The following is a 115,343-nucleotide window of genomic DNA, read 5'->3' on the forward strand; positions in this document are numbered from 1 at the left end:
TAAAGCGCTAACTCTGGTCGACAACGGAGGAAACAATGAAGAAAGCTTTGATGTGTCTTGCCGCGATCGGAGGGCTCGCCATGTTGGCCTCCCCCGCCTTCGCAGCCGATAAGACCCTGGCACTGGTGGTAAAGGGTCTCGACAACCCCTACTTCGACCTCATGCATCAGGGATGCGACCGGGCGAACAAGGAACTCAATAAGGAAGGCTACACCTGCTACTACACCGGCCCCGCAACGGCCGCGGACGAAAGCGCCGAAGTGCAGATCATCGACGACCTCCTGACCAAGGGCGTGGCGAGCATGGCAATCTCGCCCGCGAACGCCCCGGCCGTGGCCGAAGAGCTGCGCCGCCGCAATGTGACAATCCCGGTCATCACCGCGGATGCCGACTTGTTACCGAAGGACGCCTCGCTCCGCAAGACCTACGTCGGCACCGACAATTACGAACTGGGCGTCAAGCTCGGCGAGCAGTTGAAGGCGCTGATGCCGAAGGGCGGCAATATCTGCCTCGTCATGGGCAATCCCGCTGCCGAGAACATCAACCAGCGCGCCCAGGGCACGCGCGACGTACTCTCCGGCAAGAAGGGAATCGCGAAGCTCGCAGGCGAAAACGGCTGGCATGAGATCAGCGCCTGCCCGCTCTACGTGAACGACGACGCCGCCAAGGCGAACCAGATGATGCAGGACACGCTGACCGCCAACCCCACCGGTCTCGATGCCTTCGTGCTAGAGGGCGGCTGGCCACTCTTTGCTCCGCAGGCCTATTCGCAGGTCGTGGCTCCCATCATGGATAAGATCCAGAGCGGCAAGTTCGTCATCGTCTCGGCCGATACCCTCGGTCCGGAACTGCAAGCCCTCAAGGATCACAAGGTCAATGTCCTCGTCGGCCAGCGGCCTGAAGAAATGGGCTACCGGGCAGCCATGGTCATGCGCGACCTCGCGGAAGGAAAGAAGGTGCCGCCGGTCATCCACACCGGCCTTGACACCTGCACCTGGAAAAACGCCGACACCTGCCTCAAGCATTGAGGACCGGCATGATCCGTTGCAAAGATGGATACGGGAGCCGAGGCACCCCTGACTCGGCCCCGTCAGACGGCTTTCTTCGCAGGGCGGCCCCAACCAGCGCATCCGCTCGCTAGAACCGGTATCCAAGTCCGAGAAAAACGATCACCGGATCCGCCGTGATGCGCGTCTTGTTGGACAGCACCGTCTGACCGTTGGCCGCCACGGAACTGACCGTCGCATTGGTCTTCAGAAACAGATACGTCACCGACGCAGTCGCGTACCAGTTCTTGCTGATGTTGTAAGAGGCGCCCGCGGCGAACGCGGGGTTCCATGACGGACTGAGCGAAGCCTTGACCTGTCCGCCCGGCCCTGCAATCTCCTGCAACGCCCCACTGAATGTCGAATTGAGATTGGTATGCGAGTACCAGGTATAGTTCGCACCGACACCGACGAACGGGCGCAGCTTCGTCTGCGCGTCGAAGAAGTAATACTTCAGGAACAGAATCGGGGCCCACGACCGGGTGGTGGCGAGCGGCTGCAGATTCCCCAGATTGAGCGCCGGACCGCCGGCACCGAAGGGTGTGGCGTTTCCTTGCGCAAAAAGCTGGAGCTTGGGCGGTATGCCCGTTGCCAGGTCAAAAGCAATATGGTCCGTGACGAAATAAGTAGTCGAGAGCTCCAGGGTGAACGTGTTATGTATCTGACCACCCGTTCCCGACGACGTGAATGTCCCCAATGCCGAACTGCTCTGCAACGACGTTGCGGAAGACGGGCCGAAATCGAGCCACGCCCCGCCCACACTGGTGACGAGACTGCCTGCGCTCTGCCCGATCGCACTGGAACAAATCGCGCCCGATATTAACGCAAGGCATGCAAGTTTTTTAATCACGTCTCCTCCAATTTATTTCGCATTACATATCAATTCCTTCACATCGACGCCTCTTCTTGCGGCGCCGCTCAGAATTGATCGATTGGCAGACTCGACCCGCTCGATGCGCCGCTGCGGATCGCCGCCAGAAGCGCATTTGCTTTAGGCAAGACCTTGTCGGTGTAGAAGCGCGCAGTGGCGAGCTTGGTGCGATGAAAGTCCGGGTCTTCATTCGCTGCGCTTTTTCCTGCCGCGACAAGCGCTGCGCGCCCCATCTGCCACCCACCGCACACGTAACCGGTGAGCATCAGATAGTCGACTGAACTGGCAAGCGCTGCGTCGGACTGAGTCGACAATGCATGCAGCATCCAGGCGGTGGCATCTTCAAGCGCCTGCACACTGGTCGCGAGCGCCGTGCCAACGGACGCCACTTGCGCATCCGTGCTGCGCCCCAGCTCCAGCGCATCCTGACGCATCTGCGCAACCAGTTCAACCATTGCTGCACCCTGATCTGACGCGAGCTTGCGGCCTGCGAGGTCGGCAGCCTGGATGCCCGTCGTGCCCTCGTAGATCGGGGCGATTCGCGCGTCGCGCAGGAACTGGCATGCGCCCGTCTCTTCGATGTAGCCCATGCCGCCGTGCACCTGCACACCCATCGACGCTATCTCGACGCCCAGCTCGGTACACCATGCCTTCAACACGGGGATCAGCAGATCGACGCGCGCCTGGCGACGCGCGCGTTCAGCGGCGTCGGGGTCACGGTGCGCGCGGTCCATGTCCGCGGCCATCACGTAGGCGAAGGCACGCATCGCTTCGATCTGGGACTTCATTGTCATCAACATGCGCTGCACATCCGGGTGATGGATGATGGCAACCGCACCAGCCGATTTACTGGCCGCGAGCCGGCCCTGGACGCGTTCCTTCGCGTATTCGCGGGCCTGCTGATAAGCGCGTTCCGCTATGGCGAGCCCCTGGATACCGACCTTCTGGCGCGCCTCGTTCATCATCGTGAACATATGCGCGAGACCTTTGTTCTCCTGCCCCACCAGATAGCCGATCGCCCCGCCCTGATCGCCGAAGCTCATCACGCAGGTCGGACTCGCGTGAATGCCGAGCTTGTGTTCGAGGGACACGCAGTGCACGTCGTTACGTTCTCCCGGAGAGCCATCGTCATTCAGCAGGAACTTGGGCACGATAAAGAGCGAGATGCCGCGCACGCCCTCGGGCGCATCCGGCGTGCGCGCGAGGACGAGATGAATGACGTTGTCAGTCATATCGTGATCGCCCCACGTGATAAAAATCTTCTGACCGTAGAGGCGATAGTGATCGCCTTCGGGCACCGCCTTCGTGCGCACGGCGGCGAGATCCGAGCCCGCCTGCGACTCGGTCAGATTCATGGTGCCCGTCCACTCGCCGCTGACGAGCTTTGGCAAATAGCGTCCCTTGAGTTCTTCCGAGCCGTGCTGCCGCAACGACTCCGTAGCGCCCGCCGTCAACAGCGGACACAGTGCGAACGCCATGTTGGACGAATTCCACATCTCGACGGTCGCCGCATGCAGCAACTCGGGCAGCCCCTGGCCGCCGAATTCCGGGTCGCCGGAGAGGCCGCTCCAGCCGCCTTCGGCGAACTGCCGGTAGGCTTTCGCGAACCCGTCCGCGGCGACGACGCCATCCTTCGTCAGGCACGCGCCCTGCTCGTCGCCCGTCTTGTTGAGCGGCGCCAGCACTTCGGTCGCGAGCTTCGCCGCCTCGTCGAGCACAGCCTCGGCGAGTTCGGGGCTCACCTCCTCGTAGCCCGGCAGCGAAGACAACTCGCCGAGACCGGCCAGTTCCGTCATTACGAAGCGCATGTCGCGCAGCGGTGCAATATAGGTGCTCATCATGGTCTCCGGAATCAGTCTTGTTGCAGTTTGTCCAGCTCACTGGACAACTCTGGCAATACCTTGAAGAGATCGCCGACAATCCAGTAATCGGCGACCTGAAAGATCGGCGCTTCCTCATCCTTGTTGATCGCGACGATCACCTTCGAGTCCTTCATGCCGGCCAGATGCTGGATCGCGCCGGAGATGCCGACTGCGATATAGAGTTGCGGCGCGATGACTTTGCCGGTCTGGCCCACCTGATAGTCGTTCGGCACGAAACCCGCATCCACGGCCGCGCGCGACGCGCCGACCGCTGCGCCCAGCTTGCTGGCGACGTCCTCCAGCAAGGCGAAGTTTTCACCGGAGCCCATGCCCCGGCCGCCCGAGATCACTCGCCGCGCCGATGTCAGTTCAGGACGCTCGGAGCGCGTCAGTTGCTGGCTTACAAAACGTGAGCCCGGGACCTCGACCGCCGGCGCGAGCGATTCACTCGCCGCCGCGCCGCCTTCGGCGGGCGCTGCCGCAAAGGCTGTCGTGCGTACGGTGATGACCTTGATGCGGTCCGTGCTTCGCACCGTCGCCAGCACGTTGCCGGCGTAGATGGGGTGCAGGAATACATCCGCGGACTCGACGGCGACGATGTCGGAAATCTGCGCGACGTCGAGCAGCGCGGCCACGCGCGGCAATGCGTTCTTTGCGGTTGTGGTGGCGGGCGCCAGCACGTGGCTGTAGTCGGCCGCGACCGTGGCGATCAGCGCGGCCAGGTTCTCGGCCAGCGGATGGGCATAGTGCGGCGCATCGGCAACCCGCACGCGGGTCACGCCGGCGATGCGTGCGGCCTGTTCGGCCACGGCCGCGCATTGCGATCCGGCGACGAGAACATGAATGTCGTTTCCAAGACGCGCGGCGGCGCTGACGGTGTTCAACGTCGCGGCCTTCAGCGTCTGATTGTCGTGTTCTGCAATAACGAGTATGGACATGTTTTCCTCTTCCGGTCAGATGACGTGGGCGACGTTCTTCAGCTTGGCCACGAGATCCGCGGCGTCGGCGACGCGCATGCCCGCCGCCCGTTTCGGCGGCTCCTCGAGCTTCAGCGTCGACAGGCGCGGCGCGATGTCGACGCCGAGGGCATCGGGCGTCACCACCTCGAGCGGCTTCTTCTTCGCCTTCATGATGTTGGGCAGCGTCGCATAGCGCGGCGTGTTGAGCCGGAGATCGGTGGTCACGACGGCCGGCAGATCGACTTCGATCGTCTCAAGTCCGCCGTCGATCTCGCGCGTCACGCTCGCCTTGCCTGCTTCGACGCTCACCTTCGATGCGAAGGTGGCCTGCGGCCAACCGAGCAGCGCCGCAAGCATCTGGCCGACCTGGTTCGCGTCATCGTCGATGGCCTGCTTGCCGAGCATCACGAGCTGCGGCTGCTCCTTGTCCACGAGTGCCTTCAGCAGCTTCGCCACGGCGAGCGGCTGCAACTCGATGTCGGTCTCGACGAGGATGCCGCGGTCAGCACCTGTCGCCATCGCCGTGCGCAGCGTTTCCTGGCAGGCCTGCACCCCGCAGGACACGACCACCACCTCTGACGCCACGCCGGCTTCCTTCAAACGCACGGCCTCTTCCACGCTGATTTCGTCAAAGGGATTCATCGACAGCTTCACATTGGCGATGTCGACGGCGCTGCCGTCGGCTTTCACGCGGACTCTCACATTCGCGTCGACGACACGTTTGACAGGAACCAGTAATTTCATTGCCTACTCCGTTTCGATAAAGGATTCCGAGGACACCCTCACGCCGGCCATGTGGGCGGGTCGCGCAAGGTCTCGTTCTGTTCGTCGGGGATACGTGCCGCCGGCCCGGGTTTGTGCGCCGCAATACGATTCGAAGCGGTAGACATGTCTCCTCCCTGAGGGTGGTTGGGCGTATCATTTCCTGAGCAAGACACCGGTTCAGGCAGAGCCCGCCGAAGGGCAATCACCCATGTCCGACCGGCCGCACCGTTGTCCCGTTGTGGAACTGCGCGTCTGCTCACTGGAACCCATAGTGTCCGAGCGCAGCACCGCGCAAAATCCCCCATAAAGGGGAGCGCGACTGGATGGATGGGGGATCGCGGCCGGGGTCAACCCGAACGCCTGGAGCAGCTGATGCACGTGACAGAAGTGACGAAGGCAACAAACGCGACAAAAGCGCCGCCCCCGAACAGGCCACCTCTCCTCCTCGCAACGAAGGTTTTTCCTCCACGCCTGCCCGCCGGCCTGATCGATCGCCCGCGCCTCGCCTCGCTTGCTGCGCAGACGGAAACGAAGCGCCTGACGGTGATCAAGGCTCCCGCTGGATTTGGCAAGACGTCGCTCGCGCTCACCTGGCTCAAGCTGCTCGGGACGAGCAATGCGCGGGTGGCCTGGCTCTCGCTCGACGCCGAAGATGACGAACCCGCCCGCTTCTTCAATCATCTCGCGCACGCATTGCGGCAAGCCTGCGGTAACGTCGGCACTTCAGTGATCGGATTGACCGCCGAAGCGTCGTTTGTGCCGGCGAATTCGCTTGCAACGACGCTGATTAACGAGCTGATCGATGTCGACGACGAGGTCTACGTTTTCATCGACGACTACCATCTGATCAGCGAGACGCCGATTCACGAAGCGATGTTGCTGTTCATCGCCAATGTGCCCTCGCAGGTCCACGTGGTGCTTTGCACGCGAACGGACCCTCCTTTTCCTACGGCCAAGCTGCGAGCCCACAACGATCTGCTGGAAATCGACGCATCGACATTGAGATTCAACTTCGACGAGACGCGCCGCTTCGTCGAGCACGAATGCCCGGGCAAGCACGCCACCATCGACGTGAAGTCGCTCTTCGCCACCACCGAAGGCTGGGCGGCGGCGCTGCGCATCTCCTCCTCGGTGCTGTCCCGGAAGGATCGCCCCCGAGGCTGGCAGGCAAGCGCGCCGAGCGGCGCGTCGAGGCCGCTGGCAGACTACCTCGAAGACATCCTGCAGTCCTTACCAACCGGGATGCTCGAGTTCATGTTGCGTACGGCGATACTCGATCGTCTGAGCGCACCGCTGTGTGAGGCACTCACCGGCCTCGCATCGAGCCAGGCGATGCTGGACGCCATTGTCGCGCGCCAGTTGCTGCTCGAGCCGCTGGACATGGAAGGACACTGGTTCCGCTATCACCCGCTCATGGCCGAGTATCTGCAGCGGCGGCTCGCGGCCAGGCACCACGAGGAAATCAGCGAACTGCATCGCCGCGCGTGGCTATGGTATGCGGCGCAGCACCAGTGGACCGACGCAGTCAGGCACGCCATTGCGGCCGGCGCGACCGACGAGGCCATTCGCCTCATGGAACACTGCGCCATGTCCCTTCTCAAAGGAGGCGATCTGCTCACGCTGGTCGGCTGGCAACGTCAATTCCCCGCCGACCTGATGCGCGCACAGATCACGGTCACGCTTGCGATCGCCTGGGGCACGGTACTCGCCTTACGCTTCGATGACGCGGTCACGATGCTGGATTCGATCGAACACGATACCGCGCGCAAGGATATCGACGCGGACCACGTCCGCTCAGAGTGCGTCGCGATTCGTTCGACACTTGCAGCCTTACAGGATGACCCGCAACGGGCGCTCGCACTCGCACAAGAATATCTGGACCGGCCGTCGCGCGATTCGTGGACCACCAACGTGGTCTCGAACGTGATCCGTTTCTGCCACTGGAAAGCGGGCAATCTTGAAGCGCTGCACGCCACACCCTGGATTCCCGACTCGATCGCGGAAGACCAACGCAGCGTATTCTCCACGGTCTACCGGCTTTGCCTGCTCGGCCATGTGGAAATGCAGCAGCTGCGTTGTCCGCTCGCGGAGCGTCGTTTCAACGAAGCGATGGCGCTTGCCGAGCAGCATTCGGGGCCGCAGTCGATAGCAGCGGCGCTCTGCGCGCCGATGATCGCCCAATTGCGTTATGAGCGAGGCCTGCTGGACGAAGCCGAAGCGCTGCTCGTCGAACTCATGCCGGTGATTGACCTTGCGGTATTTCTCGACAGCATGCTGATCGGCTATCGCATACTCATTCGCATCGCCGCGGCGCGGGGCAATTTTACCCACGCGTATGCCTTGCTCGACACCGCACAGGCGCTGGGTCAGGCACGTCGATGGGACCGGCTGGTGGCTGCCGCGCTCTCGGAAAGAATCCGCCTCAATCTCGCAGAAGGCAGGCTTGTCGAAGCAGCCGCGTGCGTGGCGCAACTGCGTCAGTTGGCGACCGCCGACGCCGGGTCGTCCGTTCCGGTCTCGCCGGAGATCGAGAACTACCGGGACCTTGGGGCTGCGTGCCTGGCGATACGACGGCAGCAAACACAGGAGGCGGTCACGATATTGAACGGGGTGCTGGAGCGTCTCGAACACCTGCATGGAACGTATCTCGCACTGCGACTGCGGACCCTCCTCGCGCTGGCGTGGCTGAACGCAGGCGAGCGCGACCGGGCACTCGAGATATTCCACGAAGTTGCGACGGTCGCGGCGCCTGCGGGGATTTGTCAGTCCATTATCGATCAAGGGCCGGAGATCGGTCCGCTGTTGAAGCTGGCGCGCGACAGCGTGCGCACCACCAGTGCCAAAGCGCAGGAAATCGTGACCTGGCTAGACCGTCTGCTGGCTAGCTGGCGAACACAGCACGAACCCAACAGCCAACCCCAGCGAGAAACCGAGCGCGACCGACTCAGCTCGCGAGAGCGCGGCATAGTCGAGTTGATCGCACAGGGACAGTCCAACAAGGAAATTGCGCGTACGCTCGGAATCACACCCGAGACGGTCAAATCTCACGTCAAGAGCATCTTTACGAAGCTCGAAGTCGACAAACGCGCCCAGGCCGTCTCGCGCGCACAGGCGCTCGGATTGGTCAAACATAGCTAGGCAGCCCAGGAGACGCGGACAGGGTCTCGCTCACCGCAAAACAAGGAACACACACGCGTGGATCAGGACGCCCACCGTGCCACCGACAAACGTGCCGTTGATTCGGATGTATTGCAGGTCCCGACCGATCTCGGCCTCGAGCTTGCAGCTCACCTCCTTCGCATCCCATCCTTTCACAACGTCGGCTACCAGCGCCGACAACTGATGGCGATGGCGCCGCACGAGCAGACCGGCAATATCAAGCCACCACGCGTTCAACTTGCGCTGAATGGACGGTTCGCTCGCCACGCCTTTACCGATGGATACGAATGTCCCGGCAAGCATGTCGCGCACAACCGAGTCCTTGCTTCCGAGGTCAGCAAGCACGTACGCACGGACGTGATCGAGCATGACACGGTAATACTCTCCATCTTCAAGATGGCGAATGCAGTCGCGCAGTAACAGTCGGCCAAACCGGCGATAAACAACTGACGTCCGCAGGTTGTTGGACAGATCTTCCACCGCCACGTCGAACCGGCGTCGAAGCTCGTGCTCCGGGTTCGCCGCGACCTCATGGATGAGCGCGATGATGCCTTCGACAAACTTGTTGACGATGTATGCGTCCAGCGACGCCAGCGTAAGTTTCGACGCCTCGCTGAACTTTGCCTTGATCAGCCCAACGTTGCTGCTCAACCAGGTTTCCACGACGCTCAGTCCGCGATCCAGCAGAGGCTGATGACGGTTGCCTTCGGTGAGAATGGTCAGGACCTGGCCCGCCATGCGAGATACCTCGAGCGTGCGCAAGCGCGGAATGACGAGTCGATCAAAGAGATTTTCGACGTCCCGCTCGTCGATATCGTCGAGCAATCGGGGAAGCGAGCCGGCCACCACATCCGCGACCACCGCGCTGTTTTCAGGTCCCGCGAGCCATCCCGCCAGCGCTTCTGCGGCGTTGAAACCACTCAGTCGCCCGACGATGAGTTCGGGGGTCAGGAAGTTTTCCTCGACGAAGCTGCCCAGACTCTCGGCTATGCGCTGCTGGTTCTTCGGAATGATGGCCGTGTGCGGAATCGGGATCCCGCACGGGTACCGGAACAACGCGACGACGGCATACCAGTCCGCGATCGCACCAACGGTACCCGCCTCGGCAAAAGCACGTGGCCACGCGAGCCACGGATGCTGCGCCTGCCAGGCCATGCAGATGAACAGCAGTACGATCATCGCCGCCAGCAAACAGGTCGCCGTCGTGCGCATGCGGTTCAACCGGGCGAGCTTCCTGTCGCCGGTTGGGTCGAGCTCCGCGCGCTGAAGATTTCCGTTCCTCTGCGTCACGGAACTCAACGCGCCTCCTGCCGCAGGAACCGTTTCACTATCGGAGCGACTTCTTTTGCCCGGGTGATCAGAAATAGGTGGCCGTCATCTATTACATGCAGGGTCGCATGTCGAATCCTTGCCGCGAGAATCTTTGCATTCGTGAGCGGCACAATGGGGTCGTCGTTGCCATGCATGACGAGCGTCGTTTGCCGAAGCCCGCCTAGCCAGGGCAAGCTGGTCCAACCCGATGCAGCCAGCAATTGATAAAGATAGCCACGGCCGCGCGGCGCCTCGATATGCCGGCTGTGTTCCTCGAGCAACGCAGGATCGCGGCGGTACGCGCCGCCGTATATCTCGGCTCCGATTTGCCGCAGGTAGGCTGGGTCGGTATAGCGTCGCGGCCCGATCAGTTTTGAAAGTACGGACAGCCGCGCGGGCACCATGATCACCCCGGGCGACGTAGCCGCGAGAATCAGCCTGCGGCAGCGCTGGGGGTAAAGGTGCGCGAACTGCTGGGCCAGCGCCCCACCCCACGATACGCCGAGCACGTCGACCGGGTCGACGAAACCGAGCCGCGTCAGCAGCTTGTCGGCCAGCACGGCAAGCGTCGAGAACCGATACGGAATCAAGGGAGCGGGCGAACCGCCAACGCCGGGGACGTCGAAGATGATGACGGTTACGTCATCCAGCGCCGCAACGAACGGCTCAACCAGTTCAAGATTCGCGCCGATGCCATTAAATAAGAGCAGCGGCGGCGAAGCGTCGCTGCCAGGCCGGACCGCGACACGCAGCAACTGGCCGTCCAGATCGATTGTCTGAATTTGCATGGCGTCGATAGACTCCGCGCTTGTTTGTAAGTCGGTCATCCGGTGGGTTCCAAGGTTGGACGCTTCGCTTCGTTGTAGTGGCGGCTCGCACCAGCCCGTTACTTCTTGGGTTGCACGAGCGCTTTCAGTTCCTCGACATGCTCCGCAAAACGCTTCGTGACGACAGCGATACTGTCGGTTTGAGCCCGGTATGCGGCATCCGCGAGTTCCTGCATGTCCACAAAGGCCTTTTGCAGTGCTTTTTGGACCCCTTCTCCCGTTGCCGCAGCGGATTCGCTGCCGGGGGTTCTCAAGCGGGTCACGAGCGATTGCAGTTCAGCCATCGACGAACGCGCGATATCCATCTGCTTCTGACCGAGTTGCTGTACACCAGCGAGTGCCGTCATATTCGCCTCGGCGAGCGCTTCAATGTCCTTGCGGCGCGATTCGAGGATGGCGGCTACGTCGACGCCCGGTAGCTTGAACTGCGTGATGAGCTTCGTATATTCACCAAAGATATTGCTGGGTTGGGTTGCTGCCATGATGACTCCGTCAAGGTAGTTACAAAAAAATCGGTTTCGCTACTCGGCAACGATGCCGCTTAGGCTTCCGAAACATAGGTCCCGGGGGCTTTCACACCGGCCGGGTGCTGTTCGCTGCCGAGCGCTGCCGGCGCTGCGCGCTTGTCGCCGGAACGGGCGACCAGCCAGTCTCTCCAGTTGTTCCACCACGAGTCCGTTTCTGCCTTTGCGCCGGCAAACCATGCGTCGGCATTCGTGGGCAACTCGGCGTTAAGGTAGTACTTCGCCTTCGGATTGCCTGGAGGATTGATCAGGCTCTGGATATGCCCGCTTGAACTCAGGACGAAACGGGTATTGCCGCCAAACGTCGTAGCGGTGTTGTACACCCCCTTCCACGGCGTAATGTGATCCGTCATGCCTGCCACCACATACTTGTCGCACTTGACCTGGGACAGGTCGATCGGCGTGCCCAGCACGGTCAGCGCGCCAGGCTTGCTGAACAGGTTCTGCGTGAAAATGTCGAGCAATTGCCCATGCAGCTTCGCCGGGAGCCGGGTCGTATCGTTGTTCCAGTAAAGGACGTCAAAAGCAGGCGGTGCGTTGCCCAGCAAGTAATTGTTGACCCAGTAGTTCCACACCAGATCGTTGGGCCGCATCCAGGCGAAGACCCGTCCCATTTCCTCGCCCGCCAGCACCCCGCGTGAAATGCTGTGCTGCTTGGCCGCCGCAATCGCCTCAGGCGTTGCAAAGAGACCGAGTTGCGAGTCGGCGATATTGTCGAGTACGGCGACCATCAGCGTGGTGGCGTTGACCGTCTTTTCACCCTTGCTTGCGAGATGTCCCAGCAACGCCGAGATGGTCATCGCACCGGAGCAGGCGCCATGCAGGTTGACGTCGTCGCACCCGGTGATCTCGCGCACCGCCGCAATGGCTTCCACCAGCGCGCGGACGTAGGTGTCCAGATCCCAGTGGCTTTGCGCCGCGGTCGGATTGCGCCAGCTGACGACAAACACCTGAAGCTCGTTCTTGACCAGATAGTCGACAATGCTCTTGCCCTCGGAGAGATCGAAGATGTAGAACTTGTTGATCTGCGGCGGCACGATCAGTTGCGGACGGCTGTAGACCTGCTGTGTTGTCGGCGCGTACTGGATCAGTTCCAGTACTTCGTTGCGAAACACGACTGCGCCTCTGGATGTACCGAGGTTCTTGCCTACCTCGAAAGCCGTCTTGTTGACCTGTGCGGGCATGCCGCGATTCTTGAGCAGGTCCGTCACGAGGTTATTGCAGCCGTCGAGCAAGCTGGCGCCACCCGTATCGATGACCTTCTTGAGCGCCGTGGGATTGCCCAGCAGCGTGTTCGTCGGAGAGGCCGCGTCTGTCACGAGCGACATCACGAACCGTGCACGCTCCTTGTTCGCGGGATCCAGAGCGGAGCGGTCAACGAAACCCGCAAGGGCATTGCGCCACGCGAGGTAGCCTTGCAGCGTCACGCGATACAGCGAATTGTTCTGCCATGCAGCGTCGGCGAAGCGTTTGTCGCCCTTGGGCGGCGTGGACTCGGCGCTACCCGAGAAAAGCCCGAGAAGCGCGCGAGCGAAAGCCACTTCCTGCTCCATAACCAGGCCCGGCTGCCGCCATGCCTGAGCACCGATTTGCTGCGCGGTGGCGACGATGTCGCACGGCCGCAGACCGACAAAGGGATTCGGACCCAGCATCCCCTCCGCAGCAGACGCCGCGAGATCTTCGGTCTTGTCACTTTGTTGCGGGCTTTCAGTGGTTACCGCCATTTTGCTGCTCCTTCAGGAATATCTTCCGCTTCGCCAAACGTCATGGATCACGCGACCAGCATCGCGAGCGTTTCCGCAATCAGTGCCGGCTTGTCCTCGCCATCGATCTGCAGTTCGTTCATGATCTTGATGAGGATGCGACCGCCGCCCTTGCTCTCCGCCGACACCAGCGTCATACGGCTACGCACCCGCGCACCTGCCTTAACGGGTGTCATGAAACGCACCTTATCCAGACCGTAGTTAAGGCCCGCCGACGCATCCTTGGGAACGATGCCGATCTCGATTGCGAGGCCCCCGAGCAATGACAGGGTCAAATAACCGTGTGCGATCGTGCCGCCGAACGGACTCTCGCGTTTCGCCCGCGCCTCGTCGACGTGAATCCATTGTTTGTCGCCCGTACATTCGGCGAACGCATTGATACGCGCCTGGTCGACCAACACCCACTCCGACACGCCCAGCTCGCGACCCACGAAATCGCCGATGGTGGCAATGCTGTAATTCTCAGAACTCATCGCTTGCACTCCTGGTAGTTGCTTACCCATCAGGCGAACTGCTCGCGCAGCCACTTCTTGTTGGTCTTGCCGACACTTGTCTTTGCAATTGCATCGACGAACTTCACCATCTGCGGCACCGCGTACTTCGATATCTTTCCGGATGTGCTGAACGACAGGACGTGCTGCTTGATGTCGTCCTCCGTGACTGCCACCCCCTCCTTGAGCACGACCAGCGCCACCGGCCGCTCCCCCCACTTCTCGTCCTTGATGCCGATGACGGCCACTTCGGACACGCCTTCGTAGCGCGAGATCAGGTTTTCTACCTCGAGCGATGAAACCCACTCACCGCCGGACTTGATCACGTCTTTGAGACGGTCGGTGATTTGTACGTTGCCCGTCGGATCGATACTGGCAATGTCTTGCGTATGGAGATAGCCACCGGCCCACAGTTGCTCGGAAGCCTCGGGGTTCTTCAGATAGCCTTGAGTAAGCCACGGTGCCCGCGCGACGATCTCGCCGGTGGCTTTGCCGTCGTGGGCGAGCTCATCCATGTTGTCGTCGACGACACGCAGATCAACCAGAGGAACCGGCCGGCCGGTCTTGCAGCGCAGGCTGAGCTGCTCGTCGGCGTCGAGCTTTTCAGCCCCGGGTGGCAGCTGCGCGAGACTGAGCACGGGGCAGGTTTCCGACATCCCGTAACCGACGAACACATCGATGCCCCGGTCTAGCGCTGCCTTGGCGAGACCTTGCGGCAACGCGCCGCCGCCGATGATGACTTTCCACTTGCTCATGTCCGTCGACTTCCCCTCCTCGCACGAGAGCAGCATGTGCAGGATGGTGCCGACACAATGCGAGAACGTGACACTCTCTTCGCGCACGAGCCGCGCGAGCCGGTCCGGTAAATAGCGTCCGGGATAGACCTGCTTCACACCCAGAACCGTGGCGATATACGGCATGCCCCATGCGTGGACGTGGAACATCGGGGTGAGCGGCATATACACGTCACCACGATGGAAACGCTGTCCCGAGACGGGGCTCGCCAGTGCCGCCATCAGGGTGATGGTGTGCAGAACCAGTTGCCGATGCGTGAAATAGACGCCCTTGGGAAGACCAGTCGTGCCGGTGGTATAGAAAGTGGTTGCACGCGTGTTCTCGTCAAAATCTGGAAACACGTAGTTCGTACTACTCGCCGACAGCATCGCCTCGTACTCAGTCGAGAATGGAATGCTGTGTGCGGAAACTTCGCTACCCGGCTCATCGATCCAGATGAAGGTACGCACGGTTTCCAGTTTGTCCTTGATCGATTCGACGACCGGCAGAAAATCCGTGTGAACCAGCAGGACTTCAGCGCCGGCATGATTGATCGTGTAGGCGATTTCGACCGGGGACAGGCGCACGTTCACGGTCTGCAAGACAGCGCCCATCATCGGGACGGCGAAATAGCTCTCGAGATAGCGGTGGCTGTCCCAGTCCATCACCCCGACGGTGCTGCCGTGCCGAACGCCAAGTTGGCTCAACCCGTTGGCGAGCCGCGCAATACGCTCGCGCAACGTGGCATAAGTCATCCGGAACTGGTCCCGGTAGACGATCTCCTCTTCCTGCGCCTGAACGAACGGTGTAAGCAATAGTTGCTTGATCAGCAACGGATAGGCGTAGGCGGCGGATCCTTGCGTCATGACTTCGTCCTGCATCTGTATCTCCTTCAGTTCCAGAATGGATTTAAAGCGGATGCTGATCTATTTATCTTTCTCGGCCCGCTGTGGTATCGCGTTGGGGTAATCATGCAAGTGTCCGGACGCGGGAAGTACCCCCTGAATGGGGGAGTGCCGTGGTTACAAGCGGGGGAGCCCGGTATGTGTCTAATGATTGGCGGAACGTTCGCCTCCGCCCTCGAGCAACGTGCGACGTGCGCCGAGGTCAGGCCGGAAGCCTCCCTCCTCGCCCAGGCTTGCATTGCGATTTTCCGCACGTATAGAATGATTTGATCTTCTCCATCAGCGGCCCGAACCCGAGCGTCGGTTGGGGACCAACAGCCGGGTGGCCTGATACGCACGCGCAGGAAGCTGCACACGCTTGTGATCTTCCGTCGCGTTTTCAGCACTTGTGCACATTGACCGCTCCAAAATGGCATTCATGACCGACACGTCCGAAGCAATGCGGACAAACCAGTGGTTCTGCTCCTTGCCTGCGCTCGAGCAGGAGGCGCTTATCCAGCGAAGCGAATTGGTGACGATGCACCCCGGCGAATATCTGTTCCGCCGCGGAGATACGCCGATCGGCTTCTATGGCATTAAGAGCGGCCGACTGAAAGCCTGCACGCTTCGCGAAGACGGCAAGGAGGCGATCCTGGCCGTCATCGAAGCCGGCAACTGGTTTGGACAGACCTCCATGACCGATGGTCAGCCACGGCCACGCGATGTCGTCGCCATCGAGCGATCGACCGTCTTCGTGGTCAGAACAGCCGCCTTTGACGAGCTGATGCAGAGACCAGCGTTCCTCCGGGCTATCGCCGAGTTGCAGTCCATCCACATGAACTGGCTCTATCGCCTGATCGAAGATGCCACCCTCCACTCGACGCGCGCGCGCATTGCCCGGCGCCTGCTGCTGCTCGCCTCGGGCGACGTGACAGCGTGGCCGCAGAGTCGCCAGGACGTCAGCATCTCCCAGGACACCCTGGCCATGATGCTGGGCATCACGCGCCAGACGCTGTCGCTGGAACTGAAGGCAATGGCCGAAAAAGGAGCGATCGCTCTCCGGTATGGTCGAATCGAAATATGTTCGAAGGACATTCTTTCGTCCTTTCAGGACGGTCCTTGATCGCTCCCGCCAGCACGCTCTCGAGCCGTTCGTCGTCCCGCACGCAGACTAGAACGTGTGCCGTATCCCGGCCATGATGCCTAGCTGGGTCGTACCGTACGCCGAACTCAAGGCGTTGATACCCTGGAACTGGGCACCCACCATTCCACCGCGATACAGAGAGTAGTCGGCTTCCAGATAGGTATCCGTACGTTTCGACCAGTTATAGTCCGCGAGCAACTGGAACTGCGTCGAGTTGCCGTCGGCCGTTTGCGTCTTCCCGGTCTGAATCGTGCGCCATACATTCGCAGACAGGTGCGTCGCATTCCCTATCAGTTGCGTCACCCCGCCAAAAAACATTTCCCGGGCACTGAATGTATTGAATTTAAGCGCGGACAATTCCGGCGGGGTGAATGGCCCGTTAGAGAAATTGCCGACAAACCCGGCATCCTGCCTGTTCACGGCCCAGCCGGCGTTGACGGTCGTATCGCCGAACGAATAGGACCCGCCAGCCGTCCAGGATTTGAAGTGCGCAGAACCGTTCACGGCATCGCGCGAGTCCAGGTACGCCGCAGCCAGACGCAAGGGTGCGCCAGGCAAATAGAGAATCGATGCCCCAATCTGACTGCCCGAACCAAATGCGCCTGCATTGCCACCAAACGCATACGACAGCTCAGCCGTGAGGGATTGCCATCGCGCCGCGTACTTGACCATGTTGCTGGTCCACACGCCCTGAGCCATCATGACTTCTGGCCGAAACTGATAGAAGGTCGGCAGCCATGCATTGGTCACGAAGGCACCCACAACAGCGTCGGTAAGCGGGTTGATCTGACGGCCCATGGTCAACTTCCCGTAACTGCTCGACTGCAAGCCAACAAAAGCCGTATTGAAGAACGGATAGGCAGGGTCGGTCGCCCCGGTGTTCGGGAAAAAGCGGTTCTCCAACTGGAATACGACCTTCGTTCCGCCACCAATGTCTTCCGCTCCCTTGAATCCCCAAAGACTCTCATTTGCGCCGTTGGCGAGTTGCACACGGGAATCGCCTTGCGCATCCGCATGCGTCGTGTAACGAATTCCTTCATCGACGACGCCGAATAGCGTGACCGACGACTGCGCGGCTGCTGAGACGGAGTACAGCGTCGCAGTAGACATGATGGCCGCCAACAGGCCGGCCTTGCGTCGATGCCGCTCTTTTCCAGCCAATCTCCTTACCTTCGCCATACAAAAACTCCAATTTTATGATTATGTCGCACTACGAACTATATGAACCCTATTTACAGCTCATTCATTGCCGGCTGAGTACACACGCCTGAGTTCTTCCTGTTGCGTGACTCGATGGGCCGACATGACCTGATCAGCCTGCCGGCTCGGCGAGAACCTCACCCTCTGACGGCACCGGCTCCGATCAAGGCCTTGTGTCCACAACCATACGTTGCCCGGAAACGTTGACCACAACTGCCAGAAAACTTACTTTGCGCACCATGAACGCATTGGCCACTGCGCCAAGCCTTATCCCGTCGCGTTGACGAGGCGTCCGTGATAACCCTGGCGGCGTGGCAAAAACACATCGCACGGGCGACGGATCACTCCATACGCTAGCGAGCCCCCGACATAATTTCGTCTTCCGTCGCGTGCTCACCGCTCCAAACACGATGACCGCCTTGACCGACTCGCCTGGACACGAATCGTGAGTCGCAATGACACACGCCTCCTGTACGGATGGCGAATCGGCGCGAGGCAGAAGCGTTGCTTTACTTCTGAAGGAGCTGGCGACTCCACCAGCCGATTTCTTCGAGCGTCTCAGCGGTTTCCGGCAAGAACGGGAAGAGCGTGAAGACATGGACCGAATCGGCCACAATCTTCAATTGCACGTTCGCGCCGGCTGCCTTTGCCCGCTCCGCAAAACGAGTCGTGTCGCTTTCCAGCACCTCTCCCTGCACTGCCGAAAGAAACACCGGCGGAAGGTCGGCGAGGTCAGCGAACAGCGGCGATACCATCGGATCGGTCGGCTCGTGGCCCTGGAAGTAGGACGCGACGAGGTTGGAAAGCGTCTCGCGATTCGCGGCCGGGTCGTCGCCCGAATTCGCCTTGACGGAGGGGCCGCTCAGCGTGAGGTCGGTCAGCGGGCAGATTGCAATGACGCCGCCTGGCAACGGCAGGCCGGCGCGGCGTAACGCAGCAGCCAGCGCCAGAGCCAGGCCGCCGCCGGACGATTCGCCGCTCAGGAAGACCGTCGACGGATCGACACCCGCAGCGAGCAAGCCGCGATACGCGCTGAATGCGTCATCGAATGCCGCCGGATACGGGTGCTCGGGCGCGAGGCGGTAGTCGACCGTGTAGCACGGACCGTTCAGGGCGTGCGAGAGACGGCTTGCGTATTCAACCGAGCTCTTCGCCGACCCCAGCACGTAGCCGCCGCCGTGGAAGTGCAACACGGTCGCCTTGTGCCCTGCTCCTGCCGCAACCACGCGCAACGCGCTCACCCCGTGAAGATCGACGTCCGTCACTTCAGTGCTTGCCGGCACCGGGAACTGCTCCAGAAGAAACCGTTCGTAGGCTGCACGTTGCCCCCTGTCGCCACGCGCAATGTCATCCGGCTTGAACACGCCCTTCCAGAGATCGAAAGCGCGCTGACTCTCGGGACGGGCCATCCGCTTTCCTTCGCGTGCCGCGCTCAAGCCCACCACCTCGCCCGGCGGCAGCTTGACGGCGTTGAGGATGTCGTGCCCCCAGGCGAACGACCACGAAGCCTCAGCCAACGGATCGATGCGCGAGAGTCCCTTCAGGCGTCCGTTACGCTGGCGTACCCGTGCCTCGTCGGGCTCGTGGGCCCAGTCGACGACAAAGCGCGCGCCCGCCTGAATCCGCGTCGTACGCGGCTGGCGGCGCCGTTCGTATTCCAGCAGCGCGTCCTGAATGCCAGCGGTGCCGTGGTTCTTGAGGCAGGTGGCAAGGACCCACGCATCTTCGATCGACTGGCAGGCGCCCTGCGCAAGATAAGGCACCATCGCATGCGCGGCGTCGCCGAGCAGCGCGATCCGTCCGGTGGCCCAGTGTTCAATCGGATCCCGGTGGTACATCCCGGTGATGAAGGTCGAGTCGACGGCTTCCAGCATTTTCTGAACGGTCGGCTCGGAACCTCCAAACGCGCGGCGCAGTTGCGCGACGTCGCCCGCTTGCGTCCATGACTCGCGACTCACTTCGGTTGCCGGCACCGACGCGAGAACGCCGTAGAGGTCCGGGCGAACCCAGTACGAGACGATATTGCGGCCAATGCCGAACCAGTTGTTCCCCGCCACCGGCAGGTTCAACCCGCGAAGCCGGTCTGCCGGAATCAGCGCGCGCCACATCAGGATGTTGGCGAACTGCTTCTCCTCAGGCCCCCGGAGAGCCGTCCGAACCGCGGAGTGAATGCCATCCGCGCCGATCACGGCGTCGCCGCGAATCACTTCGCCGTCTTGCAGGGTGACGTAGGCGCCGTCGTCGTCCTGCGACACCGACGCGCATTGTGCCCCGAGCCGGACCACATTGGGTGGCAGGGCCTTCGCGAGCAACTCGATCAGATCGGCGCGGTGGACGTTGTAAAGCAATGCGCCATAACGTGTCGCTGCTTCCTCACCGAGCGGGGCGTAGTACAGGCGGCGTCCCGTCGACAACTCGAGGTAATCAAAGCCAGACGGCACGGTCGCAATGCTCGCCAGCGCCGGCTCGAGCCCCAATTCCCGCAGCACGATCGTGCCGTTCGCAGCGATCTGGATGCCCGCCCCGACCTCGGTCAACTGCGCTGCGCGCTCCAGTACAATCGGCTCGATACCTTGGCGCAGCAACGCCAGAGCGGTTGTGAGCCCACCAATACCACCTCCAACAACGATGACTTTCATGCTAAGTTTCTCCAACTGGGTTAGTTAACCCAGTGTAGTTAATTAACTCAACACGGTAAAGTAATGACGACGCCAGGGAAAACCCTTCGCTCGGATGGGGCGGAGACACGAATTCGCTTAAAAGAAGAAGCTCAACGCCTGTTCGCGCTGCGCGGACTGGACGGTGTCTCCGTGCAGGACATCATCTCCGCCGCGGGGCAGCGCAACAGCGCCTCGCTGCGCTACTACTTTGGAAACAAACTGGAACTGGCCCGTGAGCTGGTCGTCGACGGTGCGCGCCTGATCGACGAAGACCGTCAGGCGCGGCTCGACAGACTGGAGGCAGAGGAAGGGATAAACGTGCGAGCGGTATTAGGCGCGCTGCTCTTTCCGATGCTTGAGCTGGCGGATCGTACGGGGCAGGCGACCTACATCCGCATGATCGCCAACTTGCAGTTGAACAATCGCGCGTTCTTGCGTGAGGCGCTGGAAAACAAATGGAATCTGGGCTATCAGCGTTGCAACGATCTGCTTCGCAACCTGCTTGCCGATATTCCATCGGCAATCGTCGATCACCGACTGTCGCTCATCAGCATCTACGGCAATGCCTCGCTGGCCGCGTGGGAAGCGAGTCGGGACGGTGGCGATTCGGGCGCGCTCTGGTCCCCGCCATACGCGGTGTCCAGCTTGATGGACAGCTTTGAAAGCGTACTCACTGCAGAGCCGTCGGAGGAAACGCGGTCCCTGTTGGGGGGAGCTGACGGCGAGCGTTAGTGGTTTCGCCTGGCGGCCAAAAATGCGTTGGGACATCCTGCGTCTGGCGGTGGAAGGTCACCGCACTGCGGGACATCGACCTCCGTGAAGGGCCTTAACGTAGAGCGTATTTACGCCGCTCGCCGCCAAGGTCCTCCCACAAGGTCAAGCTTTGTGACTACCGCTATACATTACATCGACGCCGTCAGATAGGGATTCTCCTTCCCCGGCCCATAGGGCTGCGCCTTGAGTTCCATGCGTGCAATGCTCTGCAGGTGAACCTCGTCCGGGCCATCCGCGAGCCGCAACGCACGGCCCCATGTCCAGCTATCGGCCAATGGCGTGTCGGGGCTCAGACCCATCGCGCCAAACACCTGCATTGCCCGCTCGCAAACGGCGGTGTGAACGCCCGGCACGAGCGCCTTGATCATCGAGATCTCCTTGCGCGCCTCCTTCGCCCCCACGTTGTCGATCATCCACGCGGCTTTCAGAACAAAGAGCCTCGCCTGATCGATTTCGATGCGTGACTTCGCGATCCATTCGGCGACCGTCCCATGCTCAAACAGCGTCTTTCCGAATGCCGTGCGTGCCTGAGCCCGTTCAACCATCAACTCGAGCGCCAGTTCCGCGGCACCGATCGAACGCATGCAGTGGTGAATCCGCCCCGGTCCGAGACGCGCCTGCGCGAGCGCGAAGCCGCTGCCCTCTTCGCCGAGGAGATTCGACCGGGGTACGCGCACGCCTTTGAACTCGATCTCGCAGTGCCCTTCCGGCGCGACATGATTGACCACCGAGATATTACGGATCACTTTGACGCCGGGTGTATCGCGAGGCACGAGAATCATGCTCTGCTGACTGTGACTCGGCGCGTCGGGATCCGTTTTGCCCATCACGATGAAGATCTGGCAATTCGGGTGAGCTGCATTCGTGATGAACCACTTGCGGCCGTCGATGACATAGTCGTCGCCGTCACGACGAATCGACGTCGTAATATTGGTCGCGTCCGAAGAGGCCACAGCCGGCTCCGTCATCGCAAACGCCGAGCGGATCTTGCCGTCGAGAAGCGGCTTGAGCCACTGCTCGCGCTGGGCAGGCGTGGCAAACATATGGAGCAACTCCATGTTGCCCGTGTCCGGCGCATTGCAGTTGAACACCTCGGACGCCCACGACACTCGCCCCATGATTTCAGCGAGCGGCGCGTACTCGAGATTGCTCAGGCGGGTACCCGGTTCATCATCGCGCAGATGCGGCAGGAACAGGTTCCAGAGACCCTCCTCACGCGCCTGCTCCTTCAGGGTTTCCATAAAGGAAACCGGATATTGACCCGCACTCACTTCGTCGTGCCACTGCCGGATGCGCGGAACGATATGCGTGTCCATGAACGTACGCAGTTGTGTGCGCAGCGCTTCGACTTTCGGGCTGTATGCAAAGTCCATTTTTACTCTTCCAGAATTGTGATGAATGCCGTCGACGCATGGGCAAAACCCGTGCGTCGGCTCCTTGACTAGATCGTCAGTCCACCGTCGACGACGATGCACTCTCCATTGGTATAGCTCGCGGCATCGGACACCAGGTAAAGCACGGTACCCGCCATCTCGCGAGGTTCCGCGTGGCGCCGCAGCGGGATGCGCGACATCCAGTTTTCATACGTGTCCTGATCTGCGAACAATGCCCCCGCAAAGCGGGTTTTGGTCAATCCGGGAAGCAGCGCATTCACCCGAATCCCCAAGGGCCCGCACTCCTTCGCGAATGCCCGCGTCATGTTGACAACGGCGGCTTTGGTGATCGAGTAGATTCCCTGCTTGTCGCCAGGCTGCAAGGCATTGACCGAAGCCGTATTGACGATCGCACCGCCACCGTGCTCCCGCATCAACTTGCCCGCCTCAACGGACATGAAGAAGTAACCGCGCAGATTGACTTCCACCGTCTTTTCGAAGGACGACAGATCGGTGTCGAGAATGTGGCCAAAATAGGGATTCGCCGCCGCGTTGTTGACGAGGATATCCAGACGGCCGTGCTGGGCACGAATATGCTCGAAGATCGCGTGAATGTCCTCGAGGCGCCCGACATGGCACGCTTTTGCTTCAGCGCTTCCGCCCGCATCCTTGATCTCGCGTGCCACCGATTCGCAATCTTCCAGCTTACGGCTCGACACAATCACGTGGGCACCCTGCTCGGCGAGCAGTTTGGCGATCTCCTCGCCGATACCGCGGCTCGCGCCCGTCACCAGCGCAATCTTCCCTTTCAGGTCAAACAAATTAGTAGTCACAATCAGTCTCCGTATATCCACTTCCGTGTTTCCTGCCTGTCTTCAGATCAGGTCCATGCCCATCTTCGCAAGCGCCCCGGTCATCTCCCCCACTTGTCGCGCCTTTTCATTCGATGCATTACCGCTCAAGGCCCGTTTCTTCACGCCCTGTGCGATCGCGGCGAGCCGGAAGAAGCTGAACGCCAGGTAGAAGTTCCAGTTCTCAATCGACGATATGCCCCGGAGTTCGCCATACCGCTCGACAATCGACGCCTCGTCCGGTACCCGCAACGCCGCTCGATCCAGGCCCGCGAGTCCGGCGATATGACTGCCGGGCGGGAGCCGCAAACACATGCAGAAGTACGCGAGGTCAGCCAGAGGATTGCCGAGCGTGGATAGCTCCCAATCGAGAACCGCGCGAACTCGCGGTTCGCCGCGCATGAAAATCAGGTTGTCGATGCGGAAATCGCCGTGCACGAGCGAAGGCTTGCCGGTTTCCGCCGGACAGTGGGTAGGCAGCCACTCGATCAGTGACTCCATCGGCTCCAATGTATCGGTCTGCGCGGCGCGATATTGCCGGGTCCACAGGTCGACTTGACGCGCGAAATAGTCGCCCGGGCGGCCGTAGTACGACAATCCGACTTCGTCGATATCCACGTCGTGGAGAGCCGCCATCGTGCCGATCAGTGCGTCGTAGACAGCGCCGCGCTCCTCGACGGGGACTTCGGGCAGCGCCGGATTCCAGAAGATTCGCCCGTCTTCGTAGCTCATGACATAAAACAGGCTACCGATGACGTCACGGTCCTCGCAAAGGTGATATGCACGGGCGACAGGGACCGGTGTTCGGCCGAGCGCCGACAGCACGCGAAACTCTCGATCAACGGCATGGGCGGACTTGAGCAGCGTGCCGGGAGGTTGACGCCTCAGCACGTAGTTACCGCTTTGCGCCTTCAAAAGAAACGTCGGATTGGATTGTCCGCCGGGAAATTTCTCAACGGACATCGGCCCTTGAAACCCGGGCACGTGCGCCGTCAGATAACGTGTGAGATCTTCGGTGTCGAAGTGAAGGCTGGGATTAATCATGTAGCAGGAGTACCGATGGAAGTCAGCCGTAGGTGACAAATTCACGCCTCTCGGCATGTTCGAGATGCGGCACTGAATTGAAGCTGACTAGCGACATCGCGTCGTCGTTAAAGACATATTGGCAAACGCTGCTGTTTCGAATCTGCAGGTTCAGTGCAATCGCGCTCGCAGCGGGCGCCTGCAAAACCTGTTGGGCGGTGACCGCGATCGGACCACCCGAACTCACCACCAGAACGCGCCTGCCGCCAGCCCGCTGGATGTCGATGCGCGCCCGCTGGACACGCGCCTGGAATTGCTGCCATGTCTCTGGAACACGGCCCGGCAAACGGTCATCGGCCCAAAGCTGCAGCACTTGCCGGAGCCCTTTGTAGAAGTCCTTCTTTGAACTTGTGGCCGAGAGTCCTACAGGCAAACCTGACGGCGAGCCCTCTTCGCCAAGGGCGGCGAACAATGCCTCGAAATCGTATTCGTTCAGACCCGCATCTTGCGCGATCTCGACTCGCGGGCCACCCATGCCGGCCAGAATTCCATCGACGGTTTGCCGATGCCGCTGCATCGTGCCGATGACAACACGGTCGAACCGCAAGTTCGCCTGCGCGAAGTACTCGCCGAGCCAACCTGATTGGGTACGACCGGAAGGAGAGAGTTCGTCATAGTTTTCGGCGCCGAAAGACGCCTGACCATGCCGTACAAGATAGAGTTCTGCCATGCCATCCTCGCTTCAACATGACTAGCAGAATACCCAGTGCCGCGACATTCAGGAAATTGATTGTTGTGATAGCCGGCTATAAGTTTTGGTGACACCTGGTGCGAATGCCCCGCCTGCCCCCACCGCGCCCGGCTACTGGTTCATTTCCCGCATGAGACGGCCAATCTGCTCGCGTAGCCAACGATGAGCCGGGTCGCCGGTCACGCTTCGATGCCAGTAGCAATGAGATTGAAGATCTGGAAGATCAAACGGCAGCGCCAGGATTCGCGCGTCGTATCGCTGAAGCAGCACAAGGGGGGCCGTCAGGACCAGATCGGTCCGCATCGCGATCAAGGGGGCAACCAGATAGTGTTGAACCCGCGTCTGAATCGATCGTCTGAGGCCTAGCCTGTTCAGTTCCGCGTCGACGAGACCCGACCCCTGGGGGCGGCTCGATACGTGGATATGACCGAACTTGAGGTAGTCATCGATCGTCAGCTTCTTTCTGGTAAACGGGTGGTCGTGGCGCAGCATGCAGGCATAACGGTCGCGGCCCAGCGGCTCCTGCTCGAGGTACGGGTCGTCAATTAGCGGCGCGTCGATCGCGAGATTGACCGCCCCGCTGGCTAGCGCTTCAGGAACCTCTCTGCGCGTCGTAAAGTAGCTTTCGATGCGGATGCCCGGCGCCAGTTGCTGCAGCACTTCCTCCAGTGCGGGCAGAAGAAGTGCTTCCGTGAGGTCGGTCATACTGAGCCGGAAGGTACGCTCAGACGAAGCGGGATCGAAGCGCCCTCCGACGTGCGTGCTCGAGTCAAGCAGTTGCAGCGCCTCACGAACCTGGCCGATGATGTTTTCCGAAGCGGGCGTCGGCATCATGCCGACCGACGTGCTGACAAAAAGCTGATCGTCGAATGCTTTGCGCATCCGCGCCAACGCATTGCTGACAGCAGGCTGGGTGATGAACAGCATCTCCGCCGCGCGCGTCAGGTTTCGCGTTCTGTAGACGGCTTCGAAGACCACGAAGAGATTCAGATCAACCTTGGACAGACGCATTCTCGAATTCCCCGACGCCACTCAAACTGCATTCCCAGCTCCTTTTGTTCACGCACATGCATCGGCGCCAGGCGACGATCAGCGTGGTATCACGGAGCAACCCCGGCGAGTCTACTCCCGCCGGGGCAAGACAGCCAAACAGGGAAATGAGGACACGTCGCGCGCGCTTATCCTGCGCTTGTGCGCGATCGTCGAGAGGGTGATCGGGTCGTCTGCTCGCCCTGTCTACCGCCTAAGTCCTATAAATTTTCACGGATCATGGCGAACACGTCGGCGGACTGGCCCTGCAGCATGGCTTTCGCTGAGTAGAGGACCATTCCATACGCAGACCCCCATTCGATCTTCGGCGGCATCACGAGCGTCATCGTGTCGACCTTGACGTTCAGAAGCGCGGGGCCAGGCTGGTTCAACCAGGTCACGACGGCCTCTTCGAGCTCGTCGGCTTTCGACACCGTGCGCCCCCATAATCCGATCGCCTCGGCAACCTTGCCGAAGTCCGGATTTTGCAGGCCCGTGTAGAGCGGGAGCATGCCTTCGGACTTCTGCTCGATGTCGATAAATCCAAGCTTGCCGTTGTCGAACACCACTACCTTAACCGGCAGCTTCTCCTGCACGACCGTCATGAGTTCACCGAACAACATGGCGAGACCACCGTCGCCGGACATGGAAATCACCTGGCGTCCAGGCTGACACTTCTGCAGCCCCATCGACATCGGCAGGGCCGCCGCCATCGTGCCGTGGAGCAGACTGGAAAACACCCGGCGTTTTCCGTTGGTGTCGATATGCCGATAAAGCCAGACCGTAGGCGTCCCATCGTCGGCGCAGAACAGTGCATCGCTCGCTGCGTGCCGGTTGATCAGCTCGGTCAGATAGATGGGAGGAATCGTCCCGCGGTCCGACGCAACGGCCTTGGACCGGTGGGTTTCCACCGCGCGAGCATGCCGTTCGACGAGCTTGTCGCGGAACTCGGTTGACGTGCGCGGTTTAAGGCGCGGCAGCAACGCCTCCATGGTGGACTTGATATCGCCAACCAGCCCTAACGTAACCGGATGCCGGCGGCCGAGATGATCCGGTGCGAGATCGATCTGAACGATCCTGGCCTTCTCCGGATAGAACTGCCGCCACGCGAAGTCGGCGCCCAGCATCAGCAAAGTTTCGCATTCGGATACTGCCAGATAACCCGCTTCGCCGCCGATAATGCCGGTCATGCCGACGTTGTACGGGTTGTCGTGTTCCAGTACGTCTTTGGCGCGGGACGTGTGTGAGATGGGCGCCTTGAGCCGCTCGGCTACCGCCAGGATTTCGGCGTGCGCGCCACGGCATCCTGAACCGCCATAGATCGCGATCTTGTCGCCGCCCGAATTGAGGATGTCGGCGACACGGTCGAGGTCCGCATCACTCGGCCGGACCATGGGCACATTCGTGTGAACTGAATACGGCACGTCATCGCTCGTATTGGCATGGGCGATGTCGACCGGCACGATCAACACCGCGACGCCACCCTTTGCGATGGCGGTCTGACAGGCAATCACGGTTTTGCGTCGCGCCTGCTCCGGCGTAATGATCATGTCGCAGAACACGGAGCACGAGCCGTAGATCGCCTTGAAGTCGACTTCCTGAGGAAAGTTAAAACCGAGTTCCTCGCTCGCGACCTGGGTTGCGATCAGGATAACCGGCGCCCGATTGCGGTTGGCATCCACCAGACCGTTAATGAAGTGAAGGCTGCCAGGGCCGCAGCTTCCCGCAACAGCGGTGAGGTTGCCGGTCAGCATGGCTTCGGCTTCGGCGGCGAACGCCCCCGCCTCCTCATGGCGCACATGAACCCACTCCATGTCGCTCTCATTGATGTGGTGAGCGATGAGATTCAGCGTGTCGCCCACGATCCCGTAGCAATGCTTGACGCCCGCCGCCGCGAGTGTGTCCACAATGATTTCGGCAACTTTCTTGCTCATGTCTGTTCTCCTGAAGGTACGCCATGGATGAAACAGTCAACCACCGTTGTGAACCGTAGAACCAGCGTTCGTCGCTGCCGGTCGCGCTGATTCCATCGATGGGATGATTCATTTACCTTGCAGCATGCGGGTTCGCCAGTTGTTGGGCGACTCGCCGACCATCCGGCCGAAAACCGTTGTGAAGTGCGCATGCGATCCGAAGCCGCAACTGAGCGCGACGTCGAGCACGCTGAGCGTCGACGAGCGCAGCAGCATCTGGGCATGCTCGATTCTGCGGCGCAGCAGGTACGCGTGCGGCGAATAGCCTGTGGTCGAGCGGAATTGCGCGGCGAAATGCATGCGGGTGAGGCCGGTGCTGGCGGCAACATCGGCAAGTCCGATAGGTTGCGCGAGATTCGCTTCGATGAAATCGAGCGCGCGCCGCAGACGCCACGCCGGCAGCGGCGCCGCGTGCCGCTCGGCCCGCGGCGTGCGCTCGGCAGCCCGCGCGAGCAGGCGCGCGACGATCGCGTCGCAAATGCTGTCCGCGAAGAGCCGGCCGGACGTGTCGGCGACCGGATTGACCTCCTCGAGCGCGGTCGCGAACCGCTCGACCGCGACGTCGCGGAAGATGCGCGGGTTCGCGATCGCCCCAAGTGGCTCCCGAAGCGCACCCTCGGCCTCCTCGTAGCGCCTCGCCAGCAGATCAGGCTCGATGAACAGATGCATGACGCGGCACGATGTCGAATACGACACACTGACGCTTTCGCCGGGCGCCGTGATCTGGATCGAGCCCGGCATCACAGGGCCGTCCCAGATCACGTTGCCGCCGTGCTGGAAGCGCACCGTGGCCGGCGTCAGACTGATGCCGACAATGCAGAAGCGGTCGTCGCAGCGGCTCGACACTTCCTGCGCATCGCCCGGCACCCGGGCCCAGCGCGCGACGGCGATCCGGTCGCCGGTGACGCTGCCGGCCGCGGACGGCGGCGGGCAACGCCAGTGTTCCTCGACCTGCACGACCGGATGATCGGCTGCGACCCCGGTTTCGGCGGCGAAACGTGCCGCCTCGTTGCCGCCCGCCACATTCGATACCCTCTTGATCATGTGTGCCTCTCCTGTCGATGCCGGCGACGTGCCCGCGACGAAAGCCGACAGGCTTCCAGGGCCGGATGTCGGCAGTCCCGATCTTGCGCAGTCTGGCGGCGGCGCAACATCCCCCCTTTGGGGGAGTACGACGGGTGAGGCGTCCCTCGCTCGTGGGGTCATTTCAGGTTGTCGCGGCGCGGCTTGATTGCGCCCGCGGGATGGCGCTTCGCGATCGACAAGCGCAGCGCGGAATAGGCCCGCGCAACCATCGGGTAGTCAGCGGGCAGACCCCACTTCTCGCGGTATTCGTCGGGGGTCATCGCGAAGTGGTGTTGCAGGTAGCGTTTGAGCGACTTAAGCCGGCGTCCGTCTTCCAGACAGACGAGGTAGTCGTCGTGCACCGATTCCTCGATCGGCACCGCGGCCCGCTGCTGCGCGGGCGATGCCGACCTCGTGCGCAAGGCGGCCAGTGCGGCGTAGGTGCTCGAGATGAACGCCGAAAGATCGGCTGCCGGCAGCGGATTGCACGACACGAAGCTCGCCACGATTTCGGCGGTGAGCTCGATCAGATCGACGTCGTCCGTCGCAGCCCGCCTCGACGGAGCAACGGCTCCGGGTGGAACAGCAGCGTTGCCGGAACGTGGAGTGCGGATTCCCGAAACATCATGGTTCTTCATGACTCGACTCCATGACAGGCTGATCATCGGACACATCAGTTACGTCAGCGTCGCGCCACACGGCGATCAATTCCCCGGCAGGTCGTCGCTGCGATATCCGCCACCGAGCGCGCGGGTCAGCACGATGCCCGCCTCGATCTCGTCGCCGGCCAGTTGCACGAGCTCGAGACGCCCAACGATGACCGGCGCCTTCGCCTCTATCGCGGTGGTCCTGTCGCCGAGGCCGGTCTGGTAGCTCGCCTCGGCACTGTCGCTCGCGAAGCGCAACGCGTCAATCCGGGCATGCTGCAGATGCACGCGATGATCGAGGTCGTCGATCTCGCTGCCGCTCTGCGCGACGTCGCGGACCGCGTCGAGCACCGCCTGGTCGTACTGCTCGATCAGCGTGTTGCTGGCCGTACGCGCGCCGTGCAGGTTCGCATTCAGGCGGCCGCCGTCGAAGATCGGCAGCGTGAGACCGGGAATGAGGTTGATCTGCTGGCTCGAATGCATGAACAGGTCGCGCATGCGCAGTGCATTGAACCCGAAGAACGCGGTGATATCGAAGCTCGGGTAGAACGCCGCTTTCGCCGCGTCGATCTTGTCGAATGAGGCCTGTACCAGCCAGCGCATGGCCTGCAGATCCGGGCGCCGCGCGAGCAGCTCGTACGACAGCGTCGAGGGCAGCGAAACCGCCGGCGCCGGCAACGGCACCGGCGCGATCGCCGGCAAATCGTCGGGACCGGCGCCCGCCAGCGCGCGCAGCGCCTCGCGCGCGTGGACGATCTGTTCCTCGCTCGACGCGATCTGCTGGTCGATCGCGAGCAACTGCGCGCGCGCCTCGGCGGTTTGGGTCAGCGCTTCGAGGCCGCGTTCGTGCCGCGCCAATCGCGTGTCGAGCTCGAAAGCACGCACTTCGCGAAGTTGCCGCAACAACTCGAGGCTCGCGTAGGTGATCTGGATGCTGTAGTAGAGCTGCGCAACGCCTGCCGACAGCTCGAGCTCGGCCTGCGCCGCCTCCGCGCGCCGCGCGTTCTGCTCGCCGATCGCCGCACGCACGAGGTCGCGCTGCTTGCCCCAGATGTCGATGTCGTAGTGCGCGTCGACGCCCACGAGGCCGGTCCAGTACCACGGCCCATACGCGCCGATCGCCGGGTCGTGCGACGCGTACGCGCTGAGGAAACCGTGACCCGAGACCCGTTCGCGATCGGCATCCGCAAGGGCGGACATCTGCAGACCGGACCCCGCGCGGATCACCTCGACCTGCGCTTGGGCCTGCGAGACATGCTCGCGCGCGACAGCGAGCGTCGGCGCATGGGCCAGCGCCACGTCGACGAGCGTATCGAGCTGCGGATCGTGATACTGCTGCCACCAGCGCGCTGACGGCCAGCCTTCGCTCGCGAGATGGATGTCGTCGGCGAGACGAATCTGCTGCGGCGCAATCATCGTGGCCGGCGGACTGTCGTGGTGAATGATCGCGCAAGAGGCGAGTAACGGCAGCGAGAGAGACGCGAGCCAGTGGGCGAGCGGTCGTGTGGCTGGTCGTGTGGCTGGTCGTGTGGCTGGTCGTGTGGCTGGTCGCGTGGCGGGTCGTGTGGTCAGTCGTACGGCCGGCATGCGCGTCAGGCGCCACAGGCTCAGTAAGCGCGGTAAGCGCAGCACGCGGCGCAGGATGCAGGCTAAGCGTGTCATCGCAGATCACCCCGCATTCGCGAATTCGCCGGCCCCACGCTCGTCGGCCCACCAGCGTGGCAACCCGGCGAGTGCCGCATCAATCCGTAGCGCGAGGCGTTCCAGCGTTTCTGCGCCTGCCCTGCCCGCTATCGCTGCCGGCGCGGTGCGCAGTCCACTCGGGTCGAGCGGCGCCGGCGTCGTCGCGGCCGGTGGCTCGGCCGCGAGCTGTGACGCGTATCGCTCCAGCGCATCCGTGACATCCGACTGAAACTTCGCTGCACGCTCCATCGGCGCGCCTGCCGACGCATTGATCATCGCTTCATGATGAAACGCTTCGATCGCGATGAGCAGCGCACGGCTCTGCGCGAGCATCGTCTGCGACAGCAGCGTAATTCGTGTCGTCTCCCCCTCGCGCCAGTCGGGTTCGAGCGCGACACGCGCGAGAGCCATCTCGCAATCCGCGACCATGGCCCACGTTTCAACCACCGCCTGCGAATCCGTCGCGCGCGGACCGGTGAGCACCGCCTTCGCCTCGATACGCGCCAGCGCCGCGATCTTGCGCAATATCGAAGTCAGTTGCGTACGCAGGCCATCCGATTCGCGCTCCGGCCACATCGACATCTGGATGAAAGTGGCCACACCGACACCCAGGATGATGCCAACGATCCGGTCGCGGATCTCGGTGAGATCTGACGGCGGCGAGAACGATTCGAGCAGCGCCAGCGCAAACGTAAACATGATCTGGATCCCGGCATAGGCGCTCCGCTCGGAACCCGCCGACACCCAGGCGCCGAGAGCGATCACGGGCAAGCTCATCAGCAGCAGCCCGGTCACGCTTTCCAGTTGCGGAATCACGAACGCGACCATGAACAGCGCCAGTGCACTGCCGATCAATGCACCGCTGATCCGCAGCACGCCCTGGCGGCTCGATGCGCCAAGACTCGGCAGCGCGACCACGAGACACGTCAGCATGATCGTGTGGATACCGGGCCAGTTCACCGCGTTGTAGAACACATAGCAGATCAGTACCGAGAACAGCGTACGCAGCGCGAAGCGCGCGTAACGCGGATTCGCGAAGACGTCCGGTTCGGGCTGCGCGGAACGCGCCGCCGCTTTCGTCACTTTCGTCGCTTGCTCCGCCTTATTCCCTTTCTCGCCTTTCTCCGTTGCACTGCCGGCGGCCGCATCCTCCGGCGGCGTCGGCGCGACGGCAGCCCGAGTGGCCTCCGAGAACGCGTTGAGCGCGCGTTGCATCGCGTCGAGCGCCGGTATCGAGGTCGACGCCCGCGCCTCGTGCGATGCGCTCCAATGCACCCATTGCACGTTGTCGCCAATCGCATGATCGAGCGACACGAGTTCGTCCTGCACCACGCGGATGGCATCGATCTGCCCGGCGTCGTGCGCGACTGCATGCTCAGGCAACACCGCCGCAGCTTCGAAGATGCGCGATACCACGGTCAAGCAGGCCAACCACGCCGAGGCATCTTCCTGGCTGTAGTGGTGACGCATGGTCGAAAAGCGCAACAGCTTCTGCAACGCGAGTGCGCCGCGCTCGAGATCGAGCGGGCCGATGCGCACGGCCGGCGCGTTCGCGTCGATCATGACCGCAAGCCGCGCACGGGCCGTCGCGAGCTGCCGTTGCATGGCGGCGCGCAACTGCTGCTCCGGTTCGGCTGGCAGAAACAGCGTGTTGATGATCAGCGACAGGACAACTGAGTAGTTGACCGCCACCCACACCCACAGACAGTCACGCACCAGCGCTTCCGCGTTATCGGTCAGATCGGCAAAGGTCTGCCCGTAAATCACGATCAGCGAGACGAGAAAGAACACCAGCCCCAGTTTTGCCACGGCCCGCATCAGATAAGCGCTGCAGAAAAAGATGGCGCTTGCGACGATGATGCGCAGCAGCGGGTAGTCGAACGTCAGCCTGTAGACGCCGATGATGCAGGCGATCGCGCAGGTCGTGCCGATCACGGCCATGAGTGCGACGAGGCGGGTCACCACGATATTCGACTGCATGACGAAGAATACCGCTATCAGTGACAACGCCAGCTCCGGCACCTGCAAGGTCATCGACACGACAAGCACGATCGCGCAGCCGAGCACGCTGCGCATGGTCACGTTGGCGCGCCCCGGAAACGCGGCTAGCTCCGCGCGCAGGAACGCAGCCAGTTGCCCGAGCGGCCGCGGCCAGGCGAGACGGTGCCCGACGCCGTCGAGCCCGCTCATGACGGCGCTCCTGCGGGCGTGGCGCGATTGTCACGATTGTCGCGACGGTCGGGCTGCAGCACGGCAACGGCGGACGTGCCGATCCGGAACAGTTGTGGATCGGGATGCTCGACCAAGATCTTCACAGGAAAGCGCTGCGCGACGTGCACCCAGTTAATGCTGCGCTGGATGTTCGGCAGACCGTTCGCGGTGCCGCCGCCGTCCTGCGGATCAACGCCGAAACCGATCGAATCGACCGAGCCGCTGAAACGGATGCGGGTATTACTCATCAGGTACACGGTCGCGCGAGTGCCGGGCCGGATATCGCCGAGCTCGTTCTCGCGGAGATTGGCGATCACGTACCAGTGCCGTGTATCGATCAACGTGAAGACGGGTTTTTGCGCGGACACGAATTGGCCGACGGAGGTGCGCAGCTCGACGACGCGGCCATCGAACGGCGCGCGCACGGTCGCGTATTCGAGGTTGAGCTGCGCCGTCGCGATTTCGGCGCTCAGCACCGCGCGCTGCGCAACGAGCGCGGCGACGCTGCTGACCGCCGCCTGCGCCTCGCGCGCCTGTGCTTGCGCGGCAGCGAGCTCGGCCTGCGCGGAACGCTGCGTGGTACGCGCGCGCTCCAGGTCGTCGGCGGAGATGTAGCCCTTTCCGATCAGCGGCTCCATTCTCGCCAGCGTGTCCCCCGCCTGCTTCGCTGCGGTCTGCGCGCGCACGACCGCCGATTTTGCAGCGTCCGCGCTGAATCCTTGCGCATTGACGGTGCGCTGCGTCAGCGGAATCTGCGCATCGAGTTGCGCGAGCGCCGCCTGTGCGCGCTGCAACGCGAACTGATACGGCCGCGGGTCGATCTCGAACAGCAGATCGCCCTGCTTCACCGCCTGGTTGTTGCGCACCGCAAGCGTAACAATCTTGCCGCTGACTTCGGGCGAGACGCCAATCGTGTCGGCGTACGCATAGGCGTCGTCGGTGCGCGGTACGGTATCCACGCGCCAGATCACAGCGATAACCGCGATCACGGCCAGCACGAGCAGCAACATGGCGGGCCAGGTTCGTGGACGCTGCTTTCCTGAGTCCGTGCTGTGGGCAGCGGTCATGGTTACACGGTCGGTTGTAGGTTAAACGGGTTACAGGTTGAAGCCTGCTACCCAGAGCGCAATCGAAAACAGCACCGTCAGCGCCGGGTAGACGATCGCGGGCGGCGTGAGCCAATTGCCGCAGCCACTCTTCGACAGCAGCACGTGCACGCACGCAACCAGCAGCACACCGCCCACGATGCAAAACAGCCAGTCCGGAAAATACGCGCCCAGCACGCCGACCGACGGCGCGTCGCTACAGGCTGTCAGCGTCGCGCACGACATCAGGATCGTCCATGCATGGCGCCCAGGGCGCAAACCACTCGACATCGCCGTCTCCCCTGATTGCAGGCAATGAAGCAATACGGTTCAACGGCGCGCGCGGTCCGGGTACACCGGAAACGCCGGATACTGCGGGTCAGCGCGTCAGGTTCACTTTCGCGAGATCGATCAGCTCGCTGCCGCGGCCATCCATCACCGCCTTCATCATGAAGAGTCCGAAATGCCAGGCTTCATCGATCGTCGTCTTCGGCGGCATGATCAGTTCCTGGCGCGCACTGACGACGTCGACTAGCGCAGGCCCGTCATGTGCGAGCGCCGCCGCAAGCGCGCCTTCGAGTTCCTGCGGTTTTTCGACGCGGATGCCCTTCACGCCCATCGCCTCGGCCATGCGCGCGAAGTTCGGATTGACGAGTTCGGTGCCGGTATCGACGAAGCCGGACGCGCGCATTTCGATTTCCACGAAGCCGAGCGTGCCGTTGTTCAGCACGATCACTTTCACTGGCAGCTTCGCCTGAACCAGCGTGATGAACTCGCCCATCATCATCGTGAACCCACCGTCACCGGACATCGAGATCACCTGACGGCCGGGATACGCGGCCTGCGCGCCGATCGCATGCAGCATCGCGTTCGCCATCGAGCCGTGATTGAACGAACCGACCAGCCGGCGCCGGCCGTTCAGTTGCAGGTAGCGCGCCGTCCATGCGATCGGCGTGCCAACGTCGCAGGTGAAGATCGCGTCGTCGGCCGCAAGCTGGCTCACGAGCCGCGTTACATACTGCGGATGGATCGTCGTGCTCGACGGGTTGCTCTCGGCGAGCGAGTCGAGATCCTTGCGCGCCTGCCGGTAATGCGCGAGTGCGCTGTCGAGATGCGACGAATCGGTCTTTTCCTTGAGGACCGGCAGCAATGCGGCGAGCGTATCCTTGACTGTGCCGACGAGGCCAAGATCGAGCGAACAGCGGTTGCCGAGCGCTTCGGGACGCACGTCGATCTGCGCGATCGTTGCGTCTTCCGGATAGAACTGCCGGTAAGGAAAATCGGTACCGAGCAGCAGCAGCATGTCGCACGCCTTCATCGCGGCGTAGCCCGACGCGAACCCGACCATCCCCGTCATGCCGACGTCGTACGGGTTATCGTGTTCGATGATCTCCTTGCCGCGCAGCGAGTGCACGACAGGCGCCTTCAGGCGTTTCGCGAGCTCGACCACTTCGTCGTGCGCACCCGCGCAGCCGGCGCCGCACATCAGCGTCACCCGCGATGCAGCGTGCAGCCTATCCGCAAGGCGCGCGATCTCGTCGTCGGCCGGACGCACCACGGGCGGCGTCGACGGCACCAGCCAGGGCGCAACCTCGGCAGTCGTAGTTGACAGCGCGACGTCGCCCGGAATCACGACGACCGCCACGCCGCGCCGACCGACCGCGACTCGCATCGCGCGGGTCAGGATCTGCGGCAACTGGCCGACGTTCGACACGAGTTCCACGTAGTGGCTGCACTCCTTGAACAGGCTTTCCGGATGCGTCGCCTGAAAGTAGTCGATGCCGATCTCCGAGCTGGGAATGTGCGCGGCGATCGCGAGCACGGGCACGCCGCTGCGGTGGCAGTCGAACAGCCCGTTGATCAGGTGCAGGTTGCCCGGTCCGCAACTGCCGGCGCACACCGCCAGTTGACCAGTGAGATGCGCTTCCGCACCGGCCGCGAAGGCCGCGCCTTCCTCGTGCCGCACGTGGACCCAGTCGATCTCGCCGGAACGCCTGAGCGAATCGGAGATGCCGTTCAGCGAATCGCCGACGACGCCGTAAATACGCTTCACGCCGGCCTGCGTCAGGGCATCGACCAGATAGTCCGCAGCGGTGGTCATGATGCCTCCGAATTCAGCGACGACTTGCCGGGCGGCGTCCGCGGTACTGTGTATCCCTTCAGCATCTCGCTCTCCCGATGACGAGGCGGGCAGGCACGTGTACCGGCGGCCTCGGGTTGACTGCAGCCATGGTGTCGCGGCTCGTCCGGACGTGCTTTAGGATTCGCACGGTGACGTTTTGAAAGGAAATCGTGTGCGCCGGGGGATAACACTCCCTGCACTAGCGGGCAAGCGGCCCTGCGCTACAGGGCAAGCGCGGCCTGCTCTGTCGGCGATATCGTTGTCTCACGCTGCAAAACCTGCCGCCCCTTTGGGAGAGCGGCGATATCACAGGAGACGATGATGGAAATCAAGCCGAAGGTCCGTGAAGAAGCCGTTCAACTGAACGATATCCCCTGGAAGGCGTTCCCCGACGCGCTTTCCCATGGCGGCATCCGTTGGAAGATGCTGCATGCATCGCCCGAGATGGGTGCCTGGACAGCGATTTTCGACTGCCCGGCCGGCTCCTCATTTAATGCCCACTTCCATGTCGGGCCCGGCGAGTATCTTCTGATGAAAGGCCGCATGGATGTCCGCGGCGGTACCGAGCACGGTGGTGACACCGTCATCGCGCCCGCATACGGCTACGAATCCGCGAACGCGCGGCACGACAAGACGTATTTCCCCGTCGACAGCGAGTTCTACATGACTTTCCTCGGCCCACTGTCATTCATCAAGGAAGACGGCACGCCGATCGTCGTCGTGACGTGGGACGAAGCGCAGCGCGCCTACGCGGGCTAAGCCTGCACTGAGCCGCACGCCGGTCAGCCTGCTTGCGGCATCCGCAACCGGTTTTGGAGACATTGAACATGACCCATGCTTCAGCACAGGTCGATGGTGCCACCCAGCAGGTATTCGACCATCATCTCGGCGCATTCGCTCAAGGTCTGGACGAGCTTCTGAAAGACTACGACGACAGCTCCACGATCATCACGCCGGACAATACCTATCGTGGCGGCGCGGAGATCCGCGCCTTCTTCAAGGCATTCCTCGAAAGCGCCGATCCCGGATTCTGGCCAGCATTCAAGATCACGAGCAGGAGCACGGCTGGCGAAGTCGCCTACCTGGCGTGGGAGGCGAAGCCGTGGGTGACGCTTGCGACCGATACGCTGGTCGTCAAGGAGGGAAAGATCGCGGTCCAGACCTTCACCCCCCTCTCAGGCTAAGCGCCCCTCGTACCAGTCAGCAGGAACCGTCCGGCCAGGTCCGAGTTTAGCGTTTATATAGGATTACTATTTCTGGAAGGAAAAATTGGCCAAGATCATTCACTCCATGATCCGCGTTCACAACCTTGACCGGTCGTTGCAGTTCTACAAGGATGCGCTCGGACTCTCGCCCAGGCACCGCCTGGACTTCCCCGACTTCTCGCTCGTGTATCTGCGCAACGAAGAGAACGACTTCGAGATCGAGCTCACCTGGAACAAGGGTCGCGCGCCAGCCTACACGCATGGCGATGGCTACGGGCACGTCGCTGTCGCGGTTGAAGACCTCGAAGCTGAGCACGAGCGGATGGCGGGACTGGGCATCAATCCGGCCGCAGTGAAGGAATTCAAACGAGGCGACGAGATGCTTGCGCGCTTTTTCTTCATCCAGGACCCCGACGGCTACAAGATCGAAGTGCTGGAGCGCTCAGGGCATTACATGTGATGCGGCGCGGTGGCGAGTCAGGCGCGCCACCGCCGCTTGTCCGAGTCAAAGTCAGGGTCAGGGTCAGGGTCAGGGTCAGACAACGTCCGCGTCCGCAGTGCCACGCGGCGCTGCGCGGCGCACGTCGCCGGGCGAGGCGCCATACCGCTGCCGGAAGGTCCGGCAGAAATGGCTTAACGAATTGAAGCCCCAGCGGAACGCGATCTCGGAAATTTGCAGGCGCTGGAAGGCGGGATCAATCAACGCCTCTTTGCATACGTGCAGACGACTGTCCAGGATGAATCCTGACACGGTCATCTCGCTGCGCTGGAACAGCATATGCAGGTAGCGCAGCGAGATGTTGTTCGCCTCTGCGATGCGCGTCGGATTCAGATCTTCCTCATGAAGGTGCTGCAGGATGAAGTCCTTCACGCGCCGCAGCATCGCGGCACTCGCATCGAATATCGCCGAGGGCTGCTGGCCTGAGAGGGCAATGCCGAGAAGTTCGAGCGTGGACCGGCTCACAGAAGCCTGAACACTCTGGTCAAGGCTGTCGATCTGGTTCGACAATGCCAGCAGGTGGACCGCCAGCAGCGAACCGACCCCCGTACGGCTTTCGATCTTGCCGCCCGACGGCGGCTGCTTTCGCTCCGGCAAACGCTCCCGCATCAATGACCAGGGGATCATCAACGTCACCTTGTGCAGCCGCTCGAGCACTTCGAACTGCACCTCCTGATCGGTCGTCCATACCACGAGGTCGCCCGATGCCACCTCCACCCCGGAATCGCCAATCCTGAATCGCTCGCGGCCACCGGTTGTCAGTTGGACACCCACATACAACTCATCGTCATGCCGCACCTGAGCGCGTCTCCGTTCTCCGATGCAAGGGTCACATATCGTTTCAACAATCCCGGCGCCGGCGAAGTCGTGTTGCTTCACACTCGCATAGAACGTCGCAGGCAAGCGTTGCGGAACCTGCCACTCCCTGTAGCTGTGACTCAGCACATCCTGCCAGGCGTCTGTGCGATCGTTCGCGGGAATCCGGTCGATCGACCATTCAGTGAAAGTATTTTGCAAGTCTGTCTCCAATCACAGCGCCTCTTCCATTTATATCACTTCGACTCCGACGACGTATGGTTGTGAAACACTGACACGACAAGGGTCTCACAGCGAGTGCGCTATACGGCAATTCTCCGCGCACGGAAATGCAAACAGCACGCCGCCACGGCTGTTACCGTCAATCCATCGATCCACGCGGGTTCCGCACTAGCGACCCAGAGGGCCGAAGCTCGCCCTGGGGGACGTGATATGCATCACCAACTCAAGCGTAGGTCAATCCTTGATCCACCCACCCTTCAATATCAGGAGTACTGGTTATGCCACTTATGGATGTTACCTTTGCGCAAGGTTCACTGAACACAGAAGCCCAAAGCAAGCTCTCGGCGAAGCTGTGGTCCATCGCGCTGCGCTGGGAAGGAATCGAAGTTAACGAGACATCCGCGTCCGTCGCCTGGGTCTATCTCGACGAACGCCCCCAACATCACATCACCGTCGCCGGAAAGTCTCCCAGGCAGAACATTTATCGAGTCAATGTTCGGGTCATGGCGGGGTTCATGGATCAAAAGCGGATCGATAGTCTCGCCCGCGAGCTGACCGACACAATCCTTGAAGTCGACGGAACGAAGGGCGACGGCAGCGGCCCACGCGTATTCTGCATTATCGAGGAGATTCCGAGCGGTACCTGGAGTATCGACGGGCAGACCTGGACCACCGTGTTCACCGCACGGACATTGCAGCTCGATAGCGAACGCATCGACGCCATGGAACAGGCCGTGGCTGCCCGCCCCCGCATCGATGTCCCATACACCGTAAGTAAATAAACACCGTCTCCGGTAACCCCGGAGACCGCGCCTCAAAACCGGTTGTTGTATGAATCACGGTATCTCAGCAGCGTGGAGTCGCGCCGTATCGATCATTGATGAAATTGAAATGATGCATTCACTCGCGCTCTCTTTTTCGTCTCCGAGACATTCCTTACATTAGCCCCAACACCCACGGGACAGCGAACGAAATCGGTCGGCCGGCCCGCCCTCCCCAGCTTCAAAGGACACGATCATGAGTCAGGAGACGCTCTATTTCGACGACCTCAAAGTCGGCGACACCTTCACCACCGGTTCGTATGAAGTAAACGCTGCCGATATCAAACGGTTTGCCGCGGAGTTCGATCCGCAACCGTTCCATCTCGACGATGAAGCCGCGCGCGGCACGATGTTCGGCGGCCTCGCCGCGAGCGGCTGGCATACCGCAGCGATCACGATGCGTCTGCTCGTCTCCGGCGGCCCAAAGCTGGCCAACGGTGTGCTCGGCGCCGGCGCCGAGATCGAATGGAAGATGCCGACGCGCCCCGGCGACGTGCTGCATGTCGAAAGCGAAGTCGCGGAGCTGATCCCCTCTCGCTCGCGCACCGATCGTGGAATGTTGGTGCTGCGCTCCAGAACGATCAATCAGCATGGCGACGTCGTGCAGAACCTGAGCGCAAAGCTGATCGTCGCGCGCCGCCGCGCTTCGCGTTGAACACCCGACCGAAAACCAAATACATTTCCAGGAGACTTAACATGATCGTCGATCCCGCCACGCAGGACGCCAGTGCGAACTACAAACTGCTGATTGGCTCGATCCTGCCGCGCGCAATAGCATGGGTCAGCACGCTCTCCAAAGACGGCGTCGCAAATCTCGCGCCGATCTCGTTCTTCACCGCGGTCGGCCGCAAGCCGCCGATGGTATCGATCTCGATGCAGCCGCGCTCCGACGGCGTCACGCTGAAGGACACGTTCGTCAACATCCGCGACACCGGCGAATTCGTCGTCAACATCGTGAGCCTCGATCTCGCGGACGCGATGCACCGCACCGCGTTCGAGTTCCCGTCCGAGGTCGACGAGTTCGACGCGGTCGGCCTCATGAAGGCCGCGTCGCTGACGGTCCGTCCGCCGCGCGTGGCAGCGGCGCCGATCGCTTTCGAATGCAAGGTCGAGCGGATCATCCCGATCGGCGACCAGAACGACCACGTGGTATTCGGCGAAGTGCTCCGCTTCCAGATTCGTGACGACCTCTACCTCGATCGAGGCCGCATCGACACCGCCGGCCTGCAGGCGGTCGGCCGCCTCGCCGCGGAATACACGGTGGTGCAAAACGCGTTCACGACGCCGCTCGACTCACAGGTCCTCACGCTGCTGCAGGACAAGAGAATCGGCCGGCTCGACGGATTCGCGGACGGCTACTCGCCGATCGACACGGCGAACTGGTCCGCATCCGGCGCGACGCGCTGATTTCCGAACGACTCAAGAGGTTCTACACATGAATTCGACTCATCCGACCCAGCCCGCGCTGGTGTTCATCCACGGCTTCCTTGACGGCGCCGACGCATGGGACGACCTCGCCCTGCACCTGAGCGACCGCGCGGCCAGTGCGTTGCGCGTCGATCTTCCGGGAATGGGCGCGCGCGCCGGCGAACCCGGCCCGTACAGTCTGGAGCGCTTCGCGGCTGACATCACGACGCAAGTCCGTGTGCTGTCGCGGCCGGTTGTGCTCGTCGGGCACAGCATGGGCGCGCAGATCGCCGAGCTCGTCGCCCAACGGCTGGACGAGCAGGTCCGCGGCCTCGTGCTGCTGACGCCAGTGCCGCTACGCGGCGCTGGCCTGCCAGACGACGCGATGCGTCCTTTCCATGCACTCGGCGGCAATCCTGCCGCGCAGCGCGAATTGCGCCGCAACCTGTCAGTGAACCTCGGCGACGCGCCACTCGAACGTCTCAGCCAGCTAGGCGACCGCGTCGACGCCGCAGCAATCGGCACCTTCGCCGATCTGTGGAACAACGGCCATCCGTCGGGCGCCGAACCTGCGCGATATCGCGGCCCCGTGCTGATCATCCGCGGCGGCGGCGACGCATTCGTCACCGCCGAGTTGATCTCGTCAGGCGTAACGCCGCGCTTCGAAGCGCCGAACGTCGTCTCAATCGAGCGCGCGGGCCATTGGCCACACGCCGAGCAGCCGGACGCGGTCGCGCGCATCGTCGCATCGTTTCTCGCGAATCTCGAACCGGCCTCGCACACGTCGAACGTGCCGGGCGTGCCGGTCGCGCCGGTCGCGCCGCAGGGCTGGACCCGCGCGTTCGAGCAAAAGTCCGCGGACGCGTTCGCCGATGCCTTCGACCCGAACGTCGTGCTCGAAGCGAGCGCGCTCGCGAAACCGGTCGTCGGCAGCGATCAGGTCAAGACCGTCATGACCGCCGCGAGCAAGATCTACGAGGCGCTCTCATTCACGCACGAAGCGCACAACGACCCGCGCAACTACCTCGAATGGGAAGTGCGGGCATTCGGTGGCGAGCAGATGCGTGGGATCACAGTGCTGACGAAGAACGCGCAAGGCAAGATCGTTCACGTGGCAATCCATCATCGCCCGCTCGGCGGCGCGCTGAAATTCTCAGCCGAACTCGGCCGCGTCCTGCAAGGGCAGCTCGACGCAAGCTTCTTCTATCGCGGTGCGTGATTCGCGCGCCCATGCAAAATTCAGGAGATTGACATGATCAAACATACCGACGTGGAATTCGAAGTGGACGGCAGCGTCAAGCTGCGCGGCTGGCTCTTCGTTCCACCCGGCGAAGGACGGCGACCCGCGATCACCATGGCGCACGGCTACGCCGGCGTGAAGGAGCACGCGCTCGAGCCGTTCGCGCGCGCGTTCGCCGAAGCCGGCTTCGTCGTGCTGCTGCACGACCATCGCGGCTTCGGCGCGAGCGAAGGCACGCCGCGCCACGACATCGATCCGTGGCGTCAGATCGCGGACTGGCGACGCGCCATCAGCTTCCTCGAAAGTCTCGACGTCGTCGATCCTGCTCGCATCGGCCTCTGGGGCACGAGCTATGCGGGCGGCCATGCGATCGTGCTCGGCGCAACCGACCGGCGCCTGCGCTGCGTCGTCGCGCAGGTGCCGACAATTAGCGGCTACGAACAGGGGCTGCGCCGCATTCCGCCGGAGAACGTTGCGGCGATCGAAGAAGCGTTCGCCGACGACGATCGCGCACAGTTGCGCGGCGAACCGCCCCGGCGTCAGGCGATCGTCAGTGCCGACCCCGCGATCCCGGCGTCGTATCGAGCGAAGGACGCGCTCGACTTCTATCTGCAGCCGCTGCCGGACGGCGCGTGGGAAAACAACGTGACAGTCCGCTCGACACGCGCCGCTCGCATGTACGAGCCCGGCCACTGGATCGCGCGCGTTTCGCCAACACCGCTCCTGATGGTGGTCGCCATGCGCGACGCGATCACGCTGACCGACCTCGAACTCGCAGCCTATGAGCGTGCGCTCCAGCCGAAGCGGCTCGTGACGATTGAAGGCGGGCACTTCGATCCGTATCTGTCGCAATTCCGTCATTCCAGCGAAGCCGCAGTCGAGTGGTTCAGGCAGCACCTCGGCTAACGTCCACTTTCACGATAAAGGACTCTCCCATGTCTCACCTGACTGTCAACTTCGACGAAGGCCTCGCGACGATCGTCCTCGACCGCCCTCCGCAGAATCGCATCGACGACCAGATGGTCGACGAACTGGCCGAGGCTGTCACCGCGATCGAGCGCAGCGACGTGCGCGCGGTGCTCGTGCGCGGCGAAGGCGAAAACTTTTCGTTCGGCGGCGACATCATGACCTGGCCCGATGCGAGCGTCCGCGAACTGCGTGCCCGCTTCGGCCACTATATGTCCGTGTTCAATCGCTTCGAGCACCTGCCGTTGCCGGTCGTCGCCGCGGTGCAGGGCCTATGTTTCGGCGGCGGCCTCGAACTTGCGCTGCGCGCGGACGTGATCTTCGCAGCCGAATCCGCGACGTTTGGGCATCCTGAACAGACGCTCGGGATCGTCACCGTGCTTGGCGGCATCTACCGGGTCGCGGAGCGCGCGGGCCGCGCGCGGGCGTCCGAGTGGGCGCTGACATCGGAGAAGGTCCCAGCCGCGACGATGGAACGCAACGGCATCGTGAACCACGTCGTCGCCGACGCGGACCTACTCAAGGAATCGTCCGACTTCGCACGCAAGGTCGCACGCGGCCCCACTCGGGCCTATGCCGCGCACAAGGCGTTACTGCGCGCATGGGCGGTCGGCGGCGTCGCGGCCGCGGACGAAGCGATGTTCGACATCGCGATGCCGCTGTTCGACACCGACGACGCGCGACGCGGAATCCGCTCCGCAGTCGATGCGCTGAACGCGGGCCGCCCACGCCCGGCGATGGATTTCAACGGGCACTAACAGCAAGCATCGGGATTGCGGTCCAATGGCGTCTCTCCCATCGAATGGAGCCGCGCATCATGGACCGCATCGCAGCAATGAACGCATTCGTCCGCGTGGTTGAAGCCGGGACGTTCGTGAAGGCGGCCGACACCCTCGACGTGCCGAAGGCGACGGTGACGCGGCTCATCCAGAACCTCGAGGCCGATCTGAAGGTTCGCCTGCTGCACCGCACGACGCGCTCGGTGACAGTCACACCTGAAGGTGCGATCTACTACGAGCGCGTCGTGCGCCTGCTCGCGGACCTCGCGGACATCGAATCGACCACCACGCATGCGCAGAGGAAACCCTCGGGCGGGATCCACGTCGATGTCCCGACTGCCATCGGTACGCTCGTGCTGGTGCCCGCGCTCGCGGACTTCTACCGCGCCTATCCGGATATCGAGATCGACCTCGACCTCGGCAACAGGCGCACCGACCTGGTCACCGAGGGCATCGACTGCGCGATCCGCGCCGGCGAAGTCGACGAGCAGTTCCTGATCGCGCGGCAGATCGGCAGCTTCGGCTTCACGACCTGCGCGACGCCCGCATTTCTCGACGCGCACGGCACGCCTGCATCGCCGGACCAATTACGCGATTTTCCGACCGTCGGCATGACCCCGTCGCGTGGCGGCCGAGCGCTGTCGTTCCAGTTCTCCTACAACGATCAGAAAGGCGATCTTGCGCTGAATCACCGGCTCGTTGTGGATGACACGAACGCGTATCTGGCCGCGGGCCTCGCGAGCCTCGGGATAATCCAGGCACCGACGTACTCGGTGCGCGGCGCGATCGCCGCCGGAACACTCGTGCCGCTGCTCGAGGACTGGCAGCCGCCGGCTAATCCCGTGCACGTGATCTACGCGCCGAACCGCTACCTGAGCGCCAAAGTGCGGGTGTTCATCGACTGGATCATCGAGTTGTTCGAGCAGGACGAGCATCTGCGACGCCGGTGACGCTGGTGACGCTCGCGCGGCGCCGCAAAGGCCGGGGCGCTCGAGCGTCTGGCCAGATCGCGATCGCGACGACATGGCACCCGAGCTTTCCATCACGCCTGCTATTTCGTCCCAGCGAACTGGGAGGCATCGTTGATCGCGTGTTCCACCACCAGCAGAAGCTTTGTATCGAGGTCGCGTGCTATTTCGTCCACTCCTGCATTCTCACAAACATCGAGAAGAGACGATGGCTGGTCATACTCGATGCGAACACGATTCTCCTCCTCTTCATAAGCAATCAGCGTCAAAGGAACATATTGGCCAGCACGTACATCGTGCCTGGTCATCTGTATCGCTACCAATGGGTTTCCCAATATGAACCGGATAACCTTCCTGCTTTGCCCGACCATCGTGAGCGCACGACCGTGGTCAAGCGTAAAAAAGATCATCAAGCCTTGATCTCCCTCCATGCCTTGAATCGCGGCCGCCGCTTCGCGCGGCTGCCCTGCCAGGGCGGCAACTGCGGCCTGGTCGAATTGCCCGAGTCTTTCCTGAAAGCTTTTGACAAAGCTTTCAAAAGCGACGTCGGCATCGATCGTGACGCAGACTATTTGTCTTTGGGTTTCAGATGTTTTCACTTTGAGCTCCTTCGAAATCGTATTGGGTTAACACTCGATAGGCTGGGCCGATAGGTCTGCTACGCATTCCCATCGCCCAGCCAACTTTCAGTGCGCGCTGGCGGCGGCATCGCTTGAACCGCCCGCCTTGCCTGGCTTGGTGATCCAGATAAGCGGAATGATGATGATCATGATGATCGCGGCGCCATAAAACACGTCATTCAGCCCCAACATGGCAGCCTGTGTCTGGACTGTCTGATCGAACAACGCATACGAAGCACCCTGCCCCAGACCAAGCAGCGAATGGTAGTTATTCATCTGCGCATTGAAGATCGGGTTGGTCGGGCTCGACTGCTGCGTCAGGATCTCGTGATGCATGATCGTTCGGTTATTCCACACGACGTTCGCCAGCGACGTACCGATGCCGCCGAAGAACACGCGCCCAAAGGTAGACAGACCGGCTGCGGCCGGCACCTTTTCAGGCGGCTGCCCTGACAGGATGATCACGGTAAGCGGAGCGAAGAACAGCGCCATCGGAATACCCTGCAGCAGCGTCGGCAGGATGATGTATCCCTCGCTGATGTCGGTATAGAAAAACGTCCGCATGAAGTAGACAATCGCGAATCCGATAAATGCGAACGTGCCGATGATGCGTGCATCGGCACGCGGCAGGATCTTGCCCATGATGGGTGCACCGATCACCGCGAAAATACCCAGCGGCGCCGTGGCGAGCCCCGCGTCGACGGCCCGGTATCCCAGGTATTCCTGCATCCACTGCGGAAGCAGCACCAGCGTTCCGAAGAAAATGGCATACGCAACGGCAATCGAAATGGTGCCGCCCAGGAAGTTGCGCTGCTTGAACAGCGTCAGGTCGACGATCGGGTTCTTCTCTGTCAGCTCCCAGATGATGAACGCCGCGAGACCGACTGCGGCAACGATAGCCAGCGCGACGATCGTGCCCGACGAGAACCAGTCGAGATCCTTGCCCTTGTCCAGCATCACCTGAAGCGACGCGACCCAGACGATCAGCAGCACCAGTCCGACAACGTCGATTGGCAGCTTTCTGGCCGGCGTATCGCGCTTGCGATAGAGCAACCAGACCATCGCGGCAGCGAACAGCCCGACCGGGATGTTGATATAGAAGATCCACGACCAGCTATAGCTGTCCGTCACCCAGCCGCCGAGCGAGGGCCCGACAATCGGCCCGGTCACCACGATCATCGAGAACAGCGCAAGTGCCAGCGAGGATTTCGCCTTTGGCCACGAACTGAGCAGCAACGCCTGCGACATCGGGATGAGCGGCCCGGCCACGGCCCCCTGCAGCGCGCGCGCAAGCAACAGGATAGGCAACGTCGGCGCGATGCCGCACAGCCAGGACGCAAACACGAACAACAAGATCGAGCCGACGAACAGCCGGACCTGTCCCAGCCTCTGCGTCAGCCAGCCGGTCAACGGGATCGCGATGGCATTCGCAGCGGCAAAGACGGTGATGACCCACGTGCCTTCGTCGACCGATACGCCGAGGTTTCCGGAAATGGTGGGAATGGCGACGTTGGCGATCGACGAGTCGAGCACGGTCATAAAGCCCGCGAGGCCAACGCTCAGGGAGCCCAGGGCGAGCGTCGCCCCCGTTAGCGGCGGGTGATTGGGATGGTTGGTGGTCATGGTGATACGGCTATCCTGTGTCGGGCAAGAAAGGCGCGGCGTCCTTCACGTGCCGCGGTCCAATGAGCGGAGGTCATTCGTTGTCGGCGATGATCCGCGCGATGGCGGCATCGGCCTCGTCGCCGTACTTCGCGAAGACGTCGGTCTTGTCGGTCGCCGTAGGCTCAGTACCGAGTTGGGCGCCGGCATGATCTTTCACGTCGACATCCACGTTCATTGAGAGGCCCACACGCAACGGATGCTTCTCCAGTTCCGCAGGCGGAATCTCGATGCGCACCGGCAGCCGCTGCACCACCTTGATCCAGTTGCCTGTCGCGTTCTGCGCCGGCAACAGGGCGAGTGCCGATCCGGTGCCCGGCGTAAAGCCCACCACCTTGCCGTGATAGACGACGGAGGAACCGTAGACGTCGGCCGTCAGATCGACAGGTTGTCCAACCCGGATGTGACGAAGCTGCCACTCCTTGAAGTTCGCATCGACCCAGACCTGTTCGAGCGGCACCACGGACATCAGCGATGCGCCGGGCGACACACGCTGCCCGACCTGAACCGAGCGCTGCGCGATATATCCGGTCACAGGGGCCGGCAACGTAGTGCGCGCATAAGCCAGGTAGGCGTCGCGAACGTGGGCGGCGCTTGCCAGTACGTCCGGATGCTTGTCGACCGAGGTGTTGGCCGTCAGCGCGCGATTGGCGCCGAGTTGTTGCCGGGCCGCCTCAAGCGCAGCCTGAGCCGAGCTGACCGCGTCACGTGCATGTGAGATCTCCTCGTCCGACACTGCTCCCGTCATGCCAGTGGCAAGCCGGCGCTTCAGATCGTCCTGAGCCTTCGAAAGATCCGACTGGCGTTCAGCGATATCCGCGCGATATCTGTCGTCGTCGGCATACAGGCCATGGACTTTGCGAACGGTCTGGCCCAAATTGGCCTCGGCCTGTTGCAATGCAATCCTGGCGTCCGCGGGATCGATCTGGACGATCGGGTCGCCTTTTCTGACGATTTGCGTGTTGTCCGCATTGACCCCGATGACGGTCCCCGTGATCTGCGGCGTGATTTGCACGACGTTGCCGTTGACGTAGGCGTCGTCGGTATCCACGTGATGACGGGCGTCGACGAAGTAGTAGGCGCCATACGCTGCGCCCGCGATCGCAAGCGAAGCAACAAGCAGCGAGAGCAGGAGTTTGCGTTTGCCGGGCTTCTTTTCCGGCGCTTTATCCGACGGTGACTGAGGTGCGCTCATGTGTAGCTCCAATAAAGTTTGAGGTATGCGGTCAGGCCGTTACGTCTGACAGCCGTTTCTGGTCGTTCAGTGAGTTGCCGTGCCGTTGGACGGCGCATGAATCGGTGTCTCCGCATTCGCGACAAGGCCGGCGTGCGAAGCATCGAATCCGCCGCCTAGTGCCTTGATCAGTCCGATCTGCATGCTGCGGCGATTCATTTCGAGGTTCACGACGGCCGTTTCGGCTGCGAGCCGGTTGTCATCCGCGTTCAACACCTGCAGTTGCTGGTTCAAGCCTGCCTTGTATCGAACGAGCGCCAGTTGATAGGCTTTGGATTGCGCATCCAGGGCCTGCTGCGCGTCGACCAGTTGACGGTCGGCCGAGTGGACCTGGGTGACCTGCGTGGCAACGTCGGATAAAGCGTTGATCAATGTCTGGTTGTACGTTGCGACGTCGTAGTCGAAGTCCGCGTAGCTGCCCCTCAGTTGGGCGCGCAGCGCACCGGCGTCGAAGATGGGAAGATGAATCGCGGGCCCTGCCTGAAGTTGGCTGCTTCCGGCCGTCAGCAGTCGCCCCCACCCAAACGCGTCCAGTCCTGCCGCTAGAGAAAGATTGACGTCCGGAAAGAACTCGGCCTTCGTTTCCTTTACATCGTGGATGGCTGCATCCACTTGCCAGTAGGCCGAAACGATGTCCGGGCGCCGCGAAATCAGGTCGGCGGGCAGGTTGTCGGGAAGCGCGACGTTGGCACCCTCGCCAAGCGATGGATTGGCGATCTTGAGGCCGCCGTCCGGTCCTTCACCCAGCAGGGCACCCAATTGATAGCGTACGGTCGTGATCTGTCCGTCGAGGTCACTGACGCTGGAACGGCTCGTCGCTGTCTCGCCATAGGCGGTCTGCCGCTCCACGTTGGTGTCGAGCCCCGCACCCACGCGCCCATCCGTGATTCGCCCGATATCCTCGCGATTCTTCACTTCGCGGGCCTCGATATCACGCAACGCGTAGAGCTGCGCAAGATGGTTGTAGGTGCTCGCCACCGAAGCGGCCAGAGAGATGCGCACCTCCTCGGCTTCGGCTTCGGCAACCTTCTCCTGCGAGACGGACTGACGAAGCCGCTCGCGATTCTTGCCCCACAGGTCGAGGTCAAACGAAGCACTGGCGAGCACGTTGTTCTCGCTCTGCCAGGTGCCGTTGATCGGCGGTGGAGCGGACCCATTGTCGCTATAGCGCTCGCGCGTCCACGAATAGCTTCCTGTCACGTTTGGATAAAGTGCGGAATTGGCCGTGCCGACAGAGGAAGACGCTTTCTCAATGCGCGCACGGGCCTGATCGATCGTCGGATTGCCGGCCAGCGCCTCGGCGATCAGTTTGGGCAGTTGCGGATCGCCGAACTGGTTGGCCCAATCCATTGCAGGCCACTGTCCGCCCTCGGCGGGCAAGCTCTCCTTCGTCTCGTAGTTGGTGGGCGGCGCAATCTGCTTATCGCTCTTGATGCCGGCGTAGTTGACGCATCCGGCCAGTCCGAGCGCCGCTACCGCCGCGGCTGTCGAGGCCGCCCATGCGCTCGCGCGCGGCTGAGGTCGGTAGTGATTTGTCATGGTTTCCATTTCCTTTCTCCCTTCTGGGTAACTTGGTTCCGTACGGCTAAAAGTGCATATGCACACATTAGCGTTTGGGTCTTCACGTATCAATGCACCGGAGTGCACAAGTTTGTTGCGTTGGGGTTACCTATCGGACACGTCGTTCGTCATACGGAACAGTTCGCTTTGCAGATGCTCGGCCTGTTGCGGCCCAAAGCTACGTTCGAAGCTGGCCTGCGCGGCTGCCCAGTGAGCAGCCGCTTCGTCAAACTTCGTCAACCCGCTGCTCGTGAGTACGACCCGCAGTCGCCGTTTGCTCTGCCCTTCGGCGGGAACCGCCACAAAGCCGCGCCGGAACAGGGGTTGAAGTGCCCGCACCAGAGTCGTCCTGTCCATCACCATCGCCTTGGCCAACTCGGCCATCGTCAAACTCGAACAGCGGCCCAGCGCCCCGAGAATGCTGAACTGCGTGGGCGTGATGCCTGCCTCGGACAAATGACGCTCGTAAAGCTTCGAAATGTGCCGAGAGGCCTGACGGAGGGCGAAACAGTAGTCGCTCTGATGATCCTTTGAGTGCATACGCACAGATTAAAGCAGCGACCGCCGGGAAGCGATGCAGGCCGGGGGATCAGTTTGTTGTCGTTTCGCGCACCAATTGGTTCGAACTAGCGTGATGTCGCCAGCGTCTCGAAGAAAGCGGCCGCGTAGTCGATAAATGCACGCACCTTGGCAGGTAGCAGTGTCCGGTTGCTGTAAGCGAGGCGGATTTCGATACTGTCGTCGACGAGCGGAAAATCGGTGAGGAGCCGGACGAGCTTTCCCGACGCCAGGTCTTTGTCGACGAGGTCTGCGGGCACGACACCGATTCCGAAACCCTGCAGCACCATTTCACAGTTGAAAGCTGGGCTGTTCGACGAAATATCGAAGCGGCGCGGTACGCTCAGCACTTCCTCGCCATTCCGGAAGTCGATGTTGACGCGACGAATCGACGGCGACATCAGCACAAAATGATGATTGGCCAATTCCGATGGATGTCGCGGTATAGACGCGGTTTGCAGATACGCTGGCGTCGCGACGATGACCACCGGAATTCGCTCGAGCAGGCGTACAACGGTCGTCTCGCTCGTCACCATGTAGGGAACCACGATACCAAGGTCGTACCCGTCAGCAACCAGGTCAACGGGCCGCTCCGTCAGGGTCACATCGAGCGCGACTTTCGGGTGGGCTCGCTTGAAACCGGCGATCAGGGGAACCAGCCGGTTTATCGTCGCGGTCGTATGGGCGACCAGACGCAAGACGCCACTCGCTTCCCGCGTCTGGTTTGCCACGTCCGCTTCGAGTGCCTCCAGATCGTCCAGGATGCGCACGCAGCCTTCGTAGAATCGCTCCGCGGCTTCGGTGAGCGAGAGCTGTCGAGTGGTTCGGTTTAACAGCCGGCATCCCATCCGCTCTTCCAGCCCCGCGATGGCCCGCGACACTGCCGGCCGGGTCAGTCCGTGCAGGTCCGCCGCTCGTGTGAAGCTCTTCAGTTCGACCACAGACCGGAAAACGCGCAGGCTTTCGACATATTCCATGGCGAGATCTCTTCGCTGAACGGCAACACAGGGTGGCCGGAATACCGGGCCAGCGCCACCGGATAGTCGAGTCCTGGACCACGTCTCCGAGACGTATTTCCGAAGATAAGCAACTGTCGACCCGGCGATAGGCAGCAGTCTAAACCCAGTCGGGCGATGCGGAGAGCGGCAGGCGGATCCCGCAACCTCCGCGCAACGGGTATCGCTTCCTCAAAGGGCAAAAAAATGCCGGCCCGAATCGGGCCGGCGAATGGGTTCCGGCCCACTTCCGAGGGTCAGTGCCGGAACCGTGTACAACCCGCAACGCTCAAAGATCCGGCAATCGATCTTCAACAAGCATGTAGCAATAACGAAACTCCCGATCCCCCATCGGCCACGAGTTTCCCGTGCCATCCGTCAATATCCAGTCGCCTGGGTGCACCTTGCGCCAACCCTCCGGTGTGGCAACAGCCCACATCTGCCCCTGACGCTCCACTCGCGGGTGATCACCTGGCTCAAACCATCGGCTTGCTTCCACGGTTGAGTTTCGATTTCTGTGAGTACTGAACCGCATCCTTGCACCCTGTCTGTCAATCTCATGAGCGGGCCTGTGACACGTACAGCCCCGCAGCAAACTGCCTGCTCAAACAACGCCGGCGTTCGCAGCACACGCTTTCAATCCCACGCCTGCTTGCTGAACTGATAACCCTTGCCGCGGACCGTCTTGATGCGCCGCGAGGTGCCGGCGTCGTCATTTAGCTTGCGGCGCAATCTGGAAATGCCCCCGTCGATCGTGCGGTCGAGGCCGTCGAATTCGATGCCGCGCAGTTGCCACATCAACTCGTCGCGGCTCACCACTTCACCTGCGCAACGCACCAACGCCCAAAGCAAGTCGAATTCGGCCGACGTCAGATCGGGCAGGCTGCCGTCGGGGAGCTTGACCGAGCGGTTTGCCCGGCTGATCTCGAACTTGCCGAAGGTGTAGCGCTCGGGTTGGGCACCCTCCGCCGCACGCGTGGTCACGGGGCGCGATTGCGCCTTGATGCGCGCCAGCAGCAAGCGCGGTTCGCCGGATTGATGCATGCGGTCGTCCGCGCTGAATTCGGGGCCCAACACTTCGTCGAACTGCTTGTTGCGCGCGGGCACCATGATGATCACGCCGTCGAATTGTTCGCACGCGTCGCGGCAAATCTGGAACCCGTCCTGGCCTGCCAGATTCACGTCGAAGGTGCTCTGGTCCGGACCGCGCTCGAGAATGGCCGGCACGGCGTCGTTGCCGTACAGCACGGCCTCGACTTCGTAGTCGCGTTTGCGCAGATAGTCGGTGACCAGCGCCGACAGGCGGTCATCGTCTTCGACAAACAGGATCCGGAATGGCATGGCACGAATCGATCAGGACGAGTTGTTTGAATAGCGGCGGCCAACGGCATGGCGCGATGCACGTCCAGCAAGCGAAGGCGCCGCGCGGCCTGGACATCCGTCCACGCCTCCGCACGGCAAGGACTGCCCGGCATGCTCGACGCGCAGCATAGCGTATGCGTTGCACATCTTGTGGTCCCATGGACAAAACTCCACAAATGCACTCGCAATTCGACATGGGCGCACAAAACCCATCGGTATAGACCGGTATTCGTGCGCGCCGATTTGCAACGGGGGAATATCCGCCGCAGCGTGGACTTTCGTCTTTTATTGTCGAAACCGCTCAAGTGTTACCAATTATTACCGATATTCGTGGAGTCGCTGGCGGCGGGAATACCGGCGGTCTATCTATGCCTTAGACGCAATTGAAGACGAATAACGAAAGGTGGCGCAATGCGTGGAACGGTCAAATGGTTCTCTCAAAAGAGGGGATACGGTTTTATTGTTGGGCAAGACGATATTGAGTATCACGTGAGTGTGCGAGACGTTTCAGGTGTGACGCTCCCTGCAAATGGCGACACAGTCGAATTTGAAGTGACACAAGGAACGCGCGCGTCTCGCGCCACCCAGGTAACCGTCCTCCAGCGCGCGGCGCGTGCCACGCAACCCGCACAGTCCATCGGCGATCGCGTGGTCTGCGAAGCCTGCCAGAAACGAATGGTCCCGCGGTTAATCACCTATCGCGGAGAACCGAAGAAATCCGTTTGTCCCTTCTGTGGCACGACCTATCGAAAGTTCGGCTGCTTTCTCGCCACCGCCGTGTATGGCGATTACGACGCGCCGAAGGTGCGCTTGCTAAGAGATTTCCGCGATCACGTCCTGAATCAATCGCGTGTGGGGCGAGCGATGGTTCAGTTGTATTACCGCACTTCTCCCCCGATCGCCGATTTTCTGCGTACTCGTCCAACCTCGGCGGCCGCTGTTCGTTTTGCGCTTGATGTGTTGATTCGCTTCATCACGCTGATTAACGGAAAGGCCGCCTGGACTAACGCAAATCGGCGCAGCGATAAGCCATAGCGCGGTTGCATAGCCGACGGGAAAGTAGGCTCACCGGATTGCGTAGTCGCTGTATTCTTGGACGGCGGCGAACGATCAGGGTTGGTGCGCCGTTCGCATTTTTTTCGACGCCACCTGTCCGTCAGCATGCGGCCCGAGCGTCATTGTAGTGGCGGCCCGATGTAATTCACCCGCTCTAACCCCATGACGGAGGCTCATATGCAATACCTATTGATGATCTATTCGGAAGAAAACGGCTGGAACAAGATGACCGACAGCGAGCGGCAGCAAGGCGTCGCCGCGTATCACACGTACACCGAATCGCTGAAAAAAGCGGAGGTGCTGGTCGGCGCCAACCGGCTGCAGAACACGAACGCGGCCACCACGGTACGGCTCGTCGACGGCAAGCCGCAGGTGCTTGACGGACCGTATTCCGATTCGAAGGAGCAGTTGGCTGGTTACTACCTGATCGACGTGCCCAACCTGGACGCGGCGATCGCGTGGGCGTCGCGTTGTCCCGGTGCGGCGCACGGCCTCATGGAAGTGCGCCCGGTCTGGACTGCCCCCTACGACGCGCCATCTGCATGAGTCCGGCCGGCGGCGACCGTGACGCTGACGGCGCCGCGCATGCGATTGCCGAGGCGGTCGCGCGCCGAAGTTACGGCAAGCTCGTCGCGCTACTGGCGATGCGCACGCGCGACGTTGCCGCGGCCGAGGACGCGCTGGCCGACGCGTTTGCGGCCGCGCTCGCGGACTGGCCAGAGCGCGGCTGCCCCGCGAATCCCGAAGCGTGGCTGATGACGGTTGCGCGCCGCCGGGCGCTCGATGGCGCGCGTCATCGCCGTATCGGCGACGACGTAACGAACCAGCTTGCGATCCTCGCCGACGAGATCGACGAGCGTGAAGCAGGCATGTTGCCCGACCGGCGGCTTGCGCTGCTGTTCGCGTGCACGCACCCTGCCCTCGAGGCCGCGATTCGCACGCCGCTGATGCTGCAGGTGGTGCTCGGGCTCGAAGCGAAGACGATTGCGTCCGCGTTCCTGACGTCGCCCGCCGCGATGAGCAAGCGCCTCGTGCGGGCAAAGAACAAGATCCGCGAAGCCGGCATTCCGTTCAGCGTACCCGAGCGCGAGGAGTTGCCCGACCGGCTCGCTGCGGTGCTGGAAGCGGTCTATGCGGCGTATGCGGAAGGTTGGACCGATCCGGTCGGCGGCGATACCGAGCGGCGCGATCTCGCCGGCGAGGCGCTGTTTCTTGCACACCTGCTCGTCGAACTGCTGCCCGAGGAGCCAGAGACGCTTGGTCTGCTCGCGCTGATGCTGTATGCGCAGGCGCGGCGCGATGCACGACGCGATGCGGCCGGCGACTACGTGCCGCTGTCGGCTCAGGCTCCGGCAATGTGGAACGCGCCGATGATCGACGCAGCCGACGTATTGCTGCGGCGCGCAAGCGCATTCAACGCAATCGGACGCTTTCAGCTCGAGGCCGCGCTGCAGTCGGCGCACATCCACCGCTGCCGGACGCATCGCCAGAACTGGGATGAGATCGTGCAACTCTACGATGCGCTGCTCGCGATTGCAGCATCGCCGGTGGTCGCCGTGAACCGCGCGCTCGCGCAGGCGGAACGGGACGGCCCGCAGGCGGCGCTCGACGCGCTCGAGCCGTATGCGGACGATCCGCGGCTGGCCGACTACCAGCCGTACTGGGCCGCGCGTGCGGATCTGCTCGCGCGTGCCGGCGCGAGGACGCAAGCGCTCGGCGCGTACGATCTCGCGATCGGACTCGAGCGCGACCCGGCCGTGCGCCGGTTCCTGCAGCGCAAGCGTACCGAGCTGTCATCGGCGAAAAGTTAGATATCGAGCTCAGTTGCCGGATTGATAGGCGTCGGCGGAGCGCCTCACCTGCGCCAGCAGATTATCGACATCCTCAAGCGTGGTCGCGAAGGAAGTCACGAACCGGACAACGTTCTGTTCCCAACGATCGTGATAGAACCCGAATCCCGCCTGAAGCAGCGATTGGATGGTCGCAGAAGGCAATCGACAAAACACGATGTTCGCCTCAGTCTTGCCGAGCACCTCGACGCCGCTCAACCCCGCAAGTCCTCGCGTCAGGCGCTGCGCGGCGTCGTTGGCCTGGCGTGCGTTGCGCAACCAGAGATCGTCGGTCAGGTACGCGTCGATCTGGGCCGAAAGAAAGCGCATCTTCGAGAACAGATGGCCCGCACGTTTGCGGCGATAGCCCATTTCGGGCGCAAGGGATGCATCGAACAACACGATCGCTTCCGCTGCGAACACACCGTTCTTGGTCGCGCCGAACGACAAGGCATCGACCCCGGCCTTCCACGTCATCTCCGCGGGCGAACAGCCCAGCGACACCAGGGCGTTGGCGAATCGTGCGCCATCCATATGAAGTTTGATGGAGGATGCCTTGCAGATGTCCCCCAGCGCTTCGATCTCGTCCAGTGCGTACACACTGCCCTCTTCCGTCGCCTGCGTGATGCTCACGCACGACGGCTGCGTCGAATGGACGTCGCCCACCTTCACGCGAGCCACGCTACGAAGACCTGCGGGGTCTATCCTGGCAGACTGCCCGTCCACGGCGACCAGCTTCGCGCCATTCGTGTACCACGCGGGCGCGCCGCATTCGTCGTTGTTGATATGGCTCGCCGGGTGGCAATAGATGTTGCCCCAAGGCGGCGTCATCGCGCTCAGGCACAGAGCGTTGGCGGCCGTGCCGGTCGGCACGAGAAACACGTCGACTTCGTGCTCGAAGATTTCGCCCAGTTTGCGTTCGACGCGAGCGGTAAGGTCATCCGCGCCGTATGGGCTGGCTTGCCCGGCGCTGCTCGCCACCATGGCTTCAATGACCTCTGGCGAGGCACCCGCGATGTTATCGCTCGTAAAACCCAGAGCCGGCGCCCTGGCACCCTTTGCCCGATCACTACTGTCCATTGTCATATCCTCAACTCGGCCGGTGGGAAACGTTCCCCCGGATTGGCGCATCGTATGCAGAGTGAGGCCGTTGGGCTTGTAAAAAATTGATCAATCGCGAGGCCAGAGGGCGACGTGGTCCCGAACCTTGCCCCTGCCGCCGACCGCCGACCGCGCAGCTTACGCCCTGTAGCGCGATGGCGCGACGCCGTATGCGTGTCGAAACGCACGATTGAAATGGCTTTGATCGTAGAACCCGACTTCCTGAGCGACTGTTGCAATCGCCTGCGAGCTTCGCGACAAAAGCGCACAAGCCCGCTCGAGACGGAGACGGAGCAGCCACGCGTGGGGAGTCATCCCGACCGTCTGCTTGAATTGCTTGAGGAACTGGAACCTGCCAAGTGAGCACACCCCGGCCAGCTCGTCCAGCGTGATCCGGTCGCCGAGATGACTGAAGCAGTAGTCTCTGACGCGTTCCCAATGAATGTGCGACAGCGAGCCCCGAACCGTTTCAGGCACGATCGCGCGCGATTGTCCCAACAGGCGTTCCAGCAATGTGAACCACTCTGTCTGCATGGCAAGACTGCTCGCGGCGTTACACCATCGAATCTCATTGTGCAGGCGCAGAAGATCGCCAGCGAGCAAGGGGTCTTCAAGCAAGGCGCCGGCGAATTCCGGCTCGCGGTGAAGGCCGCTGATCTCCTCCGCCACGCTGGTGAGGAGTTCCTGCGACAGGCGGAATGTCTTGAGCGTGGATTGGCTGCCATCGGCCGTGATGCCATCGTGAATCTCGCCTGGCGGCATCAGAACGATCGACCCGGGTCCGTGCAGTACGGTCTTTCCGTTGACCCGCTGGCGCTGAACCCCGTCCGTCATCAGCCCGACGTGGAAATCAAGGTGGAAGTGGCGGTCGAAACTGAAATCCGCGAAGCGTGCGCTACTCAGCACCAGGCCGGGTATTTCGGACACTTGCTGGAACTGGACATTCTCAGTCATTGAACAGGGAGCGATGACACGTGTTGGCGGACGTTCGCAAAGTATAACGCCGTCAATTTCGCGGCGGCTCGCTTGCAGGCTAACGCGCGCGCTAACAAGATCTAACGGGACGACCTGCAGTCTGCGCCGCCGGGCGGCTCCTCCAGCGCTATGTCCCAGGGAGCGTGCATACCGGGTGACTGGTTCACGCGAGCCTCGCAAGTACCAACAACGGATAACTCGACTCCCCGGCCTCCACCGGCAAAGATGAAGGTACGGCAAAGTCACTTACCAAAGCCAAGGAGAGTGAAATGACTCAGCACGAAACCGAGCAGCGGGTCGCGGTACTCGTATGCGTTGCGGAGCCGCTTTTACAAGTCGGCGTTCGCGCCGCCCTTGCGGCTGAGCCGGACATGGAGGTCATCAATGCCGGCTACGTCTCTGTCGATCGACGTGTCGACGTCGTGGTCGCGGACAGCTCGACTGCGGCCAGATTTGCGCAGGATGGCCGGCGCTTTGATCTCCACGAAAGCCTTCAACTCGCCCGTATCCTTGTGATCTCCACCCAGGCTCGCGAACATGCGGTTCGATGCGCACTGGAGCAAGGCATTCATGGCTTCGTGCTAGCCAGCTCACCCGTGTACGACCTCCTTGCGGGTGTCCGGGCGCTTGCCCGCGGCGACACCTATCTGTGCCCGCCGGTGGCGCGGCTTTTGGCCCAGATCTCCCAGCGTGACATGTTGACGAGCCGTGAAGACGAGGTGCTCCGGCTACTGACTATGGGCCTATGCAACAAATCAATCGCGCGTGACCTGGAGATCGCTGTCGGGACCGTGAAGACCCACGTCAAGTCAATCATGGCCAAGCTGGACGCGAGCTGCCGAACCGAGGCCGCGCGCATCGCAACGGAGCGCGGCCTCATCGATATGCCGGACACCTCGTCCGGGCAAGTCAAGCCGCTTTCCTACGCGACGAACTGGCTGCGCCCTGCTTCGCCTCTACCGAGTTACGCCTAGTCCAATTTTCGGAGAAGTCACGAACCTGATAAGGATGACGAATCATGCAACGTTTGATCGAAGAGCCCGCATCTCATGATCCGCGATTTTCCCGCGACCCCGATGTCGAAATTTCGTCAAGAGACCTGACCAAGAAGACTTCGCGCCAGAGTGAGATCCAGTGAGGTTTCGTCGCCTGCATCCTCCACGAGCGGAGCAAGCAAACGATGGGCATCGTCGCTTCGGCCGCCGCCGATCACCTGCTGGGCAAGCGCTACTGCAGCCCGAACCTGGCCCGACTTCACACCTTGTGAACGTGCAAGTTCGATCGCGCCCAGGTAGCTTTTCTCTGATTGCTCTCGCTGGCCTGCAGCCGCGAAGCAGTACCCTCGCGCAATCAGCAGATCCGGCATGCGAAGGAAATCGCCGCAACTGCGGATGAGTGTCTCGACCTCATCGCACATCTCGAGAGCCGCAGCGTGCAGCGACATGTCGGAAAGCCCAATGGCCATGGTGGCTAGCGAGACGCTGGTCACCATTTCGTAGCGGCACTGGTGGAGTATGTCGACCGCGCTTCGAATGAGTTCGACACCTTCAGCTGGACGGCCGCCGGCAATCAGCAACTGCCCACGCTCCATACTTGCGAAGGTGGCATACGGCGTGAGTGAGTGTTGCCGGGCAACCTGCTCTATCGTTTCAACGATTTCCTGCTGACGCGCGAGATTCCGGGCGTAGAAATGCACGGAACCGGCCCAGATGAGCGCGATGCAATAGGTGACCGCGTGGCCGGCTTCTCGCGCCTTTGCGATGGTCTCGTCCGCGACGCTGATAGCCTTCGAGTAGTGCCCGGTGAGCCACAAACTACGCGCCCGGCCGCATAAGGCCCGGATGTGGAAGTCGAAGCCGAGCTTGGACCTCGTACTGGACGATGCAACGGAGCTTCGGGCGAGGGAACGCTCAAAATAATGCATCGCCTCCTCGACAGTGCCGACGAGCTGCAGCGCCACACCCATGAGGGAATCGACAATGGCCTGCGACTCCGTGTCGTTCACCTCGGGCAAAAGCGACTGTGTCCTGCGGGCAATTGAAAGTGCATCGGTATAGCGCCCATGTCGATGCAGCAGAACCGCATAGCCGTTGAGAAGGTGAAGCGTGCTTCGGAAATCGCCCAACTGTTCGGCGACCTCGATGCTTCGGCGATAGGCCGCTTCGGCTTCATCGCCACCTTTCGAAAACATCAGCGATTGACCCAGCGAACCCTGCAGCCGCATTTCAAAATGCGAACCGGCAAATGCCGCCGGCATCTGCGAGAGAGCGGCTTGAGCCCATCGAGAGCACTCAGCCACGTTCGACATCTGGAGCAGCGGAGGACACAGCGCGGCCGCAAGCCTGACTGCGTCTGAAGTATGCTCGTCGCGCCGGAAATACCACTCCAGCGCTGCTCGCAGGTTAGCCAACTCCAACGCCACCACGTCAAGCGCGTCGCGGCTCAGGTTCCCTGATGCGTACTGCTGCACCCACGCGCCGAAGTAGTCCGCAAAGCGCCGCGAGACGGGTGCCTCTTCGCCGGCGTCACATAGCTTCTTCCAGCAGTAGGACTTCGTCGTATCCAGCATTCCATAACGAAGCGTCGTTTCCCCTGCATCGACCGTGACCAGAGACTTCGACACCAGATACGCGATCAGCTCGATAGCAAGCGACTTTTCGTAGTCAAAGCAGCAGACCTCGACGGCCGCGTCGAGTGAAAAGCGTCCAGCGAATACCGAGAGCCTTTGGAGGATACGCTTCTCGTCGTCTGAAAGGAGGTTGAAGCTCCAGTCAAGTGTTGCACGTAGTGTCTGGTGACGCGGAACGACGGTGCGCCTTCCATGCCACATCAGCCTGACACTGGCATCGAAGTGCGACGTGATTGCCTTGAGGCCCAAGGCCTCAATACGGCCAGCCGCCAACTCGATTGCAAGCGCGATGCCGTCAAGCTGGCGGCAAAGCTGCGAAGCCAGCGGAGCGTCGCTATCCTTGAGTTCAAAGCCTGAAAGGCTTGCGGCAGCGCGATCCACGAACAACCTGACCGCCGGGAATGCAAGCGCTGCTTCTGCGGTTATTCCCTCGCCTTCATGGGGAAAAGCTAAAGGCTGCAGGCGATAAACGAACTCACCCTCGGCGCGTAGCGGCTCGCGGCTGGTAGCGAGAATGTGAATGTTCGGGCAGGTACGCACCAGCACCTCGGCAAGCTCCGCGGCAGCAGCGATGACATGCTCGCAGCAGTCCAGAACGATGAGCGTGTTGCGGTCGGCCAGATGGGTTGCCAGAGCCGACAGGTCGTCCAGTCGATTCTGAAGGCCGACCGCGCCTGCTACGGATGAGCGCACCAGTCCCGCCTCCGAGGTGGCGGACAGGTCGACAAAGTGCACGTCACCGTTGAATTTCCCCGCGGCCGTTTGGGTAGACGCGATCGCTACTGTGGTTTTGCCGATACCGCCCGGGCCGACGATAGAAACAAGGCGCCGCTGCTGAAGGCTCGCGACGAGCGCTTCGACCTCTTCGTCGCGTCCGACTATGGGAGTCGCCGGCGCCGGCAGAGACTTGAGCGAGCCGGCATAAGTCGAATCGGCCGGCGTGTCGAGTTCGTGACGCTCGACAATGGCAACGAACGTGTAGCCCTTGTTCGCCGTGTTGACGATATAGCGCCTGCCGCCTTCCCCTTCCCCAAGCGCCTTGCGGATGGCAACAATGTGAAAGCGCAGGCTCCCCTCCTCGACGACCACGTTGGGCCAGACGCGAGAAATCAGGTCCTTCTTGCTGACTACCGCCCCTGCGGATTCGACGAGCGCGACAAGTATGTCGAGTGCCCGCCCGCCGAGCCGGACCGGCAAACCATCTCGCGCGAGGAGGCGCTCCGAAGGAGACAAAGTGAACGGACCAAAGGAGGCTCGCCACGCGGTGCCCTGTTCTGCTTTCTTCTGCATTGCAGCAAGTCCCCTATCCCCGGGCCCGATCCCCAAGGTTTGTTCGCGTTCCGATGACTAAATCGCCCCACTTCCACGAATCCCAAGTACGCGTTTCTCGCCAGTCGATTTTTATGCGCAAGGTCTTCAGACCGCAGATGATATTGCGCTTCGTCGAGTTTATGTAGAAGCTCGCAAAAAGTGGATAAACAGCCTACGCTCCGAAAGCAAAATCCGGATGACAATAATGTCCTTGCCGTTGATGGAGGCGATTCTGGCGCGCATACAGATCTTATCTATTCTTATATAGTCAGTAGACGAAAATAGTCGAAGGCGACGGCATCCAGCCGTATGTTGCGCAGCAACGCCATAGGGGTAACCCCGAAATAGCGATGACATAGGGCATTCAGCGCACGAAAACTCGCGCCGGTTGCCCGAGCGAGGTCTTCCAGCGATATCGGGGGGAGATTGGAGAGATCTTGGCAGAAAGCCCGGAATTGCAAAGTCGCAAGCCGGGGGAGGACTAGGTACCGACAACTCTGACGTCAGGTTCCGTCTCGCCTGGGCGCGTTACTAAAACAATGAGTCGGACGATTTTTCCGTCGAAAAAGGAAAAAATAAAGTTCAATATCAACGGGGACGGCAGTCCCGTTTTATCGAAATCGCCGCCCACTTCGGCCGAAAGAATGAGATCGTTAAAATGCGATCGCGCCTCGGTGACGTCCATGCAGAAGCGCTCTCCGACAATCTCGCGGCGTATCCAGTCGGCAATGGCACCCTTTCCCCAAAAATCGCGCAACTGATCATTCACATGCGCATCTTGGGCGAAAAGGTCGATCAGGCGATCAGCGTCAAAGTCGTTGACTGCATCCACAAAGGAAATGCCGATATCACCGGCAATTTCTCGCCAGGCCGTTGAACGTTTGTTCAATTGGACCATGATTCACCCCACTGCTTACAGTTCCGTCAAGCTTCAAGACTATCAAATCCTACGCGGTGAGTTGTTAGACCTTGTTAGCGCTCCGCTGCAACCGCGGCGCGGCACCCGATTCTGTTTCCGTCCAGCCTCGATCCAGCGTTCCGACATCCGCTTGCGGCGCTCGCTTGACATGCTCCGGCTCTCGAAAGGATGGCGATTCAGATGACCATCGGATTCTTATCCAGATATTTAGGAATTCCTATTAATTTTCACTATCCGAATCTTGTCAATAACCCAGTCCTTTCAGTCCACTTTGCCCGCACTCTCCGCCCCTATCCGATTTTTGCTGCCCCGACATCCTGGCCTATCCTTTATTTGCAGAGTTCATGACAAGCTCATGCACAAACCTTATGATCCGGATAGGTGCCTTGCGCGCAATTGTTGAGCTAACGGGCAAGCATCCCTGACTGTGCGGGTGCCGCCTGGCGTTCGAAACTCAGCGGAGCAAACATGGCATTGTCCCCCAAGACCGAGGTACTCGAGGCACTGCACCGGAACTGCCTGTTCAGGTCCGACAAGCACGTGGAGGCGCACGACTATGTCACACAGGAATTGACCGATCATGTGCTGCGCTGGAAGCAAGGCGTGCCGGATGTGGCGCTCTTCAAGGGGGAATTGAATCAACTGAAGATATATGAGTTGCGGTATGGCGCCGAAGTGGAGGTTACGCCGCGCCCGTTCGAAGGCTTCACCCTGCTGCATACCTCACTTTCCGGGTGCGCGGAATTCGAGTGCGACGGGCACGTCATGGGTGTTTCCGAAGGCCGCACGGCAATGCTCGCGCCGAGGCAAGACGTCCGGCTTCGCTGGATGCCGGGCACCCAGCAGTTGATCGTCAGAATTCCCAATTCGCTTATCCAGCAGGTTTCAGGGAAAGTGGAGGACGAGACCGTCAGCCTCATGCCAGGCGTTCTCCTCCCGCGGCACCTCGGCTCGCAATGGGACCTGTTAGTTCAGTCATTGCTTAATATCTCGTCGATGTCCGGCGATCCCGGAATACGGGCGGACTGGCGCGATCACTTCGAACGTAATCTGGCGCTGTTTCTGGTTCTCCATCAACTCCCCCTCTCCGCCTCGCAGGCAGCGCTCCTACCCGCCGACTCCCGCAGCACGCGGAACGATTCCGGCGCGCACAGCGGCGGTATCAGGCAGATGGACGCCATGCTCGAATATATCGAGTCGCGGCTTCACGCGCCGATATCGCTGGAAGATCTGGCACGTGTGGCCGGCGTCAGTTTTCGTACGCTCAACGTGATGTGTCATCGCTATCACGGCGTGACGCCTATGGAGCTGCTTCGCAACATGCGCCTCGATGCCGTCCGGGCCCGCCTGCTGCTCGATCCCACAGCAAGCGTCACGGACACCGCGCTGATGTTCGGCTTCGGGCATCTCGGGCGCTTCTCTGCGTACTATTTCGCGCGATTCAATGAATTGCCGCGCGAAACCCAGAAAAGGCGGCAACGCTAACGCCGACTCGCATCTGAAATGCAGGCGACGGCGCCGAAAAGAAGCGGCGCGGCGGTTCGCACTTTACCCCCTTAAACGTGATAGAAGTCGAGCACGGAATCGATGGTGTCGTTAAGCAGAACGACGTGCTTCTTAAGGATGACCCAGCTAAAGCCAACCGGCTTCAGCAGATACGTTGCATCCCCGTAGAAATACGACGACTGCCCGAATCGATAGACGTGGGTGACCCATTTGCACCTCGCTTCCAGTTGCGAATCGGAAACCTGCTGGATCATCACGTTGCTGATCTGGTGCAAAGTGCGCGGCAACGGCGTAGAGGCCGCCGACTTGCCGGTCCCGAGGCGAAACACGCGGTCTTCCAGACCCGCGCGGTCCGCGTAATAGATCAGCGACATGCTGCGCTTCGGGTCGGTGGTGTACACATGTTCCGAGTCCCACTGGGGAATGTGGAACTCCGAGTGCTCATCGAACAGTTCCAGATAGTCAACCCATTGACGCCTGTCGCACAGTTCCGACTTCCGGTACAGGAACTGTTCCACGCTACGCTGTAAATCGGCCATCATGGCTTCGCTCCTTCGGCATTGCGGATCCTGGCTTCTAGTCCTTTGACGAGCGCATCCCGCCACGCGCCGTGCTGGTTGACGTAGAGCCCTTCGTGAGTCAGCTCTGCACCGGTGAGAACAGGCGCGATGCCTAGCGTTTCGGCATTCGGCGTGCTGCCTGTTATCCACTTGTCGCAGCCTCGGGAGATGTCGTTCCACTTCTCCATCCGGCCTTGAAAACCACGTTGGGCTTCGCGGAACTCGGTCAGATCGTCGGGCGTTCCCATGCCGGAGACGTTGAAGAAGTCCTCGAACTGGCGGATGCGGTTTTCCCGATCCGCATCGGACTCGCCCTTGACGCCAATGCACTGACTGAGGATCTCCGTTTTATTCCAGGCGACGGGTCGAATGATCCGCAACTGCGAGCTGATCTGATCCATAAAGAACAGGCTTGGATAGACGTTCAGATTGCGCAGCCGGTTCATCATCCATTCCGCCTTCTTCTGGCCATACTCCTTGACGAGGCGGGGCATGATGGTTGCGTAGCCGGGACGCACATCCGGATTCGGCATTTCGCTGAACAGCACACTGTGGCCATTGGGAAACGAGAACCAGCCGTCGTCAGTCGCGTCGTCGCCGGCCCCGAGCTTGCGGTAGTCGAGCGTATTGTTGATGTCCGAGGCCTTCTTCGCGTTGATCTCCATGCGATGCGTGACCGTGGAGACGTAGTTGTAGTGTACGGTGCTGACGTGATAGCCATCGAGGCCGTTTTCGTTCTGCAACTTCCAGTTGCCGGCATAGGTGTAGTGACCCTTGCCCGGCAGCACCTCGAGCTCGCCCGTCGGCGACTGCGCGACCATCAGGTCGAGAAAGGCCGTGGCATCGCCCAGGTAGTCCTCGAGCGATATCGTGCCCTCGTTATCGAGATTCACGAAGACAAAGCCCTTGTAGCTCGCGACGCGCGCCTTCTTCAAGTCACGCTGGGAAAGGTCGAATCCCTCGGGGTACTCGGACGGCGCCTTCACTTTCAATAGCTTGCCGTCGGAGCGAAACGTCCATGCATGAAAAGAGCATGTGAACGTGGACTGATGCCCTTTGCTCATCCGGGTCAGCGTCGCGCCGCGATGGGCGCACGCGTTGACAAGCGCGTTCAGCTCGCCGTTCGCACTGCGCGTGATGATCATCGGCTGGCGCCCGGCCTGCATGGTGACGTAGTCATGCGGCTTGCTGATCTCGCTCTCGTGACAGGCGTAGATCCAGTTCTTCTCGAAGATCATCTCCATCTCGAGTTCGAACAGCTCGGGTTCGGTAAACATAGCCCGGGCCACCCGGTAGACATTGTCGTCCGGACGGAAGTCCAGGCAACCTGTGACGAACTCTCGCCACTCTTTTTCTGTTCGTACGATAGACATGAAATCTCCTTTCAACTGCCGATGACGGTGCTGCGATCGATTGAATGGCCTACGCCTGGCGCCCGGATCGCATCCGTCGTTACCTTTTCTTCACCAGGCAAGGTCAAGTGAGTTGCATCGCGCGGCGCAACACAACCGGCGCGCCGCCAGAGGCTTTCTTCACGACCCAGGCCGCGAGCGCGGAATCCATATAGTCAGAGTGACCCGGAAACCAGTCCGCCAGAGCCTCAGCCAGCTCGCGGCCTACTCCGGCATCGCCGGCGTTCACCAGCACGTGCACCTCGCGCACTGACGCCAGCACTTTCTCGTGTTCCTCGATGTGACAGTCCGTCGCCGGATAGCCGGAGGTCCTCATCAGATGTTCTTCAAGCCCGAAATGCGCCTCGATGTGACGGACAAAAGCGTCAAGCGCTGCAGGGACTCGCTGATCGTCCGCGCGGAGGATCGCATTCACCAGCGTCACGAACTCCCGATGACTGTCATCTATCGCCTGATGCCCAATTAAATGACGGTCGTTCCAATCAAGGTGGGTGGCGATATCCATCAGCATTCCTTCTTTAATCCCGCTGCGCTACACCTACTGAGCTTGCAACTCGAACGCGAGTAGGCCGAGCAAACACGCGGGTCGGTTAACAAGGCGAGCTAGCTGATGCTCGCGGCAAATTTCTCGAAATGGAACGATGGCGACTTCACGTCCACGTCGCGTAGATACTGGGCAACCGCTTCGACCATCGGCGGAGGGCCGCACAGGTAGATATCGACGTCGCCGTCGTTGAGGTGCGCCGGTTCGATGTGATGCGTGACGTAGCCCTTCTTCGGCCTCTCGCTGTTTGTGTCCACGACGCAGACTTCGAAAGTGAAGTTCGGGATCGCACGCGTGAAAGCCTCGAGCTTGTCGATCTCTACGATGTCCCGATCGGTGTTGACGCCATAAATCAGGTGAATCGGGAACGGACTGCTGCCGGCCGCGACAATCTTGTCGAGCATCGCAAGGAACGGCGCGAGACCTGTGCCGCCCGCCAGCAAGAGAAGCGGCCGCACCTGCGGGCGCAGGTAGAAGCTCCCGAACGGCCCGTTCATGATCAACTCGCCGCCCGGCTTCGCCCGCTCCTTGAGGAAATTGCTCATCAGGCCGCCAGGGACATTGCGAATCAGGAACGTCACGCTGTCGCTGCGTGCCGTCATCGCGCTAAACGAGTAGGCGCGTTGGCGCTGCTCCTCGCCCGGAACCTGCAGGTTGGCGTACTGGCCCGGGAGGAACACCAGGTCCTTGAGGGCATCACCCTGAAGCACGAGCGAGAACGTGCTTTCGGAGAGTCGGCGCACTTCCTTGATTTGGGTAACGTAGCTTTCCTGCCTGGTGTTGCAGGCGGTTGAACTGGTCGGCACGAGCACGACGCAATCGGCCGTCGGTCGCATCTGGCATGCCAGCGCGTAGCCCTGATCCGCTTCACTGCTGCTGAGCGCATCGTCGATGTAGTCGCCGAGCGAATAGCTGCCGGATTCGACACGGCACTTGCATGTAGCGCAGGCACCCTCCCGGCAGTCCATCGGGATGTTGATGCCCTGACGATAGGCCGCGTCCACCACGGATTCCGTACTGCCGCAATTGACGAATCGGGTTACGCCGTCCTCGAAATTGAGCGCGATGTTAAAACTCATTACCATGTCTCCAATCTGATAGGCCGTTATTGCAGATTCGTTCGCATTGACGCTTCTTCGCTCAGTCAGCCACCCGCTCACTGCGCTCGCAGGCAAGGATCGGCTGGACCGGGGGCTAACGACGTGCAATCACCGAATCACACAGCTGTTGATGGAAGTCTAGGGGGACCGGGGTAACCGGGCTATCCGGAATCTGCTGCAGGACACAATTGCTCTGTCCGGTTCTTGCCAGGCAGGACGCCCTCCGGGCCGAGGCTCGAAGGACGTTTTGCAACGTACTGCGACGTACTTATTCCTTCGCCGAGGCGGCCTTCTCGATGAGCGCCGCAACGTCAGCCGGCCTCGACTCGTACACGGCATGGCTGCCCGGCGCTTCAACCACCGTGGCGTCCGCGCGTTTGGCCATCGCACGCTGGGCGTCCGGCGGGATCATATGGTCGTGGGTCGTGACCAGATACCAGCTCGGCTTCTCACGCCAGGCAGGCGTAGTGACTTCACCCGCGAGCGCTTCCACACCCCACGGCACCTGGGCGTTCGCCAGGAACGCGGCACGCTCAGGCTTCACGTCGCCGGCGAACGCCTGGGCGAACTTCGCCTTGTCCAGCATCAGGAAGCCATTGACCGGCGGCAGGATGGGGGGCACCGGCGCGCCGGCAGGCGGGTTGGCGATGAGCTTCTGAACGGATTCGCCTTTGTCCGGAGCGAACGCGGCGATGTAGACCAGGCGCGAGACCTTGGGGTCGTTGCCGGCCTCCGTGATGACCACACCGCCGTATGAGTGGCCTACCAGAACCACGGGGCCATCCTGTGCGTCCACCACGGCTTTCGTCGCCGCCACATCGGCGGCCAAAGTGGTCGTGGGGTTCTGCACGATGCTGACGTTGTAGCCTTTGGCCTTCAGCAGCTTGTACACCGCTTCCCAGCCACCACCATCGACGAAGCCGCCATGGACCAGCACCACATTTTTGACGGGCTCGGCGGCGACGGCATTGCTGTGTTCCGTGACACCGACCGCCAGCGAGCTGAAGACCAGCACGCCAAGCAGTGAGCGCAAGGAAGGGAGAGTATTGGATCGCATCTGATACCTCTTCTATAAAGGGTGATGGAAGTGCATGCCCTCTCAGGAATTACTGCTGACGGAGGTCAATCGCACGTCTGTAGTCTGGTTGACCAAGCGGTGGAATCCATCACCCGGATTGCCTATCTCTTTTGGCATAGGCGTCACGTTTGCGTGGTTCGCCATCACGTCCCTTACGAAGTAAACCGGTCCACTAACGGCCGTGTCGGCGCTCCTCGCAGGCGAAAGCCGCTCGTCATCACACACAGTCCCGGTAACACGCTCGTTGCATTTTCCTCGCGGAAGTCAATGCCCGTTGCGAGCGGACGACATTGGCTCCGAATTATTGCGACATTAATTGTCTCGAAATATGATCGCCACACCTAGCGCGTCGGGCTTGCGCCACTAATGTCAGCGCACGCTCACGCGCAGTTAGCTAAATGAAAACAATCGGGACATTTCATGAAAAAAACACTCGCGGCAGTCGGTGCAGGTCTACTCGCCCTGTCGGCCCAGTCCGCTTTCGCACAAAGCTCGGTCACCCTGTACGGTCTCGTCGACACGAGCGTGCGTTACCTGACAAACGCCAACTCGAACAACGATTCTCAGGTATCGATGGGTGAAGGTGTCGAGACCCCGAGCCGTTTCGGCTTGAAAGGCTCTGAAGATCTGGGCGGCGGCACGTCGGCGGTCTTCAAGCTCGAAAACCAGTTCCAGCTCTGGTCCGGCAAGCTCGACAACAGCAACAACACGCTGTTCCAGCGCAATGCGTACGTCGGACTCTCGAACAACCAGTACGGCACGCTGACCTTCGGCCGCCAGCAAACGCCGTTCTTCGACGTGATGGGCAACACGTATGATCCGATGACCGTCGGCGACTTCTGGCAGGATAGCTGGGTCTATAACCCGGTCGGACGATACCTGTTCACCAACAGCTCGGCCAAGTACACCGGCCAGTTTGGCGGTCTGCACGTGGAAGGCATGTACGGCTTTGGTGGCGTGGCGGGCAGCACCGGCGAGAACAGCATGTACGGCCTGACAGCGTCGTATGACGTGGGTCCCCTCTCGGCCGACGTTGGCTTCCAGCAGAACGATAACGCCGGCAAGAAGTTCAACATCATCAACGTCAGTGCAGTCTATGCAATCACGCCGGCGGTCAAGCTCCTCGCGGGCTGGCTGCATTCGCAGGACAACACCGGGCTTGTCGACGGCGACGAGCAGCAGGCCGGCGCACCCGTGCTGACGCACGTCAGCCCGAACCGCATCGATGACAGCTTCTACGTCGGCTCGACGTGGCAAGCCACGCCGGTGCTGGCGCTTACGCTGGCCGGTTACTACGATCATGCGCGCAATGCGGCAACGCTCGATGGCACGCTCGGCGCCGGCATCAACTACTCGGGCACGCTGCTCGCGGAGTATTCGTTGTCGAAGCGCACCGAGGTGTACGGAACGGTCGACTTCACCCGTGGCACCGGTGCGTTTCTTGCGGACTACCCGGGCCGCAACAACCAGACCGGTGTTGCACTCGGCCTGCGCAACATCTTCTGATCGCACGGCCCGGCCTGCCGGGCCTCCTGCTCAGAACGGACCGCACCTGTCATGAGACGCGTGCGGTTTTTTTTTGCGGAAGGTGATTGACCGAAGGGCCGTTGAATTGCCGAAAGCCGTCGTAGCGAATGCGCAAGTGCGAATGGGAGAAACGGGCTCAGTCGCCCTTCCCTGAAAGACCAAAAATCGCCTGCAGTGCGACGACGCGCGCCTGTGCGAACACCATGCCTTTCCATGCGTCGTTATCGCAATAGAAGACGTCTTTCAGGTCCCGGCGGATCTGCTCAGACTGTTCAGCGGATGCGTCCGGATGACGATGCAGCCAATGGTCCGCGCGTAGCGCATGCAAAACCCGCGACGTCTCATAGGTTCCAAATTCGAGGCCGAGCGTGGTCTTTTCGACTGTCGGGAATCCGTCGTAGACGGTATTCATCAACGGCCCGTCGATGACGGCTGAAACTGAACGTGGGTCGACGATCTGTTTGACATCGGCGCCCCACCAGTTACGCGCTCGCCGCAGTTCGGGCATGTCGTCTCTCATGAAGATTTTCTCGCCGTGACCATGGGCGCCGAGACCGGTATGGATGTCCACCCACGCCAGACGATCGTAGTTGGGCAGGTGCGCGCCGAGAATCGCATCGACCTCACGTGTGCTCCAGCACCGCGAATTTCCGCCGTAGAACATGCCGTCAGGCACCTCGTATTGCCCCTTCGTTGCGGTCTCGCGCAGCTTGCGCTCGCCATGCTGCCGGATGTAGTTGGCAAACGCGTCATTATCGGCATCCGTCGGAGGCCACGTCTCGGGCAGGAGCAATGCGTCGAGTTCCCTGTAATCCGGGTTGGCGCCGACAGCGGTGCTGAAATCAGTGCAGTTGCGATTCAGGTCGACGTTGTCTTCGTTCACTCTGCGCAGATGCGCAAACCCATAAGGATTGACAGCGTGAATGAGGAGCAGCGCGACCGCCTTATCCCGCAGTTCGTCCAGAAAATCGGCGTCGTTCAGCAAGCCGACCTGACAACCCGATCCGCAAAAGCCCTCCACGCCGTGCGTTCCAGACGTCAAGACGAGCAGTGACCTGGCGTTGTCGGGCGAGAACAGGGCTGAGTCAATCGAAAGCGCCGCGCCATCGGGCCCGATCTTGTGCGGATGAAATGCGCGCTCAACGGTCATGCCCAGGGCTTGAGCCGCCCTGATAAATTTTTCCCGCGCTTCGACGTATGTGGCTGAAAAATAATTTTGCACCGCCATGTCCAGGTCTCCAATCTTTGTATGAAAGTTAAGCGATTAAGCCATTCTGTTCCTCGCCGGACAATATTGCTGGGGCGTTCTCACTCGCTCCGCCGGCCTGCAAGCCGGACTCGCGAAAGACTCGCACCCGCTACGCCGCATCACTCCCCTGGCCCATCTGCGTGTCCGCAAACGGATCGTCTGTAGCAGGCCACAATGATCTGGCCGCCTTTGCATAAGGCCGGGTAGCAAAGTCTCTTTCGAGCGCGCCCGGCGCGTCGACGTGAATAATGTCTTTGGCGAGCGGGGCAAAGGCCGCGTGGAAGTGATTGAGGGACTTCACGACGATGAGGCGGAACTGACTCGGATCGAGTCCCAAGGCGACGATGAATTCAGGGTGGAAGACCTGCGTTCGATGCGTGTTCAGAATCAGATTGACGTTGCCGGTGCTAACCCATACTGCGTCGCCGATACTGATGGGGACGAGGCCGAATCGCTGCGTGATGCCGGACGCGATCCGGCGCACGGTAACGTCCAGATCCAGCGGCTGGCCCGACGCGGCACCGACTTTACCGCCGATGCGAAGTTTCAGTCTCGCGCCTTCGCCAGCCTCCTGGCAGAAACGGACCGCAACCGGATCCCAGTACAGGGCGCTAATGACGTTGTCGATGCCCCGCTCCAGGATTCTCTGCAGAATAAAAGTCGAATCGCCTGGTGCACCGCCACCTGCGTTATCGGACACATCTGCAAGAACAATCGGCCCTTCGGCGGCGGCGCATGCGCGATCCAACGCTTCGTCTATCGATTTGAAAACCGGCGTCAGGGCTGCGCGTTTGCTCCAGACCTCCTCGCCCAGTGCCGCGGCCAGGGTAGCGGCCTTCCGTTGGTCACCATCGGCAATCACGAGCATCTTGGCGCCGACATCCGCGACATCGCCCCATGGGAAGCCATGCACGAAAGATACGGAGAGAATGCCGTCGACGCCTTCCATCGCTTTCATTCTTTCGACGAACTCGCGCAGCGGCTGATCCTGCGTCCTGAAGATGCCTAGCATCCGGCAATCGAACATCGCCATCCGGGGCCTGACTTTGCCGGCTACCGTGTCGGCAACGAGTTCGAAGAGTTGGGCCGCACAGATCTCGATATCGACATGCGGGTACTCCTTGTACGTCACGATTGCCGTGGCCTTGTCGAGCATCAGCGGGGTGAGGTGAGCGTGCAGATCCAGTTCCACGCCGATCGGCAGGTCGGGGCCGAGAACATGCCGGATATGGCTAAGCAAATCTCCTTCAACGTCGTCATAGCCGTCGGCCACCATGGCGCCGTGCAGCGCGAGGATAACGAAATCGACTGTGCCTGCCGCCTTCAGATCCGCAACGATCCTGTCCCGAAACTCTTCGTACACGGCGCGGCTGGTAATGCCGGCCGGTTCCGCCACCGCGCAGAGACTTTCGACCGCCGTCCAGCCTCGCGCATCGGCCATCTCCTTCCAGGTTGCAAGCTGGGCAGAGCAGCAGTTCAGTTGGCGCTGCGTCGCGTCTCCATAGGCGAGCAATAGCTGCTCGAAGCTTTGCCGCCCGGTTGGGATAGGCGAAAAGGTATTGGTTTCGGTGTCGAGCCCAGCCATGAAGAATTTCATTTTGTCTCTTTCGATCTCGAATTGTCATCAGGCTGGGGGGCGCCCTGCCAATACCTCCATTGTACAGAACGATAAAAATATTTCCATTTAGGAAAACTCCACCCTCTCCAGCCCGTCACGAGCGCGTGGCGCGCGGCAAAGTCTCAGGTCGCGACCGGGACGATGCGCTTTCCCAGGTTGTCCAAGACGGCTCAAATACCCATTTTTGAAAATCTTTTTCTTTTTAGGATAATTTTTGCTACCTTGTGCACGTGGCCCAGTACAAGGAGCTGCAAAAATCCGGCCGGGTCACTCCAGCCAGTTGAACCGAGACCATGGAATTCAAGGAGGAGACCCATCGTGGGTATAAAGACCAAGCAGAACAGGCCCTTGCGGGGAAAACATAACAATGGTCGCGCTGTCGTGCGGCCCGTGGGCGGGCGCTATGCGTCGATGCTCGTCGGGCCCGCCGTCGGACTGACGGTACTGTGTGCGCATGCGCAAACGGCTCCCGCCATTCCCACGCCGGCTTCCGCACCCGTCGCGGCGAGCGCCACCAGCGCAGCGGCGCCAGCCACACCTCAAGCGCCCCACAAGAGCGCTGCACCCGCCAACGCCACGACCCTGAACACAGTCGAAATTACGGCGAACCGCCGTCGGGAGCCGGCGCGTGAAGTACCGATGCAGGTGAATGCGTTGAGCTCGCAAGAACTTCAACGCAAAGGCGACGCGTCGATGCGCGATTACCTGACGAAGGAGCCGGGCGTATCGCTCTCCTCGGTGGGCGCGGGGAATGCCCAGATCACCATGCGCGGGATCACGACCGGCACTGACATCTCGCCGACGGTCGGTGTCTACGTCGACGAAGTGCCGTTTGGCTCCAGCACGATCTATGGATCCGGTTCACAACTTTCACTGGACATGGGGCTGCTCGACCTCAACCACATCGAGTTGCTGCGAGGTCCGCAAGGCACGCTGTACGGTGCGGGCGCGATGGGCGGACTGCTGAAATATGTGACTAATGAGCCGGACACCGAAGGCGGCGTCACCGGTCATGCAGGCGTCATGCTCTCGGGCACCGACCACGGCAGCCTCAACCATACCGAGAGCGCGGTGGTGAACGTGCCGATCAAGCAGGATGTCGCCGCCCTGCGAGTCAGCGCATTCAACCAGCAGGATGGCGGTTACGTAAACCGTATCGGCAGCGATCCGGAAAAAGGAGTGGACGGCGCCAGCACCCGCGGCGGCCGCGCATCCCTGACAGTCACGCCAACCAATGCCCTGACGGTACGCCTGACCGCGACCACGCAGCAGATCAAGCGCGACGGCACGGCGTCCGTCGACTACGATTTCTACACGCGGCAACCGGTCTACGGCGACCTTACCCAGAACCGGCTGGTTGATGAACCGTTCGACCAGATCATCGAGCTCTACTCCGCGAACATTGAGTACGACTTCGGGTGGGCACGCCTGAACGCCATTTCGGCCTATCAGACCATACGCTCCAGCCAGACCAGCGACGATTCCGCTGTGTATCCCGGACTCCTGAACGCCCAGTTCGGTGCGCCGCTGTTTCGTACTGCTGCCGCGAATCTGGCTATCTCGACGGACAAGTTCACTCAGGAATTACGCCTCACCTCCCCGGCCAATCGCAAGCTCGAGTGGATTGCAGGGCTTTTTTACACAGACGAACGCAGCAACCAGAATCAGTCTCTGACCGCCACGGGGCCCACGACATCGATCAATCTGCTCACGAATCAGTTTCCGTCGACCTACAAGGAATATGCGGCCTACGGCGATCTGACCTACCACTTCACCAGCCGATTGTCCGCAACCGCCGGTTTGCGGGTCGCCCACAACGATCAGACATTCAGTGCCATCGCGTCCGGCCCGCTTGCCGGATCGGGGAATCAGCCTGGTCAGTCAGCTGACACGAGCAAGACGTATCTCTTCACGCTCGGCTACCTGGTGACGCAGAACAGCAGCCTGTACGGGCGGATTGCAAGCGGCTACCGCCCCGGCGGTCCGCAGCCGAGCTATCGCGATCCTGTCACTGGGCAAATGTCACCGGGAACGTTCAACCCCGACACGCTGACCAGTTATGAAGTGGGCTACAAGGCCGACTTCCTCGATAAGCGCGCATCGTTATCCGTTTCGGCATTCGATATCGAATGGAAGAACATCCAGCTCAATACCATCATCAACACCCTCGGTGTGGTGGCCAATGGCGGCAAGGCCCGTTCGAGGGGCCTGGAGTTCTTCGGCACACTGAATCCGACGCCGCAGTGGCATCTGGGCGCGGGCCTCACCTATCTCGACTCGCGGCTCACCCAGGATGTGCCGGGCATTGGGGCCGTGTCGGGCGACCGCCTGCCCAATACGCCCGATTTCTCTGCCACGCTCAATGTCGACTATCTCTTCAACGTCGCCTCGTATCGCGCCTACGTGGGCGCGACCGAAGCCTATATCGGGCAACGCAACTCGAACTTCCCCGGCAGCAAGACCGCGCCGAACTTCAGCATGCCGGGCTATTTCACGACGGACCTGCGTGCCGGTATCGATCTGCGCAAGGCAAACGTCTCCTTCTTTGTTCATAACCTGTTCAACCGACGCGGCATGCAAGCAGCAGGCACCTCCTTCGTTCCGCTCGGCGGCCCCGCCTCGGTTGTCTTTATCCAGCCGCTGACAGTCGGCATGCAGGTTGACGTGCCGTTCTAAAACGGATCATGGGCGCGGAGATTGCCGGCGTCTCCGCGGTGGCGCGGCCTGCATCGTCGGGTCGCGCCACCATACCGAAGGGCGGTGCGCTCTGCCCCCAGTCACACGAGTTGCCCATTCGAGCCGGCCTCACTGAGATAGTCCATGCTTGAATCCACTGATTTGTTATCCAAACTAAGATCGCGGCAACCGCTGCTGTGGCTCAACCCTAATCTCGGCCACGCCTTGCCGGAGAACGCGCCCACGGCGGACCAGATCACCGAAGCCGAGAAGCGGCTGGCGCGCTGCGAGCCGTTGATGGCGCAGCTGTTTCCCGAACTCCGCGCGACCGCAGGGAGAGTGGAGTCCCCGCTGGTATCCGCCGACCCTCTGCAAGCCGCACTGACGGATCCGGACAAGCCTCAGGGCGCGTGGTTCATCAAGCGCGACGATGCGTTGCCGGTGGCAGGGTCCATCAAGGCTCGCGGCGGTTTTCACGAGGTGTTGGCACTGGCCGAGTCGATCGCCATCGAACACGGCCTCGCGGCTGCGACCAGTGATCGCCGGCTCCTCGCCTCACCGTCGGCACGGACGCTGTTTGCCCAGCACACGGTCACGGTCGGCAGCACCGGCAATCTCGGCTTGAGTATCGGCGTGATGGCGGCGGCGCTCGGGTTCGACGCGGTCGTGCACATGTCCACCGACGCGAAACTGTGGAAGAAGGAGCGCCTGAGGCAGCGTGGCGTTCGGGTCGTCGAGCACGAGGGCGACTATGCCCAGGCCGTTGCGGGCGGGCGCGCGCAGGCGCTGGACATGCCTCGCTGTCATTTCGTCGATGACGAAGGTTCGTTGATGCTGTTTCTCGGCTATGCAGCGGCGGCCCGTCATCTGGCTACGCAGCTTGCCGAGGCGGGCCGCATCGTCGACGCAGCGCATCCGCTCTTCGTGTACATCCCGTGTGGCGTCGGCGGTGCGCCGGGTGGCATCACCTACGGCCTGACGGCCTTGTTCGGCCCGCATGTGCATTGCTTCTTCGCGGAGCCCGTGGCGTCACCGTGCATGCTGGTTCAACTGGCGGCCGGCTGCGATGAACCGGTGTCCGTGTATGACATCGGCCTCGACAATCGCACGGATGCCGACGGACTCGCGGTCGGGCAGGCGTCGTATCTTGTCAGCCCGCTCATGGCCGCTCAGCTCGCCGGCGTATTTACCGTCAGCGACGACGAGCTCTACACGCAATTGCACGTGGTCAAACGGACCATGGAGATCGAGCTTGAGCCATCGGCCGTGGCAGGCCTCGGCGGTCCGGCGTGGCTAAGCGAGTCGGCCGCCGGACGCGACTACTTGCGTGCACGCAATCTCGACCTGAGCGCCGCGACGCACGTGATCTGGACGACGGGCGGATCATTGGTGCCGCCCGAGGAGCATCGGCGCTTCCAGGCTCGCGCGAAAGCCCCGGACGCCCCTCACGACTAAGAAGTCGATCCACGTTCGCCCCAGCGTCTCTCTTCAGGTCTTCAGGCGACACCCAGTGAAGCGTCCGGTATGACACGGACGCGGTACCCCGTGCTCCGACGCCTCACTGGGCGACGACCTGTTCCGCTCAATTGAAAGCGAAGTCGATCGCGCGACCGAGCGCCGGCCACGCTGCAAGCCCATGCCCCTGTTTGGCGAAGACCGCGTAGTCCTCGACCTGATAACCGTCCGATCCGCGCAAGGCTTGCAATCTTGCGGTGAGATCACGCGCGTTTCCGACCATCCGGTTGCTGCGAACACGTGCGTCGAGTTCGGCCTGAGCCATAGCGAGCGCGGCCGGCACAGGGGTCGGCGTCTCCTCTTCGCTGCCCATGGTCACGAGCACTCGCGGACTAACGGTCCCGGCACTCACTGCGGCCGAAAATTTTTCCTCATTCGCCAGCACTGCTTTCTCGCTCCACCAGATCGACGGACTCGCGGCGATAAAGGTTCGAAAAGCGTTCGGTTCGACAAATAACGCGTGGAGAACAGCCAGACCGCCCAGCGAATGCCCGAAGATCGCCTGGTTCGTGCTGTCGACGGAGACCATCTCCGCGACGCGAGGCTTGACCTCCGTTTCAATCGTGGCAAGAAAATCGTCGAGGCCGCCAACCCGTTCCGGTGTCAGATTGAAGCCCGGTATCTGTTGCGTAGCAAGGACATCGGCACTGACCGGCAAGCTGAGGTCGTACATTCGCTTCAACCCGAAGGCATAGGCCATCGAGGTCAGTTCGTTCAATCCCGGCAACGCCCCAAGCGGCTCAATGGCTTTTTTGATGAAAGCAGGATCGCTGGGATAACCGATACCCACGACAACCACATCGTGCACGTTGGCACGAACGGCTTCCACGGCGCTCGCGAAATAGGCATGCGCATCGAGCACATAGAGCACCCGGTAGCCACGTTCGGGCGCAGGCAGCCACGGCAACGCCACGCTGATCGAATATTGATGGCCATTGACCCCGGAAACAAAATCGATTTTCCGGGTGTTGGGGATCGAAACAGGCTGAACTTGCGTCATACGCTTCATCTACCTCAATGATTGGTTAGGGTCTGCACAACGCAGACTCCATCGTGCTGCGAAACAGAAGTGACGGGCTCCGGTCCCGTCACTGGCATTCATGATTTCGTGTGTACTCGTGGCATAAGCCGATACCGGCCAGGACTCAGCGTATCTGCTTCCGCTCGAACGTGAGATGCCTGGTGCGCGGCAAGTTGATCTGGAATCCCATCATTCGTCCACCTTGCTTCGAAAAACTGAACGCGGCGCACCACCCCATCGCGGAGGGCGCGAGGCATGCAAGCGTCTCACCGAGACAGATCAGCTCGCTCTCGGCTTGCCCGTAGGCATCGCCGCAGCGAAGCACGATGCGTTCACCGTCCCGGGCGATAACGGCTGTGCAGTCGGCGTCGGCGCTGTAGTACTGCCCCGTGACCGCATCGACAAAAGCTTCAGCGTCTGCGGTGTCTCTCGTGACCTTTCGATAGACCGCGGATTGTCCGCCGAACCTGATCGTCAACGCATTGCTTCGAACCGCATCGTCCAGCCCGAGTGCGACCTCACCCATGCCCACGGCGGGAAAAATGACCCGTCCGTCCGGTGCTTTTCTCAACGGCACCCCTTGCGATGCCCCACACATCGACAGCTTCAACACGCCCTCCTCGTCGAGCAGGCCATAGATCATGCCGGTATCCGCGGACCACCAGTCGCCGAGCAGGTCCTTGTAGTCAGCCGCCGCGATGGTCGGCGCGCGCTCACCCAGATGGTCGGCGAGGATGAGATCGAGCGCCTGCTCGGCCAGCTTCACCGGGCTGCACCCGGGCGCGCCATTGGCCATGATCACGATATCGAGCCCATGGTCGGGCGCCGTGAACATCTGGCTCGACGCGCCGATCACCCCGCCGGAGTGATGCACGACACGCACACCCCGATAGGACTCGACCACCAGACCCATCGCATAAGCTCCGACGCTTCCGTCTGGAAAGGGCACAAGCTCGGTCAGCGCAGTCCAGGTCGCGGCCGAGCCGAACCGGTCTTGCGTACGAAGATGTTCGGTCCAGCGCAGCATGTCGTCGATTGTCGAGACGATGGCGCCCTCGCCGCGATTCTCCTCCGAAGGAAACAGGCCGCGCCGCCAGCCGCCGCCCGGCGCCGGCGTATGCATCGTCGCAATGCCCGGCGTGATGCTGTAATCGCTTGGGATCGCCTCGGTATCGAGCATCCCCAAGGGATGGAACAGCCGTTGCCTGAGTTGGGATTCGAATGATGCACCGCCCACCCGTTCGATCGCGATCGAAACCAGGTGATAGCCGCCGTTGTTGTAAAGCATCGTGTCGCCGGGCGCGAAGTTACGCCCCATCTGGCGAACCTGCGTGGCAAGGCCGGTCCCGACCGGTGGCACCGCCAGTCCACGGCTCAGGATGCCGATATCGACAAAGCAGCGGGAGCCGCCGCGGTGCAGGAGGAGTTGCCGGACCGTGGGGTCGCCACCTGGGCCAGTGAGTTCGGGAATGACGCTTCGGATCGGCGCGTCAAGATTGAGTTTTCCTTCCTCGACCAGCAGCAGCGCCAGGAGAGCGGTGAAGTGCTTGCTGATCGAGGCGATCCGCATGCGCGTGCCCGGCGTATTGGCCACTGCGTGCTCCAGGCTGGCGAGCCCGAAGCCACGCCGGTACAACAGCTTGCCGTGCTGCGCAATGCCCACCACCAGACCTGGTGCATCACTGCGATTGAAAGGAGCAAAAAGACCGTCAAGGGCACTGCTGACATCCACCTTCAACTCTGGAACCACCATCGTGCTTCTCCACAGATTTGCCGCCATAGCGGCGCGATAGTCATTTTTGCCAACATGGACATTCAATGCACTCGAATGTCCAACCAGGACCAGGATCGGGACTCAGCCTGCCTGCTTTCGTTCGAACGAGAGATTCCGCGTCCGCCCCGAGTTGATCTGGAAGCCGCTCATTCGCCCGTCCTGCTTCGAAAAACTTAACGCGCAGGACCATCCCGCGAGAGAAGGCGCGGTGCATGCAAGTGTCTCACCCAGACAAACCAGATCGCTCACGGTTTTCCCGTAAGCATCGCCGCAGCGAAGCACGATGCGTTCACCCTCCCGGGCGATAACAGCCGTGCAGTCGGCATCGACGCTGTAGTACTGCCCCGTGACCGCTTCGGCGAAGGCTTCAGTGCTCGCGAGGTCCCTCGCGACCCTTCGATAGACTGCGGATTGCCCGCCGAACCTGACCGTCAGCCCATCGCCGCGCGCGGCTGCGTCCAGCCCGATTTCGACATCGCCCATGCCCGCACCGACGCCCCGCGCAACCGCCCGGCCGTTCATTACTTTCTCCAGCGGAAACCCTTTCGGACTGCTGCACAGCGACAGCTTCAGCACGCCCTCCTCGTCGACCAGGCCGTAGATCATGCCGGTGTCCGCAGACCACCAGTCGCCGAGCAGGTCCTTGTAGTCGGCCGCCGCGATCGTGGGTATGCGCTCACCCAGATGGTCGGCGAGGATGAGATCGAGCGCCTGCTCGGCCAGCTTCACCGGATAGCACGCGGGTGCGCCATTGGCCATGATCATGATGTCGAGCCCGTGGTCGGGCGCCGTGAGCATCTGGCTCGACCCGCCGACCACACCGCCGGAGTGATGCACGATTCGTACACCCCGATAAGACTGGACCATTAAACCCAGTGCATAAGCTCCGACGGTTTCGTCTGGAAAGGGTGCAAGCTCAATCAGCGCCGCCCAGGTCGCGGCCGAGCCGAACCGGTCTTGCGTACGAAGATGTTCGGTCCAGCGCAGCATGTCGTCGATTGTCGAGACGATGGCGCCCTCGCCGCGGTTCTCCTCCGAAGGAAACAGACCGCGCCGCCAGCCGCCACCCGGCGCCGGCGTGTGCATCGTCGCAATGCCGGGCGTGATGCAGTAGTCGCTTGGGATCGACTCGGTATCGAACATCCCCAAGGGGTTGAACAGGCGCTGCTTGAGTTGGGATTCGAACGACGCGCCGCCCACCCGTTCGATCGCGATCGAAACCAGGTGATAACCGCCGTTGTTGTAAATCATCATGTCGCCGGGCGCGAAGTTGCGACCCGTCTGGCGAACCTGCGTGGCCAGCGCGGTACCCAGCGGTGCAATCGCTAACCCGCGGCAGAGGAAGCCAATGTCGAGATAGCAGCGCGAGCCGCCGCGATGCATCAGGATTTGCCGGACCGTGGGGTCGCCGCCCGGGCCGGTGAGCTCCGGAATGTAGGTTCGGATAGGCGCGTCGAGACTGAGTTTGCCCTGCTCGACCAGCAGCAGAGTCAGCAGAGCGGCAAAGTGCTTGCTGATCGAGCCGATCCGCATGCGGGTGCCCGGCGTATTGGCCACTGCGTGCTCCAGGCTGGCGAGCCCGAAACCGCGCCGGTACAACAGCTTGCCGTGCTGCGCAATGCCCACCACCAGACCCGGCACATCGCTGCGATTGAAGGGTGCAAAAATCTCGTCAAGGGCACTGACATTCACATTCAACGCTTGAACCACCATGACGCCTCTCCACAAGACATAGCGCCACAGAGGCGCAACAGTTAGTAGTACGTTGGAGAACTTTCCAACATAGAATCATTTTCAAACCGGGCGAACCAAAAATATGAGAATCTCCGCGAAGGCACCCGTCTAACGGCTATGACCGCGCGCACTCACTGGCCATATGACCTCAACGCGTCCCCCGCGAAACACAATGATCTCGTCATGCAGATTGAGCGTCGGGTCGCAATGGCCTGGCACCAGTAGAAGCTGGCTGCCCAGCGCAGGTTTGACAACGTCGCGATTCAGCATCTGCACACTGCCATGTTCGTCGTTCACGACCGTGTAGTGCAAGGTACTGCTTGCGCCGTCATCGCTCCAAACCGTCGGCAAACCGGAATCGACGGCGAGAGACTTGAGTCCCGCGTCGACCACTACGATCTGTCCGGCATCGCTATTGCCCACGCTGATCACCGACGTGGCGAGAAACAGGCTGTGTTCGAAGCGCAGTGCATCGCTATAGACGTTGCGACTGTAGTCCCCATCCATGAAGGCGTAAGAGCCGGGCTGCACTTCGGTGTAGACCCCACTGGCGAGATCGAACTCGACGCTGCCGCTGCCACCACCGGTGACAACCGCGCAGACCACTCCATCACGGCGGAGTGCGTCGACGACTTCGGCCGTGCGAGCCGCGGCGAGCCCCGCGGCGTCACGCCGCTCGGCATAGTCGCGGATGTGCTGGATACTGCCCTGGTAGGCCTGCAAGCCTTTGAACGTCAGTTGAGCATGGGCGGACATCACCTCCAGCAATTGCAACACCTGCCTGGCATCGGCTACACCGCAGCGGTTCTGGCCGACGTTGATTTCGACGAAGACATCGATACGGCTGCCGTGCGCGGCGGTCGCCGCCGCCAACGCGATCACCTGATCCGGGTGGTCGACACACACGCTGAAACGCCCATGCAGCGCCATCCTCGCCAGCAGGTCCAGCTTCGCCGAACCGATGACTTCGTTGCTGATATGAATATCCGTGATGCCGGCATGAAGGAAAGGCAGTGCCTCGCTGACCTTCTGGCAGCAGATGCCGACTGCGCCGCGCTGGATCTGCGCGAGCGCGATCGCCGGGCATTTGTGCGCTTTGGCATGCGGACGCAACGCTACGCCCGCCGCATCGGCGCTCGCCTGCATGACATCCAGATTGCGCTCGAACGCGTCAGCGTCCAGCAGTAGCGCAGGTGTATCGATGCTTGTTATCGGATTCCCCGGACTAGCTGCCGGTAGCACCTGGATAGTGTGAATGCTGCTCATAGTTCAATGTAGATCCAGACGGATCGGGTGGTCGACCGTTGACGGACCCGCTCGCGAAATGCCAGGCTGCCGGCGCCTGGCGACGCAGCCGACATAGCGTGAGCGGTCCGGGTAAAAAAACTCAAGCGTCCCGAGTTGGCTGGGCAATCTGTTCGGACCTGACTCGCACGATGTCTTCATGGAGCGGCCAAAGGTGCTGAGCGAGGCGCGAACGGGGAAACGATGCGACATCGGCTGAACTCAGTCCCGGGCTATCGACGGTAATGATTGCGGAGGCCAGAGCCTGGAATCCCGCCCGGAAATGGTTGGAGCTTTTGAGCGCAACGATCTTGCGGCAATTCACGTCGATGCCATGAAGCAGCAACATCGCGTGATCGAAGGTTTGCGTTGGACGCGAGATAACAATGACGTCGACGCCCTCGATGATGAGCCTGCACGATGTCCCGAGATCGAACTGAAGGCCCTCCAGCATGGACCCGGGAAGATTCGTGAAGCGGCCGTCGGTAATCGCTTTGACATACGCTTGCGCAACGATGGGAGCGCCTTGCATCTTGCCGAGCTTCCCGCCGAGTTTGACTTCTATCGTCGCGCCGACGCCGGCACGCTCAGCCTGTTGCGCGACGCCCGGGTCGTGAATCGCCACGAAGCACGCGGTCCCGGGCGAAAGCTGCGCGTGCAGAAGCGCCCGCAACAAATGCGTCGCATCGCCAGGCGCGCCGCCGCCGGGGTTGTCCGAACTCTCGTTGATCACAACCAGACCCGACTCGACGGCAAGGGCCTGCCTGACGCCCTCCTCTGGCGCCAGGACCTTAGGCCTGAACGCCTCCCGGTTCGCCCAGATCCAGTCGGCAACTTCGTCGGCGCAGCGCTGCGCAAGGTCAAGGTCGCCATCGGTCGTACACACCACCGTGAGGCACGGCGCGGGAATATCCGCGTAAGGAAAACCATGGAACCAGGAACAATCGATCACCCCCGGCCGTTCACCGACACGCCTGCACAACTCGTTGACGTGTGCAGCAGGCAGACCAGGCTCCGTGCTCATGACGATACCCAACATAGGCAACTGGTGCATTGCGGTGACCGGTCTGATCTCGCCGCGAGCCGTCTGGGCCAGCAGTTCGACAGCCTCGACGCCGCGCTGCAGGAGGTCAGTATGCGGATAGAGTCGGCACGGCAGCGTCAGGTCGCCATAGACACGCATCTGCTCAGTCATCTGCCCATGCAGATCGTAGACCGATGCGATGGGCACGTTATCGCCCACCAGCTCGCGTACAGCCGCAAGCAGGTCGCCTTCCAGATCGTCGATCCCCTCCACCACACCCGCTCCGTGCGGCGCCATCAAGACCCCATCAACCGGGAGTGCGTCCCTGATCCCGGCGAGCACAGATTGCTTCAGATGCGCGTAGACACTCGCGCCAATGGTTCCGGACGGCCACGCGAAAGCCAGTGTCGAGTAAACCAGTTCGATCCCCGACGCGGCGGCCGCTTCGATGTAGCCGCCTACCGAACGATTGGTTCCTGCGTACTCCGCTTCAACTTCATCGCCACTGACGCACATGAAGTCGGACAGTTGCGTGTTACCCGTGAACTCCGTCGCATAGGTATTGGTCTCGTGGCAGATACCGGCGACGACAAATCTCAGGCTTGCGTTTGCATTAAGCATGGGGGCCTTTTCTAGTTATATGGATCACGTGCTGCGCGATGCGAGCTTCCACAGGCGTGCCAGCGCGGCCGCCGCGCCATTGCCGGCGACGGCGTCAAATGCATTCAGCGCTTTCCCCTTTTGACCCGCAAGGAAGTAAGCAATGCCGAGATGCAAGCGCGCTTCATTCGGATCGGCAAGACCGCCTTTTGCAAGGCCCGTCTCGATCAAAGCGATGCCTTGCTGACTCTTTCCCGAGAGCGCCTCGTTGAAGCCCGTTTCGACCAACGCGGTGCCGTTGCCTGCCGTAGCGGCCGGCTGCGGCTGAGCGGCCGCTTTGGTCGCGAGGTTCCTGAGCCGCTCGCCGCGTCCCGCATCCGCGCCTTTGCCCAGCACGCCGGAATCGAACCCCTGGTTCACCACACTCAACGCCTCCGCCCGATGCCCGGCCAGAATCGCGAGTTGCGCCATCTGGATATAGTCACTTGCGCTAGCTAGATTGTTGGTGGCGCGCTTAAGACGATAGACATCGAGTTCGAATCGTCCCGCGAATTCTGGATCTGCCTGCAGGCGGCCGAGTAGTTCGCCCCAATAGGCAGGCGTCGGATAATATTTGACGAGTTGTTCCAGCACCGCTGTGTAGCCTGCGTTGTCGTTCTGCTTCTGATAACAACTCGCCAGCAGTTTCAGCGCGTCAACGTCAGGCGCACGCCCGGCGCGCATCTCCGCATCCACCGCAGGCCGGAGGAGTTTTTCTGCCGCACCGGGGTTGCCCGCCATGTAGTAAGACTGCGCGAGCAGCGTTTTCATATGCGGATCGCCCGCCCCCGCGCTCTGATAACGCTGCCCCCATTGCACGGCCTGCGCATAATTTCCCTGCTGATAGGCGAGACTCGCCAGCGCCGCCATCATCTTCTGCTGTTCCGCAACCGGCTGGCGGCCGCTCTGAATCAGAAATCCGTAATCACGCGCGGCCACAGCAAGGTCGCCGGCGGCAACGGCTGCCGCGCCGCCCATCTGTGCAACGAGGTCGCTTTCGTATTGCGACTTGCCGGGCATGGCCTCTGCCTGCGCCACGCTCGCCAGCGCATCCTTGTAACGTTGCGCCTGGTACAACGCACGTGCGGTCTGCAACAGCCTGGTGATTTCCGGCCGGAGGGTCTCGGCCGGAAACGCCGACATGCTGACGAGCACAGCGCTCACCCCGACCGCTAGAAACAGCCCGCGCAGCAGAGCGGACGACACGCGTCCAGAACTAAGTCCACGACTCATTTTCCACCTATCCCAGACGTTCCTACTGCATGAATTGCTCATTGCCGACGAGCGCGATTTTGGTGACGCCCTGCCGTTGCGCCGCCGCCATCACAGCAGCCACGCGACGGTACGGCACCAGCCGGTTAGGTCTGAGATGCAACTCCGGCTGGTCTGCTTGCGCCGCCACCGTCTTCAGGTGCTGATCGAGATCCCCGAGGTCCGCAAGGGGTGCACCATTCCAGCTGATGGTGCCGTCGAAGTCCACGTCAACCTCCACCACCGGCGGCGGCGCCTTCACGACGGGAGGCGGCGTGCCCACGGGCATATTCATCTTTACCGCATGCGACTGGATCGGAATCGTGATGATCAGCATGATGAGCAGCACCAGCATGACGTCGATTAATGGCGTCGTGTTGATCTCGACCAGTACTTCGGGTTCCTGACTACCACCCGCTGGCATGTTCATTCCCATTTCTGCCTCCTCAGCCGCCGTGCGTAGCCGGATTCGTAATGAAGTCTACCTTCGCGATGCCGGCTCGCTCGCACGCCACCACAACTTTGCCGACATACTCGTAACGCGCGCTCTCGTCACCCCGGATCTGAACCTCCGGCTGCGGTTGCTGTACGGCGACCTCTTTCAACCGCGCGACCAGCGTCGGCATATCGATGTGCTGTTCCGACCAGAACACATCGCCGTCGCGATTGATCGCGAGCACGATGTTCTTCGGCGTGGTCTGCAACGGCTGGACCGTCTGCGTCGGCAACCGGACGTTCACCGTATGCGTGGCGACCGGAATGGTGAGCAGGAAGATGATGAGCAACACCAGCATCACGTCCACCAGCGGCGTGGTGTTGATCGTTGACATTACCTCGTCGTGCTCGTCGCTGCCTTGTCCTGCACTCATGGCCATGATCTGCTCCGCTTACGACGTTGCTGCCTTCATGGATCGCCTTGAGGCCGCGTCGTCAGGAACGGAATACGAAGAAGTCTTCGTCGCCGTGCCCGCGCCGCTCAGGAGGACGGTATGCAGTTGTGCGCCAAAGCCGCGCACCCGTTCCATGACCGAGCGGTTGCGGCGTACCAGGAAGTTGTAGCCGAGCACGGCCGGCACAGCGACCGCAAGGCCGATGGCCGTCATGATGAGCGCTTCGCCCACCGGCCCCGCCACCTTATCGATCGACGCCTGTCCAGCAATGCCAATTGCCGTCAGCGCATGATAGATACCCCAGACCGTACCGAAGAGACCCACAAAAGGCGCGGTCGAGCCGACTGTCGCGAGAAACGCGAGGCCATCCTGCAAGCGATTGGAAACAATCGTGGTTGCGCGTTCGATCGACACGCTGATCCAGGTGTTGAGATCGACTTTTTCGAGCAGCGCCCCTTCATGATGGCGACTGGCTTCAATGCCGCTGCCTGCTATGAAACGAAATGGGCTGGCTTCGTCCAGCTGTTGCACCCCGGCTTCGAGGGACGGCGCATCCCATACCTTCTCGTCCGCTGAACGCGCACGACGGTTGGCGCGAAACTGCTCGAAAAATTTGGTCACCATGATGTACCAGCTGCCCATCGACATGATCACCAGGATGACGAGCGTGGCCCGCGAAACAATGTCTCCCCCCTTCCACAACGCATCGAGGCCATAGGGATTCGACACCGCTTCGGTCATTGCCACCGGCGGCGGCGGAGCGGGCTGGTCGGCCTGCTCTGCCGGCGCTTGCGCTGCGGGTGCGGCGCTCGTCTGTGCGCTTGTCTGTGCGCCCGGCGTGCCTGCCGTGCTGCTGGCGGACTGCGCATAGGCCGTCCCGGTCACGCTCAGGAGTGCCACAGAGGTCAGGGCGAAAATAGCGCTTGCCGCAATGGCGGCCAAACTCGGGTTCTTCATGTCATCACTCCAAGATCGTTCTTCATAGACCTGGCAGGTAGCGCCCGCCAGCCTTGCTTGACGTTGCCTTCAATTCAGATTGAACGAGAACGGCACCTGTACACGGACGTCCTCTCCTTGCGCGACACAGTTGAACTGCTTGACTGCATTCACTGCAGCCCGGTCGAGAAGCGGATCCGCCGACTTCACAACCTGTACGTCCTGCATGTTTCCGCGTGCATCCACCACGAACTCCACCAGCACGTCGCCCGTAATGTTGTTGCGCTGAGCTTCACGCGGATAGTGCATCGACTGCCTGACCTGCTGCGAATTCGGGCACACCACCCCCACTTCCGTGTGCACCGTATGCGCAGGCGCTGCTGCAACAGCAGGCGCGGGCATGGGTGCGGACTGTGGCTGAGGCGTGGCCGAGCGCTGCGCCACCACCGGTTGCTGCGCTTGTGCGGGAACCACCACTTCAGGGGGCGGAATGAACGGCGGCGGGGGCGCGAATTTCGGTGGGGGCGGCAAGACGATCGCCGGCTTGGGCGCAGGCGGTTTCACCTCTTCGACGATTCTTGTTTCGATGGGCTTGCGGATCACCTCAATCACTTTTGCGGCGAGACCGTTCACCAGAATGTAGATGAGCCCCACGTGTAGGAGTGCCACAAATCCAATGCCGCCAAAGCGGCTCGCGGAATAGTGGCGCTGACCAGCATATTTCATTTGTCCCTCCTCCAAGCACCCGCGCCGTGTCGGCTCTCCCCGGGTGTCATTTCTCATATCCCTATCGCCAGCCGGTTTGCTTCTTTGCTCGCTTGCAGTCCGTGGCGATCGCTCATCACGAGCAGCGGATGGCGGCTGACTACCGGCTTGCCGAATTTCCACATCGCAGCCACACCGTTATCGCTGCATGACCCACACATTACACCAACAATTTTCCAAATAGAACATTTTTTTCCACAATGAATAATTTAGGACGTAATGAACGTGTAATGAAATTTTTTGGCATACTGATCGCTTATGCGGAAAACACCTATGCGGAAAAATCTTGCCACCCACGATCCATCCAGTCTGAGCAAGCCCGGCCAGGCAATTCGCGCGCTCCGTAACAAACTTGGGCTGACATTGCAGGAAGTCAGCCAACGAACCGGGCTCGCCATCTCAACCATCTCGAAGCTCGAGATGGGACGGGCGTCCCTGTCCTACGAAAAGCTCTCGCTTGTGAGCGCCGGTTTGGGCGTCAACATGTCGGAGTTACTCGGGCTTCTCGGAGAAAGCCCGGGCAGCGAAACTGCCCCGTCGGTGCCAGGCCGACGAGTCATCCAGCGGCAGGGTGAGGGCGTGGCCGTGCGGACTGGCCCCTATGTGGAGACGTTTCTTGCCGTGGAGTTGCTGAACAAGCAACTGGTACCGCTGATTGTCGACGTGCGAGCCCGCACCATCGAGGAATTCACCGACGAATTCGGCGGCCTGATCAGGCATTCCGGCGAGGAATTTATCTACATACTGGAAGGCGAAATCGAGTTTCACACGGAGTTCTATGCGCCTGCACGGCTTAAGCCTGGCGAGTCGGTCTATTTCGATAGCAGCATGGGACACGCGTTCCTTGCAGCATCTTATGGTCCATGCCGCCTTCTGTCTGTGTGCACAAGCGCGGAACAGCGCGTCATCGAGCAGCTTCAGAAGCAGGAATGAACCAGGGTTCTCTGCGCTAGCAAAGGGCCCTGGCTCCCGTCTGACGCCGTCACGCTCAACGCCGGCCAGGCAACCTGGTTCAGCCGGGCGGGCACCCGGCCTGAATGAAGTTTCGCTCTCGCGGGTTTTCCCGATCACACCTCAAATGGGTTCTCAACACGCGGCCAGTAGTTGGGACTGCGAACCCGGTACGGGATACTGGCGAAATCAGGTGTTAATGCCCCCGGCGCCGACACATAGAGCACTTCTCGTGCAATCGGCGCAAATTCCGCATGGAAATGCTGCGAGGATTTGACCACGGCAACGCGCTTGCTCGCGAGATCAATGCCGAGCCCGGTAAAGGCAGTTGGTGCAATTGTTTGTTCGCGCACCGTCATTAACACGATGTCGATATTGTCATCCGTCGACACCCACGCCGCCGAGCCCAATGGGCGTGCCATAGCGCCCATGCTTTGATGATGTTCGCCCGTTAGCGCGCGTACGGTTACCACCAGGTCCAGCGGCGCGCCGGAACTCACCCCCAACTTACCGCCGATCCGAAGCGTAAGCCGCGTGCCGACGCCCGCTTCCCTGCAGACCTGGACCGCGCCTATGTCGTACATGCAGCCAAGCGCTACGTCTGCGATACCGCGCTCGATGAGCCGCCGCAGAATGAACGTGCTATCGCATGGCGCGCCGCCGCCCGGATTGTCAGCGAGATCGGCCAGCACCACAGGACCGCGGTCGCCAGCCAGCGCGCGATCCAGCGCGTCGTCGATCGACAGGTGCGCCGGGCGTGCCGCTTCACGCATGTCCCATAACTCCTGGCCGAGCTGCGACGCGATGCGCTGAGCCGTGGCTTGATCGTTGTCGGTGACCACCCAGATCCTGGCGCCCGTCTCCACCACATCCCCCCATGGAAACCCATGGCCAAACGAAACGGACAATACGCCGTCCCTCCCCTCCAGTGACTGCATGCGCTTGACGAAGCTGATCATCGGTTCGCTGGTGGTATGCCATTTACCTACCATCCGGCAATCGTGTACCGCGGTCACCGGACGGATGCGCCTTTCCGCAGTCGCTACGGTCAACGCGTACACCTCTCGCAGGCGCTCGATAATGTCCGTATGCGGATATTCCTTGTAGCAGACGATCACGTTTGCGTTGCGCTGCATCTGCTCGGTGAAGTGGCAATGCAAGTCGAGCTCCACGCCGATCGGCACCTTGTCGCCGACCAGTGCGCGAACGGCCTCGAGCAGATCGCCTTCGCAATCGTCACAGTGCTCCGCGATCATTGCGCCATGCAAGATCAGCAGCACGGCGTCGACGGGAAGCGCCGCTCGCAGATCCGCGAGAATCTCCTCGCGAAAACAGTCGTACACGCGCTGTACGGTACGGCCTGCCGGTTGCGCCATCGCCGACAGGCTCTCGACTATTTCGTGACCCTGCTCGGACGCCAGCCGGCGCAATTCGGCTGTTCCCGCCCCGAGCCCGTCCGGCGCCACCTTGCTGGCATCGCCGTGATAAATCCCGAATGCCTCGTAGCCGCCAAGTCCGGTCGGACTCGGCGCGAAGGTATTCGTTTCGGTGATCAGCGTCGCGGTAAAAATTTTCATTATTCGCACTCCTGCGTTGCGTTGTCGCCAGTCCGCACGAAGTGCAGATTCATCGAGCGGGTGGTACTCAACCGGAAGCCGCGGACCCGCCCCGCGCCTTCCCGCTCGACGACCAGCACCGCGGGCACGCTCAACTCCCCAGGTTTGACGGAGATTGCCGCAACGTCTCGCGATATCACCTTCAGTTCACTGCTCCAGCCGCCGCGTGTGCCCTTGACGGCGAACGTCGCCCTGCTGCCGTCGAAGCTGATCGTTCCGCTCGCAGCAAGATCATTCGACACGTAACGCCCAATCAGCCCGCTGGCGAATTCCGTGACAGGCGGTGGAACATCCGGCAAGCGCACAAGCCGATCGACGTGCCCGCAATTGGATAACTCGATCACCGGCGCATCGCTCAGCAGCGACGTCGGCACATGGCCAAACGAGAGCGGCCCCATGCCGGGAAACGTCACGCAATAGCGGTTCTGGCCGGCGACCACCGGCAACGCTATCGAGTTGAGCAGATTGAAGCCAAGATCGCCTTTATCGTCGAGTAGTTCGACGAGCGTTCGCGTGTCCTGCGACCAATAGCGCCCAAGGATCTCTTCCAGTCCGGCCGTTTTGACGCGTGGCGGCGCGGCCTCCAGCACGCCATCGCCAAGCAGCCGGTCGATCACCTGCCACGCAAGCTCCGTCGGACTGACCGCAGCGCCGTTCGTGATCACGATGATGTCGAGCTCGTGCGCCGGCACGGTAATCATCTGCGAAGCGCCGCCAGCCACCGCCCCCGCATGGTGGATCACCTCGACACCCCGATATTTCTCCCGCTCCAGCCCAAGGCAGTACGAGCCCACCGCACCGCTCGAGTAACGGGCAGGCGACAGCATCTGCACCCAGGTTGACGCGTTGCCGATCCGCTTCGTGCCGCGCAAGTGCGCGAGCCATATGAGCATGTCGGCCACGGTCGAGACGATCGAGCCTTCACCCAGTAGATCTTCCAGCGGCAGAACACCGCGACGATAGCTGCCGTCCGGCAGCAGTACATGTGGCGTGGCCCTGCCCGGCACCACGGTGAGGTCGCTCGGCACGGAGTCGGTATTCACCATGCCGAGCGGTTCGAAGATACGCCGCCTCAGAAAGGTTTCGAACGCCGTGCCGCTGGCGCGCGCGATAGCGATCGACAGTAGATGGTAGCCACCGTTGCAATACGCCATGCGCTCGCCAGGCGCAAAGTTCACGTCCTGTTGCAGCAGTTGATACCTGAACGCTTCGCCCTTTTCCATCATCGCGCCGACGTTACCCAGCACGCTCAGGTCCAGGTAGCACCGGTATCCGCCGGTATGTGTCATGAGCTGGCGCAGCGTCGGTTCGCCAGCCAGTACCGGCAACTCGGGGATATAGGCGCGAATGCTCGCATCGACATCCAGTTTTCCGTCTTCGGCGAGCAACAACGCTGCGAGACAGACGAAGTGCTTGCTGGTCGAACCGATGCGCATCCGTGTGCGAGGCGTATTCGCCACGGCCAGCGCCACATTCGCGAGCCCGAAGCCCCGCCGGTAGAGCAGCTTGCCATGTTGTGCAATGCCAACCACCAGGCCCGGCGCATCACTGCGATTGAATCGCGCAAAGATGTCGTCGAGGGCACTCGCTCGTGAATCAGGATCTACGTCCGCCATCGGTCTCCTCCACAGTTCATCGCACCCCACCGGCGCAACAACACGCAGTATATTGACCGATTTTCCAATAAGTCAATTTTTTCTAAAACAGATAACTTCACTCTCGCCCGGGGGTGCCGCCACCATAGTTCGCGACACTCGCAAAGCCATCGAATCAGGCTACAAACCCCGCCCGACAGGCACAACACCTCGATCAACAGCGGTCTCCCAGCCAGTCGCTGACCCGGTCGGTCACCGTCATGGCAGCCACGGAGAAAAGTCCAGCAGCATTTTCCATATTGTAAATATTTTTCTTATTTGGCACTATGCAGAAAAACCACCGTGCCGACACCGGCCGGCCAGGACACTTGCATCCCAGGATGCCTAACAGGAATTGGCATGTCATCTACTTCGAATTCCAGCCGCGGTATCAGCCTGATGCGCCTGGGCGGATACGGCGCGGGCGGATCCGCCAACGCGCTCGCCGCTACCCCGGTTCCCATGCTGCTTCTGTATTTCCTCACGGAGTACGTGCATCTCGAACCATGGCTTGCCGGGATGATTCTGGCGGCCCCCAAGCTGTGGGACGTTCTTGTCGACATGCCGATCGGACGTTATTCGGACCAGTTGGCGTTGCGCGCGGGCGGCCGTCTACGCGTCTGCATCCTGAGTGGGCTCGCGCTGATGGTGCTTCTGCCCCTCACCTTCTTTCACCCCGCGATCACCTCCAAGCCGCTGCTTGCCGCGTTTTATGTGCTGGTGCAGATTCTGCAAGCGACCTGCTATACCGTCTTCGGCGTCACTTTTCTCGCCCTGGCCGGTGACCTGGCAACGGACTCCCTCCAGCGCAACAAATTCCTGACTGTCGGAAACCTCGGCGCCGCCCTTACTACGATTGCGCTCGTGGTCTGCGTACCGGTCCTGATCCGGTTCGGCGGCGGCGGCGAGCGGGGCTACCTGACCATGACCCTGGTGGTGGCGCTGACGATGGCGTTCATGTACGCCTGGTTTTACCGCGCAGTTCGTAACGCCCCGGTTCATCCCGCTGCACTGTCAGAGTCCTCCGCGGAAATGTCGCTGCGTGACGGCATTGTTGCTGTCCTGCGTAATCGCGCGTTTCTTGCGCTCATCATCGTGATCATCGCGCTCGGCACAGCAGGAGGCTGCCTGAATTCCCTGATTGCCTATGAAAATCAGTATCTGCTTGGACGCCGCCCCGAGGACCTGTTCCTGCTCGCGGGACCGGTGCTGATTGGCGGCCTCCTCGGTCTGCCGCTCGCCGTTCCGGTATTGCGCCGCTTTGGCGACAATGGAACGCTACGGATAGGTTTTCTCGTCACCGTAGCCGCATTTATCGGCTACTGGGCCGGCCTTGCCAGTGGGTTGATACCGGTGGTCATGGTGGCAGGCGCGATCTACGGCATCATCTGTTCGGTAGCCGGTGTGGCCCTGACGGCCGCGGTGCTCGACACCGTAAAGTCGTCCACGGGAGGACCGTCTCTTGGGCTTTACCTGGGCATGTTCATGTCCGCGCAAAAGCTCGGCCTGTCACTCGGCGGCGTCGTCTCGGGCGGCCTCCTGTCGCTCATCGGCTACCACGCAGGCGCGCCGGCCACTGTCGAACTCCATCACCGCATTGCCTTGTTGGGCCTGGTGGGTCCTCTGGTTCCCCTGCTGATTGCCTGTGTCGCCATCTGGATGTTTGGGGTCTATAGCGAGCCGCGTTTGACAGACAACAATCCTGTCGACTCTTGCGCCGAAACCTTCTGAGCTATGCCGGGCAGTAGCGGAAGCCAATAGCACTCAACGCGCGCCACCGCTAATCGTGGCCGTCGGCACGCCAATCAACGGGCAGATCGCCAACATGCTGAATCGCGTGGGCGCTGACATGAAACGAATCAAAAGGAACGACCAATGAAGTTCGATACCATCGTGCTCGGCGCCGGCATAGTGGGTGTGTCGGTGGCCGCGCACCTGCAAAAACGCGGCCGGGCGGTTTCACTGGTGGATCTCAAGCAGCCAGGCAACGAGACGTCGTTTGGCAATGCCGGACTGATTCAGCGCGAAGGCGTCTATCCGCATGCATTTCCGCGCAGATTGCAGACTCTCTTGCGCTACGCACGCAACCAGTCGACTGATGTCCGATACCACCCGGACGCGATGCTCAAGCTCGCGCCGTTCCTGTGGCAGTACTGGCGCAATTCGCACCCGCGCCGCCATGCGGCCATCGCACGCTCTTATGCCCCGCTGATCGAACACTGCCTGACCGAGCACCGGGCGCTTGCGCAAGAGGCCGGCGCAAGTTCGTTGCTGCGTCCAATCGGCTGGATGAAAGTTTTTAGAACGGCAGCCAAACAGGACGAGGAGACGAGGCTCGCCGAGCGGTGGCATCGTGAATTCGGCATCGAGTTCGATTTGCTTGACGCCACGCGCTTGCGTCAGACCGAACCGGATCTGGATACCTCGCTGCTTGCCGCGCTCCGATATGTCGAACCCGATTCCGTAAGCGATCCGAATGCGCTGGTGACTGCCTATGCCAGGTATTTTGAGCAACTAGGCGGCCGCTTTTTCTTTGGCGATGGTACGACGCTCAAGGACAAATGGGCGGTATCGACCCATGAGGGGGTGATTGAAGGCACATCGGTCGTCGTGGCGATGGGGCCGTGGTCGGAACAGGTTACGTCGCGGCTGGGTTATCGCTTGCCGCTGGCCGTCAAGCGTGGCTATCACATGCACTATGACACCCAATCGACAACGCGCCTGAACCATCCGGTGCTCGACGTCGAGCATGGTTACCTGATTGCCCCAATGAGCCGCGGAATCAGGCTGACCACAGGCGCCGAGCTGGCACGGCGCGATGCGCCCCGAACGCCCACGCAACTGAACGCCGTTGAACCGATTGCGCGCACGCTGTTTCCTCTTGGGGCGCGTATCGATAGCGAACCATGGATGGGAGCACGCCCTTGCACACCCGATATGATGCCGATTATCGGACCCGCAAGCCGTCACAAAGATCTCTGGTTCGCATTCGGCCACGCCCATCACGGATTTACGCTGGGCGCCGTCACTGGACGTCTGGTGGCCGAGATGATTACCGGAGAACCCCTATTGGTGGACCCTCACCCGTTTCGCGCCAGCCGGTTCAACGCGTGAGGTCGGCAGTGGGAGGGAGTCCCGATACCGTCGGCGAAACCGATATTCCCGCCTGGCTTTATTGGATCACCTACTGCCTGTCCGAAACGAGCTGCTGGTTACGCTCTGCCTGTCAACAATTTGATCCAGGCTCGCTCTCGCGCGAGGCCCGGCATGGGACGTTCGGCGAGCAAGTACCTTTAATGAATAGCAATCCAAATTACTTGCAGATTGAAATATTGCGATCTTGACGAGAATCCCGACTGCCTCCGCAATTCGCGGCCAGTATAGTCATCGGCGTATCGACGATTAGGCGCCCGCCACTCGTTCCAGATACCGTCAGGCCACGCTCTGTTTCAACGCGATCAGTTTCAGACCGGACGCTGACAGTAGTCGGCAAACTACGCGTACTTATCGCCGACCGTGCTGCGGACAGGATAAGTGTCGTACACAATTATCATGCGCTCGAAGAGCCCGTTGGCGTCAAACTCGAACACATCGACGCACTCGAAGCTCACCGCGGAACCGTCTTTCAGCACCCAATCGTAGATGAAGTAACCCGTCGCACGCCGAGCGCCCGTTGTGCTCACGCAGATGTCGATAGGCCTGATCGTGCTCTGTCCCGATGCTTCGCTGACTTTGGCAAAGAACGGTGCCGCTTGCATCCAGCCGAGAAACGGCGAGAAAATCTGTGCGTCCGGTGCAAACAGGGCGCAGATCGCGGCGACGTCGCCGCGCTCCAGCTCGTTGAGGTAGGTACGAACCTGCTGCGTATAGCGTAATTCGGGTGACGACACCACAGTAACCTCCGATAATTCGTTAACAATGCGGCCCGGTCAAACGAGCACGCCCCTGGTTGAAACACGATAGCGACGCGCCGATGACCGAACAATCGAAAAATCCGCAAGCGGGGTATGCAACCGGAACATACCCGCTGGCAGATCTGACCCGCCCGCTGCCGTCGCTAGCCGGATTTCAGGCTTTCGTCGCTGCGGCGTCTCTCGGCAGCGTGAGTAAGGCCGCAGATCATCTGTGCCGCACACAAGGAGCGATCAGCCGGCAGATCCAGCAACTGGAAGCGCACTATCAATGTGCGCTGTTCGTGCGTCACGCGTCGGGGCTGGCATTGACACCAGAGGGCGACACACTGCTTACGGTGGCAGTCCGCGTGCTGACGCAGCTCGTTCAGCATGCTGCAATCCAGCATGGCGCGGCGTCGGTGATCACGCTGCGATTACCGTCCACGTTTGCGATTCGCTGGTTGCTCCCGCGGCTGGCAGAAATCAACCATGCGCTGGCTGGCACTGAGCTGCGCATCTCGACCTCCGCTGACGATATGCCGGATTTCACCGCGCCGGATGTCGACGCCGTTGTCGTGCGTGGCACCGGACAGTGGGTGGGCGTAGAAGCGGTACCGCTGTTTGCCGAAACGCTCGCGCCAATGTGCACACCCGCATTGGCTGCGTCTCTGAAATCGGTCGCCGATCTTGCGGACGTCACGCTGCTTCATCCTGGACCTGGTTATGCGGAATGGCATGGTTGGCTTGATGGTGTTGGGGCGACGTACATCAATGCCCGACAGGGGCTTGTATTCGATACACTTGAATTGACGCTCACTGCCGCAGCGGAAGGTCATGGGGTTGCCATCGGCGATCCACGCATGGCACAAGAAAGACTGAACGTGGGCTCCCTCATGACGCCGTTTCCCGAGGTAGTGCGAAACGGTGCGTCGTACTTTCTGGTGTATCCCTCTCAACGTGCGGCCCAGCCGAAGATTCGTGCCCTTGCCGAAATTCTCGTGCGGCTGGCGCAGGAAGAGTGACTTGCGCGAATGCGCCAGGCAAGAAAAATCGCCCCATGCGTCCGCAGATCCGTCACCGCCTTACTGCAACAGACCCTCGGGCAACGCCACCTTGAGCGACACGGTGGGTGGGTGAACCGCTCGCGCCCGGCGCGCGTCCTTCGTCACCTATCACCAATGCCATATAGCCGAGCCCGCGCCCGACACACATACTCCAATCAACCTAGGCGTCTCTGCAACCTCGCCCGATCGCACTCACTCCGTTCCACGGAGCGACCCGCTTTCTCCCTGGACACGGCACACCTCGGCACTTCGGTTCGGCGCACCGGGTCCACGCGCCGCCATTTCCAAAGGAGAGTCAAAATGAAGACAGCACTTCTACTGGTCAGCGGCATGCTCTGCGCGTGCTCATGGCAGGCAAACGCGCAGCAAACCACCACGCAACAGCCGCCGACCGCAACCGAAATCGTGAACAGTTCGGAAGGACCAGACACGTCGACCAACTCGATGTCGGGCGGCGCCGCCATGCAACAGGGCAAAACCCGCGCCGAGGTCTATCAGGACCTCGTGCACTCGCAGCAGAACGGAGAACAGGCGAGGCTCCAGCAGCTTTTCAGGGGAGGTCAATGATCTTTCTGTCCGCTCCGGATCCCGGCAGCGGACGCACGTGACATACGTGATACACGTGACGCACGACGAGGGCCGGGTGAAGAATACCCGGTCCTCGACGCGTGATGCCATCGCTACAGCTTGATACCTCTTTTCTTCCAGCGCGGCGAAGGCAACCTGCCGGAGCCTGCCCGAATCTCAGGCAGGCGCGGCACATAGGCATGCTGTCCGATCGGTACCGGCGGTGGGTTCAACGTGCCGGGGCACGGGGCTAGCAGGTGAGGGATCAGGTTGGCCGGCTCCGGATCGAGCAAATCCGCCTCGTTTTCGATCCATGCGCGTGCGGAAAGCTGAGGCGTGAAAGTATTGGGCTGCAATCCATTCGCGTACTCGATGATTTTTCGCCTCGCCAGCAGGCGGGCCACCTGCGGCGCCGCTGCGCTGGTTCCGCTCAACGCAACGAGGCAGCCACTGCGTGTACTCGCGCCCAGCACGCCTGCGCATGCTACGGAGTCTTCGCTGACAGCCACCGCATCCGGACCGGATCGCTTCGTCTCCCGCAGAGAAGGTCCAGTCGATGAGTAGGTCGCAGCGCGTCCGTCGGTCCTGCGATAGCCACCGACCACGACGGTCTGGTCGCCGGTCGCAATGGAACTCAACGTGCCACAACGCTTGATCCAGGTCGACGGATTGCCTTCGTCGAAGTCCCGGTCGTGGGCCCCAAAAACAAACCGCTTGTACGCCAGATCCTCGAAGCGCGATTGTCGCCCCCGCAGCGGATATCCGTAGGCCGTTTCATTACGCTGCACCCAGGCATGAATCTCCAGATCGTCATCCGACCCGTTCGTCAACGTCACAGTCCAGTTGCCCGCCGGCGCCGGATCGCGCCTGGACTGATTCATCGCCGTAGGGGCGAGTGCGATCAGGATCATCCTGCGGTCCCCCGTCGCGACGCGATCCAGATAGACCACCGTGCACAGCACATTGCGCCCCGGTTGCCATGTGTAGAGATTCTTGACCGCAAACGCGGGGCTCCTGTCTCCCCACGGTGGAGCAATCTGAACGGTGACGCTGGATGCATCGACATCCTTCGGCAACCATATCTCGAGAAAACCGGGCGTGGCGCAATCGGGCAAGACGCGCCATGTGATCGGGCTCGACGTTCCTTTCTCAACCGGGAGTTCCGCGTGACAGCGGACCATGTTGCTGTTTCCCGCGGGGACGACGATGGATAGATCGCGATGCAGGCCGATCAGTTCGTCCATCGCGCTTTCAATGATCGAACTGCCGTCGTGCGGACCCGCCATATAGCCGTAGCTCAGGTTGAGTACAACCGAATACCCCGCGCCATTGGCAAGATCGTCGGCGCGCCGCAGGAGGTAGCGGATCGCGTCGAGTGCGTGAACGGCGAACCAGAGCCCGGACGTGTCGCGAATCGTTCGCCCTGCCGTCTTGAACTGGACGCACAGGATACGCGGCGGTTCAACCGTTCCGGTCCGCTCCCCTTCCTGGATCAATGCGGCGGCCTCGATCTTGTTCGGCCTCACGCCACACGCGAGATCCATGACCTCCGTGCCGTGCGCCCAGCGTTTGCGCGCACCGACGTAACCGTTGAGCCGATACACGGCGTCTTCATCCAGGAGTCCGTTGTTCACGCACTGCTTAAACAAGCCGTTTATCTCGTCGCGGTGTAGCTCACGCCCGTAGTGCACGCCGAGCGGCGCCGCCGCCGCGTCATCCTGATTCCAGAAGTATTCGATGCGGGTCGACGGAATATCGGCGACGGAACGAAAGCGTTCTTGAGCGAACGCCAGTCCGTCGTCCATGACACCCATGAACACGACGTGCGGCTGGTCCCGCGCGTCGGTGGACGTTGCGTCTGGTTGAGCAATCGGACCGAAGACGGGCGCCGTTCCCGGCACGGGCGCTTCGGGGCCGGGAAACAAAGACTGCGCCGCGTCGCCAGGCGCGATCGGCATCCCGAGTTCGAAGCGCTTCACGATACCCTTCATGACGCCATCGATTTCGGTGAAGAACTGGCTGCTCACGACGGCCGTCAGGAAGCGCGACGCTTCCAGATCATGCGGCGGAAAACGATAGACGGTCGATACCTGAATCCACGTCTTCCACGCGGCGTTCGCGTTTTCCAGACTCTCCGCGAAAGTCTGCGCGGTAAGGGGCGCAGCGCCCTCTCCGGGCCAGTGCACTTCCAGTTCGAGGATCACGCGCACCCACGTGGGTTCCCCTCCGAGGTGAGCGAATGCCGTTGTGTCCGCCCACGCCAGATAGGGGTCGGCGCGGGCGCTGTCAGCGGCGCGTCCGATCCAGTCAAGACCACTCCACGCGCCGCCGCCCGTCCAGGATTGCCAGTTCATATGCCACCTCGTATGCCACCCTTTCTGCAAGCATCGACGCGCTTACGTCAAACGCGTGTTCTGGAGACTCTTACCCGTCCATTCGCTCTCCGCCTGGTTCCATAGCCACGACAGAATGTCGGATCCATCCACGGCCGTTTGCACAGAGTCCCAGGCGATGAACGAGAAGTAGGCTTGCACCTGTGCCGCGGTCATGCCCGGATTGTTTGCGATATAGGCGGTGACACCGGCGTCGCTCAGCGGCTCGTGATAGTCGAAATCCGGGTTGCCGTGCGGATCAGTGGTCTGCATATCCTTGCCCTTGAAATAGCGGGAAGTGATCAGGCCGTTACCGCCAAGCTTGCCCTTACACCGCGCGACAAAGTATTCCCCGAGCGACGTGCCGAGCACGTGCCCCGCGATGCTGTCGATCGGGAAATGCACACCCGCCACCGTTCGATTCACCGCGACGCGGTACGCCTGCCGCATCGCCTGCTGCTGGAATACGGAGCCGGGCAGCTGATTGAACAATGCGCACAGCACCGTCGCGATAATGAACGCCTGAGTCGAATGGCCGCTCGGTAGCGAGCCATGACCCGGTGTCTGGATCATCGGCTGAACCTGGGTCGAGTACTCGATGGCCCTTTGCGCCGCTATCGCATGCTTGAAGCGAAGTTCCGCGAAGATCGCGAATCGCACGGCGGTATCGAGCAGTTCGAGCGTCTTCGGCGTGCGGCTCGGCTGCAGAAAGATGAGGGTGCTCCAGAACGCCACTTGCGGACCCATCTGACACAGTATCTCGGCCGTGCGGTCCTCGCGAAGGTCCGAATAGAAGTCCAACCAGTCGAGTTGTTGCGTGAAGATGTCCACGCCCGGCCGGCTCAAGGAGACGATTTCCACGTCCGCGCCGCTTGCCGCGCTTGCCCGGTGAGACAGCATGGCGGTATAAGGGTCGGGAAACGAAAACTGCAGATTGGTCAGCAGTTCGAAATCGAACACCGTCGCGCGTACCCAGGGTTCCCATCGCCACAGCTGAGCCGGATCGTCGAGCGCCGGCGGTGTGGAGAGATCCTGCAGTTTCTGCTTATCGAAGTTGAGCGTGACCAGTTCCGGAGTCCGCCAACTGCCCACTATCCCGTCCCGGTGTGCATTCAGCGCTTCCGCGAGAAGCCGCGCGTCGCCCGGATTGCCACCGCCGCCCGCATCATAGACGCCACCCGCGCCGCCACCGCCGGGCGGAACGCCCGCGCCACCCGCGCCGCCCGCACCGCCTGCCCCACCCGCACCGCCAAGTCCGCTCACGATATGTCCTCTCTCAGGGATCCAGCACCGTATTCATCGCGTCTTCTCTCTAGCCAGGCAATCCCGCCTGACGGAGTGCCTCCGACCAGATCTTGCCGGTCTTGTATGCGCCGCTAGGCGAGCGTTCGAGATAACGTTTCACCGTCAGCGTCGGGTCGATGGCCAGCACCTCGCCGACCGTCACACGCGCCGCCTCGACGTTGCCAAGTAGCGACTGCGCGATCGCCAGCGCGCGTAACGTGGATGTGTTGGTCCGATTGACCCGCAGGGACCGTTGCGCCAGTTCCACCGCGCGTTCGTAGCGGCCCGCGGATAGCGCGGCCGTTGCGCCTAGTGATTCGTAGAAATAGCGCAAGGGATCGAGCGGCGAAAGCCTGAGGGCACGCTCGGTTGCGTCGACCGCCTCCTCGCCTTCGCCTTCGAATGCGTGCAGCGTGCCTTTGAGCAGCCATGCAAGCGATTCATTGGGGTTGACCGAGAGCGCGAGCGCGTAGCGCTGCTCCGCGACGTCGAGCTGCTTGAGCAGATTCGTGTGCACGAATCCGTCGATGGTCAACGCGAGCGAACACTCAGGATCGGCGTCCAGCGCGCGTCGCGTGCATTCGAGCGCCACATTGGCTTCGCCGCTGCGGTCATCGGTCCAACCGCGATTGAAGCGCAAGACATGCCACTTGGCGAGCCATGCATGCGGCAATGCCTGTCTGCGCGCGCGCTCGATCACCGCGTCCAGCATGTCCCGCGCGCGGTTGAAGTCGTACGCCACGCCGCGGTGCATCAGCACGATGGCGCTCATCAGCAGTGTCGAGATTTCGAGTGTGGGCAACGCCTGCGAGCGTGCCCGATGCAGTTCGCGATTGATGATCGCATTGCTGACCTCGCCGACCACCCGGCCGATCAGTTCGTCTTGGCCGAGCATGACCTCGGAAGTGCGACCTATGATGCTCTCCGTCCACAAAATATGACGCGATTTGGCCTCGGCGAGCTCGGCGACGAGCACGACCTGATCGCCCGACATTCGATATGCGCCCGACAGGACGTACCGCGCGCCGAGAAACCCGCTGATTTCGTCGAGTGACGCGCCGCGCTCGCGAAACGCGGTCGTGGACAAACGCGAGATCACCTGAAGCTCGGCCGTGCGAGACAAGGAGGAGATGATCTCGTCGGCGAGCACTTCGCCGAGCATCTGCTGTTCGACGTCGCCGCCACGCAAGACGAACGGAATCACCGCAATGGTGGGCCGCAGCTCCGGCAAAAAAGCGGCGCCACGCTCGATCAGCGGACGTGGCCCGGGCGGACCAATCCGATAGGCGTGCACCGGATGCTCGAAATGCTTCAGATGGCATTCGCCAAGGTCGTCGATTTCCGCGTCCAGTTCGGACGTCAGCTGATCCCGTACCTGCGCGGACACCACGATCTCTCCGGGTCCCGCCAGCGTGTACAGGCGCGCGGCCAGGTTGACGCCGCGGCCGTACACGTCACGCTCGTCTTCGTACAACTCCGTGATATGCAAGCCCATCCGCAAAAGCATGTGCTTGCTCGCCGGCTCACCTGCGTTGACCTCGCGCGACGCGCGCTGAATAGCAAAGGTCGCGGCGAGTCCATCCTGCAAGCGGACGAACGTGACCATGAGTCCGTCGCCCTCAGTTCTGATCAGGCGGCCGCCATGCGCGGGCACCAACTCATGCTCGATCAGCGCCTTGAACGCGCGCCAGCGCCGCGCTGCTTCGACCTCGTTATCCTGCATTAGCCTGCAGGACTCGACGAGGTCCATAAACAGCACGGCGCGAACGACACAAACCAGTCCATCCGGTGAACGGGGGAAATCTGCCATCACTTTTATTCAAGCCATTTTTTGCGTGTACGGGTCTTATACGCAACGGACTTCACCGCCCCTGCGCATGCTTTCGAATATCACATCGGATGCGCCGCGGCCACGCATGCGCAACCCTTCAGCGCTAAGCCGAAATGCTCGAAATGGTGAATCTCGCCGCCTGACGGGGCAACGCGAACGCGCGGCCGATGTCTTCAGCAGACTGGCGATTTGTATGTGTTATAGGTCAAAAAGACATTGGAAAGGCGGCTTTTTTTGCCCGCCATCCGCTTTATGTCAGTCGATATCGGACAAAGTCGAAGCACCTTGAAATGCAGTGTCTGCAATAAGCGTTCGAGAGTCGCAATTAACGCTTCGTGCGCTGCTTATCGGCCTCCAATCGGCGGGTAATCAAGTGGATCAGATAGGTGGCGAATTCCGGGTCCTGATAATAAAGTCGCATCGCGTCGGTCGCCGAGACTACCAGCAACTCGCATTCGCTCTTGCAACGCGCCGTGCACGTGCGCCGATGGTCCGGAGAGAAGAGCCCGATTTCGCCCAGTATCGCGCCCTGCCCCACCTCGGTGCTGATCTCCTCGAGCATGACCGTTCCGCGCACCACGTAGTAAAGCGCATCGCTTTGGTCATCCTTGTGAAAGAGGACGTGGCCGGATTGAAAACGGGTGGGCGCCGTATAAGCCAGCAGCCGAGTGATCGACAGCTGGCCGTCCAGCGCGTGGTGAAGTTGCACATCGCCGACCTTCTGCAAGCGCGCGGCGGCAACGCTCGCCTGCCCCCGGCTTCCGACCTTGAGTGCTTTGTACACCGTATATAAGTGCACTTTTACGGTGCCTTCAGAAATGTTCAACTGTCGCGCGATCGACTTGTTCGAATCGCCGCGCGCCGCGAGCGCCAGCACTTGCAATTGGCGAGGCGTCAGAAAGCGGGGATTGGGATCGGCCGCGTCGGCGGACCTTTGCAGCGCGTCGGTGGAAGCGGTAGCCGCGGTGTCCGCCGACCAGAGGATGGCCGATGGCAGATACCGTCCGCCGGCAGCAAGGAGGCGCAGTGCAGCGACCAGCGCATTGCTGGACTCCGATTTACCCAGGTGACCTGCAACGCCTGCCGAGATGAATTGCTCGACGGTCTGAGGATCGACCGAGGTCAGCAGTGCAAGCACGGGCAGGTTCGGTGCACCGTGACGAGAAGCGCTTGCAGTAGTGAGCGCCTCCGGCAGGTAGTCACCGTCGAGCACGAGTACGTCAACCGTTTGCCCGCTATCGATCGGGATCAACGCGTAGTCGACGCATTTCACTTCCGCGCCGTCGGCCACGTCGCCAAGCAGACGCGCGACGCCATCGCGGAACAAACCTGCGGGAGCAATGAAAAGGATCAGCATGAGCCGTGCGCGCTTTTCAAGTGGCTAATGGCCCGTCAACGCCTGCCTCGCAACGTGCAGCGGACCGTCAAATTCGCGCGCGCACGCCACACGTGGCGCCTCGGACTGATCGACTTCTCTTTACGACAGCGAGGCAAGCATGATCGACAACCTTTTGAGGTGAGCCTTGAACGCGTCGCTCGCTTCTCGATCGGTTGCCGGATTCAGGTGCGAAGTCCCGGCGAGTTCGACCTGCTCATGAAAATCGTTGGCGACCGCGCGTCTGATGTCCGGTGGTAACGACCGTACGATGGAGACCAGTAAAGCCTCTTCAGCGTGAATCATGCCCAGAATCGAATGAGTATCCATGGAAGAAACTCCGTTGAAGGCGCCGTAAGTACACTCTAGTACACACCGGTCAATCGTTTCAGGCTATCTGGATAGGCTTCATACTCGTGGCATCGGACGGTAAGCGGGTATCACCATCACCGCCCGACATCGTTACGGGGCGCATAAGGCACCCTCTCCTCCTCATACAACCGATAGATGAGTTCAAGCAATTCCTGAAGATCGCGCGACTCGTCTAGCATTCGCGTGCTCATGATGATTGGGGAAACCAGCGTGGGGTCGTCCAGTTCCTTGTAACTCACATCGTCTCGCTTCAGGCCATACACGCTACTCGGAACGACAGAAATTCCCTCCCCCGCTGCGACGAGGCCTAGCGCAATCTGCAACTCCCGTACTTCATATATCCGGCGAGGCTTGAGACCACGATCTGCGAATGCCGACAGCACCTGGTCTGCAAAACTGGGCCGCGGCGCCTTAGGGAAAATAATCAGGGTCTCGTTGACCAGGTCGCTGAGCGCGAGGACGGGCTTGCCCGATGAGAGTGAATGGCCCTCCGGGAATGCAACAATCATTTTCTCCTCACGAAGAATCACCCGGCGGATGTTGGCGTCCTCATGCCGGATACGGCCGAACCCGACATCAATCTGACCGTCTTTCAGCGCTCGAATCTGATCCATCGTCGACATCTCATGGAGGCTGAGTTCGACTGTCGTGTTCTCGTCGCGAAAGCGCCGGATGATTTTTGGCAACATGCCATACAACGTCGAACCCACGAAACCGACAGAGAGGCTGCGCTCGATGTTGCCCACGCGCCTCGTCATAGATTCGAGTTCGGACGTCTGAGCCAGCAATTGGACCGCATGCGCATAGAAAAACTTACCCGTCTCCGTGAGCTTCAACGGGCGCGAGTCGCGCTGGAATAGCTGCACCTCAAGAATCTCTTCAAGTTGCTGTATCTGACGGCTCAACGGCGGTTGGGCCATGTTCAGCCGCTGTGCCGCGCGCGTGAAATTGCGTTCCTCGGCTACAGCGACGAAATAGCGAAGATGCCGCAGCTCCATTTCAATACCTCGCGAGTATAGACCGATACTAAATCAGTGTTGGACGGGGCCTTCCGGCGTCCATTATTCTGCATTCACACTCTGTTTAAGCACCTATTATACCCCCAAGGCATATTCAGACGGGCGCCAAAACAAGGGTTTACCCCCCCCCAGATAAAATAGAGATTCAGGAGCAGACATGAGCATCAAAGTGTTCGATACGAAGGAAGCGCAGGGCCTGCTGAAAGCTGCTGCTAACGTCGGTAGCGAGGACCGTAGTGCTTGCGCCAGGCAGATTGTCCATCGCCTCCGTGCATCTGCTACCGCCTGACCGCTCAACGCGGCTGCCACGTCGTACCCCTGCTGCCGCTCAATTCTTCGCAAGAAACTTTCGACACCGATGCGCGTGCGCCATCACCTGGCGCACGCGTAGGGAGAGCACTCATGTCTGCAATTATCGACAAAGCCTCGCAACTGGATGAACTGCTGCATACCGCCGTTCAGGACGATAAGCAAAACGGTGTATTCCGTTGCCGCCGCGATATTTTCACCAACGCCGATTTGTTTGAGCTCGAGATGAAACACATCTTCGAGAGCAACTGGGTATATCTCGCGCACGAAAGCCAGATTCCCGACAACAACGACTACTACACCACCTGGATTGGTCGCCAGCCCATCGTGATCACTCGCGACAAAAGCGGCGAACTGCACGCGGTCATTAACGCCTGCGCGCACAAAGGCGCCATGCTTTGCCGGAAAAAGCACGGCAACAAAGGTACCTTCACCTGTCCGTTCCACGGCTGGAGTTTCGCTAACACGGGCAAGCTGCTGAAAGTGAAGGACGTGAAGACGACCGAATACCCAGTGCAGTTCAATACCAACGGCTCGCACGACCTGAAAAAAGTCGCACGCTTCCAGAGCTATCGCGGCTTCCTGTTCGGCAGCCTCACCGCGGACGCGATGCCGCTTGAAGACTACCTCGGCGAGACCAAAGTCATCATCGACCAGATCGTCGACCAGGCCGCAAACGGGCTGGAAGTGTTGCGCGGCAATTCCTCGTACATCTACGACGGCAACTGGAAGATGCAGATGGAGAACGGCTGCGACGGCTACCACGTCAGCACCGTGCACTGGAACTACGCTGCGACGATGGACCGCCGCAAGGTGGATGGCACGAAGGCGGTGGATGCGAACAGCTGGAGCAAGTCGGTAGCCGGCGTGTATGGGTTCGACCACGGCCACATTCTGTTGTGGACCAAGACGATGAACCCGGAAGTGCGACCGGTCTATCAGTACCGCGAAGAAATCAAGGCGCGCGTCGGCGAAGTCAAGGCAGATTTTATTGTCAACCAGACTCGAAACCTGTGCCTGTATCCGAACGTTTTCCTGATGGACCAGTTCAGCACCCAGATTCGCGTGGTACGCCCGATCAGCGTAGACAAGACCGAAGTCACCATCTTCTGCTTTGCCCCAAAGGGTGAGAGCCCAGCCGACCGGGCTACACGCATTCGCCAATACGAGGATTTCTTCAACGTCACGGGAATGGGCACCGCAGATGATCTTGAAGAGTTCCGCGCTTGCCAGGCGGGCTATGCCGGCACCACGGCGATGTGGAACGACCTTTCGCGCGGGGCGCCGTTGTGGGTCGATGGCCCGGACGAGAATGCGAAGACGATGGGTATCAAGCCGGTTATCTCAGGCGAGCGCAGCGAAGACGAAGGCCTGTTTGTGTGCCAGCACGAATACTGGGTGCAAGTGATGCGCGACGGACTGAAAAAGGAACACGAGGAGACCGTGGCATGAGCTTCGATTACCAGACAATCTGCGCCATGCTGTACCGCGAAGCGCGCCTGCTCGATGACCGCCAGTGGGACGATTGGCTCGCCTGCTACGCCGAGGACGTCACCTACTGGATGCCGGCGTGGGATGACGACGACCAGCTCACCGATGACCACGAGAGTCAAATCTCGCTGATGTATTACCCGGACCGTGGCGGCCTGGAAGACCGGGTGTTCCGCATCAAGACTGAACGCAGTAGTGCGTCGATGCCAGAACCGCGAACCAGCCACAACGTGACCAATGTGGAAGTGCTGGCCGAACGCGGCAACGAAGTGGATGTGCGCTACAACTTCGATACGCTCAGCCACCGCTACAGAATCAACGATCATTTTTTCGGCACGATGTTCGTGACTTTGCGAAAGGTCGACGATGCCTTGCTGATCGCCAGCAAGAAGATCGTGCTGAAGAACGATTACATCCGCCAGGTGCTCGACATTTATCACGTTTGATGTCGAGCGGCGGGAGGAAACTGGAAGTGGAGGAGACAAGATGTCCAGCTACAACATCGCATTGAACTTCGAGGACGGCGTGACCCGCTTCGTCGCATGCAAGCCGGGCGAGAAGGTGCTCGATGCCGCCTTTCGCGCGAAGATTAACCTGCCAATGGATTGCTCCGATGGCGTGTGCGGTACCTGCAAATGCCGCGCCGAAAGCGGCGCCTACGACCTTGGCGACGATTACATCGAAGACGCGCTGAGCGAGGACGAGAAGGACAGTGGCCTTGTACTCACCTGCCAGATGGTGCCGCAAAGCGATTGCGTGATTGCGGTGCCGGCCTCTTCCACTGCATGCAAGACTGAACAGAGCAGGTTCGCCGCGACGGTATCGAAGGTGGAGCCGCACAACGATGCGGCCGTCGTGCTCGAACTGGACGTGGATGCGAGCGCGCCGGTATTCCTGCCGGGCCAGTATGTCAACATTGATGTTCCAGGCAGCGGCCAGCATCGTTCGTATTCCTTCTCATCGGCACCGGGGCAATCGAAAGTCAGTTTTCTGATCAAGAGGATTCCCGGTGGCGTGATGAGCACCTGGCTCGACTCCGCACAGTCAGGCAACAAGCTGGAGCTGACCGGGCCGCTCGGTAGTTTCTATCTACGCGCCGTGGAGCGGCCGTTGCTGTTCCTCGCTGGCGGCACGGGTCTGGCTCCGTTCCTGTCGATGCTGGAAGTGCTGGCGCGTACTGACTCGCAGCAGAAAGTCCAACTGATTTATGGCGTGACCCGAGACCTCGACCTGGTGCAGGTCGATGCAATCGAAGCGTACCTGGCGAAGTTGCCGAATTTCACCTACACCACCGTCGTGGCCGACACGGATTCGACCCATCCCGCCAAGGGTTGGGTGACGCAACACATGCCGGCCGAGGTCTTGAATGAGGGTGATGTCGACGTTTACCTGTGCGGGCCGCCACCGATGGTTGATGCAGTGCGCCAGTATTTCGACGATAACGGCGTGAAGCCCAACAGCTTCCACTACGAGAAGTTCACGCCTAACGCAGCACCGAGGTCCGTATGAGCACGCAACGATTTGCCGGCAAGGTCATGGTCGTCACCGGTGCGGCACAGGGCATTGGACGCGCCGTCGCGCTTCGTGCGGCCAGCGAAGGCGGCAAGGTGCTGTTCGTCGACCGCGCCGAGTTCGTTTGCGAAGTGGCTGCCGAAGCAAGTGGCGCCGAGACGGCAGGCTTCGTCGCCGACCTTGAGACGTACGAAGGCGCGGCATCGGCGATGGCTTTTGCGGTGCGCAAGTTTGGCGGCATCGACATACTCATCAATGGCGTCGGCGGCGCGATTCGCATGCGTCCGTTCGCTGAGTTCGAACCTGAGCAGATTGACGCGGAAATTCGCCGTTCACTCATGCCCACGCTATATGCTTGCCACGCTGTGTTGCCGCACCTGCTCAAACGTGGCGGCGGCACCATCGTCAACGTCTCCTCGAATGCCACGCGCGGTATCCGCCGCGTACCGTATTCGGCGGCCAAGGGCGGTGTCAACGCGATGACGCAGTCACTGGCTATGGAGTACGCGGAGCACAACATCCGTGTGGTCGCCACCGCGCCGGGCGGGACCGACGCACCGCCGCGACGCGTCCCTCGCAACACGGCCGGCGACAGCGAGCAGGAAAAGGTCTGGATGGGCGATGCGGTGAAGCAGGTCACCGAATCGACCTTTTTCAAGCGTTATGGCACCATCGACGAACAGGTCGCGCCGATTCTGTTCCTCGCTTCAGACGAGGCAAGCTATATCACGGGTACTGTGTTGCCGGTAGCCGGTGGCGATACCGGCTGACCCGCGAATGAGCATCCCGGAACGGACACCAACACTCATACACACCGGCACAGAGGGTCGCTCTGGCATCGAACATGCGTTTGTGGCTGGGGGATGAACGGCATCATGCCGTCCAGCCACGACTCGTCACCCTAGCCGGCTGTAGCCGCCGCATTGGCCCGCGCCGTATGCAATTTTTTGTAGCTGTCGATCAGGCGGTGGTGCCTATCGAGACCTTCCAGCTTCATACTCGTTGGCGTTAGCCCAAAGAAGCGCACGCTGCCGTCCACTGTCCCCAGTACCGCGTCCATCCGGGGGTTGCCAAACATCCGACGGAAGTTGACCACGTAGTCGTCCAGTTCAAGGTCGTCATCGAGCATCACCTCCAGCACCACATTCAAAGCCTGGTAAAACAATCCGCGCTCGACCGTATTGTCGTTGTACTGCAGAAAAGCGCCGACCAGCTCTTGAGCTTCATCAAACTGCTTCAAGGCGAGATGAATCAGCAGTTTCAACTCGAGAACGGTTAGCTGCCCCCAGTCCGTATTCTCGTCAAATTCGATGCCGATCAAGGTGGCAATATCGGAGTGCTCGTCCAGCTCACTGTTCTCCAACCGCTCAAGCAGTGCTGCCAGGGCGGCATCGTCCAGGCGATGCAGGTTCAAAATATCGGCGCGGAACAACAGCGCCTTGTTTGTGTTATCCCAGACCAAATCCTCTACCGGGTAAACTTCCGAATAATCGGGCACCAGAATCCGGCAGGCTACGGCGCCCAGTTGGTCATACACCGCCGTGTACACCTCTTTGCCCATGTCTTCGAGAATACCGAACAAGGTTGCTGCTTCCTCGGCATTGGAGTTTTCACCCTGGCCCGAAAAATCCCACTCAACAAACTCGTAGTTCGCTTTGGCGCTGAAAAAGCGCCACGACACCACACCGCTGGAATCAATGAAGTGCTCAACAAAGTTATTCGGTTCAGTCACCGCGTTACTGACAAAGGTGGGCTGAGGTAAATCGTTCAGGCCTTCAAAACTACGCCCCTGCAGCAATTCCGTCAGACTCCGTTCCAGCGCCACCTCGAAACTAGGGTGCGCGCCGAACGAGGCAAAGACACCGCCTGTGCGCGGGTTCATCAAGGTGACGCACATCACCGGATAGGTCCCACCCAGCGACGCATCCTTTACCAGCACCGGAAAGCCCTGCTCTTCCAATCCCTGAATCCCGGCCAGAATGCCAGGGTATTTCGCCAGCACTTCGTGCGGCACATCAGGCAATGCGATTTCACCTTCCAGAATTTCACGCTTTACCGCGCGCTCAAAGATTTCCGACAAGCATTGCACCTGGGCTTCGGTCAGCGTGTTACCGGCACTCATGCCATTGCTGACGTACAGGTTCTCGATCAGGTTGGATGGGAAGTACACCACCTCGCCATCCGACCGGCGCACAAACGGCAGCGAGCAGATACCGCGCTGCACATTGCCGGAGTTGGTGTCGATCAGATGCGAGCCACGCAACTCGCCGTCGGGGTTGTAAATTTCAAGGCAGTACTCATCCAGAATCCCAGCCGGCAGTGCATCTTTAGGGCCAGGTTTGAACCAGCGTTCGTTCGGGTAATGTACAAACGCCGCATTGGCGATGTCTTCGCCCCAAAACGCACCGCCATAGAAATGGTTGCAATTCAGGCGCTCGATAAACTCTCCCAACGCCGACGCCAACGCGCTTTCTTTGGTCGCTCCCTTGCCATTGGTAAAACACATCGGCGAGTGTGCATCGCGGATATGCAGCGACCACACATTGGGAATGATATTGCGCCACGAAGCGATTTCAATCTTCATGCCCAAGCCTGCCAAAATGCTCGACATATTGGCGATGGTTTGTTCTAGCGGCAGGTCCTTGCCTAGAATATAGGTGCGGGCATCGGAATCGGGGTTTAGCGTCAGCAACGCCTGGGCATCGGCGTCCAGGTTCTCCACCTCTTCAATCACAAACTCGGGCCCGGCTTGCACCACTTTTTTGACCGTACAACGGTCGATGGAACGCAAAATACCCTGGCGGTCTTTGTCGGAGATGTCCGCCGGCAACTCAACCTGAATCTTGAAAATCTGTTGGTACCGGTTTTCCGGATCAACAATATTATTCTGCGACAGGCGAATATTTTCGGTAGGAATATTGCGAGTCACGCAGTACAACTTCACAAAGTAAGCTGCACACAAAGCCGATGAGGCCAGAAAATAATCGAAGGGACCCGGCGCCGAGCCATCGCCCTTATAACGGATCGGCTGGTCGGCTACTACCGTGAAGTCATCGAACTTGGCTTCAAGACGAAGCTTATCGAGAAAGTTGACTTTAATTTCCATGGGGAAATTCCAAAAATTGTGCTCAAAACAAAATATAAAGCCCTGTAAAAAAACAGGGCTTTAATAGTCAATCAACTAGCGCATGATGCTTCCTGGCGCGAAGTTTATTCCCACTCGATTGTTGCCGGCGGCTTACCCGAGATGTCATACACCACCCGGTTGATCCCGCGCACTTCATTAATGATGCGGTTCGACACATGCCCCAGCAACTCGTGCGGCAGATGCGCCCAATGCGCAGTCATGAAGTCCAGCGTCTGCACAGCGCGCAACGCAACGACGTATTCATAAGTCCGGCCGTCACCCATCACCCCGACGCTCTTCACCGGCAGGAACACCGCAAACGCCTGGCTCGTCAGGTCGTACCAGGACTTGCCGGTTTCCTTGTCGATAAAGGTGCGCAGCGTCTCGATGAAAATCGCGTCCGCGCGACGCAGCAGGTCGGCGAAATCGCGGCGCACTTCGCCGAGAATCCGCACGCCCAGACCCGGGCCCGGGAACGGGTGGCGATACACCATCGCCGGCGGCAAGCCGAGCTTCACGCCGAGTTCGCGCACTTCATCCTTGAACAGTTCGCGCAGCGGCTCGAGCAGCTTCAGATTCAGCGTCTCTGGCAGGCCGCCCACGTTGTGGTGGCTCTTGATGGTCTGCGTGGCCTTCTTGCCCTTGCCGGCCGATTCGATCACGTCCGGATAGATCGTGCCTTGCGCGAGCCACTTCGCATCAGTCAGCTTGTTGGCTTCGGTCTGGAACACTTCGACGAATTCCGCGCCGATGATCTTGCGCTTCGCTTCCGGATCGGTCACGCCGGCCAGCTTCGACAGGAACACTTCGCTCGCGTCGACGTGGATCACCTTCACGCCGAGGTGATCGGCGAAAGTCGCCATCACCTGCTCGGCTTCGTTCAAACGCAGAAGGCCGTGATCGACGAACACACAGGTCAGCTGATCGCCGATCGCGCGGTGCAACAGCGCCGCCGCCACCGACGAATCCACGCCACCCGACAAGCCCAGAATCACATGCTCGTTGCCGACCTGCTCGCGAATCTTCGCGACGGCTTCGTCGATGTAATGGCCCATTTCCCAGTCGGGATTCGCGCCGCAAATCTGCAGCACGAAACGTTCGAGCATCGCGCGGCCCTGCACGGTGTGCGTGACTTCCGGGTGCCATTGCAGGCCGTAGAAATGGCGCTGCTCGTCGGCCATCGCCGCGATCGGGCACGATTCCGTCGATGCCATCAACTGGAAACCCTCCGGCATTTCCAGCACCTTGTCGCCGTGGCTCAT

Annotated in this window: 96 protein-coding genes and 2 pseudogenes (1 of these 98 only partly in view); 32 read left to right on the forward strand and 66 right to left on the reverse strand. The window is 61.2% G+C overall.

The features are described from left to right. The first annotated feature begins 35 nt into the window (after nt 1-35). Nucleotides 36-1,028: a sugar-binding protein gene (locus PQQ96_RS00245; RefSeq protein WP_408287215.1), complete on the forward strand. Its 993-nt coding sequence runs from the start codon at nt 36-38 to the stop codon at nt 1,026-1,028. 109 nt (nt 1,029-1,137) lie between these two features. Here the strand turns inward: PQQ96_RS00245 and PQQ96_RS00250 are convergent, their stop codons facing one another. From PQQ96_RS00250 to PQQ96_RS00265, 4 genes are all read right to left on the reverse strand, one after another. Further along, nucleotides 1,138-1,896, reverse strand: coding sequence for an OmpW/AlkL family protein (locus tag PQQ96_RS00250; protein ID WP_408287218.1), 759 nt, complete (start codon nt 1,894-1,896; stop codon nt 1,138-1,140). 68 nt (nt 1,897-1,964) lie between these two features. After that, complete coding sequence (locus PQQ96_RS00255) at nt 1,965-3,755, reverse strand: acyl-CoA dehydrogenase C-terminal domain-containing protein (RefSeq protein WP_408287221.1); 1,791 nt, start codon at nt 3,753-3,755, stop codon at nt 1,965-1,967. Between the two features lie 14 nt (nt 3,756-3,769). Continuing rightward, the gene (locus PQQ96_RS00260) at nt 3,770-4,717 is read right to left on the reverse strand and encodes an electron transfer flavoprotein subunit alpha/FixB family protein (RefSeq protein WP_408287224.1); all 948 of its coding nucleotides are present in this window, start codon (nt 4,715-4,717) and stop codon (nt 3,770-3,772) included. Nucleotides 4,718-4,732: 15 nt separating this feature from the next. Next, nucleotides 4,733-5,482 (reverse strand): electron transfer flavoprotein subunit beta/FixA family protein, encoded by a 750-nt coding sequence (locus PQQ96_RS00265; RefSeq protein WP_408287227.1) that lies wholly within the window; start codon nt 5,480-5,482, stop codon nt 4,733-4,735. Between the two features lie 393 nt (nt 5,483-5,875). Between PQQ96_RS00265 and PQQ96_RS00270 the strand changes: the two genes are divergently transcribed. After that, nucleotides 5,876-8,641: a winged helix-turn-helix domain-containing protein gene (locus tag PQQ96_RS00270; RefSeq protein ID WP_408287229.1), complete on the forward strand. Its 2,766-nt coding sequence runs from the start codon at nt 5,876-5,878 to the stop codon at nt 8,639-8,641. 30 nt (nt 8,642-8,671) lie between these two features. Here the strand turns inward: PQQ96_RS00270 and PQQ96_RS00275 are convergent, their stop codons facing one another. The 6 genes from PQQ96_RS00275 to PQQ96_RS00300 form a co-directional block, all read right to left on the reverse strand. Then, nucleotides 8,672-9,853: a DUF445 domain-containing protein gene (locus tag PQQ96_RS00275; protein WP_408287232.1), complete on the reverse strand. Its 1,182-nt coding sequence runs from the start codon at nt 9,851-9,853 to the stop codon at nt 8,672-8,674. Nucleotides 9,854-9,957: 104 nt separating this feature from the next. Beyond that, nucleotides 9,958-10,800 carry a poly(3-hydroxyalkanoate) depolymerase gene (gene phaZ / locus PQQ96_RS00280; protein ID WP_408287235.1) on the reverse strand — a complete coding sequence of 281 codons (843 nt, stop codon included), beginning with the start codon at nt 10,798-10,800 and terminating at the stop codon, nt 9,958-9,960. Nucleotides 10,801-10,859: 59 nt separating this feature from the next. After that, on the reverse strand, nt 10,860-11,282 hold the full coding sequence (locus PQQ96_RS00285) for a phasin family protein (protein WP_408287237.1): 423 nt from the start codon (nt 11,280-11,282) through the stop codon (nt 10,860-10,862). Nucleotides 11,283-11,341: 59 nt separating this feature from the next. After that, on the reverse strand, nt 11,342-13,048 hold the full coding sequence (locus PQQ96_RS00290; protein WP_408287240.1) for an alpha/beta fold hydrolase: 1,707 nt from the start codon (nt 13,046-13,048) through the stop codon (nt 11,342-11,344). Between the two features lie 47 nt (nt 13,049-13,095). Then, complete coding sequence (locus PQQ96_RS00295; RefSeq protein WP_408287243.1) at nt 13,096-13,560, reverse strand: MaoC family dehydratase; 465 nt, start codon at nt 13,558-13,560, stop codon at nt 13,096-13,098. 29 nt (nt 13,561-13,589) lie between these two features. After that, nucleotides 13,590-15,233, reverse strand: a complete 1,644-nt coding sequence (locus PQQ96_RS00300; protein ID WP_408287245.1) for a fatty acid--CoA ligase — start codon at nt 15,231-15,233, stop codon at nt 13,590-13,592. A gap of 433 nt (nt 15,234-15,666) precedes the next feature. On the opposite strand from PQQ96_RS00300, the gene PQQ96_RS00305 reads away from it, so the two are divergent. After that, nucleotides 15,667-16,359: a Crp/Fnr family transcriptional regulator gene (locus PQQ96_RS00305; RefSeq protein ID WP_408287247.1), complete on the forward strand. Its 693-nt coding sequence runs from the start codon at nt 15,667-15,669 to the stop codon at nt 16,357-16,359. A gap of 48 nt (nt 16,360-16,407) precedes the next feature. On the opposite strand, the gene PQQ96_RS00310 is transcribed toward PQQ96_RS00305, so the two are convergent. Together PQQ96_RS00310 and PQQ96_RS00315 are read right to left on the reverse strand one after the other, a co-directional pair. Then, on the reverse strand, nt 16,408-17,490 hold the full coding sequence (locus tag PQQ96_RS00310) for a porin (protein WP_408287250.1): 1,083 nt from the start codon (nt 17,488-17,490) through the stop codon (nt 16,408-16,410). Nucleotides 17,491-18,089: 599 nt separating this feature from the next. Beyond that, nucleotides 18,090-20,219 (reverse strand): alpha/beta hydrolase fold domain-containing protein, encoded by a 2,130-nt coding sequence (locus tag PQQ96_RS00315; RefSeq protein WP_408287252.1) that lies wholly within the window; start codon nt 20,217-20,219, stop codon nt 18,090-18,092. Between the two features lie 63 nt (nt 20,220-20,282). On the opposite strand from PQQ96_RS00315, the gene PQQ96_RS00320 reads away from it, so the two are divergent. Beyond that, nucleotides 20,283-20,972, forward strand: coding sequence for a TetR/AcrR family transcriptional regulator (locus PQQ96_RS00320; RefSeq protein ID WP_408287255.1), 690 nt, complete (start codon nt 20,283-20,285; stop codon nt 20,970-20,972). Nucleotides 20,973-21,142: 170 nt separating this feature from the next. On the opposite strand, the gene PQQ96_RS00325 is transcribed toward PQQ96_RS00320, so the two are convergent. The 13 genes from PQQ96_RS00325 to poxB all read right to left on the reverse strand — a co-directional run bounded on the left by PQQ96_RS00325 (nt 21,143) and on the right by poxB (nt 36,806). After that, nucleotides 21,143-22,387, reverse strand: a complete 1,245-nt coding sequence (locus tag PQQ96_RS00325) for an acyl-CoA dehydrogenase family protein (RefSeq protein ID WP_408287257.1) — start codon at nt 22,385-22,387, stop codon at nt 21,143-21,145. A gap of 68 nt (nt 22,388-22,455) precedes the next feature. Then, nucleotides 22,456-23,220: an SDR family oxidoreductase gene (locus PQQ96_RS00330; RefSeq protein WP_408287260.1), complete on the reverse strand. Its 765-nt coding sequence runs from the start codon at nt 23,218-23,220 to the stop codon at nt 22,456-22,458. A gap of 42 nt (nt 23,221-23,262) precedes the next feature. Next, nucleotides 23,263-24,282, reverse strand: a complete 1,020-nt coding sequence (locus tag PQQ96_RS00335) for a phosphotransferase (protein WP_408287263.1) — start codon at nt 24,280-24,282, stop codon at nt 23,263-23,265. A 22-nt stretch (nt 24,283-24,304) separates the two neighbouring features. After that, nucleotides 24,305-24,991 (reverse strand): histidine phosphatase family protein, encoded by a 687-nt coding sequence (locus PQQ96_RS00340; RefSeq protein WP_408287266.1) that lies wholly within the window; start codon nt 24,989-24,991, stop codon nt 24,305-24,307. A 132-nt stretch (nt 24,992-25,123) separates the two neighbouring features. After that, nucleotides 25,124-26,023: a LysR family transcriptional regulator gene (locus PQQ96_RS00345; RefSeq protein WP_408287268.1), complete on the reverse strand. Its 900-nt coding sequence runs from the start codon at nt 26,021-26,023 to the stop codon at nt 25,124-25,126. Between the two features lie 239 nt (nt 26,024-26,262). Then, entirely contained in the window at nt 26,263-27,975 is a 1,713-nt protein-coding gene (locus tag PQQ96_RS00350) for a thiamine pyrophosphate-dependent enzyme (protein WP_408287271.1), read from the reverse strand. Nucleotides 27,976-28,083: 108 nt separating this feature from the next. Next, nucleotides 28,084-29,058: a helix-turn-helix domain-containing protein gene (locus PQQ96_RS00355; RefSeq protein ID WP_408287275.1), complete on the reverse strand. Its 975-nt coding sequence runs from the start codon at nt 29,056-29,058 to the stop codon at nt 28,084-28,086. Between the two features lie 158 nt (nt 29,059-29,216). Next, nucleotides 29,217-29,717, reverse strand: a complete 501-nt coding sequence (locus PQQ96_RS00360; RefSeq protein ID WP_408287277.1) for a Ros/MucR family transcriptional regulator — start codon at nt 29,715-29,717, stop codon at nt 29,217-29,219. A gap of 66 nt (nt 29,718-29,783) precedes the next feature. Next, nucleotides 29,784-31,298: an MdtP family multidrug efflux transporter outer membrane subunit gene (locus tag PQQ96_RS00365; RefSeq protein ID WP_408287616.1), complete on the reverse strand. Its 1,515-nt coding sequence runs from the start codon at nt 31,296-31,298 to the stop codon at nt 29,784-29,786. A 96-nt stretch (nt 31,299-31,394) separates the two neighbouring features. After that, nucleotides 31,395-33,599: an FUSC family protein gene (locus PQQ96_RS00370; protein ID WP_408287279.1), complete on the reverse strand. Its 2,205-nt coding sequence runs from the start codon at nt 33,597-33,599 to the stop codon at nt 31,395-31,397. Next, complete coding sequence (mdtN, locus tag PQQ96_RS00375; protein ID WP_408287281.1) at nt 33,596-34,687, reverse strand: multidrug transporter subunit MdtN; 1,092 nt, start codon at nt 34,685-34,687, stop codon at nt 33,596-33,598. Before mdtN ends, PQQ96_RS00370 begins: the two co-directional genes overlap by 4 nt. Nucleotides 34,688-34,717: 30 nt before the next feature. Next, a complete protein-coding gene (locus PQQ96_RS00380; RefSeq protein ID WP_408287283.1) occupies nt 34,718-34,996 on the reverse strand; it encodes a YtcA family lipoprotein in 279 nt (92 codons plus the stop codon). 88 nt (nt 34,997-35,084) lie between these two features. Then, on the reverse strand, nt 35,085-36,806 hold the full coding sequence (gene poxB, locus PQQ96_RS00385; protein ID WP_408287285.1) for a ubiquinone-dependent pyruvate dehydrogenase: 1,722 nt from the start codon (nt 36,804-36,806) through the stop codon (nt 35,085-35,087). Nucleotides 36,807-37,148: 342 nt separating this feature from the next. On the opposite strand from poxB, the gene PQQ96_RS00390 reads away from it, so the two are divergent. From PQQ96_RS00390 to PQQ96_RS00400, 3 genes are all read left to right on the forward strand, one after another. Beyond that, complete coding sequence (locus PQQ96_RS00390) at nt 37,149-37,586, forward strand: cupin domain-containing protein (protein ID WP_408287288.1); 438 nt, start codon at nt 37,149-37,151, stop codon at nt 37,584-37,586. Nucleotides 37,587-37,654: 68 nt separating this feature from the next. Then, nucleotides 37,655-38,011 carry a nuclear transport factor 2 family protein gene (locus PQQ96_RS00395; protein WP_408287291.1) on the forward strand — a complete coding sequence of 119 codons (357 nt, stop codon included), beginning with the start codon at nt 37,655-37,657 and terminating at the stop codon, nt 38,009-38,011. A gap of 85 nt (nt 38,012-38,096) precedes the next feature. Next, on the forward strand, nt 38,097-38,492 hold the full coding sequence (locus PQQ96_RS00400; RefSeq protein ID WP_408287294.1) for a VOC family protein: 396 nt from the start codon (nt 38,097-38,099) through the stop codon (nt 38,490-38,492). 75 nt (nt 38,493-38,567) lie between these two features. On the opposite strand, the gene PQQ96_RS00405 is transcribed toward PQQ96_RS00400, so the two are convergent. Next, nucleotides 38,568-39,548, reverse strand: coding sequence for a helix-turn-helix domain-containing protein (locus PQQ96_RS00405; protein ID WP_408287297.1), 981 nt, complete (start codon nt 39,546-39,548; stop codon nt 38,568-38,570). Nucleotides 39,549-39,847: 299 nt separating this feature from the next. On the opposite strand from PQQ96_RS00405, the gene PQQ96_RS00410 reads away from it, so the two are divergent. From PQQ96_RS00410 to PQQ96_RS00440, 7 genes are all read left to right on the forward strand, one after another. Next, nucleotides 39,848-40,351: a tautomerase family protein gene (locus PQQ96_RS00410; protein WP_408287298.1), complete on the forward strand. Its 504-nt coding sequence runs from the start codon at nt 39,848-39,850 to the stop codon at nt 40,349-40,351. A gap of 235 nt (nt 40,352-40,586) precedes the next feature. Then, the gene (locus PQQ96_RS00415) at nt 40,587-41,045 is read left to right on the forward strand and encodes a MaoC family dehydratase (protein ID WP_408287300.1); all 459 of its coding nucleotides are present in this window, start codon (nt 40,587-40,589) and stop codon (nt 41,043-41,045) included. A gap of 41 nt (nt 41,046-41,086) precedes the next feature. Next, a complete protein-coding gene (locus PQQ96_RS00420) occupies nt 41,087-41,797 on the forward strand; it encodes a flavin reductase family protein (protein WP_408287302.1) in 711 nt (236 codons plus the stop codon). Nucleotides 41,798-41,825: 28 nt separating this feature from the next. Then, nucleotides 41,826-43,016, forward strand: coding sequence for an alpha/beta fold hydrolase (locus tag PQQ96_RS00425; protein ID WP_408287304.1), 1,191 nt, complete (start codon nt 41,826-41,828; stop codon nt 43,014-43,016). Nucleotides 43,017-43,049: 33 nt separating this feature from the next. Beyond that, nucleotides 43,050-43,943 carry an alpha/beta hydrolase gene (locus PQQ96_RS00430; RefSeq protein WP_408287307.1) on the forward strand — a complete coding sequence of 298 codons (894 nt, stop codon included), beginning with the start codon at nt 43,050-43,052 and terminating at the stop codon, nt 43,941-43,943. 29 nt (nt 43,944-43,972) lie between these two features. After that, the gene (locus PQQ96_RS00435; protein WP_408287310.1) at nt 43,973-44,761 is read left to right on the forward strand and encodes an enoyl-CoA hydratase/isomerase family protein; all 789 of its coding nucleotides are present in this window, start codon (nt 43,973-43,975) and stop codon (nt 44,759-44,761) included. A 59-nt stretch (nt 44,762-44,820) separates the two neighbouring features. Further along, the gene (locus tag PQQ96_RS00440; RefSeq protein WP_408287311.1) at nt 44,821-45,732 is read left to right on the forward strand and encodes a LysR family transcriptional regulator; all 912 of its coding nucleotides are present in this window, start codon (nt 44,821-44,823) and stop codon (nt 45,730-45,732) included. Nucleotides 45,733-45,833: 101 nt separating this feature from the next. Here the strand turns inward: PQQ96_RS00440 and PQQ96_RS00445 are convergent, their stop codons facing one another. The 7 genes from PQQ96_RS00445 to PQQ96_RS00475 form a co-directional block, all read right to left on the reverse strand. Continuing rightward, a complete protein-coding gene (locus tag PQQ96_RS00445; RefSeq protein ID WP_408287314.1) occupies nt 45,834-46,349 on the reverse strand; it encodes a DUF302 domain-containing protein in 516 nt (171 codons plus the stop codon). Between the two features lie 87 nt (nt 46,350-46,436). Further along, complete coding sequence (locus PQQ96_RS00450; protein ID WP_408287317.1) at nt 46,437-47,993, reverse strand: DHA2 family efflux MFS transporter permease subunit; 1,557 nt, start codon at nt 47,991-47,993, stop codon at nt 46,437-46,439. Between the two features lie 73 nt (nt 47,994-48,066). Beyond that, nucleotides 48,067-49,227, reverse strand: coding sequence for an HlyD family secretion protein (locus PQQ96_RS00455; protein WP_408287319.1), 1,161 nt, complete (start codon nt 49,225-49,227; stop codon nt 48,067-48,069). Between the two features lie 66 nt (nt 49,228-49,293). After that, on the reverse strand, nt 49,294-50,814 hold the full coding sequence (locus PQQ96_RS00460) for an efflux transporter outer membrane subunit (protein WP_408287321.1): 1,521 nt from the start codon (nt 50,812-50,814) through the stop codon (nt 49,294-49,296). A 117-nt stretch (nt 50,815-50,931) separates the two neighbouring features. Continuing rightward, on the reverse strand, nt 50,932-51,282 hold the full coding sequence (locus PQQ96_RS00465) for a MarR family winged helix-turn-helix transcriptional regulator (RefSeq protein ID WP_408287323.1): 351 nt from the start codon (nt 51,280-51,282) through the stop codon (nt 50,932-50,934). A 170-nt stretch (nt 51,283-51,452) separates the two neighbouring features. Further along, on the reverse strand, nt 51,453-52,361 hold the full coding sequence (locus PQQ96_RS00470) for a LysR family transcriptional regulator (protein WP_408287325.1): 909 nt from the start codon (nt 52,359-52,361) through the stop codon (nt 51,453-51,455). Nucleotides 52,362-53,015: 654 nt separating this feature from the next. Then, nucleotides 53,016-53,720 carry a winged helix-turn-helix domain-containing protein gene (locus PQQ96_RS00475; RefSeq protein ID WP_408287328.1) on the reverse strand — a complete coding sequence of 235 codons (705 nt, stop codon included), beginning with the start codon at nt 53,718-53,720 and terminating at the stop codon, nt 53,016-53,018. 432 nt (nt 53,721-54,152) lie between these two features. Here PQQ96_RS00475 and PQQ96_RS00480 point away from each other — a divergent pair, with 432 nt between their 5' ends. From PQQ96_RS00480 to PQQ96_RS00490, 3 genes are all read left to right on the forward strand, one after another. Then, nucleotides 54,153-54,776 carry a cold-shock protein gene (locus PQQ96_RS00480; RefSeq protein WP_408287331.1) on the forward strand — a complete coding sequence of 208 codons (624 nt, stop codon included), beginning with the start codon at nt 54,153-54,155 and terminating at the stop codon, nt 54,774-54,776. Nucleotides 54,777-54,974: 198 nt separating this feature from the next. After that, entirely contained in the window at nt 54,975-55,343 is a 369-nt protein-coding gene (locus tag PQQ96_RS00485; protein ID WP_408287334.1) for a YciI family protein, read from the forward strand. Then, complete coding sequence (locus PQQ96_RS00490; RefSeq protein ID WP_408287337.1) at nt 55,340-56,608, forward strand: RNA polymerase sigma factor; 1,269 nt, start codon at nt 55,340-55,342, stop codon at nt 56,606-56,608. Before PQQ96_RS00485 ends, PQQ96_RS00490 begins: the two co-directional genes overlap by 4 nt. Nucleotides 56,609-56,617: 9 nt before the next feature. Here the strand turns inward: PQQ96_RS00490 and PQQ96_RS00495 are convergent, their stop codons facing one another. Together PQQ96_RS00495 and PQQ96_RS00500 are read right to left on the reverse strand one after the other, a co-directional pair. Further along, nucleotides 56,618-57,706, reverse strand: a complete 1,089-nt coding sequence (locus PQQ96_RS00495; RefSeq protein ID WP_408287340.1) for a threonine aldolase family protein — start codon at nt 57,704-57,706, stop codon at nt 56,618-56,620. Between the two features lie 159 nt (nt 57,707-57,865). Further along, nucleotides 57,866-58,681 (reverse strand): helix-turn-helix transcriptional regulator, encoded by an 816-nt coding sequence (locus tag PQQ96_RS00500; RefSeq protein WP_408287343.1) that lies wholly within the window; start codon nt 58,679-58,681, stop codon nt 57,866-57,868. Nucleotides 58,682-58,971: 290 nt separating this feature from the next. Here PQQ96_RS00500 and PQQ96_RS00505 point away from each other — a divergent pair, with 290 nt between their 5' ends. Next, on the forward strand, nt 58,972-59,676 hold the full coding sequence (locus tag PQQ96_RS00505) for a response regulator transcription factor (protein WP_408287345.1): 705 nt from the start codon (nt 58,972-58,974) through the stop codon (nt 59,674-59,676). 116 nt (nt 59,677-59,792) lie between these two features. Here the strand turns inward: PQQ96_RS00505 and PQQ96_RS00510 are convergent, their stop codons facing one another. From PQQ96_RS00510 to PQQ96_RS00520, 3 genes and pseudogenes are all read right to left on the reverse strand, one after another. Next, nucleotides 59,793-62,621, reverse strand: a complete 2,829-nt coding sequence (locus PQQ96_RS00510; RefSeq protein ID WP_408287348.1) for an ATP-binding protein — start codon at nt 62,619-62,621, stop codon at nt 59,793-59,795. Nucleotides 62,622-62,935: 314 nt separating this feature from the next. Further along, a pseudogene (locus PQQ96_RS00515) lies at nt 62,936-63,061 on the reverse strand (helix-turn-helix transcriptional regulator); the annotation flags it as partial. Between the two features lie 62 nt (nt 63,062-63,123). Further along, nucleotides 63,124-63,540: a nuclear transport factor 2 family protein gene (locus PQQ96_RS00520; RefSeq protein WP_408287350.1), complete on the reverse strand. Its 417-nt coding sequence runs from the start codon at nt 63,538-63,540 to the stop codon at nt 63,124-63,126. A 489-nt stretch (nt 63,541-64,029) separates the two neighbouring features. Here PQQ96_RS00520 and PQQ96_RS00525 point away from each other — a divergent pair, with 489 nt between their 5' ends. Beyond that, a complete protein-coding gene (locus PQQ96_RS00525) occupies nt 64,030-65,046 on the forward strand; it encodes an AraC family transcriptional regulator (RefSeq protein WP_408287352.1) in 1,017 nt (338 codons plus the stop codon). 71 nt (nt 65,047-65,117) lie between these two features. On the opposite strand, the gene antB is transcribed toward PQQ96_RS00525, so the two are convergent. The 5 genes from antB to PQQ96_RS00550 form a co-directional block, all read right to left on the reverse strand. After that, entirely contained in the window at nt 65,118-65,606 is a 489-nt protein-coding gene (antB, locus tag PQQ96_RS00530) for an anthranilate 1,2-dioxygenase small subunit (protein ID WP_408287619.1), read from the reverse strand. Continuing rightward, entirely contained in the window at nt 65,606-67,000 is a 1,395-nt protein-coding gene (antA, locus tag PQQ96_RS00535) for an anthranilate 1,2-dioxygenase large subunit (protein ID WP_408287355.1), read from the reverse strand. Before antA ends, antB begins: the two co-directional genes overlap by 1 nt. Before the next feature lie 103 nt (nt 67,001-67,103). Continuing rightward, the gene (locus tag PQQ96_RS00540) at nt 67,104-67,544 is read right to left on the reverse strand and encodes a bacteriohemerythrin (RefSeq protein WP_408287357.1); all 441 of its coding nucleotides are present in this window, start codon (nt 67,542-67,544) and stop codon (nt 67,104-67,106) included. A gap of 98 nt (nt 67,545-67,642) precedes the next feature. Beyond that, complete coding sequence (gene benC / locus PQQ96_RS00545) at nt 67,643-68,662, reverse strand: benzoate 1,2-dioxygenase electron transfer component BenC (protein WP_408287360.1); 1,020 nt, start codon at nt 68,660-68,662, stop codon at nt 67,643-67,645. Between the two features lie 289 nt (nt 68,663-68,951). Further along, nucleotides 68,952-69,740: an alpha/beta fold hydrolase gene (locus PQQ96_RS00550; protein WP_408287363.1), complete on the reverse strand. Its 789-nt coding sequence runs from the start codon at nt 69,738-69,740 to the stop codon at nt 68,952-68,954. A gap of 441 nt (nt 69,741-70,181) precedes the next feature. Between PQQ96_RS00550 and PQQ96_RS00555 the strand changes: the two genes are divergently transcribed. After that, the gene (locus PQQ96_RS00555; RefSeq protein ID WP_408287365.1) at nt 70,182-71,267 is read left to right on the forward strand and encodes a porin; all 1,086 of its coding nucleotides are present in this window, start codon (nt 70,182-70,184) and stop codon (nt 71,265-71,267) included. Between the two features lie 157 nt (nt 71,268-71,424). Here the strand turns inward: PQQ96_RS00555 and PQQ96_RS00560 are convergent, their stop codons facing one another. Both PQQ96_RS00560 and PQQ96_RS00565 read right to left on the reverse strand, forming a co-directional pair. Beyond that, a complete protein-coding gene (locus PQQ96_RS00560) occupies nt 71,425-72,516 on the reverse strand; it encodes a M14 family metallopeptidase (RefSeq protein WP_408287368.1) in 1,092 nt (363 codons plus the stop codon). 130 nt (nt 72,517-72,646) lie between these two features. Beyond that, a complete protein-coding gene (locus PQQ96_RS00565; protein WP_408287370.1) occupies nt 72,647-74,134 on the reverse strand; it encodes a M81 family metallopeptidase in 1,488 nt (495 codons plus the stop codon). A gap of 618 nt (nt 74,135-74,752) precedes the next feature. On the opposite strand from PQQ96_RS00565, the gene PQQ96_RS00570 reads away from it, so the two are divergent. Both PQQ96_RS00570 and dsdA read left to right on the forward strand, forming a co-directional pair. After that, the gene (locus PQQ96_RS00570; RefSeq protein WP_408287621.1) at nt 74,753-76,831 is read left to right on the forward strand and encodes a TonB-dependent receptor; all 2,079 of its coding nucleotides are present in this window, start codon (nt 74,753-74,755) and stop codon (nt 76,829-76,831) included. Between the two features lie 144 nt (nt 76,832-76,975). After that, nucleotides 76,976-78,286, forward strand: a complete 1,311-nt coding sequence (gene dsdA / locus PQQ96_RS00575) for a D-serine ammonia-lyase (protein ID WP_408287372.1) — start codon at nt 76,976-76,978, stop codon at nt 78,284-78,286. 127 nt (nt 78,287-78,413) lie between these two features. Here the strand turns inward: dsdA and PQQ96_RS00580 are convergent, their stop codons facing one another. The 10 genes from PQQ96_RS00580 to PQQ96_RS00625 form a co-directional block, all read right to left on the reverse strand. Then, a complete protein-coding gene (locus tag PQQ96_RS00580) occupies nt 78,414-79,346 on the reverse strand; it encodes an alpha/beta hydrolase (protein ID WP_408287375.1) in 933 nt (310 codons plus the stop codon). 145 nt (nt 79,347-79,491) lie between these two features. Next, nucleotides 79,492-81,120: a serine hydrolase domain-containing protein gene (locus PQQ96_RS00585; protein ID WP_408287378.1), complete on the reverse strand. Its 1,629-nt coding sequence runs from the start codon at nt 81,118-81,120 to the stop codon at nt 79,492-79,494. A 102-nt stretch (nt 81,121-81,222) separates the two neighbouring features. After that, complete coding sequence (locus PQQ96_RS00590; RefSeq protein ID WP_408287380.1) at nt 81,223-82,854, reverse strand: serine hydrolase domain-containing protein; 1,632 nt, start codon at nt 82,852-82,854, stop codon at nt 81,223-81,225. Between the two features lie 129 nt (nt 82,855-82,983). Continuing rightward, nucleotides 82,984-84,141 (reverse strand): DSD1 family PLP-dependent enzyme, encoded by a 1,158-nt coding sequence (locus tag PQQ96_RS00595; RefSeq protein ID WP_408287383.1) that lies wholly within the window; start codon nt 84,139-84,141, stop codon nt 82,984-82,986. A 121-nt stretch (nt 84,142-84,262) separates the two neighbouring features. Beyond that, the gene (locus tag PQQ96_RS00600; RefSeq protein ID WP_408287386.1) at nt 84,263-85,804 is read right to left on the reverse strand and encodes a M81 family metallopeptidase; all 1,542 of its coding nucleotides are present in this window, start codon (nt 85,802-85,804) and stop codon (nt 84,263-84,265) included. A 24-nt stretch (nt 85,805-85,828) separates the two neighbouring features. Next, entirely contained in the window at nt 85,829-87,055 is a 1,227-nt protein-coding gene (locus tag PQQ96_RS00605; RefSeq protein WP_408287389.1) for a tetratricopeptide repeat protein, read from the reverse strand. 22 nt (nt 87,056-87,077) lie between these two features. Continuing rightward, the gene (locus tag PQQ96_RS00610; RefSeq protein WP_408287391.1) at nt 87,078-87,509 is read right to left on the reverse strand and encodes an ExbD/TolR family protein; all 432 of its coding nucleotides are present in this window, start codon (nt 87,507-87,509) and stop codon (nt 87,078-87,080) included. Between the two features lie 10 nt (nt 87,510-87,519). Beyond that, on the reverse strand, nt 87,520-87,948 hold the full coding sequence (locus PQQ96_RS00615) for an ExbD/TolR family protein (RefSeq protein ID WP_408287394.1): 429 nt from the start codon (nt 87,946-87,948) through the stop codon (nt 87,520-87,522). A 12-nt stretch (nt 87,949-87,960) separates the two neighbouring features. After that, entirely contained in the window at nt 87,961-88,920 is a 960-nt protein-coding gene (locus PQQ96_RS00620; RefSeq protein WP_408287397.1) for a MotA/TolQ/ExbB proton channel family protein, read from the reverse strand. Between the two features lie 69 nt (nt 88,921-88,989). After that, complete coding sequence (locus PQQ96_RS00625) at nt 88,990-89,625, reverse strand: energy transducer TonB (protein ID WP_408287400.1); 636 nt, start codon at nt 89,623-89,625, stop codon at nt 88,990-88,992. A gap of 312 nt (nt 89,626-89,937) precedes the next feature. Here PQQ96_RS00625 and PQQ96_RS00630 point away from each other — a divergent pair, with 312 nt between their 5' ends. After that, nucleotides 89,938-90,597, forward strand: coding sequence for a helix-turn-helix domain-containing protein (locus PQQ96_RS00630; RefSeq protein WP_408287403.1), 660 nt, complete (start codon nt 89,938-89,940; stop codon nt 90,595-90,597). Nucleotides 90,598-90,731: 134 nt separating this feature from the next. On the opposite strand, the gene PQQ96_RS00635 is transcribed toward PQQ96_RS00630, so the two are convergent. Together PQQ96_RS00635 and PQQ96_RS00640 are read right to left on the reverse strand one after the other, a co-directional pair. After that, complete coding sequence (locus PQQ96_RS00635) at nt 90,732-92,192, reverse strand: M81 family metallopeptidase (RefSeq protein WP_408287406.1); 1,461 nt, start codon at nt 92,190-92,192, stop codon at nt 90,732-90,734. Then, nucleotides 92,192-93,847: a serine hydrolase domain-containing protein gene (locus PQQ96_RS00640; RefSeq protein ID WP_408287408.1), complete on the reverse strand. Its 1,656-nt coding sequence runs from the start codon at nt 93,845-93,847 to the stop codon at nt 92,192-92,194. The genes PQQ96_RS00635 and PQQ96_RS00640 overlap by 1 nt, the downstream gene beginning before the upstream one ends. 417 nt (nt 93,848-94,264) lie before the next feature. Here PQQ96_RS00640 and PQQ96_RS00645 point away from each other — a divergent pair, with 417 nt between their 5' ends. Both PQQ96_RS00645 and PQQ96_RS00650 read left to right on the forward strand, forming a co-directional pair. Further along, nucleotides 94,265-95,596, forward strand: a complete 1,332-nt coding sequence (locus tag PQQ96_RS00645) for an MFS transporter (protein ID WP_408287410.1) — start codon at nt 94,265-94,267, stop codon at nt 95,594-95,596. A gap of 144 nt (nt 95,597-95,740) precedes the next feature. Beyond that, nucleotides 95,741-96,979 (forward strand): NAD(P)/FAD-dependent oxidoreductase, encoded by a 1,239-nt coding sequence (locus PQQ96_RS00650; RefSeq protein ID WP_408287412.1) that lies wholly within the window; start codon nt 95,741-95,743, stop codon nt 96,977-96,979. 380 nt (nt 96,980-97,359) lie between these two features. Here PQQ96_RS00650 and PQQ96_RS00655 read toward each other — a convergent pair whose 3' ends face one another. Further along, on the reverse strand, nt 97,360-97,758 hold the full coding sequence (locus PQQ96_RS00655) for a nuclear transport factor 2 family protein (RefSeq protein ID WP_408287415.1): 399 nt from the start codon (nt 97,756-97,758) through the stop codon (nt 97,360-97,362). 80 nt (nt 97,759-97,838) lie between these two features. Between PQQ96_RS00655 and PQQ96_RS00660 the strand changes: the two genes are divergently transcribed. Together PQQ96_RS00660 and PQQ96_RS00665 are read left to right on the forward strand one after the other, a co-directional pair. Then, entirely contained in the window at nt 97,839-98,780 is a 942-nt protein-coding gene (locus PQQ96_RS00660) for a LysR substrate-binding domain-containing protein (protein ID WP_408287623.1), read from the forward strand. Nucleotides 98,781-99,122: 342 nt separating this feature from the next. Further along, on the forward strand, nt 99,123-99,389 hold the full coding sequence (locus tag PQQ96_RS00665) for a hypothetical protein (protein WP_408287418.1): 267 nt from the start codon (nt 99,123-99,125) through the stop codon (nt 99,387-99,389). 113 nt (nt 99,390-99,502) lie between these two features. Here PQQ96_RS00665 and PQQ96_RS00670 read toward each other — a convergent pair whose 3' ends face one another. The 6 genes from PQQ96_RS00670 to PQQ96_RS00695 form a co-directional block, all read right to left on the reverse strand. Further along, nucleotides 99,503-101,743 carry a S8 family serine peptidase gene (locus PQQ96_RS00670; protein ID WP_408287421.1) on the reverse strand — a complete coding sequence of 747 codons (2,241 nt, stop codon included), beginning with the start codon at nt 101,741-101,743 and terminating at the stop codon, nt 99,503-99,505. A 42-nt stretch (nt 101,744-101,785) separates the two neighbouring features. After that, nucleotides 101,786-103,024 carry a phosphatase PAP2 family protein gene (locus PQQ96_RS00675; protein WP_408287424.1) on the reverse strand — a complete coding sequence of 413 codons (1,239 nt, stop codon included), beginning with the start codon at nt 103,022-103,024 and terminating at the stop codon, nt 101,786-101,788. Between the two features lie 49 nt (nt 103,025-103,073). Next, nucleotides 103,074-104,855 carry an adenylate/guanylate cyclase domain-containing protein gene (locus PQQ96_RS00680; RefSeq protein ID WP_408287426.1) on the reverse strand — a complete coding sequence of 594 codons (1,782 nt, stop codon included), beginning with the start codon at nt 104,853-104,855 and terminating at the stop codon, nt 103,074-103,076. A 346-nt stretch (nt 104,856-105,201) separates the two neighbouring features. After that, nucleotides 105,202-106,167: a LuxR C-terminal-related transcriptional regulator gene (locus PQQ96_RS00685; RefSeq protein ID WP_408287429.1), complete on the reverse strand. Its 966-nt coding sequence runs from the start codon at nt 106,165-106,167 to the stop codon at nt 105,202-105,204. 186 nt (nt 106,168-106,353) lie between these two features. Continuing rightward, on the reverse strand, nt 106,354-106,581 hold the full coding sequence (locus PQQ96_RS00690; RefSeq protein WP_408287432.1) for a hypothetical protein: 228 nt from the start codon (nt 106,579-106,581) through the stop codon (nt 106,354-106,356). A gap of 116 nt (nt 106,582-106,697) precedes the next feature. Then, on the reverse strand, nt 106,698-107,621 hold the full coding sequence (locus PQQ96_RS00695) for a LysR family transcriptional regulator (protein WP_408287434.1): 924 nt from the start codon (nt 107,619-107,621) through the stop codon (nt 106,698-106,700). A gap of 178 nt (nt 107,622-107,799) precedes the next feature. On the opposite strand from PQQ96_RS00695, the pseudogene PQQ96_RS00700 reads away from it, so the two are divergent. The 5 genes and pseudogenes from PQQ96_RS00700 to benD form a co-directional block, all read left to right on the forward strand. Next, nucleotides 107,800-107,910: pseudogene (locus tag PQQ96_RS00700) on the forward strand (catechol 1,2-dioxygenase); the annotation flags it as partial. A 134-nt stretch (nt 107,911-108,044) separates the two neighbouring features. After that, on the forward strand, nt 108,045-109,403 hold the full coding sequence (locus PQQ96_RS00705; protein ID WP_408287626.1) for a Rieske 2Fe-2S domain-containing protein: 1,359 nt from the start codon (nt 108,045-108,047) through the stop codon (nt 109,401-109,403). Continuing rightward, on the forward strand, nt 109,400-109,888 hold the full coding sequence (gene benB, locus PQQ96_RS00710; RefSeq protein ID WP_408287437.1) for a benzoate 1,2-dioxygenase small subunit: 489 nt from the start codon (nt 109,400-109,402) through the stop codon (nt 109,886-109,888). The genes PQQ96_RS00705 and benB overlap by 4 nt, the downstream gene beginning before the upstream one ends. Nucleotides 109,889-109,928: 40 nt before the next feature. Further along, nucleotides 109,929-110,951: a benzoate 1,2-dioxygenase electron transfer component BenC gene (gene benC, locus PQQ96_RS00715; protein WP_408287440.1), complete on the forward strand. Its 1,023-nt coding sequence runs from the start codon at nt 109,929-109,931 to the stop codon at nt 110,949-110,951. Further along, nucleotides 110,948-111,724, forward strand: coding sequence for a benzoate diol dehydrogenase BenD (benD, locus tag PQQ96_RS00720; RefSeq protein WP_408287443.1), 777 nt, complete (start codon nt 110,948-110,950; stop codon nt 111,722-111,724). The genes benC (PQQ96_RS00715) and benD overlap by 4 nt, the downstream gene beginning before the upstream one ends. Before the next feature lie 131 nt (nt 111,725-111,855). Here benD and PQQ96_RS00725 read toward each other — a convergent pair whose 3' ends face one another. Together PQQ96_RS00725 and guaA are read right to left on the reverse strand one after the other, a co-directional pair. Next, complete coding sequence (locus PQQ96_RS00725; RefSeq protein ID WP_408287446.1) at nt 111,856-114,060, reverse strand: OsmC domain/YcaO domain-containing protein; 2,205 nt, start codon at nt 114,058-114,060, stop codon at nt 111,856-111,858. 104 nt (nt 114,061-114,164) lie between these two features. Continuing rightward, nucleotides 114,165-115,343: the 3' portion of a glutamine-hydrolyzing GMP synthase gene (gene guaA, locus PQQ96_RS00730; RefSeq protein WP_408287448.1), read on the reverse strand. Its footprint extends 405 nt past the window's final position; only the last 1,179 of its 1,584 coding nucleotides appear in the window; the start codon falls outside the window, past its right edge; its stop codon occupies nt 114,165-114,167.

The sequence above is a fragment of the Paraburkholderia sediminicola genome, from assembly GCF_046027825.1.
Lineage (GTDB): Bacteria > Pseudomonadota > Gammaproteobacteria > Burkholderiales > Burkholderiaceae > Paraburkholderia > Paraburkholderia sediminicola_D.

Coding starts and splice junctions, on each gene's coding strand:
- PQQ96_RS00495 (WP_408287340.1), bottom strand. CDS start 57,706: ATGGACAGTAGTGATCGGGCAAAGGGTGCCAGGGCGCCGGCTCTGGGT.
- PQQ96_RS00610 (WP_408287391.1), bottom strand. CDS start 87,509: ATGGGAATGAACATGCCAGCGGGTGGTAGTCAGGAACCCGAAGTACTG.
- antA (WP_408287355.1), bottom strand. CDS start 67,000: ATGTCTATCGTACGAACAGAAAAAGAGTGGCGAGAGTTCGTCACAGGT.
- PQQ96_RS00460 (WP_408287321.1), bottom strand. CDS start 50,814: ATGGAAACCATGACAAATCACTACCGACCTCAGCCGCGCGCGAGCGCA.
- PQQ96_RS00270 (WP_408287229.1), top strand. CDS start 5,876: ATGCACGTGACAGAAGTGACGAAGGCAACAAACGCGACAAAAGCGCCG.
- PQQ96_RS00410 (WP_408287298.1), top strand. CDS start 39,848: ATGCCACTTATGGATGTTACCTTTGCGCAAGGTTCACTGAACACAGAA.
- PQQ96_RS00325 (WP_408287257.1), bottom strand. CDS start 22,387: ATGGACTTTGCATACAGCCCGAAAGTCGAAGCGCTGCGCACACAACTG.
- PQQ96_RS00305 (WP_408287247.1), top strand. CDS start 15,667: ATGGCATTCATGACCGACACGTCCGAAGCAATGCGGACAAACCAGTGG.
- PQQ96_RS00565 (WP_408287370.1), bottom strand. CDS start 74,134: ATGAAATTCTTCATGGCTGGGCTCGACACCGAAACCAATACCTTTTCG.
- PQQ96_RS00470 (WP_408287325.1), bottom strand. CDS start 52,361: ATGGAATATGTCGAAAGCCTGCGCGTTTTCCGGTCTGTGGTCGAACTG.
- PQQ96_RS00480 (WP_408287331.1), top strand. CDS start 54,153: ATGCGTGGAACGGTCAAATGGTTCTCTCAAAAGAGGGGATACGGTTTT.
- PQQ96_RS00285 (WP_408287237.1), bottom strand. CDS start 11,282: ATGGCAGCAACCCAACCCAGCAATATCTTTGGTGAATATACGAAGCTC.
- PQQ96_RS00350 (WP_408287271.1), bottom strand. CDS start 27,975: ATGAGCAAGAAAGTTGCCGAAATCATTGTGGACACACTCGCGGCGGCG.
- PQQ96_RS00300 (WP_408287245.1), bottom strand. CDS start 15,233: ATGCAGGACGAAGTCATGACGCAAGGATCCGCCGCCTACGCCTATCCG.
- PQQ96_RS00425 (WP_408287304.1), top strand. CDS start 41,826: ATGAATTCGACTCATCCGACCCAGCCCGCGCTGGTGTTCATCCACGGC.
- PQQ96_RS00660 (WP_408287623.1), top strand. CDS start 97,839: ATGACCGAACAATCGAAAAATCCGCAAGCGGGGTATGCAACCGGAACA.
- PQQ96_RS00390 (WP_408287288.1), top strand. CDS start 37,149: ATGGAAATCAAGCCGAAGGTCCGTGAAGAAGCCGTTCAACTGAACGAT.
- PQQ96_RS00440 (WP_408287311.1), top strand. CDS start 44,821: ATGGACCGCATCGCAGCAATGAACGCATTCGTCCGCGTGGTTGAAGCC.
- PQQ96_RS00725 (WP_408287446.1), bottom strand. CDS start 114,060: ATGGAAATTAAAGTCAACTTTCTCGATAAGCTTCGTCTTGAAGCCAAG.
- PQQ96_RS00550 (WP_408287363.1), bottom strand. CDS start 69,740: ATGCGATCCAATACTCTCCCTTCCTTGCGCTCACTGCTTGGCGTGCTG.
- PQQ96_RS00265 (WP_408287227.1), bottom strand. CDS start 5,482: ATGAAATTACTGGTTCCTGTCAAACGTGTCGTCGACGCGAATGTGAGA.
- PQQ96_RS00665 (WP_408287418.1), top strand. CDS start 99,123: ATGAAGACAGCACTTCTACTGGTCAGCGGCATGCTCTGCGCGTGCTCA.
- PQQ96_RS00340 (WP_408287266.1), bottom strand. CDS start 24,991: ATGGCAGAACTCTATCTTGTACGGCATGGTCAGGCGTCTTTCGGCGCC.
- PQQ96_RS00650 (WP_408287412.1), top strand. CDS start 95,741: ATGAAGTTCGATACCATCGTGCTCGGCGCCGGCATAGTGGGTGTGTCG.
- PQQ96_RS00690 (WP_408287432.1), bottom strand. CDS start 106,581: ATGGATACTCATTCGATTCTGGGCATGATTCACGCTGAAGAGGCTTTA.
- PQQ96_RS00320 (WP_408287255.1), top strand. CDS start 20,283: ATGACGACGCCAGGGAAAACCCTTCGCTCGGATGGGGCGGAGACACGA.
- PQQ96_RS00500 (WP_408287343.1), bottom strand. CDS start 58,681: ATGACTGAGAATGTCCAGTTCCAGCAAGTGTCCGAAATACCCGGCCTG.
- PQQ96_RS00520 (WP_408287350.1), bottom strand. CDS start 63,540: ATGGTCCAATTGAACAAACGTTCAACGGCCTGGCGAGAAATTGCCGGT.
- PQQ96_RS00430 (WP_408287307.1), top strand. CDS start 43,050: ATGATCAAACATACCGACGTGGAATTCGAAGTGGACGGCAGCGTCAAG.
- PQQ96_RS00360 (WP_408287277.1), bottom strand. CDS start 29,717: ATGAAGAACCATGATGTTTCGGGAATCCGCACTCCACGTTCCGGCAAC.
- PQQ96_RS00355 (WP_408287275.1), bottom strand. CDS start 29,058: ATGATCAAGAGGGTATCGAATGTGGCGGGCGGCAACGAGGCGGCACGT.
- PQQ96_RS00645 (WP_408287410.1), top strand. CDS start 94,265: ATGCGCCTGGGCGGATACGGCGCGGGCGGATCCGCCAACGCGCTCGCC.
- PQQ96_RS00615 (WP_408287394.1), bottom strand. CDS start 87,948: ATGGCCATGAGTGCAGGACAAGGCAGCGACGAGCACGACGAGGTAATG.
- PQQ96_RS00380 (WP_408287283.1), bottom strand. CDS start 34,996: ATGTCGAGTGGTTTGCGCCCTGGGCGCCATGCATGGACGATCCTGATG.
- PQQ96_RS00590 (WP_408287380.1), bottom strand. CDS start 82,854: ATGGTGGTTCAAGCGTTGAATGTGAATGTCAGTGCCCTTGACGAGATT.
- PQQ96_RS00595 (WP_408287383.1), bottom strand. CDS start 84,141: ATGAGCAGCATTCACACTATCCAGGTGCTACCGGCAGCTAGTCCGGGG.
- antB (WP_408287619.1), bottom strand. CDS start 65,606: ATGGCCGATTTACAGCGTAGCGTGGAACAGTTCCTGTACCGGAAGTCG.
- benB (WP_408287437.1), top strand. CDS start 109,400: ATGAGCTTCGATTACCAGACAATCTGCGCCATGCTGTACCGCGAAGCG.
- PQQ96_RS00260 (WP_408287224.1), bottom strand. CDS start 4,717: ATGTCCATACTCGTTATTGCAGAACACGACAATCAGACGCTGAAGGCC.
- PQQ96_RS00475 (WP_408287328.1), bottom strand. CDS start 53,720: ATGCCATTCCGGATCCTGTTTGTCGAAGACGATGACCGCCTGTCGGCG.
- PQQ96_RS00395 (WP_408287291.1), top strand. CDS start 37,655: ATGACCCATGCTTCAGCACAGGTCGATGGTGCCACCCAGCAGGTATTC.
- benD (WP_408287443.1), top strand. CDS start 110,948: ATGAGCACGCAACGATTTGCCGGCAAGGTCATGGTCGTCACCGGTGCG.
- phaZ (WP_408287235.1), bottom strand. CDS start 10,800: ATGACCGACTTACAAACAAGCGCGGAGTCTATCGACGCCATGCAAATT.
- PQQ96_RS00345 (WP_408287268.1), bottom strand. CDS start 26,023: ATGCGTCTGTCCAAGGTTGATCTGAATCTCTTCGTGGTCTTCGAAGCC.
- PQQ96_RS00450 (WP_408287317.1), bottom strand. CDS start 47,993: ATGACCACCAACCATCCCAATCACCCGCCGCTAACGGGGGCGACGCTC.
- PQQ96_RS00485 (WP_408287334.1), top strand. CDS start 54,975: ATGCAATACCTATTGATGATCTATTCGGAAGAAAACGGCTGGAACAAG.
- PQQ96_RS00560 (WP_408287368.1), bottom strand. CDS start 72,516: ATGGCGGTGCAAAATTATTTTTCAGCCACATACGTCGAAGCGCGGGAA.
- PQQ96_RS00315 (WP_408287252.1), bottom strand. CDS start 20,219: ATGAAAGTCATCGTTGTTGGAGGTGGTATTGGTGGGCTCACAACCGCT.
- PQQ96_RS00525 (WP_408287352.1), top strand. CDS start 64,030: ATGGCATTGTCCCCCAAGACCGAGGTACTCGAGGCACTGCACCGGAAC.
- PQQ96_RS00420 (WP_408287302.1), top strand. CDS start 41,087: ATGATCGTCGATCCCGCCACGCAGGACGCCAGTGCGAACTACAAACTG.
- PQQ96_RS00705 (WP_408287626.1), top strand. CDS start 108,045: ATGTCTGCAATTATCGACAAAGCCTCGCAACTGGATGAACTGCTGCAT.
- PQQ96_RS00605 (WP_408287389.1), bottom strand. CDS start 87,055: ATGAGTCGTGGACTTAGTTCTGGACGCGTGTCGTCCGCTCTGCTGCGC.
- PQQ96_RS00255 (WP_408287221.1), bottom strand. CDS start 3,755: ATGAGCACCTATATTGCACCGCTGCGCGACATGCGCTTCGTAATGACG.
- PQQ96_RS00625 (WP_408287400.1), bottom strand. CDS start 89,625: ATGAAATATGCTGGTCAGCGCCACTATTCCGCGAGCCGCTTTGGCGGC.
- PQQ96_RS00635 (WP_408287406.1), bottom strand. CDS start 92,192: ATGAAAATTTTTACCGCGACGCTGATCACCGAAACGAATACCTTCGCG.
- PQQ96_RS00620 (WP_408287397.1), bottom strand. CDS start 88,920: ATGAAGAACCCGAGTTTGGCCGCCATTGCGGCAAGCGCTATTTTCGCC.
- benC (WP_408287360.1), bottom strand. CDS start 68,662: ATGAGTTTTAACATCGCGCTCAATTTCGAGGACGGCGTAACCCGATTC.
- mdtN (WP_408287281.1), bottom strand. CDS start 34,687: ATGACCGCTGCCCACAGCACGGACTCAGGAAAGCAGCGTCCACGAACC.
- PQQ96_RS00670 (WP_408287421.1), bottom strand. CDS start 101,743: ATGAACTGGCAATCCTGGACGGGCGGCGGCGCGTGGAGTGGTCTTGAC.
- PQQ96_RS00435 (WP_408287310.1), top strand. CDS start 43,973: ATGTCTCACCTGACTGTCAACTTCGACGAAGGCCTCGCGACGATCGTC.
- PQQ96_RS00640 (WP_408287408.1), bottom strand. CDS start 93,847: ATGGCGGACGTAGATCCTGATTCACGAGCGAGTGCCCTCGACGACATC.
- PQQ96_RS00505 (WP_408287345.1), top strand. CDS start 58,972: ATGACTCAGCACGAAACCGAGCAGCGGGTCGCGGTACTCGTATGCGTT.
- PQQ96_RS00245 (WP_408287215.1), top strand. CDS start 36: ATGAAGAAAGCTTTGATGTGTCTTGCCGCGATCGGAGGGCTCGCCATG.
- PQQ96_RS00585 (WP_408287378.1), bottom strand. CDS start 81,120: ATGGTGGTTCCAGAGTTGAAGGTGGATGTCAGCAGTGCCCTTGACGGT.
- PQQ96_RS00680 (WP_408287426.1), bottom strand. CDS start 104,855: ATGGCAGATTTCCCCCGTTCACCGGATGGACTGGTTTGTGTCGTTCGC.
- PQQ96_RS00455 (WP_408287319.1), bottom strand. CDS start 49,227: ATGAGCGCACCTCAGTCACCGTCGGATAAAGCGCCGGAAAAGAAGCCC.
- PQQ96_RS00540 (WP_408287357.1), bottom strand. CDS start 67,544: ATGGATATCGCCACCCACCTTGATTGGAACGACCGTCATTTAATTGGG.
- poxB (WP_408287285.1), bottom strand. CDS start 36,806: ATGACCACCGCTGCGGACTATCTGGTCGATGCCCTGACGCAGGCCGGC.
- PQQ96_RS00415 (WP_408287300.1), top strand. CDS start 40,587: ATGAGTCAGGAGACGCTCTATTTCGACGACCTCAAAGTCGGCGACACC.
- PQQ96_RS00555 (WP_408287365.1), top strand. CDS start 70,182: ATGAAAAAAACACTCGCGGCAGTCGGTGCAGGTCTACTCGCCCTGTCG.
- benC (WP_408287440.1), top strand. CDS start 109,929: ATGTCCAGCTACAACATCGCATTGAACTTCGAGGACGGCGTGACCCGC.
- PQQ96_RS00695 (WP_408287434.1), bottom strand. CDS start 107,621: ATGGAGCTGCGGCATCTTCGCTATTTCGTCGCTGTAGCCGAGGAACGC.
- PQQ96_RS00510 (WP_408287348.1), bottom strand. CDS start 62,621: ATGCAGAAGAAAGCAGAACAGGGCACCGCGTGGCGAGCCTCCTTTGGT.
- PQQ96_RS00600 (WP_408287386.1), bottom strand. CDS start 85,804: ATGCTTAATGCAAACGCAAGCCTGAGATTTGTCGTCGCCGGTATCTGC.
- PQQ96_RS00290 (WP_408287240.1), bottom strand. CDS start 13,048: ATGGCGGTAACCACTGAAAGCCCGCAACAAAGTGACAAGACCGAAGAT.
- PQQ96_RS00370 (WP_408287279.1), bottom strand. CDS start 33,599: ATGAGCGGGCTCGACGGCGTCGGGCACCGTCTCGCCTGGCCGCGGCCG.
- dsdA (WP_408287372.1), top strand. CDS start 76,976: ATGCTTGAATCCACTGATTTGTTATCCAAACTAAGATCGCGGCAACCG.
- PQQ96_RS00630 (WP_408287403.1), top strand. CDS start 89,938: ATGCGGAAAAATCTTGCCACCCACGATCCATCCAGTCTGAGCAAGCCC.
- PQQ96_RS00335 (WP_408287263.1), bottom strand. CDS start 24,282: ATGATTAATCCCAGCCTTCACTTCGACACCGAAGATCTCACACGTTAT.
- PQQ96_RS00295 (WP_408287243.1), bottom strand. CDS start 13,560: ATGAGTTCTGAGAATTACAGCATTGCCACCATCGGCGATTTCGTGGGT.
- PQQ96_RS00310 (WP_408287250.1), bottom strand. CDS start 17,490: ATGTCTACTGCGACGCTGTACTCCGTCTCAGCAGCCGCGCAGTCGTCG.
- PQQ96_RS00580 (WP_408287375.1), bottom strand. CDS start 79,346: ATGACGCAAGTTCAGCCTGTTTCGATCCCCAACACCCGGAAAATCGAT.
- PQQ96_RS00490 (WP_408287337.1), top strand. CDS start 55,340: ATGAGTCCGGCCGGCGGCGACCGTGACGCTGACGGCGCCGCGCATGCG.